We start from the raw sequence: 113,577 nt of genomic DNA on the forward strand, positions 1-113,577 counted from the left end.
ACGGCTACTGCGGGTGGAGGCGGGCGTGCGCGCGGGCGAGGCGGTCCACGGCCTGCTCGAGCACCGGACCGGACGACGAGGTGAAGCACAGCCGCATCGAGTTCTCGTAACCGTCGGTGACTGCGAAAGCGGAGCCGGGAACGAAGGCGACGCCCTCTTCTAGAGCCAACGGCAACAGTGCGCGAGTGTCGGTGCCATCGCGGAAATCGACCCAGGAGAACATTCCGCCGGACACCTCGGTCCGCGTCGATACCTCACCGAATGCGCGATCGACCGCCGCGCAGAGCACCTTCGCCCGACCCCGGTACGCATCCCGAATGATCGCGATGTGACCGTCGAGCCAATTGGTGTCCGCGAGCAATTCGGCGGCGATCTGTTGCGTCAGTGCCGACCCACAGAGGTCAGCACCTTGTTTGACCAGCTCGACCGCTCGGCACACATGCTGCGGACCGTGCAGCCAACCGGTGCGCAACGCGGGCGCCAGGATCTTCGACGCGCTCGACAGCCGAATGACGTGGTCGGAGTACGACGCGACGGGAGCTGCCGACGGCTCGTCGAACCAGATCTCGCCGTACGGATCGTCTTCGATCACCCAGAAGCCGTGCCGATCTGCCAACTCAGCAAGTCGTACCCGACGCTCGACCGACAGCGACCGGCTGCCCGGGTTGTGGAAATTGGGCACCGAATGGACCACGGTCGGGCGCGTGCCACTGGCGATCACCGATTCGAGCGCGTCGATGTCCATGCCGTCGCCGTCCATCGGAACCGCGACGATCTTCGCATCGACGGCGCGGAATACCTGCAGCGCACCGATATACGCGGGATCTTCCACGACGACGACCGCACCTGGATCGAGCAGGACCTGTGCGAGCAGACTGAGCGCCTGCTGCGATCCGTGCGTCACCACGATCTCGTCGACGGAAATCGGTCGGCCACATTTCGCCGATTCCCGCTCGGCCAGTACAGTGCGCAAACCACCCCAGCCGGGTGTCTCGGTGTACTGGACAGATTCGACACCCGCCAACGCCGTGGCCGCCGCCTGGGCCATCCGTTCCCGCGGCGCCAGCTCTGGATCGGGCAGGCCGCCTGCGAGGCTGATGATCTCGGGGCGAGCCGTGATTTTCAGCAGATCGCGGATCGCGGAGCTCGGCATGCCGTTCAGTCGGCTGGCTAAGGCTGGTGTAGCAGACACCTGTTCAGTCTAGGTCGTCGTGTCGCATCAATTGCCGGGCCGCTTCGATGACCGATCCCGACAGCGACGGGTACACCGAGAAGGTCTGCGCCAGATCGTTCACCGACAGGTTGTTCTGCACTGCCATCGCAATCGGGAGAATCAGTTCCGACGCCACGGGCGCGACGACGACGCCACCGATCACGACCCCGGTGGCAGGACGACAGAAGATCTTGACGAAACCGCGTCGCAAACCCAGCATCTTGGCCCGCGGATTGGTGTTCAGCGGCAGCATCACCGTGCGCGCGGGTACGTCCCCATTGTCGATCGCAGCCTGGCTCACCCCGACGGTCGCGATCTCGGGTCGCGTGAACACCGCGGACGCGACCGTCTTCAGCTTGATCGGCGTCACACCTTCACCGAGCGCGTGATACATCGCGATCCGGCCCTGCATAGCGGCAACCGATGCCAACGGAAGCAACCCGGTGCAGTCGCCGGCTGCATAGATACCCGGCACCATCGTCCGAGAGACGCGGTCGACGCGCAGGTAGCCGCCACGGTCCAATTCGATCCCGACCCGCTCCAGCCCGAGCCCTTTGGTGTTCGGCACGGACCCGACCGTCATCAGCGCGTGCGATCCGGCAACTGTTCGGCCGTCGGCCAACTTGACCACGATCCCGTCATCCGTCCGCTCGACCGCGTCGGCCCTGGCGTCCTTCACCAGTTCCACGCCGCGTTCGGCGAGCGTGTCTTCGAGGACCAGTGCTGCATCGGCGTCTTCGTGCGGCAGCACCCGATCACGGCTGGATACCAGCGTCACCGCCACACCCATCTCGGTATATGCCGAGACGAACTCCGCGCCGGTCACGCCGGATCCGACGACGACGAGGTGGGTCGGCAATGCATCGAGGTCGTAGAGCTGGCGCCAGTCGAGAATTCGGTCACCGTCAGGGACGGCGCCCGGCAACACACGCGGGCTCGCTCCGGTCGCGATCAGCACGACGTCGGCGTCGAAAACCTGCTCTTCGCCATCTGCGAGCACTGCGCGGACCTGGTGCGCGGCGAGGCCCGGATGGGAATCGATCAATTCGCCGTGGCCGGACAAGACAGCGACACCGACGGTCTGGAGCCTGGCGCGAATATCGCTGGACTGCGCCGAGGCCAGGCTCTTGACACGCGAATGCACCTGCGGCAGTGAAATCTTGGCCTGTTCGGGATCGAGGTCGATGCCGAGGTCGTGGGCGCGACGCAGGTCGGTGCGTACGCCGGTGGAAGCGATGAACGTCTTCGACGGCACACAGTCGTACAAGACGCACGCCCCGCCGAGGCCGTCCGAATCGATGAGAGTGACCGCCGCTCCATGCTGAGCAGCGACGAGTGCAGCCTCATATCCGGCGGGGCCGCCGCCGACAATCACGATCCGAGTCATGGGTTAAACCTATTCGAGGTAGCCAACCCCTGCACCCGAACAAGGGGGTTACCGATAGGCTGGCCGTCGTGCCGATCTACGCCGCCTACGGGTCGAACATGGACCCTGAGCAGATGCTCCTGCGCTGTCCGCATTCTCCGATGGCGGGAACCGGCTGGTTGGAGGGCTGGCGACTCACTTTCAGCGGCGGCGACATCGGCTGGGAAGGCGCGCTCGCCACCGTCGTAGAGGAGCCGGGCTCCCGCGTTTTCGTGGTTTTCTACGACGTGTCCGACGAAGACGAGCAACGCCTGGACCGCTGGGAAGGCTCGGAACTCGGCATTCACCGCAAGATTCGTCTCCGCGTCGACACCGACGACAATCAGTCGGTTCTCGCGTGGCTGTATGTGATGGACGCATACGAAGGCGGCCTACCATCCGCGCGGTACATCGGCGTCATGGCGGACGCGGCCGAAAAAGCCGGCGCGCCAGCCGAATACGTCCACGATCTACGCACCCGCAACAGCCGAAACGTTGGTCCCGGACCGTTCAACTAGCTCACACGGCAGAGGCAAGCACCAGGTTCGTCATCACTCGCACGCCGACGGCGAGCGCGCGTTCGTCGATATCGAACGTGGGTTGATGAATGTCGTGCTGGGCACCCTCGCCCGACCACACGCCGAGCCTCGCCATCGCTCCCGGCACTTCTTCCAGGTACCAGGAGAAATCCTCGCCACCGCCGGACTGCTGGGTGTCGGCCAACGCGTCGGGCCCGACCGTACGGATCGCCTCTTCGAAAATTCGTGTCGAATGTTCGTCGTTGACCACGGGCGGAACGCCTCGTCGGTAATTCAGCTCGTACCGGACTCCAGTCGGGGCGAGCAAGCCGTGGACGATTTCCCGGACCAGTGGATCAAGCAGCACCCACGTGTCGTGATGCGCGGTTCGGACCGTGCCGCTCACCATCCCCGTCTGCGGTATCGCATTGGGGGCCTTACCCGCACTGACCGCACCCCAGACCATGACCGTGCTCGTTCGCGGATCCACGCGGCGGCTGAGCATTCCGGGTAGTCCCGTGATGACCGTCCCGATCGCGTAGACGAGGTCGGTCGTGAGGTGCGGACGCGACGTATGGCCACCTGGCGAATCCAGCACGAGTTCGACTGTGTCGGCGGCAGAGGTGATGGCGCCGACGCGAACCCCGACCTTGCCGACCTCCAGGCGCGGGTCGCAGTGCAACGCGAAAATTCGGGAGACGTCCTTCATCGCACCGGTTGCGACGACATCGAGCGCACCACCGGGAAACACTTCTTCGGCAGGCTGGAAGACGAGCCGAACGCCGACCGGCAACGCAGCAGCCTTGTTCAAGGCCAACGCCGCACCGAGCAGGATCGTCGTGTGCGCATCGTGACCGCATGCGTGCGAGATTCCCGGCACGGTCGACGAATACGGCGCGCCGGTGAATTCTTGCAACGGCAACGCATCCATATCGGCACGCAGTGCGACGCGGGGACCCTCTGGCCCGATGTCACACGTCAGGCCCGTTCCTTTCGGTAGCACCTTCGGTGTCAGACCGGCGTCGGTAAGCATGTTGGCAACGAACTGCGTCGTCGCGTATTCGTTGCGCGCTAGTTCGGGATTGGCGTGAATGTGCCTGCGCCACTTGGATAAGTCCTCGGTGTGCGCGGCAAGCCACGGCTCGACGAAATCGTTCATCGGACCGACCCGACGGCGCTGCGCTGGGCGAGCAACTCCTGCAGGCGGTCGCGCCCGGCAGGGTCGGACGCAACGCGGATTATGGTGCGCGCCAGCGCAATCGAACCGTCGACAACGGCCGCATCCGCCGACGCGTTGACGCTCGCGGCTGCGAACGCCGGCTGATGCGTCACGGCACCCTGCGAGTCGATCCCGATCACTGGGTGGATCCCCGGCACAATATTCGTCACGTTGCCCATATCTGTGCTGCCCAGCGGACGCAACCCTTCCAATTCTCGCGCAACGGGTTTGCGCCCCATCGCGATGATCTCCTCACGATATGCCGCGACGAGCTCCGCATCAGGCGTTAGCTCGGTATACGTCGGCGCAACTGTGCGGACCTCATGGGTGCAGCCCGTCGCAAGAGCACCGGCCGCGAAGCATGCATCGGCCCGTTTCCACAGCTCCGCAAGCGATTCCGCCGTGCGGGCGCGCAGGTAGTACAGCAATTCCGCGTGGGCGGGCACGATGTTCGGCGCAACGCCGCCCGCGCTGACGATCCCGTGCAGCTGCTGACCGGGTGCGAGGTGCTGGCGGAGCAATCCGAGTGCCACTTGCGTCACCGTCACCGCGTCGCCCGCATTGCGGCCGTATTCGGGCGCGGCCGAGGCGTGCGCTTCCCGCCCGGTGAACGTGATGGCGAGATCGGCAAGAGCCAGCGAGGTCGCACCCACGATGTCGAACGGTCCTGGGTGGATCATCACTGCGGCAGCGACACCGTCGAACACCCCCCGCTCCAGCAACACGATCTTGCCGCCGCCACTCTCCTCGGCGGGCGTGCCGATCACGCGGACCGTGATTCCCAATCGATCGGCGACGGCCGCCAACGCGAGGCCCGCACCGACCGCGGACGCGGCAATGATGTTGTGCCCGCACGCGTGTCCGATTTCCGGCAGCGCGTCGTACTCCGCACACACCGCAACGACGAGGTCGCCGCTGCCGAATCGCGCGTCGAACGCGGTCGGGAGCCCGCCGATGCCGGTGTGTATGTCGAATCCGCGTGCTGCGAGAAGGTCGGCGACCTTCGCCGCGCTGCGGAATTCTTCGAACGCGAGCTCCGGCTCGGCGTGAATGGAATGGGACAAAGCGATCAAATCGGTTGCCGCACCACGAACGACGCTCTCGACCACCGCAGTCGCTTCGTCGTCAGCCATACCGATCAGTGTCTCATTTGCCGAACGGAAGATTTTCGGCGTTCGTCTCCGTGGCCAACGCCGCCAGCAACGGACCGTGCAGCCGGGTCTTGATGTTGACCAAATTCTGGCCGCGGTTTCCGACCAGCTCGCTTGCCTGCTTGATCGCATGGGCAAGAACAGCGTCGCCATCTGCTGTCGCGTCGACGATCCCGAGTTCCTTGGCTTCGACGCCACCGACGCGACGCCCGGTCGTCATCAACGACACCGCGGCCTGGTTGGTGAATCGCGACGTGATCAGCGCATTCATCGCGACGGTGAACGGCATTCCGAGCAGCACCTCGGGCAGGCTGTAGAAGCCGCGGTCCGCGCGCATGACCCGGTGGTCGTGCGAGGTGGCCATCATGGCGCCGGCGCCGAAAGCGTGGCCGTTGACGGCAGCGACGGTTGCCATGGGGAACGTCAGCAGCCGCGTGAAAATGCTGTGCACGCGGTCGAGGTACCAGTACGCCTTGTCGAAGTTCGCGAACATCCAGTCGGTGTGCAGACCGTTCGAATAGAACTTGCCGGTCGACGTCGTCACCAACGCGCCAGGCCCCTCGATTGCCTCGACCTCGTCGAAGGTCGCGTGCAGCTCGTCGATGTAGTCGGGATGGAAGCGATTCTCGTTGTCCACCTCGCCCTTGTTGCCGAGGTAGAGGATGTGCACGTCGCCGTCGCGATCGAGGTATGGCATGGAAGGAGGATAACTAGGGTGATGACCGTGGTTATCAAACAGGCGGCTGCGACGATTGCATCGAGGTCCGGAATCCGCGAGCACAGCGTCGCGATAGTTCTCGGTTCCGGCTGGCAGCAAGCTGCGGCCGCGTTCGGCACGCCGACCGCATCGATCCCGATGAGCGCGATTCCTGGATTCGTCCCACCGTCCGCCGCGGGCCATGTCGGCAGCGTTCTGTCGGTCGAGGTGGCAGGCAAGGCCGTGTTGCTGATGATGGGCCGAGCCCACCTGTACGAGGGTCACGATGCCGCCACCGTTGCGCATCCCATTCGGACCGCGTGCGCCGCAGGCGCGGAAACCGTCATCCTCACCAATGCCGCGGGCGGCATTCGAGACGGGATGAAGGTCGGCGAGGCAGTGTTGATCAGCGATCACTTGAACCTCACCGGCCGCTCACCGCTGCATGGCGCCGAATTCGTCGACCTGGTCGATGCCTATGCCCCTGAGCTGCGCGAACTCGCGGTGGCGGTCGACCCGACATTGCAGGAAGGCGTCTACGCGGGCGTCACGGGCCCGCAGTACGAGACGCCTGCCGAAATCAGGATGTTGCGCACGATCGGAGCCGATCTCGTCGGCATGTCGACGGTTCACGAGACGATCGCCGCGCGGTCGGTCGGTGCCCGCGTGCTCGGCGTTTCGCTCGTCACCAACCTCGCCGCGGGAGTGACCGGTGCGCCGTTGAATCATGCGGAAGTTCTCGCAGAAGGCCAGGCCGCTGCTGCCCGCATCGGGCGCTTGCTGGCCGACGTGGTGGCACAGCTGTGAAATTCGGCACAGCGGGCCTGCGAGGTCCGATGAACGACAGACCCGACGGCTTCAACCTCGACGTCGTCGTCCGCACGAGTGCCGGTCTCGCAGCATGGTTACGCGACCGCAGCCTCGGCGGCGGTGTGGTCGTCGTCGGCCACGATGCGCGGCATCACTCGGCTGAGTTCGCAACCGCGGCTGCCGAAGTCCTTGCTGCAGCAGGTTTCGCAGTGACGATGTTTCCGGGCCCGCTCCCTACACCGGTCACGGCGTTCGCGGTCAAGGCGCTCGATGCCGTTGCGGGCGTGCAGATCACGGCATCGCACAACCCGGCGGCCGACAACGGGTACAAGGTGTTCGTCGCAGGCGGCGCGCAGCTCATTGCGCCGGCCGACAGCGAAATCGAGACGGCGATAACAAAAGTCGGTCCCAGCAGCGAGCTTCCGAGGGCGCCGGTCGAGGCCACCGACGACACGTTGTTGCAGCGGTACATCGCACGGGTTGCCTCACTCCCCCGTGGTAGCAATCGCGACATTCGCATCGCCTTGACCGCACTGCACGGCGTCGGCGGCGAGACCGTCCGCGCGGTGCTGCACGAGGCGGGCTTCACCGACATCCATTTCGTCGCAGAGCAATTCGACCCCGACCCGGACTTCCCGACCGTCACCTTCCCCAATCCCGAAGAACCTGGTGCGACCGATCTCGTGCTGACCCTCGCCGCACGCGTCGGAGCCGATGTGGCGATCGCGCTCGATCCCGATGCCGACCGTTGCGCCGTCGGCATCCCAGGACCGTCCGGCTGGCGGATGCTGCGCGGCGACGAAACCGGTGTGCTGCTGGGCGATTACGTCCTCGCCGGTGCGCCGCCGAACTCGCTGGTGGCGAGCACAGTCGTCTCGTCGCGACTGCTCGCGAAGGTCGCGGCAGCGCGCGGGGCTCGCCATGCCGAAACGCTGACCGGGTTCAAATGGCTGGTCCGCGCTGGGTCCGGCCTGGTCTACGCCTACGAAGAGGCAATCGGACATTGTGTCGATCCCGCTGCGGTTCGCGACAAGGACGGGATCTCGGCGGCAGTCCTTGCCGCCGATCTCGTCGCCGAACTGAAGGCCGCCGGACGGGGTTTGCAGGACGTCCTCGACCAGTATGCCGCGGAGTTCGGCCGCCACGTGGGCGATCAGGTGTCGCGACGCTTCGACAGCATCGACGAGATCACCGAAGCAATGGCACGATTGCGCACAACACCACCGGAAATGCTTGCGGGCGAAGCAGTTACGGTGACCGACCTCTCGACCAGGCGCGGACCGATGCGGGCCGATGCGGTGATCTTCGAGACCGAGCATTGCCGGGTCGTCGTCCGACCGTCCGGAACGGAACCGAAACTGAAGTGCTACCTAGAAGTCGTCGACGGTACGGACGAGCAACTCGATGGGTTGCGCTCGTTCGCCAAGACCTTCTAGCGCGGCCCGAACTGACGGTCACCCGCGTCACCGAGTCCCGGAACGATGAACGCATCCGCATTGAGTCCGTCATCGATGCTCGCCACGACCAGCTGCACCGGGAAGCCCGACCGTTCCAGCGCCACAACACCTTCCGGCGCGCCGACGATGCACACCGCGGTGATGTCGGTCGCACCTCTCGCGACGAGCAGCTCGATCGTGTGCAGCATCGATCCGCCGGTGGCGAGCATCGGGTCGAGCACGTACACAGGGACACCTGCGAGGTCAGCGGGTAGCGATTCCATGTACGGGACCGGAAGATGCGTCTGCTCGTCACGCGCCATTCCGACGAATCCGACCTGCGACTGCGGGATCAGCGCGCTCGCTTGGTCGACCATGCCGAGGCCCGCACGCAACACGGGAACGAGCAGCGGCGGATTTGCCAACCGCACACCCCGCGCGATGGCGACAGGTGTCGTCACGTCGAACTCGACGGTCGGGGCGTCGCGCGTTGCCTCGTAGATCAGCATGTGGGTCAGTTCGCGCAGTGCTGCCCGGAAGGTCGCGTTGTCCGATCGCTGATCGCGCATCGTGGTCAACAGGGCCGAAGCGAGCGGATGGTCGACCACGTGGGTGCGCATACGTGGAACAATAATTGGCGGGGGATGAATTGGAACCGAACGGGGAGTTCGTGCGTCCAATCATCTGAGCGATCAAATGAACCGGGGGATGTCCGAACATGGAACTCGAGGCGAAAACCGACGAGATCGTCGGCTATGGCGGGGTCGCAGCCGAGATGGCAAGCACCCTGGCCAAGACCGGCGCTGCGGCGGCGGCTGCTGATCCGGCGGTGCTGGGTCCGGCATTCGGGCTGATCGGGGGCGATTTCGTGGCCGCGTTCACGGCCGCACACGCAACTCACGTTGCGTCGATCAACCAGCTCGCGAGCCTTGTCGAAAGCATGGGAACTATCGCGGTGTCGAACGCCGCGAATTATGTCGCCGTCGAAGCCGAGACGATCGCGAACATCGAAACAACGAGCGTCGGGATCGAGGCCTAGCCGGTGGTCGACGTCGAGGCTCTTGCCCGGCCGATCGCCACGCTCCTCGCGAGCTTCGGCGACGGCGTTCTGCCGACGAGCGGTCCGGATGCGGCGCTGCGCGCAGCGTCCACCTCGATCGATGCGGTCCATGCGCTGGGCCGAGCCGGGCTCGACGAGGTCGAGGCCGCGTGGTCCGGGAGCACTGCCGCGAACGCCCTCGCCAAAGCCGCCGCGGCACAGAACTCGGCACTCGATCTCTCGGACCGTGGCAATTCGATGGCGAAGGTCGTCGCAACCGCCTCGACGGATCTGCACACCGGCATGACCAAAGTGCAAGCAATTCTGCAGTCCCTACTCGGTATCGCCGCCGACGCCGGACAGACCTTGTCGACTCCGGCGGGTCAGAAGATGATGCTCGCTGCTGCGACCGAACATCTCGGCTCAGCAGTGAGCGCCGTATCGACGGTCCGCGCACAGGTCTCGACCCACACGGCGTCGATGAACGAACTGAACTCACCTGTGTCGATCCCCGCGGCGCCCGTCACAAGTTCCAAGCCGAGCTTCGTCACCGCCTCGACCAAGCCGCGCACGGTTCCCAAGGTCGCCGAGAAGGGCGTCATGGTCACCTTGCCCGACGGCACGACCGCAGTGGCGCCAAACGAGGCTGCGGCTGCGGCCGTACGCAATGCGCTCAGCGCGCAAGGCACGCCCTGGGTACTCGGCGGCAACACCCCAGGCGTCGGGATCGACTGCAGTGGTCTGACGCAATGGGCGTACCACGAAGCAGGCATCGACATTCCTCGCACCGCCGACCAGCAAGCGATCGGAATGCCCGTCGACGCGAGCGATCTGAAGCCCGGTGACCTGGCGGTATGGGACGGTCACGTGGCGATGGTGATCGGAAATGGGCAACTGGTCGAGGCCGGCGATCCGGTCGAAACCGGTCCGATCAGGACTACGAATTCGGGCATGCAGTTCTACGGCTTCTTCCGGCCCACCGGATGACGACACAAGATAGCGAGGGACCAACGGTGACCGAGGTACCGGGCGTCACGATCGTGACGCGAACCAATCGCGCGGGAACGGTGACTGTCAGCGCGACCGATCAGGGCTTGCCTGTCGACGTTCAGGTCGCGAAGAGCGAACTGCGCTACGGCGCACAGCCACTGGCCGACGAGATCCTCCGGCTCTGCAAGGCAGCGACCGTCGAGGCCGGTGCGCGGCGCCGCGATCAGCTCGCGCAGAGCGGTGTTCCGGTGAACATCCTCGACCGTCTCGGCCTGCCGAACCGAAGCCAGGTCGCCGAGCTCGAAGAAGAGCTCGAAGAGCAGGAAACCGGGCCGTCGTCGTGGCTGAGGCCGGTATGAGCGCCGAGATGGACGCCCTTGTGGCGGGCGTCACGGCAAAGCTGGAGAGCCTAGAGGAGGCGCTCGACGCGTTCGGCAAGATCTCGGCGCGCTACACCACCGACGATGGCGTGATCACGGCCGAAGTCGACGGCAACGGGGCGCTCACCGGGTTGTGGCTCGGGGAAGCGATCACGCAATGGCAGGCCAAACAGGCTGGTGAGCAGATCACGGCGGCTTGTCAGCGCGCTGCGCAGCGGGCAGCGCAGGAGCGAGCCTTGGTGATCGCGCGGCTCAACGAGGCGTTCCGATAGGCTTCCGCCCATGGCATCTGGAGACATCGTCCCGATCGAACTCGGTCTGACCGATGGTGATCTTGTAACTCTGTGGGCGCCACGCTGGCGCGAGGGCGACGACGAGTGGGAAGCGTTCCTCGGCCACGAAGATGCGCTGTACGGCTTCGCATCGGTCGCCGAGTTGGCGGCCTTCATCCGCACCGACAACGACAACGACCTCGTCGAACATCCCGCGTGGTCGGTGGTTTCGGCGTTGTCAGCGGCCGAGCTGGAGCCCGAGGAGAACCACGTCTACGACCTCGTCGGTGTCCCCGAACTCGCCGCCAGTGATCCCGACTCGGAGATCCTCGCCGAACTCGAAGACACCCTGGAGATGGTCCGCACGATCGGTGAGGTCTGCGAGCTCGACGCGGTCATCAAGTTCTTCGGATCGCACCCGATTCTCGGCGCGCTGCCCGGCGGTATCAATGCTTTCGCTGGTCGCGAAGGCGAAGCGCTGTGGGACAAGGTCGGCGCCGCGGTGGCGAGGGACTGGGACGCCGTGCTCGACGCCATCGATTCGATCGTCTCCACTCCCAAGGTCGACGAAGCCGCCGTCGCCGTCGCCGAAGCGGAACTGCTGGCGGCGAACGAAAACACTGTCGATGCAGACGATGCTGCTGACGAAGCGGACGACGAGACCGAGTTCGAACCGGTCGACTTGACCAAGGACGACGAGGAAGACGACGAAGAGGAAGAAGACGACTCCTTCTGGCACGCCGTGGGCATCGACCCCGTCAAGATCATCACCTCGGAGGGTGTGAAGTACACGCTGCGTTGCTACCTCGACGACGATCCGATCTTCCTCGGCACGAATGGCAAGATCACGGTGTTCGACTCCGAGCGTGCGCTGGCTCGCTACCTCGCCGACAACCACGAGCATGATCTCGCGAAGGTCAGCACCTACGAAGAGGTCCAGACCGCGGCGACCGACGGTTCGTTGGTCGTCGAGGTCACCGACGAGAACGCCTACGTCCTCACCGGTCTTGCCGAAGATCTGAGTGAAGGCCCGAGCGCGGTCGATGCCGAGCAGCTCGACCTCGCGGTGGAATTGTTCACCGACGCAGCCGATTACGCCGACGACGACGCCACCGAACGCGCGCTCGCGACGTCCACGCCGCTCGGCTGGTACGTGTCCTACGTGCTGAACCCCGACCCGTCGCGCATGGCACCGAGCCCGCCGTTCAGCGCCGAAGCAGACTCGTGGCGTGCATTGGAAGCCGAGTTCGAAGCACGGCTGAACAACGCTTAGCGTCAGCCGATGAGGACGGCGTAGCCGGGCTTGATCAGGTTGTCGATGAGGTCGAGCCGCTCGGGGAAATGGATGAACGACGACTTCATGGCGTTGATCGTGAACCGCTCGAGATCGCTCCAGCCGTAACCGAAAGTCTCGACCAGCGCGAGCATCTCGTTGCTCATCGTCGTGTCACCCATCAACCGGTTGTCGGTGTTGACGGTGACGCGAAAGCGCAACCGGGCCAATTGTCCGAAGGGGTGCTCCGCCAGCGACGCGACCGCACCGGTCTGCAGGTTCGAGGTGGGACACATTTCCAATGGAATACGTTGGTCGCGAACGTAGTTCGCGACGCGGCCCAGGGTGGCGTCGCCATCGTCGGCAACTTCTATGTCGTCGATGATCCGCACTCCGTGACCGAGTCGGTCCGCGCCGCAGAACGCGACGGCCTCGTGGATCGACGGCAAGCCGAACGCCTCGCCCGCATGGATCGTGAACCGCATCGTGTTCGCGCTCAGGTACTCGAATGCGTCGAGGTGGCGGCTCGGCGGGTACCCCGCTTCAGCGCCGGCGATGTCGAAGCCGACGACTCCGGCGTCGCGGAAACGCACTGCCAGCTCTGCGATTTCGCGTGACCGCGCCGCGTGGCGCATCGCGGTCAACAGGCAAACGACGCGGATTCGACGACCCGTCGCCGCGACGGCCTTCTCCCCCGCTGCGAACCCGTCGAGGGTGTGCTGGACGACCTCGTCGAGCGTGAGCCCAGCTTCGAGATGCTGCTCGGGCGCGAACCGGACCTCCGCGTAGACGACGCCGTCGTCGGCGAAGTCCTCGACGCATTCGTACGCGACGCGATGCAGCCCCTCTGGGGTCTGCATGACGGCGACCGTGTGGTCGAACGTCTCCAGGTAGCGCACCAGCGATCCGCTGTTCGCCGATTCGCTGAACCACTTCCGCAGCGATTCCGGATCCTGGGCAGGCAGTTTGTCGTACCCGCACGCGGCAGCGAGTTCGAGGATGGTGGCCGGGCGTAGTCCGCCGTCGAGATGATCGTGCAGCACCGCCTTCGGCGCCTGGCGCAACGTCGCGAGCGTTATCGGTGACGGTCCAGTGAGCGACATAGTGCGACGGTATCGGTTCTCACAAGATTCGGTCGAGGACCAGCGGTGTTGGTTCGTAGTCGGAGGCAATCGTCCATGCCCCGGCCAATGCGGCGGTCGCGTCGTCGAACACCTCGGGGGTGTCGGTGTGCAATGTGAGGATGGGTTGGCCTGGTTGCACCGGATCACCGGGACGGCAATGGATTTCGACGCCCGCCCCATGCTGAACCGGGTCGCCTTGCTGCGCGCGACCAGCTCCCAACCGCCAGGCTGCTATACCGACCGCCAACGCGTCGAGTCTGGTCACGACGCCGCCGGAGGCCGCGGTCACCGTCATTGTGTGCGCGGCACGCGGCAGCGGCGCGTCTGGGTCTCCGCCCTGAGCGGCGATCATCGTTCGCCAACGGTCCATGGCAGAGCCGTCCGCAAGCCGATCGGCCGGGTCGACGCCGTCGATTCCCGCAGCCGCCAACATCTCTCGCGCCAGCACGAGAGTGAGATCCACCACATCGGGCGGGCCGCCACCCGCCAGGACCTCGAGGGATTCGGCAACCTCCAGCGCATTGCCCGCCGTCCGCCCGAGCGGTGTGTCCATCGCCGTCAGCAGCGCGACCGTCCGCACACCGGCATCGCGACCGATCTCGACCATCGAGGTGGCAAGCTCGCGCGCGTCGGCAATGTCGGTCATGAATGCGCCGGTGCCGACTTTGACGTCGAGTACCAGTGCTCCGGTCCCCTCGGCGATCTTCTTGCTCATGATCGAGCTCGCGATCAGCGGGATGGATTCGACCGTTCCCGTGACGTCGCGCAACGCGTACAACTTGCGGTCGGCTGGAGCGAGATCGGCACCCGCCGCGCTCCACACTGCCCCGACGGCCGGGTCGGCCAGGAGTTCGTGCATCCGCTCGGCGGACATGCTCGCGGTCCAGCCTCGGATCGATTCGAGTTTGTCGAGCGTGCCGCCCGTGTAGCCGAGTCCGCGTCCCGCAAGCTGTGGCACGGCTGCGCCGCACGCCGCGACGAGCGGCGCCAGCGGAAGCGTGATCTTGTCCCCGACACCCCCGGTCGAGTGCTTGTCGACGGTCGGGCGCGGCAGGTCGCGAAAGTCCAATCGTCGGCCGGTCGCGATCATCGCCGCAGTCCATCGTGCAGTCTCGGCTCGCGTCATTCCCTGCAGGACGATCGCCATAGCCAACGCCGACATCTGCTCGTTGGCGACGACGCCGTCGGTGAACCCCTTGACGACCCAGTCGATCTGTTCGCCGGTGAGCTCGTGACCGTCGCGCTTCGCCCTGATGATGTGGATCGCGTCAGGCACGCTGACCTGCCGCGATGTCGTCGGGGCCGAATGCGTTGGGCAGCAACGTACTCAACGGAATCGGGCCCGACGTCGCATCCACCAGCAGGTCCGGGCCTCCGTGTTCGAGCAGCACCTGACGGCAGCGACCGCACGGCGTAAGAATTGCGCCGCGCGAATCGCACACCGAAACCGCGACGAGCGTTCCGCCCCCGGATGAATGCAGATTCGCGACCAGTCCGCACTCCGCGCAGAGGCCTAAACCATATGAGACATTCTCCACATTGCATCCGGTGACGACGCGGCCATCGCGTGCTATTCCGGCCGCGCCGACGGGAAAGTCGGAATATGGGGCGTACGCATGCTGCATCGTGCGATAAGCACTGTCTCGCAATGCTTTCCAGTCAATTTCGACCATTGGACCAGCCCTCCGCGGAATGTGTGCCACCTATCATTGCACCCGTCTTTGCGCGAGGAAGGTGAACCTAACAAAGGAATTCGCGGCGAAACGATTCGCAAGTTCAATTAGTTCCGGGTTCGGGAGAGGATTACAGTTCACACCAGTCGGTCAGGTTCTCGTCGGACGGGACTGTGCCGACGCGTCCATCAAAGACGTTGGAAGCAGGGCATTCGGTGAGTAGCGCAACGGATATCGAGGCTCCTGACAAGGAGCCCACGCGGTCTTTGTACCGCGGCGACCCAGGCATGTGGTCATGGGTCATGCATCGCATCAGCGGCGTCACGCTGTTCTTCTTCCTCTTCGTCCACGTGTTGGATACGGCGTTGGTCCGTGTCAGCCCGGAGGCGTACGACGAGGTAGTCGGCACGTACAAGAACCCGATCGTCGGGCTGATGGAGATGGCGCTGGTAGCGCTGGTGCTCTTCCACGGCCTCAACGGAGTTCGCGTCATGCTGGTGGACTTCTGGAGTGAAGGTCCTCGTCGGCAGAAGCTGATGCTGTGGATCGTTCTCGGCATCTGGTTCGTCGTCATGATTCCCGCAGCCGGGCGACTGTTCTACAACATGTTCACGGGCGGGGGGCACTGACATGGCACGTGAAGCAAAAGTCCTGGCCACGTCGCACGACCGCCCGGCCAGTCTCGACAACCCGCGCTCGCCGCGGAGTGCGAAGAAGAACAACTTCGAGCTGTACGCATGGCTGTTCATGCGGTTCTCTGGGCTCGCGCTGATCGTGCTCGTCTTCGGCCACCTGATCATCATGTTGATGGTCGACAACGGGGTGCACCGGATCGACTGGGCGTTCGTCGCCGGCCGCTGGTCCAGCCCGTTCTGGCAGTTCTGGGACCTGACGATGTTGTGGCTCGCGCAGCTGCACGGCGGCAACGGCCTGCGGACCGTCATCGCCGACTACTCGCGCAAGGACTCGACGCGGTTCTGGCTCAATACTCTTCTGGCGCTGTCGATGATCCTCATCATGGGGCTCGGGACGTACGTCATCTTCACGTTCGACCCGACCTTCGTTCCAGGAAAGTAAGGGCATGCCAGATCCAATCATCAACGAACACCGCTACGACGTCGTCATCGTCGGCGCAGGTGGCGCGGGTATGCGGGCAGCGATCGAATCCGGACCGCGCGTTCGGACCGCCGTTCTGACGAAGCTGTACCCGACGCGAAGCCACACCGGTGCCGCACAGGGTGGCATGTGCGCCGCGCTGGCCAATGTCGAGGAAGACAACTGGGAGTGGCACACCTTCGACACCGTCAAGGGTGGCGACTACCTCGCCGACCAGGACGCTGTCGAGATCATGGCGAAAGAAGCCATCGACGCGGTCCTCGACCTCGAGCGGATGGGTCTGCCGTTCAACCGCACGCCCGAGGGCAAGATCGACCAGCGTCGATTCGGCGGGCACACGCGTAACCACGGCCAAGCCGCAGTGCGCCGCGCGTGCTACGCAGCAGACCGCACCGGTCACATGATCCTGCAGACGCTGTACCAGAACTGCGTCAAGCACGACGTCGAGTTCTTCAACGAGTTCTACGTGCTCGACATCGCGATCACCGAGACCGACCGCGGCCCCACCGCGACCGGCGTTATCGCCTACGAGCTCGCGACCGGCGAACTGCACGTCTTCCAGGCGAAGTCGATCATCTTCGCGACCGGCGGGTCCGGCCGCATGTACAAGACGACGTCGAACGCCCACACACTTACCGGCGACGGCATGGCGATCGTGTTCCGCAAGGGATTCCCCTTGGAGGACATGGAATTCCACCAGTTCCATCCGACAGGCCTTGCCGGGCTCGGCATTCTGATCTCCGAAGCCGTGCGCGGTGAGGGTGGCATTCTGCGCAATGCCGACGGTGAACGTTTCATGGAACGGTACGCACCCACGATCAAGGACCTGGCGCCTCGCGACATCGTGGCGCGATCGATGGTGCTCGAGGTGCTCGAAGGCCGCGGCGCCGGACCGGACAAGGATTACGTCTACATCGACGTGACCCACCTCGGCGCGGAAGTGCTCGAAGAGAAGCTCCCCGACATCACCGAGTTCGCTCGCACGTACCTCGGTGTCGACCCGGTGACCGAGTTGGTCCCGGTGTTCCCGACCTGTCACTACGTGATGGGTGGCATCCCGACCCGCATCCGCGGCGAGGTGTTGCGCAACAACAAGGACATCGTTTTCGGCCTCTACGCCGCTGGCGAATGTGCGTGCGTGTCGGTCCACGGTGCCAACCGGCTGGGAACGAACTCGCTGCTCGACATCAACGTCTTCGGTCGTCGCGCGGGTATCGCCGCAGCCGAATACGCCGAACGTCGCCCGGATTTCATTCCGCTGCCGGACAACCCAGCCCAGATGGTCAAGGACTGGATGGCCCAGATTCTTTCCGAGCACGGCAACGAACGCGTCGCCGACATTCGGACCGAACTGCAGAAGACGATGGACAACAACGCGTCCGTCTTCCGCACCGAAGACACGCTGAAGCAGGCACTGTCCGACGTCCAGGCGCTCAAGGAGCGTTACGGCCGAATCACAGTGCAGGACAAGGGCAAGCGCTACAACAGCGACCTGCTCGAAGCCGTCGAACTCGGCATGCTTCTGGAGCTCGCCGAGGTCACCGTTGTCGGTGCGCTCAACCGCAAGGAATCCCGCGGCGGTCACGCGCGCGAGGACTACCCGAACCGCGACGACGTGAACTTCATGCGGCACACCATGGCGTACAAGGAAGGCAACGAACTGCTTTCCGACATTCGCCTCGACTTCAAGCCGGTTGTGCAGACTCGCTACGAGCCGATGGAGCGTAAGTACTGATGACCACGACAGTCGACGCCGCAACCTCGTCGCAGAAGCCTGCGCCCGTGCCCGCGGGCTCGGTCATGGTGACGATGAAGATCGCCCGTTTCAACCCCGAGGACGACAAGGGCGCGCACTGGGACAGCTTCCAGGTGCCGTGCTTGCCGACCGACCGGCTGCTGAATCTGCTGCTCTACATCAAGTCCTACCTCGACGGAACGCTTACCTTCCGGCGGTCGTGCGCGCATGGTGTGTGCGGGTCCGACGCGATGCGCATCAACGGCGTGAACCGGTTGGCGTGCAAGGTGCTGATGCGCGACATGCTGCCGAAGAACGGCAAGACGCTCACCATCACGGTCGAGCCGATCCGCGGTCTGCCGGTCGAGAAGGACCTCATCGTCGACATGGAGCCGTTCTTCGACGCGTTCCGTGCGGTGAAGCCGTACTTGATGACGACGGGCAACGAGCCGACGCACGAGCGCATTCAGTCCCAGGCGGACCGCGCCCGTTTCGACGACACCACGAAGTGCATTCTGTGTGCGTGCTGCACCACGTCGTGCCCGGTGTACTGGAGTTCGGGAAGCTACTTCGGTCCGGCTGCAATCGTCAACGCCCACCGATTCATCTTCGACAGCCGTGACGAGGGTGCGCGCGAGCGCCTCGACATCCTCAACGACACCGAAGGCGTCTGGCGTTGCCGCACGACCTTCAACTGCACCGAAGCCTGCCCGCGTGGCATCGAAGTCACGAAAGCAATTCAGGAAGTCAAGCGCGCGTTGCTGTTTGCGCGCTAGCGCGCCCGTGCGTGAGTCTGGCCCCCAGAGGGGCCAAACTCACGCACAGTTGCGATCGAAGCCGTTGCTGCCTCGCGCGTATCGCCGAGGCCGACAAGCACGTTGATCAGCAACGGCGTCAAGACCTTGTCGACACTGGACGGCGGCCGAACGTAGCCTGCGTTCTCGAGCATGATGTAACCGTGGATCGCACTCCACCACTGGTGCACTACCACCCACGCGTCTGCGGGGTCGAACCGTCCGACCGTGATCGCGTGCCCGCACGTCGCGACGAACTCGTCGAATACTTCGCTGCGCCCGAACTGTAGGTCTTCGGTGCTGGTCCGCCGGAACGGTCCGAGCGACGCGGTGCCGAACATGACCGCGTAGAGGTTCGGATTCAGTCGGGCGTAGTCGACGAAGGCGTACGTGAGCCCAGCAAGGTTGGCGACCGGGTCGTCGGTTCGTTCGACCACGGCGAGGTGTTGTGCGAGTCGCGCGAATCCGTCGTCGACGACGGCGCGGACCAGCTCATCGATGGAGCCGAACTGCGTATAGACCGACATCGTCGACGTGCCGGCATCGGTTGCCACTCGTCTCGTCGTGAGCGCTGACGGTCCTTGCTCGGCGAGCAGCCGGGCGCCGCTGGCAAGCAGCTGTTGGCGCATGTCCGGTCCACTCGCTGTCATCGCACAAGCTTGCCATCACGTTCGCTATTACACTTGGTATTACAGATGTTATTGTGGCGCGGGTCGCATCGGTCGCGGCCGAATTCGCCCTATCCGAGAGGCACCGCAGTGGGTCATTACAAAGCCAACGTTCGCGATATCGAATTCAACTTGTTCGAGGTTCTCGGGCTGGACGAGGTCCTCCGGACCGGCGCATTCGGCGACCTCGACGAGGACACCGTTCGCTCGATGCTCAGCGAAGCAGCGCGTCTGGCCGAGGGCCCGATCAGCGAATCGTTCGCCGACGCGGACCGCCATCCGCCGGTGTTCGACCCCGCCACCCACTCGGTCACGCTGCCCGAATCGTTCAAGCGCTCCACGCTGGCATGGCAGGACGCCGGGTGGCACAAGGTCGGCTTGATCGACGAGGTCCGTGGCGTTCCCGCTCCCGCCGCCGCCAAGTGGGCGATCTGGGAACTCGTGCTCGGAGCCAACCCGGCGACGTACATGTACACCAACGGCCCGCAAGGCGCCGAAATCCTCTACAACCTCGGCAACCCCGACCAGAAGCGCTGGGCCGAGCTCGCTGCCGAGCGCGAGTGGGGCGGCACCATGGTCCTTACCGAACCGGATGCCGGATCGGACGTCGGCGCAGGCCGCACCAAGGCGATCCAACAGCCCGATGGCACCTGGCACATCGAGGGCGTCAAGCGATTCATCACCTCTGCGGACTCCGACTTGGCCGAGAACATCATGCACTTGGTGCTCGCGCGTCCCGAAGGTGCCGGACCCGGCACCAAGGGCCTGTCGTTGTTCTTCGTGCCGAAGTTCCACTTCGATTCGACGACCGGTGAACTGGGCGAACGCAACGGCGTCTATGTCACCGGACTCGAGCACAAGATGGGCCTCAAGGCATCGGCGACGTGCGAGCTGACCTTCGGCGGGCATGGCACGCCGGCCGTCGGCTGGCTGGTCGGCGACGTGCACGACGGCATCGCCCAGATGTTCAAGGTCATCGAGAATGCGCGAATGATGGTCGGCACGAAGGCCATTGCGACGCTGTCGACCGGTTACCTGAATGCGCTCGAATATGCGAAGACGCGAATCCAAGGCGCGGACCTGACGCAGATGACCGACAAGACGGCGCCGAAGGTGACCATCACCCACCACCCCGACGTTCGCAGGTCGTTGCTGACCCAGAAGGCCTACACGGAAGGGTTGCGGGCGATCTATCTCTACACGGCCGCCCATCAGGACGACGTAGTCGCGCAGCACGTCTCGGGCGCGGACCGCGACGTCGCATTCCGCGTCAACGACCTGCTTCTTCCGATCGTCAAGGGCGTCGGGTCCGAGCGCGCGTACGAGCTGCTGACCGAGTCGTTGCAGTGCTTCGGCGGGTCCGGCTACCTGCAGGACTACCCGATCGAGCAGTACATCAGGGACGCCAAGATCGACAGTCTCTACGAGGGCACGACGGCCATTCAGGCGCAGGACTTCTTCTTCCGCAAGATCGCCCGCGATCGTGGTGTCGCGCTGGCACACATTGCCGGTGCGATTCGCAAGACCGTGGATTCCGACATCGGCAACGGCCGCCTCAAGAAGGACCGGGCACTGCTCGGCGTGGCGCTCGACGACGTGCAGGCGATGGCCGCAACGCTGACGCAGCATCTCTTCGCAGCCCAGCAACGGCCGACCGAGCTGTACAAGGTCGGCCTCGGTTCGGTCCGCTTCCTGCTCGCGGTCGGCGACCTGCTGATCGGTTGGCGCCTGCTTGTCGGTGCCGAAACCGCATTGACCGCCCTCGACGCCGGTGCCGAAGCCAAGGATTCGGCGTTCTACGAAGGAAAGATCGCTGTCGCGTCGTTCTTCGCGAAGAATGTGCTCCCCAACCTCACTGCGGTCCGGGGCGTCCTCGCCGATATCGACAGCGACATCATGGACTTGGACGAGGCTGCCTTCTAGGCGAGCTCGTCACTCGTCGGCACCGACGGTCAAGCGCTCGGCGACGTACTTCACGGCGTCCATCACGACTTCGATGTCGCCTTGCGCTTGGTCCATCACCGCGATGACCGGTCCGACCATGGCGCCCGCCAATGCGCGGACGTGGAGGTCGTCAGGTTGCTTGCCCATGCGTTTGGCAACCATGGCGGCGACCATGTCGATCGTGCGGCTCATTTCCTGCCAGACGGCTCGCTTCAACTCGGGCACCGAGTTCAGCAGCTTCTGCCGTCGACGTTCGAATTCGAGTTCTTCCGGTTCGAGTAACGAGAACATCCCTTCGGATGCGCGGATGAACGCCGTGAACAAGGGAACGTCGGCGGGTTGGGATTCGAACACTTCCATCATCAGCGGGTCGAGATCGTCGGCGAGGACCAGCTGTTCCTTGGTCGGGAAGTAGCGAAAGAACGTACTCGGCGATACGTCGGCGGCCTCGGCTATCTGCTCGATCGTGGTCTCCGCGTAGCCCTGTTCCTCGAACAAGCGGAACGCCTCGGACCGAATCACGGCCCGAGTGCGCACCTTTTTCCGTTCCCGTAGACCGGGAGCAACTGGTTCAGCCGACATATACCGATTCTGACTCATCGCGTACCTCAACCACCGCATCCTTGGGCGTGAACCGCGCGGCCAACGCCAGTGCGACCGCGCAGATCCCGGCGCACACCCAGAGCATGGCGCCCATGCCGGATACGAACGACGTCTGCACCTCGTGCAGCAGCCCCGGGTCGCCGACCGACTTCGCTACCGCCACACCAGCGTTGACTCCCTCGCGAATAGGTTCGACGTCGAGTTCACCCAACTCGGACCGGTATTGCGTCGCCAACACGGTCCCGAGGATCGCGATGCCGATCGTCGCACCGGCTTGCCGCAGCGCCTGCATCAGCGCGGACCCCGACCCGGACCGCTCCTCCGACAGAGCACCCAGCGCCATGCCCATCGCGGCAGGCATCACGAAGCCCATGCCCGCACCGACGAGGGTGATCCAGACTGCCGTGAACCAGTAGGGCGACGCGACAGTCGTGAAGGCACCCAACACCAGTGCACTCGCGAGCAACCCGAATCCGCCGACGAGCACCGTGCGGGTGTCGGTACGACGCTGCAATGGCTCCCCGATTCGCGTCCCCACGACCAGTCCCCCGATCAACGGGAGCAAGCGGAGTCCGCTGCCTAGCGCATCGGTGCCGAGAACTGCCTGAAAGTACTGCGGGACAGTGAAGAACAAACCGAACATCCCGAAGTTGACGAGGGTCATGAACACCGTGCCCCACCGGAAGCCGGCGCTGGCGAACAGCGACAGATCGATGAGCGGGAAGCGGGTCCGGTTCTGCCACAACAGGAACAGTGCCAATACCGCGATGCCAGTCAGGATCGACGTCCAGGCCAGCTCGTCGCCCCACCCCTGCGACCCTGCCCGAATGAAACCGTATGTGAGGCTGAGCAATCCGACGCACGAAAGGACGGCGCCGACGAAGTCGGTCGGTGAGCGCAGTGCGCTACGCGATTCGGGGACCAGTAGGGCAACCGCAACCGCTCCGATCAGCACCAAAGGCACGTTGATCAAAAAGACCGAGCCCCACCACAGCTGGTCCAGCAGCCATCCACCGAGCAGCGGTCCGATCGGCAGACCGATCGCGGTGGCGGTGACCCAGATCGACAACGCACGGGAACGGTCGGCGGCATCGGGGAACAACACCGGCAAGACCGCCATCGACAGCGGCATCATGACTGCTGCACCCAGGCCGAGGGCCGCTCGCGCCGCAATCAGCTGACCAGGCGTAGCCGCATACGCACAGGCGACGGACGCGGCGCCGAACAGTACGAGCGCGCCGAGGAGGAGCTTCTTCCGACCGAACCGATCCCCCAGCGCGCCCGCCGGGAGCATCGCCGCGGCAAGTACCAGCGTGTACGCCGTGTTGAACCACTGCAGGTCCGAGGTACTTGCGCCGAGATCGACCGACAGGGTCGGCAGCGCGACGGTCAGGACGGTGACGTCAAGACCGATGGTCAGCATGGCGATGGCCAGCGCGGACAACGCGAGCCAGCGGCGCATGGTTGCCTCCATCATGGCATTTCCTATCTATTGGCAGTTGCAATTTTTTGATAGTAGCTCTCATTTAGTGGTGACTGTCAAGAGTTGTTTCGACGAGATCGCTGCCCAGCGCTGCCGTAGCGTTGATCGGCGTGACCGGTCCGAAACCACAGCGATCCCCTGCCCGCAGCGTCGATGCGCGCGAAGGAATCATCGACGCGGCAATTCGCCTGATCGACGCAACAGGTCCGAACCCGAGCATGGACGACATCGCTCGCGAGGCCGGCGCAACGAAACCACGGTTGTACAGGCAGTTCGCGGACAAGGCGGACCTCTATGCCGCGATCGCCCAACGCAGCACGGACGAGGTCTACAACGCGATCGTCCCGAAGTTCAACTTCTTCTTGAATACGCCAATCGAAGCGCTGAACCATGCGGTCACCGCGTATGCCGACGCAGTGACCGCGCACCCCAACGTCTTTCGGTTCCTGCTCCAAGGTCAGCACCGGAGCAGCGACGGCCTGCCACTCTCGCTGGAGATGGAACGCGACCTCGCTCGCCGCCTCGAAGACGTGGCGCGCAACATCTTCGAGACCATTTCCCTGGATTCCTCGGACCTCGCCTTCGTTGCCCGCGCCGCGGTCGGCGCGATCGTCTCGATCACCGACCTCTGGCTGGAATCGGCGAAAACCGAGGACGTGCCAGGCCTGGGCGCCTTCGTCGAACAAGGATCCGCCCTGTTGTGGGGCCTCTTCGACACCTACCTGCGCCGGCTCGGCGTCGAAGTCGATGGCAACGAACCCTTGTTCATGTCGATGGCGAAGATCACCGGCGCCGCCGAGGGCAGCTAGCTACCCCTCATTCCGGTGTAGACACCGGGTACACGGAAGCGCAGCGCCTTCTCGTTGTATTCCTCGAGCGCATGCGCAACCCAGCCTGCCATCCGCGCGAAGGCGAAGATCGCCTCGGCAGCGTCGGCGGTCATGCCGAGACTCAGCGCGAGTGCCGCGAGCGCGAAATCCGAATTCGGGAACAGGCCTTTACGATTCGCCAACTCGACGGCCACCGCGTCGGCAGCTGTGAGTATCGGCGCTGCCTCCGGCAAGGTCCGAAGGCGAGCAAGCAGGTACTCCGCCCGCGGATCGTGGCGCTGGTAGATCGTGTGACCAAAACCTGGAACCCGTTCGCCGTCGCGAAGTTTCAGCCCGAGTGCACCGAGCGGATCGGCCATCGCCGATGCGAGGAATCGGTGCGCTCCCGAAGTCGCGCCCGCATGGTACGGACCGTCGATTCCGCCGAGGCCGGCTGCGACGACCGAGTAGACGTTGGCCCGTGTACTCGCCGCCATTCGCGCAGCCAGCGTCGATGCAGCGAGGTCGTGGTCCGCGAGCAGAACGAGCGCACTGTTCAGCAGCCGCACCTGGTCCGGAGTCGGGTCCGCGGACGCAAATGCTGGCCACAAGCGTTCTGCAATAGTGGAATTCGGGTCGACGACATCACCGAGAGCTGCCGCGACCGTCGCGATCAATCCCCCTGCCGCGCGAATGGCGGACGGTGCCGAGATGTCGAATCGCAGCCGATCGCATGCGCCTGCGACGTCGACGATCACGCGCATGCGATCGGTCAGCCGGGCGCCTGCGGGCAGTGCGCGCACAGCCGCCTGGGCGTGCGCGACCGTGGCTGTCGGCGCGACGAAACTCGCCGAATCGGGAAGCGTTCCACCCCAAAGTAACTCGGCTACACATTCGAACGGCCGGTCGGCCAGGTCGGTCACGCGACGACCCCGATAGTAGAGAATATCGTTGTCCAGCAACGTAATCTGGGTCCGAATCCGCTCGACCGCCCCCGACGCGACCCGTCCTGCGCCGGCCCGATTGCTCAGCGCCTCGACTTCGTCGACCGCGAACAAGCTGCCCGGCACACCCTCGATCCGGTTGCTGGCGAGGATCCCTCGGCTCACGTACGCGTAGACGGTCTCGGGCTTGACGCCGAGACGGCGAGCAGTCTGGGCCGTCGTCAGGTAGTCACGCCCATCGTAGCGCTGCGGCCGCGGCCTTCGCGTCGTCGTCATATTGATTCAATCAACATTGACATGGATCAATATTAGCTCGAAAGTGGTTGGCATGGACGTTCTTTACGCCCCACGAGGGCTGAGCAACGTAGTGGTCACGTCAACCGATATCGGCGATGTGCGGGGCCTGGAAGGCTTCTATCACTACCGTCAGTACTCCGCGATCGACCTGGCGACCAGTCGCTCGCTCGAGGATGTGTGGTTCCTGTTCGTCGAAGGCCGACTCCCCGATGCGACCGAACGCGACCGTTTCGCTGCGGAGGTTGCGCCGCTGCGCGCGATCCCCGCCGACGTACTACCCGCGCTGCGAGTGACGGCCATGGCAGGCGCGACGCCGCATCCCCTAGCCGGTCTGCGCACGATTCTGTCGCTGGTCGCGGCATCGCAAGACATGGCGCCGACCTACGGGTCTTCAGACGCGCAGCGTCGCGCCGACGCATTGTTGGTCTGCGCCGTGACCCCGACCATCCTCGCCGCACTGCATCGGATTCGCACGGGGCGCGAACCGCTCGAACCGCGCGACGACCTGTCTGCAGCCGAAAACTGGTTGTACCTCGTGACGGGCACCGCGCCCGAACCCGCGAAAGCGCGCGCCATCGAGCAATACCTCATCGCGACCATCGATCACGGCTTCAACGCGTCGACCTTCACAGCGCGGGTCGCTGCCTCGGCAGGTGCCGATGTGGCGTCGGCGGTGTGCGCTGCGATCGGCTCGTTCTCGGGTCCATTGCACGGCGGCGCCCCGGACCGCGCCCTCGATGCCCTCGACGAAATCGGCAGCCCGGACCGCGCTGCCGAATGGGTGCGAGCGAAAGTGACTGCGGGCGGACGAATCATGGGCTTCGGTCATGCTGTGTATCGCACCGACGATCCTCGCGCCGTGCTGTTGCGCTCGATCGCGCAAGAGTTGGGCGGAGACCTCGTCGACTTTGCGACCAGCGTCGAACGGATCGTCGTCGACACGCTCGCCGAGCTCAAACCTGACCGGAAGCTGTACGCGAATGTGGAGTTCTACGCCGGCGTCGTAATGGAGCTCTGCGGCATCCCGAGGTCGATGTTCACACCGACCTTCGCAACGAGTCGAGTGATCGGCTGGTGCGCCAACATCCTCGAGCAGTCGCACGATCCAAAGATCATTCGCCCAATTGCCCGTTATGCCGGACCTGCCGCGCCGCAGGCGGTTCCCGTCGCCTGAAAGCCCGGTACTCTGCCTCTGCGATGAGCGCGCGCGTGAGTGGTGTCCTGGCTATGACGGCTGCAGTCCTTGTGGGGCTGGGGTGTATCTCCGCGACGGCGCAACCGCCCGACAACACGACGACGACCACCACGACGACGCCGTTCACCACGCCGAACACGGAGAACTGCCCCAACAAGACGACTCCCCCGAAGCCGATCGACGAATCGGAGGTTCCGGCACCCGGCCAGCCGACCCCGCAGCCGCTACCGGTCCCCGACAAGCCGGTCGGCGGCGACGATCTCGGCAAGTGCGGCTCGGTGACGCCGTCCGGCGCCCCGGGCCTGCCGAAGGAAATCTCGGCGACGGCATGGGTGTTGTCCGACCTCGATTCCGGCACCGTCGTCGCTGCCAAGGATCCGCATGGTCGCTATCGACCCGCGAGCACGATCAAGGTGCTGCTCGCCATCGTGGCGCTCCGAGAACTCGATCTGAGCAGAACTGTCGTCGGCACCACCGAAGACGCGGACGTCGACGGCACCCGAGTCGGGATCGGTCCGGGTGGTCGCTACACGAATCTGCAACTGATGCAGGCACTGGTCATGGCGTCGGGTAACGACGCGGCGCACGCCATCGCCCGCCAACTCGGCGGCGACGAGGCGACCGTCGCGAAAATGAACGAGATGGCAAAGTCGTTGGGCGCCCTCGACACTCGGGCCGCGACACCGTCCGGGCTCGACGGCCCCGGCATGTCCACGTCGGCGTACGACATGGCGTTGTTCTTTCGTGAAGCGATGACGATCCCGAGGTTCGCCGAGCTGATCCACACCGAGCAGGTGCAGTTCCCCGGTTTCCCCGCCGACAAGCGAATTCCCGACGACAAGGACCATCCCGCGTTCCCGATCGGGAACGACAACCAGCTGCTGTACAACTACGACGGCGCCCTCGGTGGCAAGACCGGATACACCGACGACGCGCGACAGACCTTCGTTGCAGGCGCGAAGAGGGATGGCCGTCGACTCGCCGTGACGCTGATGAAGGCAGACGTGCTGCCGATCCGACCGTGGGAGCAGGCAGCGCGACTACTCGACTACGGTTTCGCGCTCGACAGCACAAAGTCGGTCGGCACGCTGGTCGAGCCGAACGGCAGCGTCAAGGATGACCGCGGGTCGGTGGCCATCGCCACGCCGCCTCGCGCTCCACAGTCCACACCCGACCACGTCGGTGAAGACAGCCACTCGGGCCTGATCAAAGTCGTCGTCGTTCTGGTCGGTCTGATCCTGATCTTTCTTTGCATCGGTGTCGCCGACTCGATCAATAGGCGACGACAGCGTCGTTGACCAAGTAGCTAGGCGTTATCTAGGACAAGCGATTGGACTGTCTGCCAGGATTAGCCGATGACGTCGGGTCCGGTCGCAGGAGAGACAAGTCATATTCCGACCGAAACGGACGTGCTCGTCGTCGGGGCTGGACCGGCGGGTTCTGCTGCAGCAATATGGGCAGCACGACGCGGCTACGGCGTCGTCCTCGCCGACGCGGCTGTGTTTCCGCGAGATAAGACGTGCGGCGACGGCCTGACCCCACGCGCGATCGGCGAGCTCGAACTGCTGGGCCTTGGCGATTGGATACGCGAGCGGGGCGTCCACCGCGGCGTGCGCCTGTGCGGATGGCGTCGAGAAGTCGAATTCGATTGGCCTGGTGGATCTCTGCCGACCATCAGTAGCGCAGTGCCACGCATCGAACTCGACGACAAGATCCGCACCACCGCCGTCAAGGTCGGTGCGCACATGGTCGAAGGCGCCAAGGCGGTTCGCGCGAACCGGGTGGACGGTCGCGTGCAGTCGGTGACCTTTCAGACCGTGGGCGGCGATCGCACGATTGCCTGCAAGACACTGGTCATTGCCGATGGCGTCCGGTCGACCCTCGGCAAACAACTAGGCCGAACGTGGCATCGCGACACGCCATATGGAGTTGCTGTGCGTGCGTACGTCAAATCGGGCAGGCACGACGATCCGTTCATCACGACCTACTCGGAGTTGCGCGATGATTCCCGCAAGTTGCGGCCCGGCTATGGCTGGGTGTTTCCACTGTCGACGGGCGAGGTCAATATCGGTCTTGGCTACCTCGCGACCGACAAACGGCCCGCGCATGTCGCACTGAAGCCGCTGCTCGACTCGCTTGTGCGGCAGCGTCGCCAGGATTGGCAGTTCGACGGGCCCGTGCACTCGGTTACGTCGGCACTCCTGCCACTCGGCGGATCGGTGTCCACCGTGGCGGGGCCCAACTGGGCACTGCTCGGGGACGCTGCGGGCTGCATCAATCCACTCAACGGCGAGGGCATCGACTACGGGCTCGAGGCAGGCCGCTTCCTCGCCGACCTTCTCGGGGAATCCGACCTCACCGACGCGTGGCCACATCTGCTACGCGCGCACTACGGCAAAGCGTTCTCAGTCGGCCGACGCATTGCGTGGCTCTCGATGCTGCCTGGTGTGCTGGCACTCAGCGGACCGCCGTTGCTGTGGTCGAAGATATTGGGACGTATATCCATTCGAGTCCTGGGTAACCTCGTCACCGACGAAGACGTCGACCTGGTCGCGCGCGCCTGGCGTACAGCTGGACGTGGCTCGTTGGTTCTCGACCGTCGCGCACCATTCGAGTGATCGTGATTCGAGCTGGTCTCAGTCGATTGCGTGTGCTCAACCTTCGCGAGATCGCCGCACACGGTGGCCGCACAGCGGCATCGGTGATCGTCGTTGCCGTCTCTGCCGCACTGTTGATTGCCGTGATTACGACCTACAGCTCGCTCACCGGATCGGTCACACAGCTCACGAAAAGCATCGCCGGCGATGCGGATCTCGCTGTTACCGGTTTCACCGATACCGGATTCGAAGAGTCCCTGCTGGGCGCCATCGACGCGACCCCGGGGGTCAAGGCGGCGGTCCCGGTCGTCCAGCTGCAACGTTCACAACCCGAGCCCTTCATCATGTTGGGCGTTGATTTCCGTGCACTGCAACTTCATTCGAGTCTGCAAACCACGTTGGCGCCGTATCTGAAGATCGATTCCAAGCTTCTGGCGGTCAAGGACGGCGTGCTGGTCGGCGAACAGATGGGCCTCGCAGAAGGTCAACAGTTCGCAGTGTCCGGGCAGACGCTGACGGCCGCCGTGGTGGTGCCCGCCGACGTCGCGAAGGGCGTCAACGATGGACATTTCGTCGTTGCGCCGCTCGCTTTGGCCCAGCGTGTCGCGGGTCGTGACCACCGCGTCGATGCCGCGTTCGTGATAGCCGAGCCGAACACCGACCTCGGTGACCTGACGTCGCGAATCACCGATGCGGTCGGGCATCGGGCGGTCGTATCGGGAACCGGCTTGCGCGCTGCCCAGGTCGAGAATGCCTTGACCCTGACGCGAAGCCTCACCCTGCTCGTCGCAGCAGTATCGCTGGTCGTTGCGGCGTTCCTTGTCTTCAATGCAATGAATATGTCGGTGGCGCAACGACGTCCGACCATCGCGCTGGTCCGCTCGATCGGCGCCAAGAGGTCGGTCGTCGCGACCGACGTTGTCATCGAGGCCGCACTGTCGGGCGTCGTGGCGGGATTGATCGGAATCCCGCTCGGACTGGTTCTCGGGTACTGGGCGATCGACCGCACACCACCGTTCCTATTGCAGATCGTCTCCGCACCGCTCATCTTCGTCGTTCCGTGGATTGCGATTCCGATCACTCTCGTCGCATGCGTGTTCGCCACCGTGCTCGCCTCGATAGTTGCGGCCCGGCAGGTCTACCGTGTGGAACCGCTCGAGGCGCTGCTGTCCGCGCGCCTGCAGCCCGCAGAGCAGATCGCTCGACGCACCACCCTGGTAGCGGGTGTGCTCGGTGCCGCAGCGATCGTTGCCGCATCGGCAATTGCGAAGTTCGTCAGCGGACTCGTCGTCGTCGGTGCCGCAGCTCTGTTCATTCTCGGCGTCCTGTTGCTGGGCGTCGCCTTTGCGAAGGTGATGGTCGCAGGGGCCGTTTGGCTGTCCAAGCGATTGGGCCCCTCCGGCCAGCTCGCCTCGGCATCAATCACTAGGTCACCGCGGCGCGCGTGGGCAACAGCAATGACAGTGGGTATCGCGGTCGCCGTCGGCTGCGCCGTTTTCGGCGCCCTCAACGACCTGGTCGATTCCGCCAGCGACTCGCTCTCACGCGTCCGCAACACCGATCTCCTACTCGCAGGCACCCCGCCCGCGTCAGTGCCGGACGTGGCGTTCCCAGCAGAGTGGGAAGGAAGGGTCCGCGCGACGCCTGGGGTGGAGTCAGTCGTCCCTGGGCAGTTTGCGCACGTGACCGTCGGTGATGTTCAGACGCAGGTCGCCGGCCTGGCACCGGGCAACAACATCAATGTCGCGCCGTTGCTGGAGCCGGACGCGCTCCATCGCGTGCTCGCCGGCGAAGGCGTCGCCATCTCGCAGCCGCTCGCCGATCGATTCGGCTACAGCGTCGGCGACGACATCTCGGTCGGAACACCCACCGGCATACACACGACGAAGGTCGTCGCTCAGTTCAGATTCGTCTCGACCGACGCCGGATTGATCGCAATGAGCCTGGGCGACATGCGGCAATGGTTCGACCGCCCTGGTGCAACCTATCTGGCGATCACGCTCGAATCCGGGGCCAACGTCGCCGACGTTCAGTCGAGGCTGCGCGCCGAATTCGGCGACCAGGCCTACGTTTTCACAGGTCAACAAGCGTTCGAGGCCACCACACGCAACATCACGCAAGCTGGTTCGCTCGCGGTCGGATTACAGTGGATCGTCGCTGTCATCGCCGCGATCGCTCTGATGAACACGCTCACACTCGCTGTGCTACAACGCCGACGAGAGTTCGGCGTGTTACGCGCGATCGGTGCGACTCGCCGCCGGATAGCACGAATGGTGCTGGCGGAGGCGCTTGCTGTCGGCGTGGTCGGTGGAGTCATCGGCATCGTGGGCGGCGAACTGGTGCACTACATTTCCGACATCGTTCTGACCACCACCACCGGGATCGACATCAGCTTCGGCGCCAACCCACTGATGCTGTTGTCAGCCGCAATCGCGCTGGTGCTGTGCCTGCTCGGCGCCATTCCACCCGCTCTCCGAGCAGCCAGACTGAACATTCTGCAAGCTGTCACCGTCGAGTAGCAAGGGCACCGACCACCGACGTCACAGGTTCACCGTATGCCCGGCTCGCCCTGACGAGGCTTGCCGCCAGCTCGTCGTCCAGTCCGGCCGTGCGATCCCACACCTGTTGGCGGACCTCTGGATCCATCTGCACCAGCAACGGAACGAGCGGGTCGATCGGGCCGTCCGCGTGCAGTGCGGTCAGTATTCGATCGACGATTGCACCGTCGACGACCAGTGGCAGCGTCGCGACCTGACGCAGGCGTTCTGGTGACATGCCTTCGAGAATCGGCCGTAGGTGGTGCCAGCGCCCGTCCCGGTCTGCCGCGGTGATGATCGAAGTCAGACGCTCGTCGCTCCAGAGGTCGAGCCCGATCAACCGCCGCAGCTGTGGAGGCGACATAGCGGCGACGATCGGAATCAGCTCGCTCCACGCTTCGATGCGCTCGGCGGTCTCGACCATCGGCACCAGCACGTCCGTGCCCATTGCGACTGCGATGTCGCCGATCCGACCGAGCGTCTCGAGCGCGAACTGCGGGATGAGCGTCAACGCCTCGGCGAAGAGGTTCTCTTCGACGGCGGCCGCGAGAATCGATCGGATTCGTTCGTCGGGCATCTCTATGACGACGAGTTCGAACCGGTCGACGGCGGAGGTGTGGAATCCGGCGAGCAGCAGGTCCTTTCCGCTCGGCACTCGCGGAACCAACGCGCGCAATTGCGTGTCCGAAGCAACCGAGACGAATTTCGCGACGGTGGGATAGTCCTTGCGGCGCAACAGTTCTACAACAGTCGGCAGCATCACGTCCGGCTCCAGCTGTCGCACGATCGGCCCTGCCGCTTCGGGATTGACGAATGCCGCAGTGTCGGCTGCAAATTCGGTGGGGGTTGCAGACATCAACCGCGCCGCGCGCTCCGGACTGAGTTCGCTGGCGACCATTCCCGACAACTCCGGCCCGACGATCTTCGTCGCCATCCGGACGAGAAACGACACCGGCATCGCTCGACTCAGCGAAGCGATCTTGCGCAGTTTGGAAGCATGTTCGCCGTAGAGCTGACCGACCAGCGCAATCCGGAAGTCTCGTAGATCGTCGGCGCGAGCGCGCTCCAGAAAAGCGAGCTCGTGGTGGTCCGCACCGAGATCGTGCGCGAGCCTTGCGATTTCGGCGCGGGTAATGAGGTTGGTCATTGCGACCGCTGGAAACTGCGTCGCACTACGCCGGGTAGCGAGCCGAGCGAGCGGGATATGGCGTCCTTGATCGCTCGATCCCGGTTTCGTTTGGCCTGCAAGCAGATCCGGGAAATAACCTCGATCTCGGCGTCGTCGAACTGCTCGAGAAATCGGACGACGTCGGCGTGAACACCGAGGTCGCTGCGCAGTCGAGCCAGCACCGGCCGATCAGGGTCTACCTGGCTCATGTGGTTGCCACTGCGCTGTCCGACGCAACTCCAGCCGCCAGTTTCAACTGCCGGACAATCATGAACGCAGGGAAGCTGACGCTCAGCGCACACAACGGCGCGCCGACGATGTAGACCCACACGTATGGAATCCCCAACCGCCGTGCCTCGCCGATCATGTAGAAGGCCAACGCGATCCAGACGAGTGTGAGATCGGCGTAGATGAACCAGCCTGCCGGGTTCGCCAAGGCGTCCCGGAAGAATCCACCGACGACCCCAAGCGCTCCACGGCTGTGATTCTCGTAGGCGTAGTAGCCGGCGATCGCAACGACTGCAACGAAACTGAAAGCAGCGAAAAAGAAGTAGAACGCGCACACTGCCCGGTCGCGGCCGCGCACATGGAGCAGGTCCGCCAGCACGTCTCGTACGTAGCGTACGAATTGCGTCACATCAAGCCTCCCGCCTGATCGGCGAATTATTTCGGTAGAGATAGTCGTCGAGGTCGAAATGTTTTGAGCGCCAGACCGCTTCGTAGGTAGTCGCGGGCCGAACGGCCGGTGCGTCACCGTTGTCGTCGAAGTAGTAGCTGTTGGACGAATTGCAGTTGTTGTTGAAGAACACCGTATTGCGCTGTCTGCGCAGCACCTGCCGAAACGACTCGTCATGTTTTTCCGGCCGCACGACCGCCTCGGTCGCGTTCCGGCGGCGCGCCTCCGCGATCACCCGAACCGCATGGGTGACTTGGTGGTCGATCGTGCCGAACCACGAACCACCCGTGAACGAGTACGGTCCGACGATGAACCAGAGATTCGGAAACCCTTTGACCGAACTGCCCTCGTAGGCCTGGAAGCGTTCGGTGCGCCAGAATTCGCGGATGTCACGTCCGTTGAGACCGCGCATCGGGAACGGCGGCAGGTTGTCGAGGACATGGAACCCGGTAGCGAGAACGATGACATCGAAGTTCCGCTCGCCGCCGTCCGTTGTGCGGATCCCGGTCTCGGTCACCGCCGCGACCGGTTCGGTGACCAGATCGACATTGGTCCTGACAAAGGTGCGCCAGTAGCCCTTCGCGAACGAGGGACGCTTGCAGCCGAGCCCGTACCGCGGGGTCAGCTTGTCGATCAGCGTCCGGTCCCCCTTCACTTGGACACGCAGGTAGAGCCTCGACACCGCCTCTCCTAGCTTGATCAGAAACGGGAATTGCCGGTTGTGCACCATCGCGATGACGAAGCTCAGTTCCGTTGCGGCATCGGTGAACACGCGGATGATGCGCTGAAGCCACGGGACGATGCGAAACAGCCGCTGGACGACCAGGGGCACCGGCACGTCAGGTTTGGGGAACAACCAGATAGGCGTTCGCTGATAGACGGTCAATCCGCGCACCGAACCTGCGATCGCCGGTACGACTTGTACTGCCGAGGCACCTGTGCCGATGACGGCTACGTGTCGATCGGTCAACTGGATCGACTGGTCCCAGTCGGCGGTATGCACGACAACGCCTCCGAACTGGTCCAGACCGTCGATGTCCGGCAGCTTCTTCTTCGTGAGCCAACCAGTCGCGCAAATAGCGAAACGTGCGGAGAGCACCGAATCGTCGGCGAGCCGAAACTGCCACAGGTGCAGCGAATCGTCGTAGTCGGCACCGATGACTTTTGTTTTCAGCCGAAGATGCGGACGAAGCCGATACTTCTCGACGCACGCGTCCGCATACGCCTTCATCTCCGCTCCGCCGGGAAACACGCTCGACCACGAGCAGTTCGGCTCGAACGCGAAACAGTAGGAAAATGCAGCAATGTCTACTGCGATACCGGGATAGCGGTTCACGTGCCACGATCCGCCGACGTCGTCGTTTTCGTCCACGATCGCAAAGTCGTCGATTCCCGCACGGAGTAGACCGATCGCTGCGCCAATTCCGGAGAACCCGGCGCCGATCACCAGAACTTCGTGGTCAGGCGCGGTCACGATGCCGATTTCGTACCGACGCCGAGGAAAAGCACAGCGGTGGAGCCAACCGGGACCATGCGAACCTCCTCGCGGCGTCGGACGAGAAATGGCAATCCGTCCCGGATGCTGGGGCGCAAGCCGTGCAGGGTCAGCTCGACACCATGCGCCCGCGCGACAGCGATCAACCGCTTACGGTTGACGAACAAGCGGTGGTCGTGAGTCCCTTTCGGCGGCCGGCCCGGCAGCGGAACGTTCTCCGCGACCGTGATGGATAGCAGCCTCGCAATCTTGGTATCGGCAATGGTGTCGAGCACGAGTGTCCCGCCAGGACGCAGCACCCTGCACAGTTCTTCGACGACCGTGTATGGGTCGCGCACGTGTTCCAGGCATTGCCCCGCCGTGACGACATCGATCGACGCGTCAGGGAAAGGCAACCACGAAATATCGGAGCGAACGACGCCGTCGTAGCCGTGGCCGAGCGCGACCTCGAGCGACTTCTGCGACAGGTCGACGCCGATCACCTTGTAGCCCTTGCCTTCCAGATGCGGACCGAACAGCCCGCCCCCGCATGCGACATCGACCAGGGTGGCCGTGTCGGTGACGGGTGTCGGGACGAACGCAGCACGAGCGCGGGCAATCCACCCCAGTGGTGCGAGCGATCCTCTCGGGTCCCACCACTCGTCGGCGAGCGCGTCGTAATCGGTGATGAAGTCGCTACGAATCTCGGACATCGTGTCCCTTTCTGAGGGCGGGCATGACCTCGGTCGCGAACAGCTTCAGCGACGCGTGGGCGACCTCGATTGGAATGCCATGGAAAAAGAACTGCACGCTGGCGAACTCGAACCCTCCGCAGGATGCGTGATAGTTCAGCAGCATCTCGGTGATTTCGGCCGGTGTGCCGACCAAGGCGGAGCCACGCTCGTGCAGTCGGTCGAAGTTGTCGGTCGCCAGCTTTTCGATCATTGCTCGATACCCGACGTAGTCGTCGCTCTGCGTCCCAGTAGTCCATTCGCTCGCAGCCTCTACGAGGATGCGCAGGTACCGATTGATCGGCTCGCGAGCCAGCGCGCGCGCGACTGCGCCGTCTTGCATGCAGAGCATATGAAACGCCAACATGACCCGGCCTTGGCCGGGATGCCCAGCCTCTTTCCACGCCTTGCGGTAGATGGCCAGATTTGTCCGCAACGACTGAGGTACCACCGGTTGCGCCATGATGCCGAATCCGAGTTCACCCGCGAGCTGGAAACTCTCGGCCGTAGACAGCGCAGCGATCCAGAACGGAGGATGCGGTTTCTGAGTCGGCCGCGGCAGCGAGGTGGTGGACGGGAAGGAGTGAAATAGGCCGTCGTGCACCACGTTTTCATTTGTGAGCAGGTCACGGACGAGCAAGATTCCTTCGTCGAAGCGCGCGCGACTTTCGTTCATATCCACGCCGAACCGCTGGAATTCGTGCGGGAGAAAAGCGCGGGCAAAGCCGATTTCGGCACGACCGCCCGAAATCGCGTCCAGCATGCCGATTTCACCTGCCAGCTTGAGCGGATGGTTGAACGCGGGCAACACTGCCCCGGTGATCAGCCGTAACTGTCGGCTCCGCTGCGATGCAGCCGAGAGAAATACGACAGGGTTCGGCGAGTATCCGCCGTACCTTCGGAAGTAGTGCTCGACGATGCGAACGTGGTGAAACCCGAGACTATCGCCGTGTTCGACGAGGTCGAGGCATTGAGCGAAATACTCGGCAGCCCCCTTCTCGTCCTCGCCCACATCGGGGAAGATGCCCAGACCGACATCGATCATTTCACCGCTCCGATAACCCCATGCGGCGTCCAGGTCGTTCCCGGCCTGCGAAAGACGTCGCGAAATCCTGCGTCGACGAGCCATTCCTCGTATTGCGCCCAGTGATAGATCATGCTGTGCGAGTTGGGCAGTGTGGCGAAGTAGACGTTGTCGAGCGCCGCATACAACGGACCGTCGCCGGAATCGTCCGACATCGCGTTGAAGATGAGCACCTGCCCGCCATCCGGCAGCGCAGCGTGCGCCTTACGGAGTAGCTCGCGATTTTGGTCCGGGGACCAGATCACGAGTTGGTTTGCAAACAGAACACAGTCGTGACCGCTCGGGAAAGGCTCGGCGAACATGTCGCCTTCCACAACGTCTATTCGATCGCCGAGACCGCGTTCGGCAATCGTGTCTCTCGCAATGGACACCGCGCCCGGCAGGTCGAGGACAGTGAACTGCACGCCGATGTTGGCCTCCGCCAGCGCAATCGAGTTAACCGCGTCCCCGCCGCCGACGTCGAGTACGCGACGAACTCGAGTCAGCTGTGCGTTCGCGACGAGGATCGGATTGGACAGTGACGACCAAGACTTCATGCAGCGAAAGAAGAGCTTCTCCATTTCCGGATTGCCGGCAATCCGCCGATAGAGGTCGGCTTCGTCACCCGGGACGGTCCGCAGGCCGACGTTGGTGTTGCTGCGCAACGACGGCACGAAGTCGAGCGACGCGGGACCGGTGATTTTCTGCTGGAACTCTACGAGGTCGTCGATGATGTCCCAACTTCCTGTCTGGAACAGGCTCTCCACGAGGTCGCTGTTGTCGTACCGGTCGCCTTCTCTGATGGTCAGGCCCAATGCGGTCGTACCGAGCAGCAGAATCTGAACCGGGCGCGCTTGCAGCCCGAGTCCGGTCATGATCTGCGGCGCCGTCGCCCCTGGTCGGTCCCGCAGCAGGCGAAACAGGCCGAGCTCGCATCCGGCATTGAGCATCTGAAATGCTCCCGCGCCGAACAGGATCCGCACCAGACCGTCGCTCGTCAGCGGCTGCGCTTCTGTCATCGGTTGTCCTTTCTAGGTCACCCTCGTCGTCGCCGCAGGGAGGTTTTCGTACCGCCGGTCGGCCATGACGGTGCGCAGGCGATCGAGGGCGTCCCAGACGTCGGTGAAGCTCGTGCAGAGCGGGGCGAGACCGATTCGCAGTCGGTCCGGGGCGCGGAAATCGCAGATCACATTCTCCTGCTCGCGCAGGGCACGACTGATCGACAATGCTTCCGGATGTGCAAGTGACACATGCGATCCCCGGCGCGTGGAATCGCGCGGGGACGCGAGCCGGAATCCGTATTCGGTCAGCCATTCGTCAGCCAACGCGATCGTGAACTCGCTCAGCAATACAGATTTCGACCGCACATCGACTACCGGCACCTGCTCGACGACATCCAGCGCGGGCCAGATGGCGGCGAGCGACAGCAGCGGCGGCGTACCTACGAGAAACCGGTCGATATCGGCGACCGGGTTGAAGACCTCGCCCATTGCGAACTGGTCTTGCTGGCCGAACCAACCCCAGATCGGCTGGCGAAGCTGCTGTTGAATTCCTTTACGTACATAGAGGAAGGCGGGCGAACCCGGGCCTCCGTTGAGGTACTTGTAGGTGGCGCCGATCGCCAGATCGGCTCCATCAGCGCCGAGTTGAATCGGAATCACACCGGCGGCGTGGCTCAGATCCCAGAGCACCAGCGCACCGACCTTGCGGGCCGCGTCGGTGATCGCGGCCATGTCGAGCAACGCTCCCGATCGGTAGGACACCAGCGAGAGCACCACGAGGGCAACATCCTCGGTCAACGCGCGGAACAGTTCGTCGCTGCCGAGGCCGAGGTCCGAATCGGACTGCAGTGCACGCAGATCGAGCTGCCGCTCGGCGGCGAGTCCCTGCAAGATGTAGCGGTTGGTCGGAAAGTCGTCGCCGTCGACGAGGACCGTGCGGCGCCCAGGCCGCGCGGCAACCGCGGCTGCTGCGAGTTTGAACAGGTTGACCGAGGTCGAGTCGGCGATGACCACCTCACCCGGCGCCGCACCCAGCGTGTGCGCTGCCAGTCGATCACCGAGTTGTCGGCTCCAGCCGATCCAGTTCTCCCACGACCGCACCAAGCCCTCGCCCCATCCCTCGCGGATTATTTGGGCGACAACGCCTTCGGTTGCAATCGGTGGTGGGCCGAGCGAATTGCCGTCGAGGTAGATCGTGTCTGGTCGGGGTCTGACGAACTGGTCGCGGCAACGCCGCAATGGGTCGGCGGCGTCGAGTTCCGCGGCACCGGACCTGTCCAGGCGAGCTTCAGTACGCATTCGCGACAGTTCTCCTGTTCACAGCGTCGAGCGAATCGACCAGAGCTCGGGAAAGAACCGGTGCTGTGCGATCTGGCTCAGCCAGCTGGATCCCTCCGTACCGCCGGTGCCTGGTTTGTCGCCCAGCATCCGCTGGACCGTCACGAGGTGGGTGTAGCGCCAGCGTGCGAAGAGATCGGCCGTATCGGTGAGGGCCTCGGCGAGAAGGAACAAGTCGTGGCGTTCCCGTCGCTGTTCGTACACCGAATTCCAGGCAGCCGCAATCTTTGCGTGCGGCTCGTACGGCACCGTCACGTCCCGTTCGAACACCTCGGGCGGGATGTCGCAGCCACGCCGGGCGAGGTAGCGAACCGCCTCGTCGTACAGACTCGGCGAACGCAGATCGGCAAGCACCTCCGAATACTCCTCGGTCTCGCGGTGTGGGCCGACCAACGCCGAGTTCTTGTTCCCGAGAACGAATTCCAGCCGGCGATACGACGACGACTGGAAGCCTGACGCTGTCCCCAGAATCTCTCGAAAGGCCGCGAATTCGGTTGGCGACATCGCAGCCAAAGCGTCCCAGCAAGACAGCAGCACATGCTGCACTCGGAGACTGCGCCGGAGGGTCCAGAGCGCGTCTTCCAGGCGATCGGCGGCAAGGTGCCCGCGGGCGGCTGCGAACTCGATATAGAGGAGTTTGAACAACAACTCCTTGACCTGACTCAGAATGATGAACCCGGCTTCGGTCGGCTCCTCGGTGACCGGATGCTGCAGAGACAGCAGCGTATTCATTGCAGCGTAATCCGAATATGCTGTGGGCGTGAATAATTCGTGCGCCGACTCCGCGACGGATCGCGCGGGCGCGAACAGCGGGCATGCACTGTCCTTGTCACCAGGCTCGCTCATCGGCACCTCACGCAGACTCGGCTTGCACACCCGTGGACGCAACGATGTTGCTCAGGACTGCGCGACCTAGTTCGGTACTCGGGTCGCCCAGGTCGTAGGGAAGATCGAAATGGTTGCGCGCTGGACCGATTATCTCGGTAACCCGCGCACGCTGCCGCAACAATCCCGACATCGTGTCGTGCTGGCGAATGAACTCGCTCGTTTCTATTCCACCTCTAGCGATGACGACAGGCGGCAGTTGCAACGGCAGCCGATAGATCGGGCTGTTGCGCACGGCGGCATCGAGATCGAGTCCGAGGGCGTCGTTGACGTAGGTGTGCCGCAAGGGTTCGAGGTCGTAGATGCCACTGAGCAGCGTCGCGCTGGCGATCTGCTGCGCACAGTCGGCGACGAGCGCCATCGCGACCAGATGAGCGCCTGCGGAGCTTCCGCTCACATGAATTCGCCTCGGATCGATCCCGAATCGCAGCGCGTTCGCGTGCAGCCAGGCAATGGATGAACGCACCATCGTGACGATGTCATCGAGCGTGTGGTCCGGTGCCAGTCCGTAGTCGATTGCCGCGAAAGCGATTCCGGCGGAAAGAAAACTCGTCGCCGCGAATTCGGAGTCGCGCTTGGTCAGTTCTTGCCAATAGCCGCCATGGACAAAAACCATGACCGGTGCATCCGGCTGATCGACAGGGAACAGGTCCAGCGTGGCTTCCGGGAGGGAACCGTAACGCAGTTCTTCGACACGCCCGTGCCGTGTTCGCGCTGCCGCGCTGAGCCGGGCGTAATCGTCCAAGTAGGCCGGCAAGCTCGAGACGAGCGAACTGGGCGAGTACTCGCGGTCGAGATCGCATCGACTGAACCCGGCGTAGCCGCTGGCGTTGCTCAATGTTGCGGCCCGAACTCTGCGCACGCCTCGCGGTACCGTTCGGCGAAAAGCTGGTCGATGCCCTCGCTGCCGTGCAGGTGATAGGAACCGAACAAGCGCCGGTACTCCTCGAACCAGTCCCGCTGTTCGTGGAGAAACAGGATGTCGTGCAACGCCATATGACGGATGGCGACCAATGGGATCGGCGCCCTGCTGACCTGAAAGTCCGGGTTTCGGACTGCGGGTTCCGTACACGACGGGTGGAACTGCCCAAGCATCATTCCCCTGCGTACTGCGATCGACTTGACTGCGCGATGCGCCTCGTCGAGCAACCCGTATGCAGTCGGCGCCAGGTCTGGGATGACCAGAACGAGACACCGCAGAGCCGGATTGGAGCCGTTCCACTCGATCTCATCGAACTCGTCGAGCGCAGCGAGCACCAAGTCGGTGACATCTGCCTTATCGGGCGCCGAACCAGCGGATTTGATCGTGATCTCGAGCGACCCGGCGCGTTGCGCAGGCGGCACAAACGGACAGACCGGTCCAGTTCGGCCGATCGATACATTCGGCCGGCATATGTAGTCGGCGAGCCAGTCACGGACAGTCGTCATCGTCGCTCCGGACGACAACTGGGCCCCGGATCTCGTCTTGGTCGACTCATCCATTTCGATCGGCCGGACAATGATCAGGCGTTGCAACGAGACCGCTCGTCGGTCGCCGCATCCGGACCTCCAGGGCAGGGAACAAAAGCGGTCCGGTGAAGCATAGCTCGCACCAACAGCGATATCTGGCTGTTTGCGGTTGACTTCCGTCAACCGCTCGACTCGCTGCCACGCTCCCTGCGATGGACGAGACTTCTCGTCGTCGATGCGGAGTCGCTGTCACCCGCCCACAGGTGACCTGCGCAATCGGTGACCCACGCCAGTGAACCGGCCCGCGATGCTCGTCGCGATCGCTGCGGCAGCGCTCTTCAATGATCAACTTTGCCAAGAGAAGATCAAGTATTTGACTACCATTGCTGTACAAGCGAATTGATCAGATCGCCCTCGGTTGTCGAAGTTTGCTGGATATACTCTCGCTGAAATCGAGCGCACAAGGGGCAGCCGGCATGAACCGTAACGGAGTCAACACGGGCGGATTTGCCGCGCTCATGGCAGACTCCGCACCAAGCCGCTCCTCCCCCATGCCATCGATCGACGTTCTCGATCACGTTGACCCGCTCGGGAAACATCCGCCCGGAGCGGTCGGTTTCGCGCTACGCCTCGAGTTTGCTGGACCGCTCTCTCAGTTGGCCACACGACCAGCTCGCACGGAAGTCCGGGATCCTCGGCGCGCGACCTCCATTGCCTGACGTAGCACGTAGCACTCGATCACCAAGAGGATCCTCATGGCGTTGACGGAACATCAGCAGCCGGCAACAGCACCTCGCTCCCTTAGAACGCGTTACCTCGCACTCGCGAAGGTAGACGTGCCGGACTACTGGTATGGACCGATTGTTGCGTGGTCCTGCGCAGCGAGTCCCTTCGGTTGGGTCGTAGTTCCGGCATCGATGTTGGTCACCGGAGTCGCAGGCGGAAACTGGGCGGCTGCCGCGCTCGACGACATCCAAGGACTCGCCGACGGTATCGACGAGATCACTTACAGCAGCGAAAACACCCTGCGATCACGCAACCGCAAGCCGCTGTTGACCGGAGAGCTCACTGCCGACGAAGCACGATTGTTTGCGAGCGCGTGCGTGCTCGGTTCCATGGGCGTGAGCGTTGCCGCCTTCGGGTTGTCGCCGCACCGGCCGCTGCGTTTGGTCCCTATCGGGCTCGCCGGTTTGCTGCTTTCGGTGCAATATTCGTACGGACTGAAACTCAGCTACCGTCCCGGCGGCGCCGAGGCCAGCCTCTTCGGGACGATGATGCTGGTCACCGCCGGACCGGGTTATCTCTTCGGCGCAGCGAGGCCGGCCCTCTGGGCCGCGACATTGCTGCTGTCGTCGACCATGACACAGAGCGCGATGGCTGCGAACGGGCAGGACGCTGTCGCCGATGCCGCGGGCGGTCGCCGAACCATCGCGACGCTGCTGACGTCCGCACAATACGGTCGGCTGATCGCTCTGCTGTCCGTCGTAGATCTTGCTGTTGCGCTCGGGGCCGTGGGTCTCGGTGCGCTGCATCCGATTACCGCTCTCACGTTGACACCGGCCGCAGTGTGCAAAGCGCGACAGGCTCATTCGGCATGGCAAGGAGACTGGTTGCGGGCCCGTCGCAGAGGATTCACCGCACTGCGAATGATTGCGGGCGGGATCATCGCGGGCAACCTTGTCGGCAGAGCCCTGCGATGAGTCCCAGTGCGGCGCCGGATTCCTTGCCGGTGGGCGGAAATGCGGCTTGGTCACGATCGATGCCGCTCCAACTGGTGTATACCGAGGTCGCGCCGATCTACGACAAGGTCAACTTCATGATGACCGGCGGTCAGGACGCCGGCTGGCGGCGCCAAGCAGTCGGAATGCTGGAACTCGGAACATCGGCAAAGGTACTCGACATCGCCACGGGCACCGGTGCGGTGGCAACCGCGCTCGCAGCAGAACGCCCCGGAGTCTCGTTTCTCGGCATCGACATCAACAATCGGATGCTCGAGTATGCACGGCAACGGATGAAGAGACTGACCTTCCTGCGACCCGAAAGCTCTTGGCGCGTCGCACATTGCGCCGCCGAGCGCCTCCACGACATCGCCAACCAGTCGCTGGACGCCGCAACGATCGCCTTCGCTATGGACGACCTGGACGACACCTCTGCGGCATTGAACGAAGTCCACCGAGTGTTGCGCAGCGGCGGGCGGTTCGTCGTGCTGGAGTTCGCTGTGCGTGGCGGTAATCGGACCATCGAACGTTGTGCGGCGGCAGGTCTCACCGTGCGCCGAACTAGATCCCTGGCCGCTGGTCTCGTTCGAATCCACTTGTGCGTCAAAGCATGAAACCGGAGGTCAAGCAACCATGAGCGTCCGAACATTCGAATCGGGGCCGTCACCGATAAGTCCGAACCAGAGCATGATCTCCGATTTCGACTTCGGCGATACTGCATTGGCCGACGACATCCAGCAGCAGCTCGGGCAGACGGAACATGCGATCGTGCGTGAGCTCTCCTGCGGTGAACCTGCACTGGAGGAGCCGATGATGCACCTCACCACATCCGGGGGAAAGCGATTCCGGCCCTTGTTGGCACTGCTGTCGTCGCAGTTCGGACCGCGTCCCGGTTGTAGCGCCGTGATCGACGCGGCGGCCGCGGTGGAGCTGGTCCACATGGCGTCGCTGTACCACGACGACGTCATGGACGAGGCGACGATGCGGCGCGGTGTCGAGAGCGTGAACCTTCGGTGGAACAACTCGGTGGCAATCCTTGCCGGTGATTACATGCTCGTCCGCGCCTGGAGCGTACTGACCAGGTCACAACTGGATCCCGTGCTCAAGGTTTCGGCGTTGACGACACTGTCCGAGAGTGCGACAGCATTGGTCACGGGGCAACTGCGTGAGACGGTCCAGAGTCGCGAGGGGATCATCGAACCCGAGCAGTACTTGCAGACTGTGACCGAGAAGACGGCATCCCTGCTCTCGATCGCTGCCTGGCTGGGCGCCGCATACTCCGGTGCCGACGAGACTGTTGCCAAGACGCTCTCAGCGATCGGCGAAGCCATCGGCATTGTCTTCCAGATCTCCGACGACATCATCGACGTCGCCGCACCGTCGGATCGTTCGGGCAAATCTCGGTGTACCGACCTCCGCGAAGGCGTGGCGACGCTCCCCGTCATATATGCGCTTCGCGATGGCGCGGCGACGACGCGACTACGCGAACTCGTCTCTCGACCAATCACCGACGACAACGAGGTGGAAGAGGCTGTGCAGCTGATCCAGTCCTCGTCGGCGTTCGCCGAATCACGCGCCATGATGGAGCGTTACGCCGCGCTAGCGCACTCGCACCTCGCAACATTGCAACCAGGTGTCGCCCGCCAGGCGATCGGCAATCTAATCGACTTCACGCTGGCCAGATCGAACTAGGAGTGGCTATGGGCAACAAATACGATCTGGCGATCGTCGGAGGCGGGCCGGCAGGGTCCGCCGCCGCGTGGCAAGCAGCAAGAGCGGGATTGAAGGTCGTGTGTGTCGACAAGGCAAGGTTTCCGCGCGACAAGGCATGTGGTGACGGGCTGACGCCTCGTGCGGTCGCGCTCCTCGACTCGATGGGCTTGAGCGAGCAGCTCACGCAGTTCCATCGGATCGACGGTGTGCGATTCAGCGGTGCGAAGAACTGGCAAGTTCCATGGCCGCACCGCACCGGGCTGCCCGACTACGGCTACGTCGCGCGCAGGACCACGCTCGACGCAATGCTGCTGGAGCATGCCGCGGCGGCCGGTGCCGAGATCCGAGAATCGACGGAGGTCGTCGGCCCGGTGGCATCCGGCAATCGAATCACGGGGTTCAAAACGAAGAGTGCCGCGGGCACGGAGCCGATCGTCGCGGATATCGTCCTCGCCGCCGATGGGGCGTACTCGCCGCTGAAGAAGGCAATCGGCCTGAAGTCGAAGATATCCGGAACTGCAGCAGTCGCCATTCGCGCCGAAATGCGCTCGGACCGACCGGATGATCACATGTTCGAGGTCTATCCCCACGTCAAGGTCGGCAAGAACACGATTCCTGGATACGGGTGGGTCTTTCCTCTCGGCGGCGGCCAAATCAACGTCGGCATCGGCTATCTCACGTCCTACAAACGGTGGCGCGATATCAACATCTCGCAGCTGCTCGAGCAGTTCACGGCGACGCTGCCGCCCGATTGGCAGCTACCGCAGATGGACGAATTGCGCCGCAGTCGAGCTGTGCAAGCATGGCGACTGCCGATGGGCTTCACTGCGTGGCCACCGTGGCAGCCTGGCCTGTTGCTCGCCGGCGACGCGCTCGGCGCAGGCAAGCCGACCAGCGGTGCCGGAATTTCGAAGGCAATCGAGTCCGGGCTGCACGCCGCGCGGTCCGCACAGCTCGCTCTCGACACGACCGGGCCCGACGATCTGTCCGAATACGCACGTGTGCTTCGCCGTCGCTGGGGAATGCAATACCGGATGGGCAGGATCATCCAGCGGTGCGGTCGTGAACCCGCCCTCGTCGGGGCAGCGTTCTCCGTCTTCGACCACAAGATCACGCATCGAGCGATCATCTTGGGCGGCTACGGGTGGAAGGCCGCGAAATCGTATGAGCCGGAACCGAAGCCAAAATCCGCAGCGCGCCTGGAGGGTCCAACAGAGTCGATAAGCCGCTAGGACCAGCAGCCCGCGATCACATCGTGCGACAACGTCGGCACATCAACGCACATCGAGCGATGGTGTCGACGTTCACCGCTTCCTCCGCATTCCAGAAAGACCAAGTGCTGCAGCAATTCCAGCAACAAATAGTGCCATCGCGCCCGCAAACGACGGACCGCTGCGCACCTCTACGCGCGGTGTGATGACTGCTGGGGCCGGCGGTTCGACGTTCACCAAGGCGAGGTTCTCGGCTGCCGTCGCAGCCCACGCGGTGGCGAAAAGAATGATGCGCGCAGTGAAGAAGCTGAACACCATGATGCCGATGATCGGGCCGAACGTCGCCCCTGCGGGGCTGCTCGTCACCTGCTTCAGATAGAACGACGCGAACTGCTTGAAGATCTCGAAAACGATCGCAGCAAGCAGTGCAGCTCGCATTGCACTCGCGAACGTAACCGGCTCGCGAGGCAGCCGAGCGATGACCCACACGAACACTGCCCACGAGGCAAGCAGGGCAAGAGCGATCGAGACGATCTTCAGCACGATGAACACGCCCGGCGCTTCATCGAGATTCACCAAGGCCAGCAGCTTCCTGCCTACCGCACCCGAGCTGATCGCCGACAAACCGAGGGACACCACCAGCGCCAGACCGAGGCCCGCGAGCGCGACGAGGTCGCCGAGTTTCTGCTTGACCATGCCCGCCGGCTCGTGTTTTTGATCCCACTGCTCGGTGAGCGCGGCACGCAGGTTGGCCATCCAGCCGAGCCCGGCATAAAGCGCACCGAGTAGACCGATGATGCCGACGCTGGTGCGCGCACCGATCGCCTGTTTGATCAGATCGTTGATCTGCTTGCCGGTATCGCCCTGGAATTTGTCTGCCACGTCCTGTTGGACGGTGCTGAGCAAGTCCGGATTACCCGCAAAGATGAAGCCCGCGATCGAAAATGCGACCATCAGCAACGGAAACAACGCCAGGACTGTGAAGTAGGTGATGCCCGCCGCGTAGTAGTCGCCGCGTTGTTGCTGGAAACGGCCGGCGGCGCGCACTGTGTGGTCGAACCACGGCCACGCCGCTCGGCGCTCGGCGATCATTCCTTTGAAGTCCGGGATGGCAGCTCACCCTTTCGGGGCCAAAAACCCCACTCGGTCGTACACCTGACTCAACGTCTGCGACGCAACTTCGCGAGCGCGCTCGGCTCCGGTCGTCAGAATGCGGTCCAACTCACCCTGATCTGCCAAAAATTCTTTCACCTTCGCCTGTACGGGCGTGACGAAATCGACCAGCGCGTCTGCGACGTCCACCTTCAGATCGCCGTAGCCCTTACCCACGTACCCGTTTTCCAGCGTAGTAATCGGTTCCCCGGTCAATGCGCCGAGAATCACCAGAAGGTTGCTCACACCCGGTTTGGCTGCCGGGTCGAACCGGATGTCGCGGTCCGTGTCAGTGACGGCAGAGCGAATTTTCTTGGCTGAGACTTTCGGGTCGTCGAGCAGACTGATCAACCCTGCGGCCGTCGCCGCGGACTTGCTCATCTTCGACGTCGGATCCTGGAGATCGAAGATCTTGGCCGCGCCCTTGATGATGTACGCGTCCGGCACCACGAGTGTCTTCTTGAATCGAGAATTGAACCGCTGAGCGAGGTCGCGGGTCAGCTCGAGGTGCTGACGCTGATCCTCGCCGACGGGGACCTGGTGGGCGCGGTACAGCAAGATGTCCGCCGCCTGCAACACCGGATAGGTGAACAGCCCGACGCTGGCGTGGTCGCTGCCTTCGCGCGCCGATTTGTCCTTGAACTGCGTCATTCTGGCCGCCTCACCGAATCCCGTCAGGCAGTTCAGCACCCAGGCGAGCTGTGCGTGTTCGGGCACTTGACTCTGGACGAATAGTGTCGACCGTGTGGGGTCGACACCGAGCGCGAGTAGCTGCGCCGCTGAGATTCGGGTGCGCTGCGTGAGCAACTTGGGGTCGTGCGCGACGGTGATCGCATGCATGTCGGCGATGAAGTAGAACGCGTCGTACTCGTCCTGCAGCGCGACCCAATACCGCAGCGCACCAAGGTAGTTGCCGAGGTGAAACGAATCCGACGTCGGCTGAACACCGGACAGAACGCGCTGCTTGCGCTGGTCAGGGTTGGACATGGTTGTCGATCTTTCCATGCTCACCCTCGGGCGATCGACCGCATTTCCTCTAGTAGCGACTCGCGCCGTTCGCCGTCGCCGAAGAAATGCGAATCGACCTCGGCGACCACGCGGACCGCGCCGCTCACCACAGCCCTGCCCTCGGGCGTGACGGTCAGGCGCTTGGCGCGGGAATCGGCGCTGTCCGCGGTCCGCTCGATCAGGGCCCGATCTTCGAGCGTGCTGATGACCTTCGACGTCATCATGCGGTCGGTACCCGCGAACTCGGCAACCTCTTGCTGGGTCGGCGCCGTGCCTTTCTTTCCCAGCCAACTCGCTGACGCAAGGACGACGAATTGCGTGTACGTGAGGCCCGCCGGGCGAAGTTTGCTGTCGACTTCGCGTCGCCAGGTCAACGCCGCGTGATGCAGCCAGAACCCGGGACTCCGTAACGGTCCGGCCGGTTCAGCCACGCCGCTGCGCCTCTCGCTCCAGAGCGGTCAGGGTGGTCGAGATGGACTTGCGCACTCGCGGACCGAAGTAGAGCCGAAACACCAGGGTGAGCGGTCCGTGGACTTGATATCGCTTGGTGACCTTGACTTTTCCGTCCCTGACAGGCTCGAGAAAGTGGTCTATGACCAGCTTGCCGCCGGGCAGGGGCGATTCGCCGGTCCAGCGGTTAGGCGACTCGACGCGGGTGATCTTTCCCGTGCCGCCAGGGTTCCCCTTCTGCTTGGACCTGATGGTCGCTCCAGGAACGAAGGGTCCGTCGATCTCGGCCATCTCCTCGCGCGGGTCCCAATCCGGGAAGCGCGCGAAATCCGTGAACACCGCCCAGAGCTTGTCGATGTCGCCTTGCAGGATTTGCTCGTCTCCGAACTCGTACATGCGAGAACAATAATTGTTGTCGCGACAACAATCAAGCCTTCAGCGCCAGCCGCTCCCCGTCGATCGGGACCGACCCCGACCGGTCCAGCAGCACCACGCGAAAGACGACCGGATCGGCGCGGTTGCTCCACTCGGACGCATAGAACGCCATCGCATCCGCGAACCAGGCTCGTTCGGCAGGCTCGTCACGAAGGAGCTGCGCGGCGTCGCGCACCACGACCACATAGCCTTTTGCAGCGCCGACGAACTCCTCCAAATCACGCATGCATTCGTCGAAAGCGTCCTTGTTCTCGCCGAAGTAGTCCGGGAACTGGAACGCCGCCGCGAACTCGTCGAACACCGCCCCCACGGTCGGCATCTTCGCTCCCCTGACCTCTCGCACGACGTAGCCCAATTCGGGGAGCCGGTAGCGCAGCACCGACGCCTGCCCGGGGGTTGCAGCTACCACCCCGAATACCGCGCTGCTCCGGTCGGCGAGGAATTTCTCGACAGTCCGCATCAGCGCATCCTCGTGAACGTCTTGTAGTGGTCACCGGTGTACCAGGCTGATCCGTCGCTCCCGGTGATGATGCGTTCGGCGTCGCGAGTCTGGCCCCGCTGCTTCGGATTCACATCCCATTCCTGGTACGTGATGGCCTTGCCCTTCGCATCCCTCTCGGGCAACTGATGATCGCGATTTCGCCACGTATCGCCGCCTTTGGTGCCAGGCGCGTTCGCCGCCGCGGGCCACTCGCCACTGTCGATCTTCTTCAGTGTCGAGACCGCCGCAGCAGGGACGCCGGGCGTAGCCGCCACGGTGTTCTTCGGTTGCGCAGCATCGTCGCCACCTCCCCTGGAGAGGACGAACACGATCGCAAGGGCCGCCAGCACCAGGGCAACAACTACTACGCCAAGCGTTTTCGGCCGACCCATCTGCATATCTACCCCCGTCGCTTCGCTCGCCCCGGTATACGGTAGCGCCCATGCCCGAAGACCTCAGCGAAGCAGCCATCGGCAAATTGAGCTCGAAGGAGCTCGTCGCGCTACTGAAGCGGTTACAGCCCGACGACCCGTCCATCGCGAAGCTCGATATCGACGTGATCGGCAGGAACATCGACCCTAAGAAGCTGGGCAACGACGAGTTCGCTGCACTGCTGGACAATCTCGGTCGCCTCGCTGACGGGGGCGCGAACCTCGACTTGTCGAAAATGGATGCGCGCAACTTCGCCAAGATCATTGCCAGAGCGTCCGACGACCAACTCAAGGCCGCAACGGCGGAGCCGAGGCTGCGCGCACGGGTGCTCGACGAACTCTTCCGTCGCATGTCGGCACACTTCCTGCCCGAACACGCGCGCGACGGACGGGTCGTCATGCAATTTCGCGTATCCGGCAGTACCGCGCCGGGCGGTCACGACGATTACGCCGTGACGATCGAAGATCGGACGGTCTCGGTCGCCAACGAGCTGGTCGAACACGCGAAGTCGACGATTACGCTCAGCTCGCCCAGCTTGCTGAAGCTTGCGACTGGCAACGCTGGGGCAAAGATGATGTTCGTTCGAGGCAAGGTCAAGATCGCAGGATCGCTCGGGTTTGCGGCCGGATTCATGAAGATGTTCGAGATTCCGAAGGCCTGATGTGACGGGTTGCATAGGTCGGGAAACTGTGTGAGCCTGAGTTACAGACAAACCGGCTAACCTCCGGACAACGAAGTCGAAAGGTCAACGGGCGTGACTAAGACACCCCCAGCCGCGTTGCACATGGGATCCGGCGAGCCGGTTCTGCTTCTGCAACCGTTCTTGCTCTCGGCACACGCTTGGCGACGGACCGCAGAGTTTCTCGCAGAGTCCCACGAAGTGTTCGTTCCCACATTTGCCGGCCATTGGGGCGGTCCGAGCATCGACAGCTGGAAGGTCGACGTGCCCACGCTGGCCGACGTCGTCGAAGCTCAACTCGACGAACTGGGCTGGGAGACCTGCCACATCGTCGGAAATTCGCTCGGCGGCTGGGTCGCATTCGAATTGGAGCAACGCGGTCGGGCACGGACGGTCACGGCCGTGGCTCCCGCGGGCGGTTGGCACCGGCACTCGCTACCGAAGTTCGAGGTGGGGCTCAAGTTCCTTTCTTTGGCACCGCTGATCGGCCTCGGCAACCGCCTGGGCAATCTGGTAGCCGAGAACAAGCTCATCCAGCGCGCGGTGCTCCCCTTGGTCAGCAAGAACACCAAGGCAGTGAGTAGTGACGACGCTGCGGACTTGATTCGTGCGGGCACCCACTGTGCCGCGTATTTGCCGGTCATCTGGAGCGGAATCAGCCGCGGCGGCATCCATGACCTCAGCGAGATCGAAACACCGGTCCGGCTGGTGTTGTGCGAGAACGATCGGATCGTGCCGATCAGCCGTTTCGCAGGCCGATTCGTCGACGAACTGCCGGCCCACGCTGACCGGATTACGTTGCGCGACATCGGTCATTGCCCGCAACTGGAAGATCCTGCGCTCATCGCGCAGCTGATCGGCGAGCATGTGGCCAGCTACCAGCCGGTCCGCAAGGCGGTCTAGCCCAGCGCTTTCGCCAGGTTCTCGTCGAGTGCACCGAGGAATTCTTCGGTGGTGAGGTAGCTCTGATCGCCGCCGACGAGTAGCGCCAGATCCTTCGTCATCTGGCCACCCTCGACCGTCTGGATGACGACATCTTCGAGTGCCTGCGCGAAACCGATGACGTCGGGAGTGTTGTCGAGCTTGCCACGGTGTTCGAGCCCACGGGTCCACGCGAAGATCGACGCGATCGGGTTCGTCGATGTGGGCTTGCCCTGCTGATGTTGCCGGTAATGACGGGTGACCGTGCCGTGCGCCGCCTCGGCCTCACAGGTCTTGCCGTCCGGCGTGAGCAGCACCGACGTCATGAGTCCAAGCGAGCCGAAACCTTGTGCGACCGTGTCGGATTGAACGTCGCCGTCGTAGTTCTTACACGCCCAGACGTAGCCGCCCTCCCACTTCATCGATGAGGCGACCATGTCGTCGATCAGACGATGCTCGTAGGTGAGTCCCGCGGCGTCGTACTCGGCCTTGAATTCGGCTTCGAAGATCTCCTGGAAGGTGTCTTTGAACATGCCGTCGTAAGCCTTGAGGATGGTGTTCTTCGTCGACAGATACACCGGATAGTTCGTCTGCAGACCATAATTCAGCGATGCCCGCGCGAAGTCGATGATCGACGATTTGAAGTTGTACATGCCGAGGACGACGCCGCCGTCTTCCGGCAACTTCACGACCTCGTGCACGATCGGTTCGCTTCCGTTCTCAGGCGTGAAGGTCAGCGTGACGGTGCCGGCTTCGAAGATCTTGAAGTCGGTGGCGCGGTACTGGTCGCCGAAGGCGTGCCGACCGATGATGATCGGTTTGGTCCAACCCGGAACCAGCCGAGGTACGTTGGAAATGATGATGGGGGCGCGAAAGATGGTGCCGCCCAGGATGTTACGGATGGTGCCGTTCGGTGAGCGCCACATTTTCTTGAGACCGAACTCTTCGACGCGAGCTTCGTCGGGAGTGATCGTTGCGCATTTGACGCCGACACCGTGCTTCTTGATGGCATTCGCTGCCTCGATGGTGACCTGATCGTCGGTGGCGTCGCGGTGTTCGATACCCAAGTCGTAATACTCGAGATTCACGTCCAGATAAGGGTGGATCAGCTTGTCTTTGATGAACTGCCAGATGATCCGCGTCATCTCGTCGCCGTCGAGTTCGACGACCGTACCTTCGACTTTGATCTTCGACATAGGTACTCCGTGTCCTCCACCTTGTGAGTGCGCTTGCGGACGTGCGCACTCATGCTAAGCACGACGCGCGTACGGCTACCTGTGAGGGTAGCCGCACGCGCGGGTGGATGGACGGGGGTACTAGTCGGCGACCTTGACCAGCTCCGGCTCGCCTGGTGCCAGCAATTCCCGAGAGGGTTTGATGGTGAATGCGACGACGATCACCGACAGCAGGAAGAAGAGCGCGCCCCAGTAGAAGGCCACGTCGTAGCTGTGGATCGCCGCCTTGGCAGGCAGGTCCGACACCGTCGCGTTGTTGGCGTAGAAGCGTTCCGCCACCTGGACCGAAATCGTTGTCAGCAGCGCGGTTCCGATCGATCCGCCGACCTGCTGCGCGGCGTTGAGCAAGGCGCTCGCGACCCCGGTGTCTTTCTCGGCTACGCCGTGCAATGCGGTGGTCTGCATGGCGACGAAAACGGGGCCCATGCCGAGTGCCATCAGGATCTGAGCGGGCAGCACGACCGATGCGTAGCTGTCGCCGAAGCTGAGCTGCGCGAGGTAGAGCAGGCCGATGAAACCGAGCCCCGCCCCGACCAACATCAGCGGCCGCGGACCGAACCGCGGTAGCAGCTGGCTCGACAATCCCGCCGAGATGATGATGCCTGCAGGGAACGGCAGGAATGCGACGCCGGCCTGGAGCGGCGTGTACCCCAGCGTGTTCTGGAAGTAGAAGCTGAGGAACAGGAACATCGCGAACATTGCAATCGGCATCAACAGCGCGACCAAGTACGAGCCGCCGCGATTGATCTCGCCCGGAATATGCAGCGGCAGAAGCGGATGCTCGGCGCGCTGCTCTATCGCGACGAACACACCGAGCAGCACGATGCCGACGGTGAACAGCGCAAGCGTGCTCGCGGCGGCCCAGCCATCTTCGGCAGCCCTACTGAAGCCGTACACGATGCCGATCAAACCTGCGGTCGCCGTAATTGCGCCGGGTAGATCGTAATTCCCGAGCCGCGGTAGCGGAATGTCCTTGCGCACGAACACAATCGTTCCGATTGCCGCGATGATCGCGATCGGCGTGTTCACCAGCAAGCACCAGCGCCACGATGCGTACTCCGTCAGCGCGCCACCGGCGATGAGACCGATCGCTGCGCCACCGCCCGAGATACCCGCGAAGACCGCAAAGGCTCGCGCACGCTCGTGCGCTTCGGTGAAGGTGACAGACACCAGCGACAGAGCCGCGGGGGCCAGCAATGCAGCGAATGCGCCTTGTAGCGCGCGGCCGGCGAACAGCTCAGCACCGTTTTGCGCAAAGCCGGCCAAGGCCGATGCGGCAGCGAATCCGCCCAACCCGATCAGGAAGATGCGCCTACGCCCTAGGTAGTCGGCAAGCCGGCCACCGAGCAGCAGTAGTCCACCGAAAATCAAGGTGTACGCGGTGAGAACCCACTGGCGGTTGCTGTCGCTGATGCCAAGGTCGACCTGAGCGTATGGCAGCGAGATCGTCACGATGGTGGCGTCGAGCACGACCATCAGCTGCGCGATCGCTATGACGCCAAGTGCCCACCATCGACGTGAATCGTTGCCCCCCAATAATCTCGAGTCCTTCGTTGCCTCTTCGCTATCCGTTTCCAACATGGTGACTCCTCTGTGGCTCGAACCAAGAACGAAAGCGTCTGTGACGATAGTGGCACCCTCCGACAATTGGCGTCAAGAGAAATCTGTCTGAGACTGACATTTGTCCAGAACTGTCGAATTCCGAGCAGAAGCGAGTACTATTGGCAACATGGCAACGGTCGAGATGGGCAATGGCGCCCCCGCAATATGCGGCTTGCGTCAGCGCAAGAAGGAGCGGACGCGTACCCAGATCATCGAGGCAGCGCTGGATCTGTGCGAAAAGCAAGGGTTCGACAAGACGACCGTCGAACAGATCGCGAGCCTGGCAGATGTGTCACCGCGCACCGTCAATCGCTACTTCGCGACGAAGGAAGACATCGTCCTCGGACTGATAGACGACTTCCTTGCCGAGTCGGTGGACATCCTGAGGAGCCTGCCCCGGGACGGCGACGAGATCCGCGCCCTGCGCGACAGCTACATCGGACTCGTGGACCGCATCGTCACGACCGGCGAGCCGATCTCCTTCGAACGGTTCCAGCAGATGCAGCGCGTGGTGAAGGAAACGCCGTCGGTCAGCGCACGCAGCCGCGAACTCGGCGAGTTCAAGAACAACGTGCTGGGCGCGACAATTGCCGAGCGCATGGGCGTTCGGCCCGACGACTTGTCGGTGCGAGTCGTCATGGCGACGTGGAGTGCCATCGCGCACGTCGCGATGGACGATTGCGAAGCCCTCACCGGAGAAGAGTGCCGCGACAGTATGACGAAGGCGTACGACGCCTTTCGGGCCACCTGCGTCACGCGATAGCCGGATTTTCGTCTACTCGACGCACTGGTTAAGATGTCGTCCAGGTCTCGAGTATCAGCGGTAAGCCCCGGCTCGCTGGTCGGCAACCCTCCTCCGCGGTGGGGTGCCCCGGGTGATGACCGGGCTCTACTCGTGGTGAGAGGGCAAGCGCGCACCGTAGGAGGTTCCCAATGTGTTGTTGTAGCGGATAGGCCCCAACCCAATTCCCTAGCACCCACATCTTTTTGGAGTTCTCATGAGTGACCCTGCTGTGTCCGAAAACGGAGTGCCCGAATGGTCTTTCGAGACCAAGCAGATTCACGTAGGTCAAGTTCCTGACGGAACCACCAACGCCCGCGCGCTGCCGATCTACCAGACCACGTCGTACACGTTCAACAACACCGACCACGCGGCCGCACTGTTCGGCCTCGCCGAGCCCGGCAACATCTATACCCGCATCATGAACCCCACGCAGGACGCCGTCGAGCAGCGAATCGCCGCGCTCGAAGGTGGCGTTGCCGCGCTCCTGCTCTCCTCGGGTCAGGCGGCCGAAACGCTCGCGATCCTGAACATCGCGGAGTCCGGCGACCACATCGTTTCCAGCCCGCGCCTGTACGGCGGCACGTACAACCTCTTCCACTACTCCCTTCCCAAGCTGGGCATCACTGTTTCGTTCGTCGACGATCCCGACGACCTCGAACAGTGGAAAGCGGCCATCCAGCCGAACACGAAGGCCTTCTTCGGCGAGACGATCTCGAACCCGAAGAACGACATCTTCGACATTCCCGGTGTCTCCGCGGTAGCCCACGCCGCCGGAATTCCGCTCATCGTGGACAACACGGTCGCGACGCCGTACCTCATCCAGCCGCTCGCCCACGGTGCCGACATCGTCGTCCACTCGGCGACCAAGTACCTCGGCGGTCATGGCACGGCGATCGCAGGCGTGATCGTCGACGGCGGCACGTTCGACTGGACGCAGGGCCGCTTCCCCGGCTTCACGACGCCCGACCCGAGCTACCACGGAGTCGTCTTCGCCGACCTCGGCGCTCCTGCATTCGCATTGAAGGCTCGCGTCCAGCTGCTGCGCGACCTCGGTCCGGCCATCTCGCCGTTCAACGCCTTCCTCATCAGCCAGGGTATCGAGACGTTGAGCCTGCGGATCGAGCGGCACGTATCGAACGCCAAGGCTGTCGCAGCGTTCCTCGAAGCACATCCGAATGTCACCTCGGTCGCGTACGCGGGCCTGCCCTCGTCGCCGTGGTACGAGCGCGGTCAGCAGTTGGCACCCAAGGGCGCGGGCGCGATCGTCGCGTTCGAGATCGTCGGCGGTGTCGATGCAGGTAAGCGGTTCGTCGACGCTCTGACCCTGCACAGCCACGTCGCTAACATCGGTGACGTGCGCTCCCTCGTCATCCACCCGGCGTCGACCACCCACTCGCAGCTGACCCCCGAAGAGCAGCTCGCGTCAGGTGTCACGCCTGGCCTGGTCCGCTTGGCGGTCGGCATCGAGGGAATCGACGACATCCTGGCCGACTTGAAGGTCGGATTTGCGGCGGCCGCATCTTGACCGTGAGCCGAGCGCACACAGCCCGTCCGGAAGCGGCATTCCCGCCTCCGGACGGGCAGCTCGGCGTCATCGCAGTCGGTGACCTCACGCTCGAGAGTGGCGCGGTCATTCCCGACGTCGAGATCGCTGTCCAACGATGGGGCGAGCCGTCACCGAACCTCGACAACATCGTCCTCGTCGAACACGCATTGACCGGCGATTCCCATGTCTCGGGTCCGCCGGACGACATTCACAAGCTGCCGGGTTGGTGGAACGGGATGGTCGGTCCCGGCCGGCCGCTCGATACCGACGAGTGGTGCATCGTGGCCACCAATGTGCTCGGCGGCTGCAAAGGCACCACCGGCCCGAGCTCGGTTGCGCCAGACGGAAAGCCTTGGGGCTCCCGGTTTCCCGAGATTTCGATCCGCGATCAAGTCACTGCCGAACGTGCGCTGGCAGACGCGCTGGGCATCGAACGCCTCGCCGCCGTCGTCGGCGGTTCGATGGGCGGTATGCGGGTGCTCGAATGGATCGTCGGCGACCCGGACCGCGTCAGGGCAGCCTTGGTACTCGCCGTCGGTGCACGCGCGACAGCCGACCAAATCGGCACGCAGACTACGCAAATCGCCGCGATTCAAGCAGATCCGAATTGGCAAGGCGGCGATTACCACGGCACCGGACGGGCGCCCTACGTCGGTCTGGGAATCGCGCGACGCATCGCGCACCTGACCTATCGCACCGAGTTCGAGCTCGACAACCGGTTCTTCAACGACGCCCAGGGCAGCGAAAATCCCTGGTCCGGTGGGCGTTACGCCGTCGAGAGCTACCTGGAACATCAAGCGGACAAGCTCGTCTCGCGGTTCGACGCAGCCACTTATGTGCTGTTGACCGAGGCCATGAACCGACACGACGTCGGCCGTGGGCGCGGTGGTATCGCGGCCGCCCTGGCCGCGACGCCGGTGCCGTGCATTGTCGGCGGCGTCGATTCCGACCGGCTCTATCCGCTACGGACCCAGCAAGAAATCGCCGACCTGCTGCCAGGCTGCGCCGGGCTGGAGATCCTGCATTCGAAAGACGGGCACGACGGCTTCCTCACCGAGGCTACCGCCGTCGGCAAACTGCTGGTCGAGACGTTGGAGCTAGCCCGTTCCCAGCGGATCGATCGATAGTCCGAGGCCGACGATGGCCGCACCGATCGCGAACAATGCGCCCACGTCGAACCACTTCCCTCGGACCGCAAGCAGGCCGACCTGATCCTCTGGGAGGAACAACCGGAACCCGCCTGCAAGCAGCGTGGCCACGCCGAACACGATCGCTCCACGGCGCCAGCGTTCGGACAGCACGAGCATCACCGCGACCACGATCACCGCAACGACGATCACCATCGGCGCGTGGCACCGTGCGTACTTCGTGACTGCGGCCGTGTTCACTCCCGTTCGGCCCGCTCGACGACGTTGGAGATCAGGAACGCCCGAGTCAACGGACCTACGCCGCCCGGATTCGGCGACAGGTAGCCCGCGACCGACGCGACGTCGGGAGCGAGGTCGCCCACGCGGCCATCGGGCCCGCGAGCGGCACCCACATCGACCACTGCGGCACCCGGCTTGATCATGTCCGCAGTGATCAGTCCGGGCACTCCTGCCGCAGCAACGACGATGTCTGCTCGGCGCACTTCGGCAGCGAGATCCTTTGTGCCGGTGTGGCAGAGCGTGACCGTCGCGTTCTCCGTGCGCCGGGTGAGCAGCAGCCCGAGCGGCCGGCCGACCGTCGAACCACGCCCGACGATCACGACATTCGCCCCAGCGATCGGCACGTCGAAACGGCGCAGCAAGGCAAGAACACCCTGCGGTGTACACGGCAGCGCAGCGGCCTTACCGAGCACCAGCCTGCCCAGGTTGACCGGGTGCAGTCCGTCCGCGTCCTTGTCCGGATCGATGCGCTCGAGCACCTCGTACTCGTCGAGGTGTTTGGGCAGCGGGAGCTGCACCAAGTAGCCCGTGCACGCTGGGTCGGCATTGAGCTCGTCGATCGCGTCGTTCAGCTGCGCCTGACTCGCATCCGCAGGCAAGTCACGACGAATCGAGTTGATCCCAACCTTTGCGCAGTCGCTGTGCTTGAGCCGCACGTAGGTCGCCGAGCCGGGATCGTCGCCGACGAGGACAGTCCCCAGCCCGGGCGTGATGCCGCGTTCTCGCAGCAGCGTGACCCGTTTGGTCAGGTCTTCGAAGATTTCGTTCCGGGTCGCCTTGCCATCCAGGAGAATCACGCGACCATTCTTTCAGCTCAGTTCCACTTTGAGCCCATTGGCCCGCGCATACGCCGCGGCTTGTGCGAGTTCGATGTGCGCACCCGTCAGTTTGGCCGTCGTCCACAGCTGCGCGTCGATGTGCGCCCCTCGCAGATCGGCGTGCTCCAACCGCAATCCTGTCGTCCGCGCGCCAAGGAGGTCCACCGAGTTCAGCGACGCGCCGCGAAGGTCAGCCTGCACCAGAATCGCCTCCCTGAACCGACAGTCGCTGAGGTCGACCTTCTGGAGGTCCGCACCGCCGAGCGATGCGAGCGAGAAGTCGACCGATACCAGCTCGATCGGCCGTAATCGGCACCGCGTGAAGACCGAACCGAGCATCGTCGAGTGTTTGAAACTACTGTGCCACAACGTCGTTCCGCTGAACGTGCACGATCGGAACGCCGAAGCGACATGCCGCGTCTGGCTCATGTCGGCTCCGGTGAAATCGCACTCGCTGAAGACCACACGCTGGGTATGCAGCCCAGCCAGGTCGGCTTCGCGGAACGAGCATTTGGTGTAGTGCCGGTCGACCCACCGCGAGTCGGCCAGCTGCGCCTCGGAGTAGTCCTCCCCGACGAATTCTTCGAAGTTGGCGGCAGACATTTCTCCATTGTCCGCCTCTGACACCCTTAACGCGTGTTCCGACTGATGTTTCACGAGCCCCGTATCCCACCCAACACCGGCAATGCGATCCGTTTGGTCGCCGGAACAGGGTGTGAGCTGCACCTCGTCGGCCCGTTGGGCTTCGACATGTCCGAGCCGAAGCTCCGCCGAGCGGGACTCGACTACCACGACCTGGCGTCGGTCACCGTGCACCCAGACCTCCCCTCTGCTTGGCACGCACTCGAGCCGGACCGGGTGTTCGCCTTCACCGCGCACGCCAGCACTTCGTACGCCGACATCGCCTATCGCGCGGGTGACGTGCTCCTCTTCGGCCCGGAACCGACTGGGCTGTCCGACGAGGTGCTCGCCGACCCACACATCACCGCGCAACTACGCATCCCGATGCTGCCTGGCCGGCGGTCGCTGAATTTGGCCAACGCCGCCGCCGTGGCCCTCTACGAAGCCTGGCGGCAGAACGACTTTCAGGACGGGGTCTGACTAGATCCTCGCCGGCGGACCGCGCGGAATCCGAACCACGCGACGCCACCGATCACGCCGAAGAACGCCAGCCACGGAATTGCCTTGCCCACGAACACGACTGCGTCGGCTAACGCATCCACCAGTGAGTTCCAGCCGGACACGATGCCGTCCCAGAAGTTGGACGGGCCCGGATCGGGGTTCGGCGGCGTCACGTCTTCGGTGGTGAATTGAATGGTGAGCGTAGACAAGTCGATCTGATCGTCGAGTCGCCGCTTCTGTGCAGTCAGGCTGTCGAGATCGGCCTGCCTGCTCGATAGTGCATTCTCTGCCTCCAGCAGGTCGGCCGTGTTGGCAGCACCGGCGATCAACGCGCGGAGGCGATCGACCGAGGTCTGCAGCGCTTTGATGCGGGCGTCGAGATCCTCGACCTGCATCGTCACGTCGCTCTTGCTGATCGTGATGTTGGTGACGCGACCCAGTTGTTGCAGCTCCTCGATCAGCTGGTCCGTCTTGGCCGATGGCACCCGCACGGTCAACGACGCGCTCGGCGTCGTGTTGTCGGTGCCAGGCTGCTCGGTCCGGTCGTCGATGCGACCTTGCAAAGCTTCGACCTTGCTGATCGCCTTGTGTGCGGAATCGATCGGATCCTTCGCCGTGATGTAGACGCTTCCGGTGGTGATCTCCTTCCGCTCCGTTGCGTCCGTATCCCCCGGCGGCGTGTTGCTCTGCGTCTCCATGCTCCGCGGCGCCGGAGCCGCCGGTGCGATCGCAGGAGACGCGACCGAATCGGACTTTGGCTCGGAGGTGGACTTGGAGTCGTCGCCACAGCCGGCGACCAAGAATGAAACCGCGACAAACATCACGAATAGGATCCGCTTCATGTCCCGAGGTTAGCCGAATCATCGAAAGTCCCTGGACTTTGCCGTAATTCGCAAATCCATTCGTTGCAATCGGTCCGCGACCACCGTGACCGCCCCTTCGGCGTTCTGCACCTTGCCCCGGATCAGCAACGCCGGAGCAGTCTGAGCGAGCCTGCGATATTTTGCCCACAACCCCACCGAACACACGACGTTGACCATCCCCGTCTCGTCTTCGAGATTGATGAACGTCACCCCTGCAGCCGTAGCCGGACGTTGCCGATGGGTCACCGCTCCCCCGACCAACACGCGATCGCCGTCGGGTATCTGCAAGAGCCGATCTGCCGTGACCACGCCCAGCGCGTCAAGCTGCGGCCGAAGGAATTCCGTCGGGTACGCGCCGGGCGAAACCCCGGTTGCCCAGACATCGGCTGCCGACAACTCGACATCGCTCATACCTGGCAGTGCGGGAGCCTTGGTGGATGCGCCGAGGCCTGGCAGCCGATCCGGCCGTTCCCCTGCCGCAGCTCCGGCGGCCCACAACGCTTCTCGGCGGGTGATGCCGAAGCACCCGAGCGCGCCACCCGTCGCGAGCGATTCCGCCTGCGCGACGGAGAGTTCGACTCGCCCGGTCAGATCGAGAAACGAGGTATAGGGCTGGCCAGCCACAATTCGTTCCGCCAATTCCGTCCCGATATGCCGGACATCTCCGAGCCCCAGCCGGACCTGCAATCCCTGTTGTTCGAGCGTCGCGTCGGCCCGGCTCGCGTTCACGTCCGGGCCTGACACGACGACGCCGTGCCTGCGCGCATCGGCAACCAGAGATTGTGGGGAATAGAACCCCATCGGTTGCGCCCGAAGAAGTCCCGCGCAGAACGCCGCCGGATGGTGCAGCTTGAACCATGACGAGTAGAACACCAACGAGGCGAAACTTTGCGAATGACTTTCGGGGAAGCCGAAATTCGCGAAGGCGTAGAGCTTTTCGTAGATGCGGTCCGCGACATCGTCAGGAATGCCATGCAACTCGCGCATCCCTTGATAGAGCCTGTCTTTGAGGCGTTCCATCCGTTCGGGCGACCGTTTGGATCCCATCGCACGGCGAAGCTGGTCGGCCTCCGCCGCCGAAAATCCCGCAACATCGATCGCCATCTGCATCAGCTGCTCCTGGAAGAGCGGAACACCTTTGGTCCGGCGCAACGAGTTCTCCAACGAAGGATGGTCGTAGGTGACCGGCTCCAATCCGTTGTGGCGTCGGATGTACGGGTGCACCGACCCGCCCTGGATGGGCCCCGGCCTGATCAGCGCGACCTCGACGACCAAGTCGTAGAACGTGCGTGGCTTCAGCCGCGGCAACGTAGCCATCTGTGCTCGAGACTCGACCTGGAACACGCCGACCGAATCGGCGCGCTGCAGCATTTCGTAGACCGCAGCTTCGGTCAGGTCCAGCTGCGAGAGGTCGACCTCGATTCCCTTGTGCTCGGCAACCATGTCGATCATGTAGTGCAGCGCCGAGAGCATGCCGAGCCCGAGCATGTCGAACTTCACCAATCCGACTGCGGCACAATCATCTTTGTCCCACTGCAACACACTTCGGTTGGGCATTCGCGCCCATTCGACGGGGCATACGTCTGCAATCGGCCGGTCACAGATCACCATGCCGCCGGAGTGGATGCCCATGTGCCGGGGAAAGCCCTCGATCTGCTCGGCGAGTTCGAGGACCGCCACCGGGATGTCGGTTCCGACTTCTTTACCGATACCGCTCCAGCGGTTCACCTGCTTGCTCCACGCATCCTGCTGACCTTGCGAAAACCCCAGTGCGCGAGCCATATCCCGGACCGACGACTTGCCCCGGTAGGTGATCACGTTCGCCACCTGAGCCGCGTAGGCGCGTCCGTACTTGTTGTAGACGTGCTGGATCGCTTCCTCGCGACGATCGGATTCGATGTCGACATCGATATCCGGCGGCCCGTCTCGTTCGGGCGAGAGGAACCGTTCGAAAAGCAACTCGTTCCCGACCGGGTCGACGTTGGTGATCCCGATCGCGTAACACACCGCGGAATTCGCGGCCGATCCCCTTCCCTGACAAAGGATGTCGTTGGCCTTGCAGAAGGACACGATGTCGTGCACAACCAGGAAGTACCCCGGAAAACCCAGCTCCTCGATGATTCTCAGCTCGTGTTCGATCTGGTCGTATGCCTTCGGCTTGTCGGACGGCTCGCCGTATCTGCGTCGAGCACCCGACATGGCGAGTTCGCGCAGCCAACTGTTCTCCGTGTATCCGGCTGGTACGTCGAACGGCGGTAGCTTCGGCGCGATCAGGCGCAGGTCGAACGAGCATTCCAGACCGAGCTCGGCCGCATTGCGGACCGCATCCGGATGTTGCGCGAACAGTTGCGCCATCTCCGCCCCGGACCGCAGATGGGCGCCACCGGTCGGCGCCAACCAGCCCGCAGCCTCGTCCAAACTCTGCCGCGCCCGGACTGCGGCCATTGCCATCGCCAGCCTGCGACCGCGCGGATGCGCGAAATGCGCTCCGGTAGTTGCGATCACCCGCAACCCGAATTGCCCGGCAAGCTCTGCCAGCCGCGCATTGCGCTCGTCGTCTTCGGGTATTCCGTGATGGGTGAGTTCGACAACAACTCGATCATGACCGAACCGATCGACCAGATCCCCCAACGCAGCAGCTGCCGCACCCGGACCGCCGGACTCGAGCGCTCTGCGGACGTGACCCTTTCGGCAGCCCGTCAGGATCTGCCAATGCCCGCCTGCAGCCTCGGTGAGTGCGTCGTAGTCGTAGCGAAGAATGCCCTTCTCGCCGCCGGCAAGGTGAGCTGCGGCGATCGCCCGTGACAGCCGCCGATATCCTTCCTGTCCCCTCGCGAGCACGAGCAGATGCGTGCCGTCGGGATCGGGTGCTCCGGTGCGGGAATCGGTTGAATCCAAGGATAATTCGGAGCCGAAGACGGTCCGCATGCCCAATTCCTTTGCCGCCTCGGCGAAGCGCACGATGCCGTAGAACCCGTCGTGATCGGTGATCGCTATCGCTTCGAGCCCCAGCCGCACTGCCTCCTCGACCAACTCCTCCGGATGGCTCGCACCATCGAGGAAGCTGTAGGCAGAGTGGGCATGCAATTCCGCATACGGAACGCTCGGCCCGACAGGTTCGATCGCCCCGGCTTGATAGGGACCCCGCTTACGCGACCAGGCAGGACTATCCCCACCGTCGCCCGGATACATCGCCTCCGGATTGGTGCGTCCTGGCCTGCCCGACAGCACACGCTCCAACTCGGACCACGTTGGCGGCCCATGATCCCAGCCCATTACGCAGCCTCGATCCCGGCCCATAAGGCCAGTTCGGAGGCGGTGATCAGCGACATGAATAGAACATACATTCGGACACCGACACGATCTTCCGCTCGAACTTACTTTGGAGTAAGTTAGGCGTTATGACAAGCAAAGATGCTTTGGCCGAGCGCCACGTGATCATCACCGGCGCGTCGTCAGGAATCGGCCGCGCCTCCGCGGTCGCCGCCGCAGCCAAGGGTGCCACAGTCTTCCTGCTGGCCCGCCGCGCGGATGAACTAGAGGTCGTGGTCGACGAGATTCGCGCAAGCGGCGGCAAAGCGTTCGCCTACCAATGCGATGTCACCGACTCCGATGCGGTCGATACCACCGTCACGTCGATCCTGGACGAGCACGGACACGTGGACATGCTGGTCAACAACGCCGGCCGTTCGATACGACGATCCGTCTATCGGTCGACCGATCGCCTCCACGACTTCGAGCGCACGATGGCGGTCAACTACTTCGGCGCGGTCCGCATGATCCTCGCGTTGCTACCGCACATGCGCGAACGCAAGTTCGGCCACATCGTGAACATCAGCAGCGCCGGGGTCCAGATGAGCACACCACGCTTCTCGGCGTATCTGGCGAGCAAGGCGGCGCTGGACAAGTTTTCCGAGGTCACCGCATCCGAGACATTCGCCGACAGAATCACGTTCACCACGATCCACATGCCGCTGGTGGAGACGCCGATGATCGCGCCCACCGGGAAGCAGAACCCCGTCGCCGCAGCAAGTCCTGAGTGGGCCGCGGCAACCGTCATGCGCGCACTGATCCAGCGACCGAAACGAATCGATGTTCCCCTCGGCACCCTTGCCGAATACGGCGCACTGGTAGCGCCACGGCTCAAAGATCGAGTGTTGCACCAGTACTACCGGCGCTACGGCGAGTCCGCGGCATCGAAAGGGCTCACCGAGCCAGCCGGCGAATCGCCTACCAAGCCGTTGGACGTGAAGGTGCCCAAGGGGGCGGCAAAGGTTGCCCAGCGGATCGCCCGCATCGTCCCAGGCGCCCAGTGGTAACGCCGGACTAGTGCCCGGACAATAAAGAGCCTCGCCGGCGGGTCGGGGGTCTGCCGGCGAGGCTATTTAGTAATAGCGCAGGTCAGGCAGACCGTTACACATTTCAACGAAAAGATCTTTAGGTAGTCGCGGCACGCACGGTGACAGTCACCGTGTCGACAGGCTTAGCAACCGCCCCGCAACTTGCCGGGCGCGGCGGTAACGTCGCAATTCGGACCGCACTTTCCCACCGTCGACCGTCCCGATGAACGACCACCGGTAGACCGTCGCTATCGGTGACGGTCAAATCGTCCACACCGGCGTCGACTTGTTCACGCACGGCGACTTCGGCGGCCTGCGCAGCCGCACCGTAGGAGCTTCGGCCGCGCAGCCCATCGCTGGACACTCGTCCTGCCAACGCCGCTGCGACCACCGTCTCGCTTCTGTCCCCGTCCAGCCGGCCGTAGGTGTAACCGGTCGGCAGCACGATCATCGACGGCGCGAATCGGTGACCGCCCGTGTGTGAGCACTCCCAGACAACGTCGGGAAAAGTCGCCGCGAGACGAGCAGCGATCGGGCGCCCGAAGAGAGCACAGCACTGATCACGTTTGCCATGCGCGCACACGAGCACAACGGGACCCTCGACTGCGGCACCGATCCCAGGGGCCGCACCGGATAGCCGCGATAGGTCGATATCAAGCAGCTCGTCGAGCTCGTCTATTGCCACCTGCTCGCACCAGGTGTTGCCGGGCACCGAGTTGGCGAGCAGCACGGTCCGCGGCCGGGACAGATACGTCCTGCCGGGTCGCCGGATCAGCATCAACCGAACACCCGCCGCAGCGGTCCGGGCGGCCAGCTCCGCCGATAGCTCGACGCCGAGCACGCTGTCACCGAGCACGTCCCTGCCCCACGCGCCGGGATGCTCGACGCACAGCCACGACGTCACGTTCGCGGCAGTACCAGGAAGTGGCTCGTCGATGGCGGACGCAGCTGAGCAGGTCATCGGGTCGGCGGTCACCCGACCAGACTAATCAGCTACACGATCGGCTTGCCCTCGGCAAGCTTCTCGATGAACTTCGCAATACGCCTGACCCTGGTTTCCGGCTTCTTGGCGTCGTTGAGCTGCTTATGGACGGCGAAATGGTGGCGCTGCGTCAAGGTGGCGAAGAATGCCTCTGCCGCAGGGTTTTTCGCGAGTTCGTCGAGGAAATCCTGAGGCGGCTTGGCCGTGCTGGGGGTGTCGGAGGCGCGGTCCCAGCGCCCGTCCGCCTTCGCACGATCGATTTCCGCCTGCCCCGCCGGTTGCATCAGGCCTTGTTCGATCAACTCGGCGACCTTGTCCTGGTTGCGTTTCGACCACGGACTCTGTGCACGGCGCGGGGTGAAGCCCTGTAGGTAGTAGGTGTCGTCGATCGACTTCGCCTGTCCATCGATCCAGCCGTAACACAGCGCGACATCGAGCGCCCGGGCGTGGTTCAGCGAGACGATTCCGGTCCCCTTCTTCGCGAACTTCAGCCAAACCCCTTCGGAAACAGCGTGATTGCTTTCCAACCAGTCGCGAAATTCGGTCTCGTCGGAAAAGAACTCGGTCGCCCGTTCCTGTGCCGTCATGGTTCCACTCTAGAATTGCGTTTCGTGGTCGACGACGCGGAGCAACCGCGAGGAGAACCGAACGCAATCCTGCGGCCGGACCTCGCCGAACCACTCCTCGACTTGACCAGGCATCATCCGCGAGAATCCTTGCGCCCCTTCATCGACTACCTGTGGATCGTCCGCTGGACGGTCACGACGGAACATCGGCAGCAGGTGCTGCCGCAACCGAAGGTGCATCTGGCCGCCGAAGCCGGTCGGTTACTGGTGCACGGCGTGTCACGGGAACCGTTCTATCGTTCGTTCACCACGTCGGGACAGGTGATCGGTGTGGCGTTCCGTGCCGGTGGTTTTCGGCCTTTTCTGCGGTCGAGCGTCGGCGAGCTAGAGGGCAAGGTGGTGCCGGCTGCGCAGTTGCTGTACCGGGACGACGCACCTGTCGCACGTCGCGTGCTTGCCAGCGAGGATCGCGACGCAATGGTTGCCGACGTCGAGCAGTATCTTGAAATGATTGTGCCCGAAGCAGATCCGACGGTAGACGAGGTCGCCGACATCGTCGAGCGCATCGAGTCGGACGAGAGCATCCACCGCGTCGATCAAGTCGCGGCGCTGGCAGGCGTGAGCCCCCGCACACTGCAGCGGCTGTTCACCGAATACGTCGGCATCGGACCGAAATGGGTGATTCAACGCCGCCGCCTGCTCGACGCGGCCGAGCGAGCCCACAGCGGTTCGGTCGTCTGGGCCGAACTGGCCGATCACCTCGGCTTCAGCGATCAAGCCCACCTCATTCGCGCATTCACCGCCGCCGTCGGCACCCCGCCTGCGACCTACGCTCGGGAGACGCGGAGCTGGCACCCGCGCGGCTGACTCAGCTCGCCATGAGGAACGGCAGTACTGCCATCTCGAAATCGCTGTAGCGGTCTCGGTGAATGCTGTGCCCTGACTTGAAACGCATTGCGCGGCAGTCGTTCAGCGCGGCGAGAACAGCCTCCAGTTTGACCGGATCGACCATTCCACCTGCGCCTCCGTACAGGATCAGCGTGCTTGCCGTGATATCCGAGAGTTGGTCCCACCATTGCGGATTCGGTTTACGAAACTGCGCCAGTGCTGACTTCGTCATCGATCGATCGAACGCGAGGACGGTGCGAGGGTGCCGGAGCACGCTCGATGCGGCATGCCACAGTTCGGGCGGCGATGGGAATCGGCCGGTCATCGATGTCGGCGTATCACCTGGCCGCAACGGCAGCGGGCATTCTTCGATGACGAGTCGACGGACCAGGTCAGGATCGTTCGCCGCGACCCTCGACACGGCATATCCGCCGAGCGAATGCCCGACCAGGTCGACCTTGGTCAGCTCGAGGTTCTCGCACAGGCGCGCGACATCGTCGCCGAATTCGTCGAAAAGGTAGGACGCCGTGTGTGCGCTGCGGCCATGACCGCGCAGGTCCGGAATGATCACCCGCCGGTCGCCCTGAATCAGGCTGCGCGCGAAATGATCCCACGTATGACCGTCGCCGCCCATGCCGTGTACCAAGACGACGGGAATCGGATCGACACCTCCGGAATCGCGGTAGGCGATGCTCACGTCGCCCAGTGTCACCTTTGTCGCGGTCATCTCCACGCCAAGAAACAGTAGTCACTCATACACTCCCTCCACACTCCAGCTCTGGCCGTGGCAGATGAGCAGCAGCGCCTTCTGCCCTTCCCCGGACAGTTGCACCTGAACGCGGGCAGCCTGGTGGCCTGCGGGATCCCACCATCGTTCGTCCACCAGCCACGGACCTGCCCAGCCCTGGAGCTGCCATGCCATCGTTCCCCAGCGCAATTGCATCGGAGTTGCGCTGAAGGTGCCGCGGTCGGTGACCAGCACCGGAGCCCCTGCGTCGTCTTCCAAGGCCACTTCAGGCCTGCTGTCCAGCACGGCGGCGGGTGCCGGTTCGGGAAGTTTGCCCGGCCAAGGCGCAGCGGGGTCGGCTTCGGGCGCCAACTCGTCCCCGAGTGGCACGAGCGTGATCCGCTCCCCCGGCCCTCTTCCGCCGCTGAGGACGCCGACTTGCACAGCGGCACCACCCAGCAGGCCCTGGACCCTGACGAGGGCACGACGCGCCCTTTCGTCGTCGTCACCGACCCCACCCCACAGCCCCAGCTGCAGCGCACCTGCCGCCACGACCTCGACCGGCTCCAACCGCAGTCTGATGATGCCTGCGGTCGGCTTGGCCTCGCTGCGACCGGTCAACCAGCCATCCAGCTGCCATCGAACCCGGTCCGCCGTGCCCTCCGGTGTCAGCGGCTCTGCGCATCTCCAGGTGCGGGACAGGTGTTCGCCATTGCCGGTGCTCGCCTGCACGAGCAACCGGGTGCACGCCACAGCCGCTGCGGCCAACTTGACGTGCAATTGCTCGGCGAGAAACCGGCCTGCGAACGCCGCGGCATCCACTCGGTCGATCGGCGGATCGCACTGCTGCTCCACTTCGAGATCGGGCGGAAGTGCGCGGGCAGACGGCGGCCGCTCCGGCTCGCCACGCGCACTTCGATGAGCCGCGACAGCGTCGGTGCCGAACCTGGAGGCCACGTCCACCGGCGTCAACGCCGCGAAATCACCTATCGTGCGCAATCCCAAGCGGTGCAACAGATTTACCAGGTCAGTACGCTCCGGAGCTGCCAGGCTCGGTTCGGCAGCCAGTTCGGCAACGGCGAGCGGACCGAGGAATTGCGCACCACCACCGGGCGGAACAATCTTTGCTTTGCGGGCGGCGATCACCGCAGTGGACAACTCGTCGGCAACTCCGATCTGACATTCGACACCGACAGCGGATGCTTCGTCGACGAGGCGTTCGGCAGCAGCATGTTCGGACCCGAAGTACCGGCTGACTCCGCGTGCCGACAGGACGAGCAACCCCGGGCGCAATACCTCGACACCTGGCGCAGCAGCGTCGATCGCAGCGGCAACAGGCTCGAACAATCGTGCATCGCGATCCGAATCTGCTACTGCAACATACAAATCCGGGCATCTTGCCTGCGCCTCACGCCGCTTCAGCCCACGCTGCACGCCCTCTGCCCGTGCGGTGGCAGAGCAGGCGATGACCCGATTCGCCGATGTCACTGCAACAGGCCCCGTCGGCGATATGTCCGCTGCTACCGCTGCTGCGATCGCCGGCCAGTCCGGACACCACAAGGCGAGCACACGCTTCACAGCGACACCGCCTCCGGAAGCGGTGTGACCACACCGGGCCGGTGTGCGGCTTCGATCCACTCGACCCGACCGGCCACTACCTGCAAATCCAGTCGTCCTGCCGCTGGGACTGCCGAGCGACCTTGCGTACGGACCGCCAACTGCAGCGATCGCAACCGGCCTGTTCCTCGACCCAAGCCGTCGTAGCCGATCACCTTGGCGTCGATCCGGAGATCGGCACCACTCCACTGCCCATCCGTCACGAGCAGAGTGCATCGTTTGCTTCGCGCCCGGGCAATCACTGCTCGTGCCCGCGACGGGGCGATCGTGGCACCGCCCAACCCGAGCACGACGAGATCCATCCCGTCGAGCAACACAGCCGCCACCTCCACCGGATCGGATCCCGGGTCCGGAACGAGCGCAATGCGGCGAAGCTGAGCGCCCATTTCGGTTGCGGCGAGCAGGCCGAGCCGAGGACGACCGATCACCACAGCGTGGCCGCCTGCCGCCGTGACCGAGGCGAGCAGGCCCAGCAGCAGCGAACTCGCCCCCGAAAACGACACCACCGACCCCCGCGCCAACCCTCCCCTCGGCAACAGACCTGCCAGAGCGGGCGGGACGGCCAGCATCTCGGCGGATTCGTCCTCGACGTGCAGTCGCTCCGAGACCGCCTCCCCACGCGTGGGCACCGCAGCCATTCGGCTGCGCAACCGATCCAGGCGTTCCTGCTTGGACAGCCCCGAAAACTCGACTGAAATGCTCAACTCTTCATCCCCATGACTCCGCTACCTTCGGCCCAATTTCGGCGTCGGCAACCACGGGGAAGACGCGGTTGATCAACAGCTCATTCGAACAGAGTTTCGAACTACTTCCAGTAAAGACCTTCGACAAAACCTCGTCAAGTCCAGTTCAGGGCAACTATCCAGCAACACGGTCGTCACAAACCGGTAGCCTGACCCCGCATACGTTAAGCCTCGGCACCGACACGCGATACGCTCGCTCAGGTGACGGAACGCTCTGGACCGGGTGTCGGCCCTGACTACTTGGTGGCCGGCCGCTACCGGCTGCAAGCGAAACTCGGCGGCGGCGGCATGGGCGCCGTCTGGCTCGCTCACGACAAACTGCTGGACCGAGACGTCGCGATCAAACGAGTCGCGTCCACCGCAGGGATGAGCCCCGAGAAGGCCGCGGAAGTCCGCAACCGCACGATCCGGGAGGGCCGCATCGCCGCTTCCCTGTCACACCATCACGCCATCGCGATGTACGACGTCGCCGTGGAGTCCGGCGAGCCCTGGCTCGTCATGGAGTACCTTTCCTCGCGCAGCCTCGCGCAGGCGCTGAATATCATGGACACCCTGCCGCCGTTCGAGGTCGCACAGATCGGCGCTCAGGTCGCAGACGCACTCGCCGATGCCCACGCTGCAGGCATCGTGCACCGCGACATCAAACCGGGCAACATTCTGATCGCCGACCGCGGTCGCCATGTCGGCACAGTGAAGATCAGTGACTTCGGCATTTCGCTGGCAAAAGGCGATCACGACGAGCGCAGTGACGTCATCACCGGTACCCCCGCATACTTCGCTCCTGAGGTGGCACGCGGTGCGGATCCAACCTCCGCTAGCGACGTGTTCTCCCTGGGTGCAACGCTTTACACCGCGGTCGAGGGCCAACCTCCGTTCGGCTTCAACGAAGACTCGGCCACATTTCTTCAGCGCGTCGCCACCGGCGAGATCATCCCGCCCCAACTCTCCGGCCCCATCGCCGACGCCCTGCTCCACATGCTCGAACCCGACCCGGCCCGTCGGCCGACGATGGCGCAGGCACGCGACGAACTCGTGACGATCACCGTCGGCAAGGGCGGCAACGCCGGATACATTCTCGGCGCGCCGATTCGCTCCGCCGACGGCACCGTGCCGGATTGGGCTCAGCGAAACGTGTCGTTCACCGCTCGTCGTCCGAACCGACCGCAGACCCCGCCGTCGTCGAGCCGCACTTCTCATCCACCCATGACACCTCGACCACGCCCCGAACCACCTCGCCCACCTGCCAAGCCACCAGTGGCGAGCACACCGAAGAAGGCTGCCGCACAATCGAAGTCGCAGACCGCACCGCTGCTGATCGCGATGGTGCTGCTGGTCGCGGTCATCGCCGGAATCGCGGCAGCGGTCGTGCTGATCTTCTAGTCGACCGATCTAGTCGATCCGACGGCGATGCGCCCATCTCGTCAACGCGTTGCGATTGGATTGCTGGGTTTTCCGCAGGACATTCGATGCATGCGTCTCAACGGTTTTCACCGAAATGAAGAGATCTTCGGCGATCTCCCGGTAGGTGTATCCGCGAGCGAGCAGACGTAGCACCTCGAGTTCGCGGGGAGTCAACGAATCCAGTTCCGGGTCGAGCGCAGGCTCCGGTGCTGCCGACAGACCGGTGAAGGAATCGAGAACGAACCCGGCCAGCCGCGGACTGAACACCGCATCCCCGCCCGCTACTCGCCGAATCCCTTCGGCGAGTTCGGTTCCCGAGATCGTCTTGGTCACATACCCTCGCGCGCCTGCCCTGATCACCGCGATGACGTCCTCTGCCGCGTCCGAAACGCTCAACGCCAGACAGACCGGCCCAGGATGGATCCCGCGCAACACCGACACACCCCCGCCATCAGGCATGTGTACGTCGAGCAAGACGACGTTCGGGTGGGTTGCGTTGATGCCTGCGACCGCCTCGGCGACCCCACCGGCTTCACCGACGACCTCGATGTCGGCGGCCGAACTCAACTCGGCGCGAACGCCCGAGCGAAAGACGGCGTGATCGTCGACCAGGAAGACGCGATACGGCAACGACGGGGGTGACGAGCTCAACTGGACTGCTCCTCGGGACGATGGTCACTTGCGAAGCCATTGCGTGGCATACAGATTCGAATCTCGGTACCTTTGCCGATCGTAGACCGCAGATCGACCTCGCCGCCGCGGCGTTCGATACGGCCACGAATGGACCGGGTGAGACCATGCCGGTCCTCCGAAACGGCATCCACGTCGAAACCTTTTCCGCGGTCGCGCACGAACACACTTACCTGCTCGGCTTCGACCTCTGCGAACAGATCGATGTCCACACAGCCGGAATGCTTGGCCGCGTTGACCAAAGCCTCTCGCGTCGCACCGAGGAGTGCGGTGAAATGCTCCTTCGGCAAACCACGCTCGGATGGCTCGTCACCCATTGCGACGTCACCGACCGTCACCGGAGTCACCTTCACTCCATGCTGATCCTCGACCTCGCCTGCGATGGTCCGCATGGCCGCAGCAAGGCTCGAATGCGCCGTCTCCCCACCACTGAACAGCCACTTGCGAAGTTCGCGCTCCTGGCCACGCGCCAATCGCATGACCTCTTGCGGACTTTCCGCTTGCCGCTGAATGAGGGCAAGAGTCTGCAGCACGGAATCGTGGAGATGCGAGGCGATTTCCTCACGCTCTTCGTTCCGGATGCGGGCCGCCCGTTCCGCATTGAGCGCCCGCAGCATCCGCAACCACAGTGGGACCGTGAGCAATCCCGCTCCGACGAGAGTGACGAACACCGCCAGCAACGACGAGCCGAGCGAATTCAGGTTGACTCTCGCGACAACGACGACACCGAGGCCGACGACGATCAGCGTTGTGCCACCGATGATTCGGGCCCAGGTGAGCACATTCGGCCGTTGCGGCAACCCGATTGCCGACCGCGGTCCCTCGGAGTCGAACTCCCGCCACACCAGCGCCGCACCGACGGCGACCACGACGATCGGAGCAATGACCGACCCCGCTGTCCCGCTGAACGCCCATGACACGGCGGCCGAGAGGCCCAGCCCCAAGATTGCAAACCCGATGGCCTGCTTGCGCTCCGCGGCGCTGGGCCGTTCGGTATCCGTTCCGCCTGGTGTGAAAATCCACAGCAGTCCATAGCCGACGATGCCTGCGCCCGCCATCGCCGCGAGAACGACGAAGGCGATCCGAACCTTGAGCACATCGACGCCGAGATGATCGGCTAGCCCGCCCGCAACGCCGCCGATGATCCGCCCACCGGAACGCCGAACCAGCCGGCCCTCCGAAGGGTCCGGCGCCGGTAGCGGATAACTGGCAGGCTGCACTCTTCGATACTGCCCGATTCGGCGCGCTCGCGGCATCGGGGATCGCCCTGATCTATTCGCCGATCCAGGCCGGTGGACATAAGAATCCGGGGAAAGATCAGGGTTCGCCCCGATGTGGGAGACCACCGCTATCACCACCATTGGTGGCATGAGGAATTCGACCTTCGCTGATCAAATCCACGAAATTTGGCGAACCCGGCCCGTGCGGCTACCCGACAAGGGTCCCGTCGCGGGCGTCGCCGCCGGCATCGCGTATCGGTACGGCGTCGATGCCGTCCTGATTCGTGTGGCATTCGTCGTCGCAACGATTTTCGGCGGCGCGGGCATCGTGCTCTACCTGGCGTCCTGGTTGTTCCTCAACCAGATCGGCGACGAGTCGTCGGTAGCCGAGTCCCTCTTCGGCAAAGGCCGCAGCTCGGAATCGCACACCAAGGCAATCGTCCTCGTCGTCGCACTCGCGATCGCGCTGACCACGATGGGCCCCATCGGTGTCGGCCTCGGTGGATCCGGACTGATCTCGACCGTTCTGCTGCTCGGCGGCCTCTGGTTGCTGCACCAGCGCCGGCCAGTCCCGCCACCGTTGCCCGCTGGCCATCTCCCCGTCGCTCCCATCACGGGCTATCCCGGAACCGGCTACACCACAAGTCGATTCAACCCGGCAGCAGGCGAAAGCCTCTTCACCGACCAGTACAGTCCCTACACCCGGTTGCCCGACCGCTACGTTCCCGACGTGCCTGCGGACGAGCCGGTCGCCGATACGCCGGCGGACGCGGCTGCCCCGACTGCCGGACCATCGCTGACGAAAGAGACGAAACAGACGAAAGTCGAGACTCTCTCCCAGACCGCGGGCTTCCCGGTCCAAGGCATGCCGCCTTCGTGGGATCCACTCGGTGTCGCCCCGTTCGCGTGGGATCTACCCGAGCCGACCGGAGCGGTCGCTGCACCGGAAAAGGTGGTCCGGCCGCGGTCACGGCTGACGTCGACCGTTCTCGGAATCGCGATCCTCGCGGCAGCAGGCACCTCCGCCGCTGCGTTCGCCGGAGCGGATTGGCTCTCACCTGGACGAATCGGTGCCATCTCGCTCGCAGTGATCGGGTTGGGGTTGATCCTCGGGGCATTCCTGCGACGCGGCTACGGCCTGCTCGTCGTGACCGGTCCGCTGACGGCTTTCGTCGTCGTCGCCTCGTTGCTCGGACCGGTCGATTTCGACGCCGCCACCCTGGGTGACAAGCAATGGAAGCCGACCACCGCTGCGGACCTGCAGTCCGACTACTCGCTGCTCCTCGGCTCGGGCAACCTCGACCTGCGCGAGCTCGAACTGTCCGAGAACAAGACGGTCGACATCGATGCGCAGCTGGCAGAGCTGAAGGTCCTGTTGCCCGCGAACCTGGACGTCCACAAAACGAGCACGATCTTCGCGGGCGAAGTCACCGGCATTCCCGATGGGACCGACGGTGGCGCGGACGGCACCAAAGGTCCAGTGCTGACCCTCAACATCAAGACCCGACTCGGCAGCGTGGAGGTACACCGTGGGTGACAACGAATCGACCAAGCGCGGACCATCCGCCCTCTTGCTGCTGCCCGGCCTGATCGCTGTCGCGGTCAGCGTGTGGGCACTCGCGGGACCGGATACGTGGGCGGCATTGACGGACAACCACGTCGGCTGGTTCTTCGTCGTCGCCGCCATCGTCGTCGGGGCCGTGCTGGTCATCGCCCCGAGTTCGAAACGCTAGCGAGCTACTCCCACTCGATGGTGCCCGGCGGCTTGCTGGTCACGTCGAGCACGACCCGGTTCACCTCCGCAACCTCGTTGGTGATCCGGGTCGAAATGCGTTCCAGCACTTCGTAAGGCAGCCGCGTCCAGTCGGCGGTCATCGCATCCTCGCTCGATACCGGACGAAGCACGATCGGGTGCCCATAGGTCCGGCCGTCGCCCTGCACGCCCACGCTGCGAACATCGGCAAGCAACACGACCGGACACTGCCAGATCTGGCCGTCGAGACCTGCCGCGGTCAACTCTTCGCGGGCGATGGCATCGGCCTGCCGCAAGGTGGCGAGCCGGTCGCGCGTGACCTCGCCTACGATCCGGATCGCCAGCCCAGGCCCCGGGAAGGGTTGGCGCCCAACGATTTCCTGTGGCAGGCCAAGCTCCCGCCCGACCGCACGGACCTCGTCTTTGAACAGCAGGCGCAGCGGCTCGACCAGCTTGAATTCCAAATCGTCGGGTAGCCCCCCGACGTTGTGATGACTCTTGATGTTGGCGGTCCCCGAACCACCGCCGGACTCGACCACATCCGGGTAGAGGGTGCCCTGAACGAGGAAGTCGACAGATTCGGCATGCGTCACTTCGGCCACCGCGCCCTCGAAGCTGCGGATGAACTCGCGACCGATGATCTTGCGCTTCTCTTCCGGATCGGACACGCCGTCGAGTTCGCCGAGGAACTTGTCGACCGCATTGACCGTGATCAGTTTCGCGCCGGTTGCGGCGACGAAATCCTGCTGAACTTGCTCGCGTTCACCGGCACGCAACAGTCCGTGGTCGACGAACACGCAGGTCAAACGGTCACCGATTGCTCGTTGCACCAGTGCCGCAGCGACCGCCGAGTCGACACCACCGGACAACCCGCAAATCGCATGACCGTCGCCGATCTGGTCACGCACTTGGGCGACCAACGATTCGGCGATGCTCGCGGCCGTCCACGTCGAGCCGATACCGGCAATGTCGTGAAGGAAGCGGCCGAGCACCTGCTGACCGTGCGGCGAATGCAAGACCTCGGGGTGATACTGCACGCCCGCAAGCCGGCGCTCGACATTCTCGAACGCCGCCACCGGTGCACCGACGCTCGTCCCGGTTACCGAGAAGCCTTGCGGCGCATCGGTGACCGCGTCGCCATGGCTCATCCATACCGGCTGCACGGCAGGCAGTCCGTCGTGCAGCACGCCACCGTCGACACTCAGATCGGTGCGTCCGTACTCGCGCGTTCCGGTGTTCGTCACGACGCCCCCGAGTGCCTGCGCCATGGCCTGGAAGCCGTAGCAGATACCGAAGACCGGGATGTCGAGGTCGAACAAGCGCGGATCCAACTGCGGCGCGCCTTCCGCGTACACGCTGGACGGACCGCCAGACAGAACTACCGCGAGTGGATTCTTGGCAGCGATCTCCTCGACCGTCGCCGTATGCGGCACGACCTCCGAGTAGACATTCGCCTCACGAACCCGCCGCGCGATCAGCTGCGCGTACTGCGCACCGAAGTCGACGACGAGAACCGGCCTGGCCTGGGGGGTATCTGACACCCGCCCAGTCTATTGGGCCCTCTGTGCGGCCTTCAGGCGCGGACGGCCAAACCGACCTTCTGAAATTCCTTGAGGTCCGAGTAGCCCGACTTCGCCATCGAGCGACGCAGTCCACCAACGAGATTCAAAGATCCGAACGGATCGTTCGACGGGCCGTTGAGCACCTTGTCCAAGCTCGGTCGAGAGCCACCGGGAGCCACAGGCAACAACGCGCCACGTGGCATCGACGGGTGCGCCGCTGCAGACGGCCAGTACCAACCGGCACCGGGGGCCTCCGCAGCGACCGCCAGCGGCACCCCGAGCATGGCCGCGTCGGCGCCGCATGCAATCGCCTTCGCGAGCTGCCCGGACGTCTCGATATCGCCGTCGGCGATCACATGCACATACCTGCCGCCGGTCTCGTCCAGGTAATCGCGTCGAGCCGCTGCAGCATCCGCAATGGCGGTCGCCATCGGCACGCCGATTCCCAGGACCTCACCAGTCGTCGTCGCACCTTCGAACGAGCCGTACCCGACGATCACGCCTGCGGCACCGGTACGCATCAGGTGCAACGCAGTCCGGTGGTCGCTGACGCCGCCTGCAACGACTGGCACGTCGAGCTCAGCGATGAACGTCTTCAGGTTGAGCGGTTCGTCGCCCGAGGGATCGACATGCTCGGCAGAAATGATCGTGCCGTGCACGAACAGCAGGTCGACGCCGGCCTGCACCAGCAGCGGCGTGAGAGCACGCGCGTTCTGCGGGCTCACACGGACCGCTGTGGTCACTCCAGACTCGCGAATCCGGGCGATCGCAGCCCCGAGTAGGTCCGGCTGCAACGGTGCGCTGTGGAGTTGCTGAAGCAGCGTGATCGAGGCATCGACATCAGCGTCCGACTCGGCAACCTCGATGAGCTGCTCGAGCTTCGCATCGACGTCGGCGTGCCTCGCCCACAACCCCTCGCCGTTCAAAACACCGAGGCCGCCTGCCTTGCCGAGCGCGATGACGGTGTCCGGCGACATCAACGCATCGGTCGGATGCGCCAAAATTGGGATATCGAACCGGTAGGCATCGATCTGCCACGCCGTTGACGCCTGTTGCGACGACCTCGTCCGCCGCGACGGAACGATATCGACATCATCAAGCTCGTACGTCCGACGAGCAGTTCTGCCCATGCCGATCTCGACGAGATCCCGCACTACGTGCCTCCTGTGTCTAATTTGCTTCGCTGCGCGAGCGGGCTTTTCGACGGTGTCTTCCCTCGTCGCTCCCGCTTCGCGGTCACGCTCCTCAGTCCAGACCCCGCCGGCCCGCTCGCTTGCTCAGCGGAGGCCAACTTACCTTGCTGCGTAGTTGGGTGCTTCAACCGTCATGGTGATGTCGTGCGGATGACTTTCCTTCAGCCCAGCGGCGGTGATCTGCACGAACTGCGCGTTCTGCAGCTCGGCGATCGTGTTCGCGCCGGTGTAGCCCATTGCTGCGCGGAGGCCGCCGGTGAGTTGGTGAATCACCTGGTTGAGTGGTCCGCGGAACGGCACGCGGCCTTCGATGCCCTCGGGAATCAGCTTCTCCTCGGACAGCACGTCGTCCTGGAAGTAACGATCCTTCGAGAACGACGAGGCCTGGCCCTGCCCACGCCCGGCCATCGCGCCGAGTGAGCCCATGCCGCGGTAACTCTTGAACTGCTTGCCGCCGACCAGAATCAGCTCGCCTGGCGACTCCGCCGTGCCGGCGAGCAGCGATCCGAGCATGGCCGTCGAGGCACCTGCAGCCAGCGCCTTCGCTATGTCGCCCGAGAACTGCAGACCACCGTCGGCGATGACCGGAACTCCGGCCGGCTTGCAGGCTGCGACAGCTTCGAGGATTGCGGTGATCTGCGGCGCACCGACTCCGGCGACAACGCGCGTGGTGCAGATCGACCCTGGTCCGACGCCGACCTTGACCGCGTCCGCGCCCGCCTCGACGAGCGCCAAGGCGCCGGCGCGGGTCGCGATGTTTCCGCCGACAACCTGCACGCGGTCGCCGACCTCGGCCTTGACCTTGCTGACCATCTCCAGCACCTGGACCTGGTGGCCGTGTGCGGTATCGACGATGAGGACGTCCACACCCGCCTCGGTCAGCAGCATCGCGCGTGCCCACGCGTCTTGGCCGACACCCACGGCAGCGCCGACCAGGAGCCTGCCGTCACGGTCCTTGGTGGCGAGCGGGTGCTGTTCGGTCTTGACGAAGTCTTTCACCGTGATGAGACCGGTGAGATGGCCCTTGCCGTCGACGATCGGGAGCTTCTCGACCTTGTGGCGACGCAGCAAGCCGAGCGCGGCTTCGGCGGTAACGCCTTCGCGGGCGGTGATCAACGGCGCTTTGGTCATCACGTCGGCGACTCGGCGACTCTGATCGACCTCGAATCGCATATCGCGATTGGTGATAATTCCCACAAGACTGCCGGCCGCGTCCGTCACGGGCAGGCCGGAAATCCGGAACCGCGCGCACAACGCGTCAACCTCGGCGAGCGTATTTTCCGGGTTGCACGTGACCGGATCGGTGACCATTCCGGCTTCGGAGCGCTTCACCGTCTCGACCTGAGCCGCCTGATCGGCAGCCGACAGGTTGCGGTGCAGCACGCCCATCCCGCCGGCACGCGCCATCGCGATCGCCATGCGAGCTTCGGTGACAGTGTCCATCGCTGAGCTGACGAGGGGGACTCGCAGCTCGATTTCCCTGGTCAGCTTGCTGGAGGTGTCGACTGCACTCGGAATTAGGTTCGAGGCGGCCGGAAGCAGCAGCACGTCGTCGAAGGTCAGCCCGAGCATCGCGATCTTGTTCGGGTCGTCACCACCGGTGCGCACATGCACTCCGTCCACCGGTCCGCGGGGACTACTCATCGATCGGGCCCTCCTGGGACATTCGGTAGTGACGGCACTGCGGGATCTCTAACTGATAACCCGTTGAATGGCTGGGCGGGAAGCATTATTCCCCAGCTGTGCATTCCATGGTATCGGCTCACGGAGTGGACGTGTCCCGCCTGCGGCTGGCGCAGACGTACCCGATCTGCGTACCGTTGACGTGTGCGCGACCATTTGCCTCCAGGCCTACCGCCGGACCCGTTTGCGGGTGACCCCTCGGATCCATCGGCTGCACTCGACGAGCTCGAGCCCGGTCAACCTCTCGATCTGCAGGAACGCCTCGCAGTCGAAGAAGACCTCGCCGATCTCGCGGTGTACGAAGCACTGCTCGCCGACCGCGGCATCCGCGGTCTGGTCGTGTCGTGCGAGGACTGCAAGCAGGATCACTATCACGACTGGGACATGTTGCGCGCGAACCTGCTCCAGCTTCTCGTCGATGGCACCGTGCGTCCGCACGAGCCCGCCTACGATCCGACGCCCGAGGCCTACGTCACGTGGGACTACTGCCGTGGCTACGCCGACGCATCGATGAACGAAGCGCTACACGGCGGCGACGGCTTCGACAGCTGAACGCCCGTGCCGCCCCGTGAGGGGCACGGAACGGCATGAACAACACGAAAGGCCCCCCGGAGTACCGGGGGGCCTTTTCGTTGGTGTTCGGTCCGCTAGCGGGTCAGGTTGCGCAAGCCTGGGATCTGCGGGACGGACGACTCGGACGTCGACCCTGACGTCTCGATCACAGGCGGTTCAGGTACCGGTGCGCTGTTGGCGGCGCTGGTCGGCGTCACCGGCGGCACGACAACCGGCGGGGGCTCACTTGAAGTGACAGGGGCCGGTGTCGTCGTCGTGACGGGTGCCTGTGTCGTGGTCGTCGTCACGTCGGTTGTGGTTGTCGTCTCCGGCGGAGTCGAGTCAGCGGGCTTCGGTGTCGGCGAGACAGTCACCGCCGATGAATCCCCCGGCACGAGCGCAGGATTCGGCTTCGGCGAGGTGCTCGGACTCGGCTTCGTCTCGACGGACACCGAGGACTCCGGCGATGTCGGCTGCGACGTCGTGTTCGAACCGGGCGCCGTCGGGAGCACCTTGGCGATCTGCTCGTTCAGCTTCTTCCACATCTCGAGCAGGGCGTCGCGATCCTGGGCGTCGTTGACGTCGGTGACGCGGGATGCCGCATGCTCCAGCTTCTCCTTGGCTGCAGCAGGCTTGCCGCTGTCGAGGAGCTTCTGCGCTTCTTCCAGGTCCGAGCTTGTGTCGATGTTCGCCATGGTCGAGTTCGCCTGTTCGCTGAACACGACCTGCTTGACCTTCCACAGCGGATCACCGGGCTCGGCGTTGTACGAGAACGCCGTCATTCCGCCGACGACCAGGGCAATTGCAGCAGCTGCTCCGACGATCGGCCTGACCAGTCGCAACCGTCCGCCGGCGTTGGCGCGGGCCGCCCTGGCACCGATCTCCTGGTTCACCGCTGCGAATACGGTGTCGATATCGGGCGCCGCGGGCAGCGGCGGCATCGTGAGCTCCGCACGCCAGTTGGCGAGCAGAGACGCTATTTGGTACTCGTCCGTGCTGTCTGTCGCGACAGGTCCGTCGCTCGCGATGGCATCGATCAGCTCGTCGTCACGTCGGACCGCTGCGATGTCGACCGGAGTACCGTCCACATTCGCGTCGGCGTAGGGATCGGCGTGCTGCGATCCCGCGCCGAAGCGGCCGCGCTTACTGTCCCTAGCCATACATTTCACCTGCCTTAGCTACCTGAGTCTTCAGTTTCGCGATCGCCCGGTGCTGGGCGACGCGTACTGCGCCTGCTGTGCTGCCAACGGCTGCTGCCGTCTCTTCCGCCGATAGCCCGACAACCAACCTGAGGATCAAAATCTCGCGGTGCTTTTCGGGAAGTGTCGAGAGCAAATCGTTCATTTGCCTGCTGGCCTCAGAATCGAGGGCCTGCTGCTCGGGGCCATTGTCGGTGGATATTACGTCTGGTACCTCGGCCATCGGGTCCGCTTTGTTACGCCCAGCATTTCGATGAGCGTCTGCGACCTTGTGCGAAGCAATTCCGTACACGAAGGCCATGAATGGCCGACCTTGGTCTTGATACCGAGGCAACGCGGTCATCACGGCGAGGCATACCTCCTGCGCCACATCGTCTGCGGAGAGCTGCCCACGCTCCGCAGATCCGACCCTAGCTCTGCAATACCGCACAACCAGGGGCCGGACAATTTCCAGGACGAGGGAGAGAGAGGCTCTGTCGCCCTGCGCTGCGGCAGCTACGGCGGAGTCCAACTCCTCACCCGTATTAGTCATCGTTAGCGAATTCCCTGGCGTTACAGTGGCACGTCCCCCACCGGGCATGCTTCCGCCGCGGCGGAACGGTAACAACAATAGCCACCGCGGTATCCCGCTCTTATCTCAACACTGCAGCGATCGGCTCAAGGTTGGTAGAACCGGCCACCGCGCCGGAAAATCAAGCTCGCACTCGCAGCAGCGATTTCGTTCGGGCAACCCGTACCTGCCAGCAGCATCGCCGCTGCCCAGCGCAGTGGAATCAAGCCGAACCGCGCGGACTGATCGACAACCTCCCGCGCCTCGGAGTGCGCCTCCGCCAGGCGGTCGGACGCGGCGAAACACGCCGCCACGAGCAGCGAAGACTTGACGCGGTGGCGCACCGACGGACCTGTGTCCGACAACTCCTTCGCCGCCTGCGCGTGTTTCATCGCACGTCGAGCGTCGCCACCGCCGAGTGCGAGTTCCGCTCCGACCCACTGCCGTCGGATGTGCTGACGCCACAACGCCTGGTCCGCGCCGGCAGCGTCGAGCATCTCGTCGCAGCGCTGGATGAGTCGGTGCCCCAATGCGAATCGACCGACGCCGAGGGCATCGGCTGCCAACCCCGTGAAACCATCGCAGCGAGCCGCGGTCGAATCGGTATCACTGCTTACCCCGTTGAGCAGTGCAAGAGCCGCACCGTCACGTTGGGCGGCAGTGCGATGCCAGCCGAGCTGGCGCAGCAACGAGGCTTCGGTACTCACGATGAGCGACTGCAGCGAGCGATCGGGACCGGCGAGCGACCGCGCGGCCCGCAACTCCGATCGGGCCCTGCCGTAGTGCCCTTGTCCACCGAGTGCCACTGCGCGTAGCCATGCGCTCCGCGCGTCGACGGCAGGCATGAGGCGGGCTCGGCCTGGATCGGCCCCGAACGCGACGGCCTCGAGGTCGGACTCTGACCCCGGGGGGAGCTCGCTGCGCACTGGGCAACCATAGTTCCTGCGGCGAGGACGAATACCGGCGGTGGATCCGAAACGGAATGGTTTGGATCGCGAGGATTTGTTTCGTTTGGGTTAATCTCGCAAAACGTCCGGATGACCAATTAACCGAAGTGCGCTCACAAACACCTTATCCAGACTTCTCGGACACCGATTTCGGTAACGAAACTGCGCCTTCACACTGCCCTCGCCGGGCCCTCCTGATGGCTGCGAGTCACATCTCGATTCGATAGCGAAATATTACCCTTGAGCTGCGAATATTCCTCACCGACGCAGGTCCGCAGCGCCGACATATGGCGTTCGAAAAGCAGCGTCGAGACTACCCGAGATCATGACGATCGGCGAAAGTAAACGGATTCCAGGTTAATTCTCTGAAATCAGGTTATGGAAATCGCCACCCAATCCAACTATTGACGTTATTTCAATACGCACCCTAACGTTGCTCATCGCCCACCAGTCTCGACGATTGCGACTGATCCGCACTACTTGACGACTCTCACGAGCTCGCACCACTAGGAGTTCACATGCCTGCACCGACACACCTACCCGGGCCGAACGCAGACATCTGGGACTGGCAAATGCGCGGTCTCTGCCGCGGAGTCGATTCCTCAGTGTTCTTCCATCCCGACGGCGAACGCGGCCGTGCCCGCTCCCAACGCGAGTTGCGCGCCAAAGAGATCTGCCGCCAGTGCCCCGTGCTCGCTCAGTGCCGCAACCACGCGCTCAACGTGAGCGAACCCTACGGAATCTGGGGTGGCATGTCGGAGACCGAACGCGAGCTCTACGCCCGCCGGATCCGCCGGCGCATGGCCGGATAGCCATACAGACCGAAGGACCCCTTCATGCAGTCAGCCTGCATGAAGGGGTCCTTCGGTCAATGCTCAGTGCCCGTGGCTATGCCCGTGCCCGGCATCTTCTTCCTCATCGGCAGGCTTTTCGACGATCGCCGACTCGGTGGTCAGGATCATCCGGGCCACCGACGCAGCGTTGACGACGGCGGACCGCGTGACCTTCACCGGATCGATCACTCCGTCGGCCAGCAGGTCGCCGTAGGTCAGCGTCGCGGCGTTGAAGCCGAAGCCTGGCCCGCCCTCGGCGACCTTGTTGACGACGACCGAGCCCTCGACGCCCGCATTCGTGGCGATCCAGAACAGCGGTGCCGAGAGGGCCGCCCGAACCACGGCCACGCCGAGCGCTTCGTCGCCGGACAGCGACGCAGCCAGCGCATCCAGTTCGAGTCCTGCGTGCACGATTGCAGAGCCGCCGCCGGGGACAATGCCTTCCTCGACAGCCGCCTTGGCTGCATTCACTGCGTCTTCGACGCGGAACTTGCGTTCCTTCAGCGCCGTCTCGGTTGCTGCGCCGACCTTGATGACGGCAACGCCGCCTGCCAGCTTTGCAAGCCGCTCCTCGAGCTTCTCCTTGTCCCAATCGGAGTCGGTGCGCTCGATCTCGGCACGCAGCTGACCGACTCGTGCGGCGACCTCGGCGGAACCGCCGCCGCCGTCGACGATGGTCGTGTCGTCCTTGGTGACGACGACGCGACGTGCCGAACCGAGCAGGTCCAGACCTGCCTCGCGCAGCGAGACACCGATGTCGGCGGTGATGACAGTGCCACCGGTGACGACCGCGAGATCCTCGAGGAACGCCTTGCGACGGTCGCCGAAGAACGGCGCCTTCACTGCGACGGCCTTGATGGTCTTGCGGATCGAGTTGACGACCAGGGTCGACAACGCCTCACCTTCGATGTCCTCGGCGATGATGAGGACCGATTTGCCGCTGGATGCGATCTTCTCCAGCAACGGCAGGAAATCTGGCAGCGAGCTGATCTTCTCGCGGTGCAGCAGGACGAGCGCGTCCTCCAGGATGGCCTTCTGCGCGTCGACGTCGGTGACGAAGTACGGCGACAGGTAACCCTTGTCGAACTGCACGCCCTCGGTGACGACGAGCTCGGTGAGCATCGTCGAGGACTCCTCGATCGATACAACGCCGTCCTTGCCGACGGTGGTCAGCGCCTTGCCGACCATGGCGCCGATCTCTTCGTCACGGCACGACACAGTCGCGACCTGACCGATCGCCTTCTCGCCGTCGACCGGAGTCGCCGCTGCGAGCAGGGCTTCGGAGATCCGGTCGGCGGCCTTCGCGATTCCCGAACCGAGTGCAATCGGGTTGGCACCGGCGGCGATGTTGCGCAAGCCTGCGCGAACGAGGGCCTGGGCGAGCACGGTCGCGGTGGTGGTTCCGTCACCGGCAACGTCGTTCGTCTTCGTCGCCACGCTCTTGACGAGCTGGGCACCGAGGTTCTCGAACGGGTCCGACAGATCGATGTCACGAGCAATAGTGACACCGTCGTTCGTGACGGTCGGTCCACCGAATGCCTTGGCGAGCACCACATGTCGGCCACGCGGTCCGAGCGTTACCCGGACTGCGTCGGCGAGCTTGTCGACGCCGCGTTCGAGAGCCCGCCGCGCGTTCTCGTCGAACTCAATAAGTTTTGCCATTGTTGTTCCGCTACTCCTGTTTCACGATCAGCGCGAACGCACACCGCCCCGGTTCCGAAATTCGGCGCCGGGGCGGAAGCGAGCTGGTTTCTTTCGAACGCCTGCTTGGGACTTACTTAGGTGACTTACTTGGTGACGACTGCCAGCACGTCGCGTGCCGACAAAATCAGGTACTCCTGGCCGCCATACTTGATCTCGGTGCCGCCGTACTTGCTGTAGATGACGGTGTCGCCTTCCTTGACGTCGACCGGAATCCGGTCGCCCTTCTCGGAGACGCGACCTTCACCAACGGCAATGACGGTGCCCTCTTGCGGCTTCTCTTTCGCCGTGTCGGGGATGACCAGGCCGGAGGCGGTCGTCGTCTCGGCCTCGTTGGCTTGGACGAGGATCTTGTCCTCGAGCGGCTTGATGTTCACGCTCGCCACGTTGAGCCCTCCACTTTCAGGGGTTGCATCGTCCGAAGCTGATCCTCGGACTTTCGATTGCTTTGCTTTGCGTAGATGTTGACCCTTCGCGTGACCCCGTCGTCGCGGGTGCCGGGACCAAACTCAGCGTCGACTAGCACTCTATACACGAGAGTGCCAGCGCTCAAGGGTGCCGTCTGCTCGAGCAGGTTTAGGGCTTCCAGAGTCGGGGAAAACGTGGCGAAACCACACGGCTCGATTTCCCATGTGATCTTCATTTCTGTAACGTTCAGATAACGGACAAGACTGTAGGGTCTTGAAGGAACAGTTAGCGGCGCGTTTGCGCCGGACGAACCGAACACCTGCGGCGGGAGGTGAGCGATGCGATCAGCACTGGGCATTTCAGCTGGTACCGAGGTCGTTTGCTCCGCCCTTCTGACCACAACTCCGAACGGCAACCAGGCCTTCGAGTACCGCGTCATGACCGCCGACGACGAGGCTAATACCGATCTGGGCGACCTCGTTGCCTCGTCGATCGATCTCATGACGACGCACGTGCACACCGAGACCATTCATCCCGCGGGAATCGCTGTCGCCTATCGCACGAAGGAACAGACCCAGGCGATTCGCTCCGCCGTCGGCTCACGCCGTCGCGATCTCCATCTCGTCCCGGAAGCGGCCGCAGCGATCGCCTACCTGCGCAGCACCGGCGAGGTCGCGCAGAACGCCACCATCGCCACGTTCGACCTCGGCGCCTCGGGACTCACCATCAACGTGCTGGACCAGGTCGACGGAACCGTGCTCGACTCCCGTCGAACCACGGCGGTCAGCGGCTCCACGATCGACGCCCTCGTCGCCGGGCATCTGCTTGCCGAGCACTACGCCCGCGAACGTGGCGAACGACCAGGCAACTCTTTGCTGACGTCGCGCGCCCGCGTCGCGAAAGAACATCTGTCGACCAACGACGCTGTCACCGTCGACCACGTGGCAGGGCGTCCTCTGCAACTGACCAGAGTCGATTTCGAAGCCATCATCGGTGACCAGCTCGACGACGCTGCCGAGTTCGCGAAGTCGGTTTTCGACGACGCCGAGCGGCGACCCGAAATCGTGGCGGTCATCGGTGGCGGGGCGAACATTCCCGCGGTGCGCACCCGACTCGCCGACGCGCTCGAGATCCCGATACTCGGCGTCGACGAACCCGAGGCTGTGATTGCGAAAGGTGCAGCACTGCTGGCCGATTCCGCCGGCCCATTGAGCTTCCCCGTCGTCAGTGTGGGTGCCGACGCCGCAGCGGGGACGTTCAGCAAGGTCGCGGGCGCCCTCATCGGCGCCTTCGTCGTGGTCGGGTTGATCATCGGATACGGCGTCCAAGCGTTGACGCCGTCGCCTGACGACACGAGCGGCGTTTCGCCTGCAGTTACCAGCGGGCTACAGACGACAGACTCGCAGGTTGCTGTCACGTCCGAGCCTGCGCCACCTATCGAGACCGAGACGGGGCCTTCGTTCCCGACCTACGAATCGGCGCAGGTCCCAACGACAACGGCCCGTCGCGTCGACCCGCCGGTTGTGACGACGACGATCGTGCGCCCGCCGATCACAACCACGCCCCCGCCGCCGTCGACGACGACCACTCCCAAGAAACCGGGTCCGACACTGCGCCCGGCTCCCGACCTGCCACTCATCCCGTGGCCGGAGATCGAGAAGTGGTTGCCGCGCCCACCGCAGCTCGGACCGACCGACAGCGTCACCGAGACCAACGCGACGACGGAATCCTCGGCGCCGGAATCACCCGAGCCACCATTTGCCCCTACACCGTTCGGACTGCTGCCACACTGAGGAGCTACGCGAACACCTGGCTGATCGCGACCGACAGCCCCGGGTCGGTTGCAGCCGACAACTCCGACGGTGCAGCACCACCGGCCACCAGATGGGCACCGAGCGCCGCGATCATCACCCCGTTGTCCGTACACAACCGAGGTTTCGGCACCCGCAGTGTCAAACCTGCGGCAGCGCAACGCTCCTCCGCGAGCGCTCGAATGCGAGAGTTTGCCGTGGCACCGCCGCCGAGCACGAGAGTTTCGACCCCGAGGTCCGTTGCCGCACGAACCGCCTTCATCGTCAAGACGTCGGCGACCGCTTCCTGGAAGCTCGCCGCAATATCTGGGATCGACAACGGTTCTCCAGCGCGTTCCTTGCTTTCGACGTAGCGCGCCACCGCGGTCTTGAGGCCGGAGAACGAGAAGTCGTGGCGGCTGTCGCGCGGTCCGGTCATTCCGCGTGGGAACGCGATTGCAGACCGATCACCAAACTGCGCCGCCGAATCCAGCGCCGGACCGCCAGGGAAGCCGAGGCCCAGAAGCCGCGCGACTTTGTCGAAGGCTTCACCCGCCGCGTCGTCGACCGTGCTTCCCAGTTCCACGATCGGTTCGCTCAAGTCGGTCACGTGCAGCAGGTGCGTGTGCCCGCCCGAGACGAGAAGCGCGACGCACGCAGGCATCGGTCCGTGTTCGAGAGTGTCGACTGCAACGTGGCCGCCGAGATGATTCACCGCATAGAACGGCACGTCCCACGCGGCGGCATAGGCCTTCGCCGCAGCGACGCCGACCAGGAGCGCTCCGGCAAGCCCAGGTCCGATCGTGACCGCCAACGCGTCCGGAGTGCGGATTCCGGCTTGGGCCAACGCCTCCCGCATGGTCGGCACGATCGCTTCCAGGTGCGCACGCGATGCGATCTCCGGGACGACGCCACCGAATCGCGCATGCTCGTCGACGCTCGACGCGACCGCATCGGCCAGCAGTTCGCACGTGCCGTCCGGGCGCCACCGCACGATGCCGACACCTGTCTCGTCACACGAACTTTCGATTCCCATGACGATCATGAGCCGGCCACTTCCCCACTCGCGGCGAAACGCGCTGTGCGGCGCATCGTGTAGGCGTCGGCACCGCTCGGCTGGTAGTAGCGCGGCCGAGTACCTACGATGGTGAACCCCGCCTTGCGGTACAACGTGATTGCGGGTTCGTTGTCGGTCCGTACCTCGAGAAACACTGGACCGCCATGCATCTCGGCCACGTCCAGGAGCACTCCCAACAACCGCGCACCGATGCCTTTGCCTTGATATTCCGGATCCACACCGATCGTGTGAATCTCCGACTCAGGCGCAATTCTGTTGCCCAGCATGGCAACTCCGCCATAACCGACGAGCAGATCGCCTGACCGTGCGGCGAAATAACGGTTGTGACCTGCTGCAAGCTCGCTGCGGAATGCGGCTTCACTCCACGGATCATCGCCTGGAAACAGCACTCGCTCCAGCGCGGCACAGCGCGGTGCATCCGCCTCGGTCAATGCTTCGATAGTGATCATCGCGCCGCCGCCGGCCGTTCGACGGCATCAGGGCGCCGAAGATAAAGCGGGACAAGAGGTTCGGGCTCGGCACCGGATTGCAGTGCGGCGGCTACCGAACCCACCAAGCCCACCGGAGACGGGCTCTCGATCGACGCGACCGGTAGGTCGAATCCCGCGGCATGAGCCGGCGAACCGGCGATGAGCTCAGCGCCTGCGACGTCGAGATCGGCAGGCTTGCAGACGTGCGGACCGTCGATACGACGCCTGCCGCTGTAGCGCGCCCAATACACCTCGCGGCGGCGAGCATCGGTGACCACCAACAACTCTCGGTCGGCCGTAACATCGAACGCAATCGCATCCAGACTGCACGTTCCGTGCACAGCGATGCCGAGCGCATCGGCGAACGCGGCTGCAGTGGCCATTCCGACGCGCAAGCCGGTGAATGGTCCGGGACCAGCTCCCACCACCACTGCCTCGAGATCAGCTGGGCGCAAACCTGCTTCGGCCAAACTCTCCAGAATCAGCGGAGTCAGAATCTCGGCGTGACCACGCGGATTCGTTGTCGCGCGACTGGCCAGCGCACGGACCGTTCCGTCCGCGGCGAGCTCGACGACGCCCGTCGTGACCACTGGTGTCGCGGTATCGATTGCCAGCAGAATCACGACCGCCACTCCCACTGCACGGTCCGGACATCGGACTCCGGCTCACGTCGCAAGCGGACCAGCAAGTGCCGATCGGCAAGGTGTTCGACCAGACCCTCGCCCCACTCGACAACGACGACCGCGTGTTCGAGATCGGTATCGAGGTCCAGCGCGTCTAGCTCGTCTAGCGGATGTGGGCCCGCGCCGAGGCGGTAGGCATCGACGTGCACCATCGGCACCGGAGGTCCGTCCACTCGCTCGCCTGCGGGATGGCTGCGCGCGATGATGAACGTCGGTGACGTCACGCGGCCGCGGACACCGAGACCAGCCGCAATCCCCCTCGTCAGCGCCGTCTTTCCGGCGCCGAGCGGTCCGTCGAGGACGACGAGATCGCCTGCCTTGAGCTCTGCCGCGAGCGCAGCACCGAAGGCTTCGGTGTCGGCCGTCGTCGGCAGTTCTCGCTCAGCCAACGCGGACCCGCTTCGGCGTGCTCTGGTACACCCTCGCGCGGTCGAGCAATCGGTCCAATGCGTCGTTGACGACGTCGGGGAATTCCAGGTGGACCATATGGCCGGCACCCTCGACCCGAACGAGCTCGCTGTTGGGAAGCGCTTCCGCAATCTTCACTGCACCGGCGAACGGGATGACCATGTCGGCGTCGCCTGAGAGGACGAGGGCCGGAATGTCTTCGAGCACAGGCAACGTCGCGGTCTCGTCGTGCAATTCCAAAGCCTTCAAGAACTTTACGATCGTGACGACGGAGGTGTCGTCGATCATCTCGTAGGTGAATTTGGCGAGACTCGGACTCACATCGGTCCGAAACGATGCCGCGTGCAGGATCGGCCAGATGACAGTCCGAGCGGTGACGCGCCCCAACTGGACGAGTCCCGGCGATGCGCGAACCACGAGCCGAAAACCGTCGAGAGCAGGGTTGTGCAGATTTCGGCCGAGTCCATTGCGTGCGATCCCCGCCGCGGTGGTCGACAGCAGCCCGATGCCGACAACTCGACTCGCAAACAGTTCCGGAAACTGGCGCGCCGTAGCGAGGACCGTCATACCACCCATCGAATGCCCAACCAGGACAACAGGTCCGGTGGGCGCGACCGCGGCGATGACGGAATTGAGGTCTCGGCCGAGTTGCTCGATCGAGGAGTGCTCGTCAGGCGGTTCACCGGACAGCCCATGGCCGCGCAGGTCGTAGAACACCATCCTGACATCGTCCCAGCGGTCCGCGAGCAGTTTGCGTTGCAGATGAAACGACGTCATCCGATTGCTGAAACCGTGGCTGAACACCATCGTGATCGCGGCATCGGGCGACCCACATTCGCGCACGGCGATTTCCACCCCGTCGTCTGCGATGACGGTGCGTGCGCGATCGGAATCGATCACACCGAAATTCTCGTCGGCGAACGGGTCACCATGCTTACGCTTGGCAACCTTGCGGACCGCGTGCGCTCCTGCCAGCCCGGCGAGGGCTACCGCGCTGACCGCGCCGCCGACCACCCCAGCGCGTTGGCGCTTCATGTGGTCTCCTCCCCGCCGACATGCCTGCGCACGGTCCGGCCGCGCATCCCGGTGACGATTTCGTAGTGAATTGTGCCCAGCGTATCGGCCCAGTCTTGAGCGCGCGGTCCACCGCGATCGCCGGTGCCGAACAGCTCAGCTTCGTCACCCTCCTCGACGCCACCGCCGTCCGGTCCCAGATCGACGACGAACTGGTCCATGCACACGCGGCCGATCGCGGGACGACGAATGCCGCCCAACAGCACGTCGAACTTGCCACCCAACAGGCGAGGAACGCCGTCGGCATATCCCACTGGCAGCAGGGCAACCACGGTGTCGCGGGGGGCGATCCATTCGTGGCCGTACGAGACGCCTTCGCCGGCCGCGACTTCCTTCACCAGCGCGACGCGAGCTTTCGCCGACATGGCAGGAATCAGATCGAAATCGCCCAGTTCGGGAACCGGAGACAGTCCGTAAACGGCGATTCCCGGGCGCACCATATCGAACTGCATATCCGGCCGGGTCACCGTCGACGCAGAGTTGGCGAGGTGGACGAGCTCGGGCACCAACCCACGGGCTTTCGCTGCGGCGATCGCGTCGAGAAATCGCTCGCGCTGCTTGTCCACGACGGGGTTGTGCGGCTGATCGGCCAGCGCGAGGTGGCTGAAGATCGCGCGCAGCCGGACCGTTCCTTCCCGGCCCAGCCGGACCAATTCATCGAGCACTCGCGGGTATTCGAGCGGCGACGCGCCGTTGCGGTTGAGTCCGGTATCCACCTTGATCGTGACGGTGGCGGGTTCTCCGACAGCTTTGGCTGCCGACGCAATCGCATTCAGATGTTTGACGGACGCGACGCCGATTTCGATGTCCGCGGCGATGGCGGCCCCGAAGTCTGCGTCGGAGGTGTTCAGCCAGGTCAGGATCGGGGCTTCGATTCCTGCGGCGCGCAGCTGCAATGCCTCGTCGATCGTGGTGACACCGAGTTCACGCGCCCCGGCTGCCAGCGCGGCTCGTGACACCTCCACTGCCCCGTGGTTGTACGCGTCTGCCTTCACCACTGCCATCACTGCGGCGTCGCCTGCGAAGCGGCGCAGCACACGCACGTTGTGGCCGATCGCGTCGAGATCGATGACGGCTTCGGCCTGCGGAGTGGTCAGGGACTGGTTGGAGAGCACTAGAAAATAGTGCCACTTCCCGAACGAAGGCTCACAAGACGTACGTCCGAACGAGCCGGATAGCAGGCGTGACGTGGGACAACAGCGGCGATGCCGAGATCGGTGCAGACCCCTCCGCTGCCAAATTTGCCGCGAGCGAGTGCACGCGCGCTGCCATCGCCGCAGCAATCGCAGGTTCGAGTCCGGCGGCAAGCAACGCACCGATGATCCCCGACAGGACGTCGCCCGATCCAGCGGTCGCCGCCCAGGACCCGCCTGCCTCGTTCACATAGGTCGGCGCGCCAGGCGCGGCGATCACTGTCGCGCGGCCTTTCAGCAGCACCGTCACGCCCCACGCTTCGGCCAGCTTTCGGACGGCGCCGACGCGATCGGGGCCGGGTGCTGCTCCGGCGAGTCGTTCGAACTCCCCAGCGTGGGGAGTGAGCAGCGTCGGTGCTTGCCGGAAGCGGACGAGATGAGGGTGCGTGGCGAGCAAGGTCAATGCGTCCGCATCGACGACGACCGGCAGGTCGGTGCCGAGCACGCGTTCGAGAATGTCGAGCGCGGAGTAGTCGGTCCCACATCCAGGCCCGACCACCCACGCCTGCACCCGGCCGACAGAGTCGAAGTCGGGCGCCGCTACCACTTCCGGCGAATGCGCGAGGACCTGGTCCGTAGCCGAACCGACGTACCGCACCATCCCCGACGTCGCGGCAACCGCACCGCCGGTGCACAGGACTGCGGCACCCGGGTAGCGGGCACTGCCTGCGCGAATACCCACTACGCCTTGCGTGTACTTGTCATCGGTCGAGCGCGGGATTGGCCACAAGCTGCCGACTTCGGCGATCTCCATGGCCTGCAGGTCCGCATCAACCAGCCGTAATCCGATGTCTACCAATTCGACTCGGCCACACCACGGCGCCGCCAAAGCGTGCACGCGTTTGTAGGCACCGAATGTCACTGTCACGTCGGCACGTACGGCAGGTCCGTCGACGGCCCCGCTATCGGGATCCACTCCACTCGGCAGGTCGACGGAAATGATTGGCGCGCGGACCTTTCCGACGAGGTCAGCGGCGGCCGGTCGCAGCGGGCCATGCCCGGAGATTCCGACTATGCCGTCGACCACGAGGTCCGGCGTCCCGATATCGGTCGCGACGCGTCCTCCCGACTTACGCAACGCGGCAAGCCCTTTCGAGTGGGCTCGCGCCTGGTCGAGCAACACTGCGCGGACAGCCACACCGCGACGTCGTAGGAACGCACCCGCGAACAGCGCGTCACCGCCGTTGTCGCCGGACCCGACCAACAACGTCACGTTCCGCCCGCTCACGCCACCCGTGCGGGTTCGCAGCTCGGCAGCGACGACGCGAGCCAGTCCGTACGCCGCGCGCTGCATCGGCACACCCTCGCGAACACGCGTGAAGAGGTCGGCCTCTGCCGCCCGGACCTGGTCAACCGAGTAGTAGCCCCGCATATCTGGCGAGGCTACGCTTGCGCACCATGACCGCCCACCGACGATTCGCTTCGAAGTTGCGACACATCGCGCTTGCCATGTTGCTGCTGGTCTTGCTGGCCGCGTGCGGGGGTAGCGATTCGGGCTCCGATGCAAGTTCGCCGTCGGCGGAGACCCCTCCACCCGCGAACGCTGTCGACGTCAAGGACATGCGGTTCAGCCCCTCGGCGATCACCGTCAAAGTCGGCGACACGGTCACCTGGCGGTTCGACGACAACGGCCGACCGCACAACGTCACCGGCGACCAGGACGCCGCGGCGATCATCAAGAGCCCGATCATCAAGAAGGGCGACTACAGCGTCACGTTCACGAAGCCGGGCGTCTACCACTACACCTGCACACTCCACGCGCAGATGACCGGCACGGTCACAGTCGAATAGGTCGTAGGTTCGCCCCCGCGATACCCTCGAGCCGAAGCTTTCAGTTGTGGATGAGGAGACAAGCGGTTGGACGAGCCCCCGCGCGGCCGGTTTCGCAAGTTGCTCGGCGGCGGTCGCAAGAAGTCGAAAGCGCCTGTTGCCGAGGACGATTCGCCCGTCGTCGACGATGTCGAAGAGCCTGCCGAAGTCGAACCCGAGCTCGATCTGTTCGCCGAGCCCGAACCGGACGAAGCACCCGAACCGGTCGTCGAGCCGGAGGTCGATGAGACCGAGGCATTCGAGGCTGACCCGGTCGAGGAGCGGCAGGCGGCAAAGCACGCCAAGGTCGAGTCGAAGAAGAATCGCTGGGTCGTGATCGCCGCCGCGGTTGTGGCGATCGCAGCAATCGCAGGCGGCGTCATCTTCTGGGCGGTCACCGCTCGCAACAACAACGACGACTCGGCCACCCCCGCGCGCGTCAGCCTGCTTCCCGCCCGACCGACGACGTCCGCGCCCCCGCAGGAAACCGGCGACGTCGTCGTCCGCGTAGCCGGGTCGTTCTCACCGCCGTCGGTGACGATCAAGGCCGGGCAGACCGTCACCTGGATCTTCGATGACGGCGGCAAGAAGCACGCAGTTCAGGGCTTGAAAGACATCGGCCAGATCATCAACGGACCGGTCATGATCGAAGGCAAGTACACCGTGCTCTTCGACCGCCCGGGCACCTTCGAATACATCGACTCGCTGTTCCCCGACTCGCGCGGCAAGGTCATCGTCGAAAAGTAGTCGTGAGTCTTTTAGGAGTCTCTGGACTCCTAAAAGACTCACGAGTCATTCGACGGTGACCGACTTCGCGAGGTTGCGGGGCTTGTCGACGTCGAAGCCGCGTGCTTGGGCGACCTCGGCGGCGAAAACCTGCAACGGCACCGTCGAGAGGAGCGGTTGCAGCAGGGTCGAGGCGGCGGGAATCTCGAAGAGATCGTCGGCGAACGGCCTGACCGTGTCGTCGCCTTCCTCTGCGATCACGATCGTCCGCGCACCACGGGCCTGGATCTCGCGGATATTGCTCAGCAGCTTCGAATGCAGGACCGCGCGACCCTTGGGCGATGGCATCACCACGATGACGGGCAGGCCGTCCTCGATGAGCGCGATCGGCCCGTGCTTGAGCTCGCCGGCGGCAAAGCCTTCCGCGTGCATGTAGGCCAGCTCTTTGAGCTTGAGTGCGCCTTCCAGCGCGACCGGGTAGCCAACGTGCCGACCGAGGAACAACACCGTCGACGAATGGGCCAATTCGCGAGCCAGGGCCCGGACCGGGTCCATCGTCTGCAGCACGCGAGCGACGAGGTCCGGCATCGCGGCGAGGTCGTGGTACTCACGCGCTACCTCGTCGGGATATTTGGTGCCACGGGCTTGCGCAAGGGCGAGCCCGACCAAGTAGTTCGCCGTCACCTGCGCGAGGAACGCCTTGGTCGACGCGACCCCGATCTCCGGTCCTGCCCGGGTGTAGAGAACGGCATCGGCTTCGCGAGGAATCTGAGCGCCGTTGGTGTTGCACACCGCGAGGACGCGGGCTTTCTGTTCTTTCGCGTGCCGCACGGCTTCGAGGGTGTCTGCGGTCTCCCCGGATTGGGAGATCGCGAGCACGAGCGTCGAGCGGTCCAGCACGGGGTCGCGGTAACGGAATTCCGACGCCAGTTCGATTTCGACGGGCAGCCGGGTCCAGTGTTCGATGGCGTACTTGGCGAGCAGACCCGAGTGGTAGGCGCTACCGCAGGCGACGACGAACACCTTGTCGACCTCGCGAAGCTCCTGATCGGACAGCCGTTGCTCGTCGAGCACGATGCGGCCCTTGGCGAAGTGCCCGATCAAGGTGTCGCGAACGGCCGCGGGCTGCTCCTCGATCTCCTTGAGCATGAAGTAATCGTGGCCGCCCTTCTCGGCGGCCGCGAGATCCCAGTCGATGTGGAAGGGGCGAACCAAAGCCGTGGCGTCCGTGCCATCGAAACTGGTGACTGTGTAACCCTCGGCGGTGATCACGACCATTTGGTCTTGCCCGAGTTCGACGGCGTCGCGGGTGTGCTCGACGAACGCGGCGACGTCGGACCCGATGAACATCTCGCCGTCGCCGACGCCGACCACCAATGGGGTCGACCGCCTGGCCGCAACGATGGTGTCCGGGTGATCGGCATGGGTGAAGACCAACGTGAATGCGCCTTCGAGGCGTCTCAGCACCGACAACGCGCTCGCTGCGAAGTCACCGGCCGTGTCGCCTTCGGCGTACGCACGCGACAGCAGGTGGACCGTCACCTCGGTGTCGGTATCGCTGAGGAAAGCGACGCCCTCTTTTTCGAGTTCGACGCGCAGCGGCGCGAAGTTCTCGATGATGCCGTTGTGGACGACGGCGATCTTGCCGGTCACATCGCGGTGCGGGTGGGCATTGCGGTCGGTCGCGCGGCCGTGGGTTGCCCAACGGGTGTGTCCGATTCCGGTATGACCACGGAAGGCATCAGGGCCCGCTTCGTCGAGCTCGGCCTCGAGATTCGCGAGCTTGCCGGACTTGCGTTCGATCGCGACGCCGCCCGCCCCGTCGAGTATCGCGATGCCCGCGGAGTCGTAACCGCGGTATTCCATCCGCCTCAGCGCCTCGACCACGACACCTCGCGCCTCGCGATGGCCGACGTACCCAACGATTCCGCACATGGTTCACCAGGGTACTGGGGTCACCAGCACCTTCGGACCACCTACCACTGCCATCTTTTGCAAGCAAGGACCCCGGTCGGCCCGCGAACCAGCCCTGACATCGGATAACGTCTTGCTTTGTGGCGTCCTCTGTGAAATCCCTCTTAGCTGAGCTCGCGAACCGCGGTCCGCATCGAGTGCAGCGTGGAGACCTGGCGATCGTGGGACAGTCCGGCGTGGTCTACTCGCCCGCCGAAGGCCTGAATCTGCCGGCGGTGGCATTCGGGCACGGCTGGATGACGAACGTGGACAACTACAAATCCTTGCTGCAGCACCTCGCGTCCTGGGGCATCGTGGCAGCCGCCCCGAACAGCGAGCGCGGGTTGTTCCCGTCGCACCTCGGTCTTGCCGCCGACCTACGCACCACCCTCGACATCTGCGTCGGTGTGCGTCTCGGCGCAGGCGGGATCAGCGTCCACCCGGAAAAGCTGGCATATGCGGGCCACGGTCTCGGTGCGGGAGCTGCCGTGGTCGCAGCAGCTCAGCACTTGGAGGTTGCCGCTGTTGCCGCACTCTTCCCGGCGCCGACTACTCCGCCGTCCGAGGTCAGTGCCGAGCACGTCGCCGTACCTGGGCTCATCTTGTCCGGCACCGACATGGGCGCCATCGACTCGAATGCGAAGAATCTTGCGGCCGCATGGGGCGGTACTGCGATCCTGCGCACGATCGACAAAGCGACGGGCAACGGGCTGCTGGAGGGGCGACGGGTCATGTCGGCGCTCGGCGCGGGCAAGCCGGAGAAGAAGACGCAATCGACAGCGCGTGCGTTGCTGACCGGTTTCCTGCTCTACACCGCAGGCGGGGACAAGAAGTACAAGGACTTTGCCGACCCGGAAGTCGAGATTCCCAAGACTTCGCTTGTCGATCCGCTCGCCGAAGAAGACGAGGACTCGGGGCGCAGGTCGCCGCTCGGTCAGATCAGCCAGCTGTTGGGTCGATAGGTCTGCGGTTCGTCGTCGAGTTCCGGCTCTTTCGGTGGTTCGACGACCGGGGCAGGCTTGTCCGCGTACGCTTCGTCGGCTAATTCACGTGACCGCCGGTCGGCTCGCTTTCGCGCCTCGTCGAGTTCGTCGCGTAGCCGATCGACGCGGCGGCGATACTCCGCGGCGATCGACTCGATCTCGCGGCTCCAACTCACAGGGGTCCGGCCTCGGACAGTTCGACGTCCGGTGGATCGATCTCGAGCGCAATGCCACCGACAGGTGCATCGACGACCTGCGGTGGGGTTTCCGACAGTCCTGTCAGCAACGCTTCGCTGCGGCTCGGCTCGGCGGGCTTCGATGAATTCGGCATCGGATATGCGCTGCTGTCAACGGAATTCATCGAACCCGTCAACGATTTGTACATCGCTTTCGTCGCGATGTCGGATTCCTTACACAACTCGTCGACCACCTTCAGCTGCGCGTCGAGTAGCGGGACGAACACCTCACGTAGCCACACCGCGCAGCGCGTTGCGACGTGCTCTCGCGCGGGGGCAATCGGCAACAAGGCAAGGGCGAGGTCCACCGTGAGATCCGGGAAATGCGTCGCGAGCGAGACCGACAATGGCAGCGTGACACCGTCGGTTACGGCCTTCGAACCGGCGACGATGACCGCGATATCGTCCGCGGTCTTCCCGGCGACGCGCTCCTCGGTGAGTCCGCCGACGACGTCGGACTTGGCATGGACGACGTCGCGCAAGCCGTCGGCGGCCGCAGTCATCGTGGCGAGAACCTCGCGGAGTTCCGACCGACTCGCGCTTGCCCGATCGAGCAACCGCGCCAGATGGTCCTGGGCAGCCGCAGACGACGCGTCGTCCGTCCACGCTGATTCGAGCGCACGAACGTGCGTGCGCTGCCCGTCTGCCTCGGCGTCGAGCGCGTCGCAGACCTGTGCGATGGCATCGGTATCCGCCTCTAACACGTCGAGCTTCATTCCCCGTTGCGCGTTGTAGCGCGCCAAGAGTTGCTCGACTTCGATTGCCCGGCCCGTGACCTCGCCGTATGCGGGCAGAAACGCCGCGAAGTGCGACAGACCGTGCGCACCGGCGTCGAGAATCTCATCGACAGAGCTCATGTGAGCAGGCCGTCGAACGTCGCTGCGATTTCATCGTCTTGGCGTCGATATGCCAGAGCTGTGGCGTCGACCGCAGCCGCGGCAGCAGCAGTCGCCGCCTGCCACGACCCGATGACTGCCCCGATCCGCGCATAGCCCGCACTCATTGCATGCCCCTCAGCCGCGAACTCGCGCCCCGCGGCGTCAGCACCGAATGCGCAGTTCTCCGCCGCAGCTGCCGCGTCACCGACCGTCGCTGCGGACGCAGCGAGCAACGTGACTGATTCACGTACTTCGTCGAACTTGATATCCACGAGACCCACCCCCGATTCGGCACGATATCAGCCGCCCCAGCGCCGAGCTACCGGACAGCGGCAACCAGTTCTGCCAGGTCATCGGCAAGTTTTTGCGCCTGGTCGAGTTCGGTAGCTTCCACCATCACACGTACGAGTTCTTCTGTTCCACTGGGGCGCAACAAGACTCGACCGTTGTCGCCGAGCAGTGCCGCGGCCGCCTCGACGGCGTCGGCCACTGCCGGTGCAGTTGCGACGGCCGCCTTGTCCGTCACACGAACGTTCACCAGAACCTGCGGCAGCGTCTTCATCACGCCGGCCAACTCGGCGAGCGGCTTGCGAGTCTGCGCCATCCGACCGAGCACCCGCAGCGCCGTGAGGATTCCATCGCCCGTGTTCGACACCGCAGGCAGCACGACATGACCGGACTGCTCGCCGCCGAGGGAAAACGGTCCGTTGCGCAGCTCCTCGAGCACGTAGCGATCGCCAACGGCAGTCGTCTTCACCGCGATGCCGGCTTCTCGCATAGCGATATGCAGCCCGAGATTGCTCATGACCGTCGTCACGAGCGTGTTCTGTGCAAGATCGCCGGACTCACTCATCGCGATCGCCAGCACCGCCATGATCGCGTCGCCGTCGACGATGGCACCACTCGCGTCGACCGCAAGACAGCGGTCCGCGTCCCCGTCGTGCGCGAAACCGACCTCGGCTCCATGGGCCACGACCGCACGCTGCAGGTCCTCCATATGGGTCGAGCCGCAGCCGTCGTTGATGTTCAGTCCGTCGGGCGACGCGTTGATCGCAATCACTTCGGCGCCGGCGGCGGTGTACGCAGCCGGACCGAGCAGCGAGGCGGCGCCATGCGCGCAGTCGACGACAACCTTGATGCCGTCCAACCGGACAGTGTTGGTCGCCGCGAGATGGTCCAGGTACTTCTCCCCCGCATCGGCGATCATGTGGACACGGCCGATTCCAGCTCCCGTCGGTCGGCGCGCGGCGCCACGTTCGAGAGCAGCCTCGATGCGGTCCTCGACGTCGTCGTCCAGCTTGTGCCCACCGGCAGCGAAGATCTTGATTCCGTTGTCCGGCATGGGATTGTGCGACGCGGAGATCATGACACCGAGACACGCCGAGTAGGCATCGGTCAGATACGCGACCGCCGGGGTCGGCACCACACCAACGTTCAGCACGTCGACGCCGGCGGCAGTCAGACCTGCTGTGACCGCGGCTTCGAGCATTTCACCGCTCGCGCGGGGGTCTCGGCCGACGACCGCGGCAGGACGAGTGCCCATGGTGGGCTCGGACGCGAGCACGTCTGCGGCTGCACTGGCAATCCGCAGCGCGAGTTCTGGGGAGACCATCTCGTTCGCGAGACCGCGCACACCATCGGTGCCGAACATTCGACCCATAGAGCAGAACTCCTTCAAACCGTGGAAAGAAAACGAAGAGAGCAGGCGCCAAGTATGACGCCTGCTCCCTTTCCGTACTGCGCCGAAGCGTTAGATCAACGCTTCGAGTACTGCGGTGCCTTGCGGGCCTTCTTGAGGCCGTACTTCTTGCGCTCGACGGCGCGCGGGTCACGCGTGAGGAAACCTGCACGCTTGAGCGCCGGGCGATCGTCGGGGGTGACCTCGATCAGTGCGCGAGCGATCGCCAGACGCAGCGCGCCTGCCTGACCGGACGGGCCGCCACCGTGCAGCAGCACGACGACATCGAAGGACTCGGCGCGATCGACGAGCACCAGCGGCGACTTGACGAGCTGCTGGTGCACCTTGTTCGGGAAGTAATTCTCCAGCGTGCGGCCGTTCAGCTTGAACTGGCCAGTGCCTGGGGTCAGGCGAACACGAGCGACGGCTTCCTTACGGCGACCCACAGTCTGGATCGGACGATCGATCACGATCGTCACAGGCGCCCGCTCGGCAACCTCGGTGTACTCGTCTTCGACAACCTCGACTGCGTCCTCGGCGAACTCAGCGATCTCGTTGGGTTCGGTCACTGGGACACCTGCTTGATCTCGAAGGGAACCGGCCGTTGCGCCTGGTGGGGGTGATTCGGGCCTGCGTAGACCTTCAGCTTGCTGCTGATGACGCTAGCGAGCTTGTTCTTCGGGATCATGCCGATGATGGCCTTCTCCACGAGACGGTCTGGGGTCTTCGACAACACCTCGCCGACAGAGCGCGACCGAAGTCCGCCCGGGAAGCCTGAGTGGTTGTGCAAGAACTTGCCGGTGAGCTTGTTGCCAGAGATGGCAACCTTGTCGGCGTTGATGATGACGACGAAATCGCCGCCGTCGACGTTAGGGGCGTAGGTCGGCTTGTGCTTACCGCGCAGCAAGTTCGCTGCTTGAACGGCAAGACGGCCGAGCACTACGTCAGTGGCGTCGATGACGTGCCACGTTCGGGTCACGTCACCTGCCTTGGGGCTGTACGTAGGCACAGTGCTTCCCTGTCTGTTCGTAGGTGGTGCCAGCCACAGCGAGCGGTCGAGTTGATCCCCGGCGGCTAGTGGAGACCCGGGACTCGCGTTACGACTTTCGAAGGCCGTACCGCACGCCAACCGAGAAGACTACCGGGCTGCATACAGGCAGGTCAAAACGCGCATACGCACGCGAGATCAGCTCGACTTCTTCAGCCGCAGTTTGCGCAGGGTGAAGAACGCCAGGATCAACCCGATCGCGAAGAGCACGCCGATGTCGAGCGCCCAAATCTTGTCTGTGTGCTTCCACAAGATGTCGCCCGGCTGCGGGACCGGACCGCGTTGCGGATCGATCTGCAGCTCGCGCAGATTGATCGTCGATGCGCCGGCTGCGAAGCCCCAACGAGACGGGAAGAGCCAGGAGATCTGGTCGAGCACAACGCGACCGGTCACCGGAATCAAGCCGCCGCACATCACCAGTTGCGCCATGATCGTGACCACGATAAGAGGCATCACCTGTTCGCTCGACCTTGCGATCGCCGAAAGGAACAGTCCGACCATGACGCAACAGCACGCCGTGACCGCGATGTCGACGAACAGCTCCACCGATCCGATAGGAATGACGTTGCCGTCACCCGGCGCCTTCTTCCGCAGAAGCACGATGCCGACGACGATTGCGGATTGGAACAACGCCGCGAGGCAGAACACGATGACCTTCGCGAACAAGTAGGCCGACGGCAACAGCCCGACCGCACGCTCTCGCTCGAAGATCGTCCGCTCACCGACGAGATCGCGCACGGTCAGTGACGAGCCCATGAAGCAGGCACCCAGAATCAGCAGCGTCATGATCTGCTGCGGTTCGGTCAGCGCCTTTTCCGGATCCGACTTCGTGAAACCGTTGGTCCCCGGAACGATCAGGGACAGCGCGCCGAGGACGAACGGCAACAACACGAGGAAAACCAGATAGCCACGGTCGGCGATGATCAGCCGGAACTGTCGACGCACGATCGTCGAAATCTGTTTCCGCGTGCTCGTGTGTGCGGGACGACCGACCGCACCGTGCTGCGGTGGTGGTGGCGGGCCGGGCGGTGGCTGCCGCGCTCGGAAAGCCGCGAAGACGCGGTCGGGATCGGCTGCGACTCGGGTGAAGATCTCCGCCCAATCGGTGCTACCCATCGCGGCACCCACGCCACGCGGGTTACCGCAGTACGCCGTCTTCCCGCCCGGTGCGAGCAGCAGCACCTGGTCGCACATGTCGAGGTGAGTCAACGAGTGGGTGACGACGAGAACGACACGGCCTGCGTCCGCGAGCTGGCGCAGCATCACCATGACCTGGCGGTCCAGCGCCGGGTCCAAGCCGGACGTCGGCTCGTCGAGAATCAGCAGCGACGGACTGGTCAACAGTTCCAGCGCCACCGACGCACGCTTGCGCTGGCCGCCCGACAACCGGTCGACCCGGGTGTCGGCATGCTCGGTCAGCGAGAGCTCGGCCAGGACGCCGTCGATGACCTTCGTGCGATCGGCGGCTGACGTATCCGGTGGCAGGCGAAGCTCCGCGGCGTATCGCAAGGCCTGCCGAACCGTGAGTTGCCGGTGCAGAACGTCGTCCTGCGGAACCATGCCGATGCGGCTTCGGAGCGCCTCGTATTCGGCGTGGAGGTTACGGCCTTCGAAATTGACCGCGCCCATCGTCGGACGATTGATACCGGCGATGATTCGCGCGAGCGTCGACTTTCCGGCACCGGAGGGCCCGATCATCGCGGTCAGCGAGCCCGGGTTGGCGTTCATCGACACGTCGACGAGGAGCTGCTTGTTGCCCTCGACCGTGAAGCCCAGGCCGTGCAGGTTCAGACCGGTCTCGGCTGCGCCGCGCGCACGCAGCCGAAGCGTGCCCTCGGTGACGACGAAGTCGACGTTTCCGATGGTGACCGTGTCGCCCTCGCGGAGCACGCTGCGCTGCACCCGCGAGCCGTTGACGAAGGTGCCATTGACGCTGCCGACGTCCTCGATCACGAGACCCTGTGGCGACGGCAGGAGCCGGGCATGCTTACGCGAGGCGAGGACGTCGTTGACGACGATCGAGTTGTCACTCGTACGACCGATCGTGAGGCCACCCTGCGGTACCCGGCTGGGCGCGCTGACACGCGCAGCCTCCGGCCGCTGCCGCACCGGCGGCATCTGTTCGGTGCTCGCTTTTTGCGTCATTCCGACGGTCGGGGGGCGCACCGGCGGAGTCGGCGGGCGAGGCGCGCTGACTGGATGTGGAATCAGGACCACCAGCGGGCCGGTCGAGGGATCACCGAGCCGCGCCTGCAGCGGGCGATCGATGCGGACCGGACGCGAGATACGTTGGCCGTCGATGAAGACGCCGTTCGTACTGCCGTTGTCGGTGAGGACCCAAACCCCTTGCCACGCAACGGTTGCATGGACCCGTGACACAAGTGGATGGTCGACGAACACGACGATCTCGGGTGCGCGCCCGAAGGTGATCGGCCTACGCGAATCGAAGACCCGGTCCGCACCGTCGACGCGGACCGTGATGGTCTGGACCGCAGGTGAACTCATGCAGCGGATCCTATTCGATTCAGGTGGCCACCACGCCTGACTGGCGTAGCTGCTCAGGACCAGCGAAATCCCGTCGAACATTGCCTATTTGTCATACTCCCCCCGAACCTCACCACAACGTACTGTAGGCAGACCGATACTGGCACATGTCGAATGGTGACCGCCAGGTTCCGCAAAGGGTACATATGACACCGAGGTTCGGGCGGCTCGCGAGCGCCGTTGTTCTGGGTTTCGCGACGCTGATCGTCGCTGGTTGCGCCGGCCAGATCGACGGCAAGCCGGTCGATATCTACGCCGATCCGAATCGAGTAGCGGGACTTCCGACAACCAACGGTCCGAACGGATTGCGCCCCGGCGTTCCCAACTCCACGCTGGAGGCTGAGAACTCCGACGACGGCCAAGTCGACCACATCGCGATCGACGCCGTGGACGACCTGCAGGAGTACTGGAAGGCCGAGTATTCGAAGTACTTCGATGGCCAGTTCGAGCCGGTCACCAAGCTGATCTCCTGGGACCCGAAAGACAAGTCGAACAAGCTGCAATTCTGCGACGACGCGACCAAGGGTTTGGTCAACGCGGCGTACTGCCCGCTGGACAAGACCATCGGCTGGGACCGCACCATTCTGCTGCCCACCCTCCGCGATCAGTTCGGTGACATTTCCATCGTCACGGTGCTCGCGCACGAGTACGGTCACGCGATTCAGGATCTCGCCGGCATCGTCGGCAACTCGCGCTCCGAAGTCATCGTTGCCGAGCAGCAAGCCGACTGTTTCGCCGGCGCATTCATGCGCCACGTCGCCGAGGGTGGGTCCGCCCACTTCACGGTCAACACCTCGGACGGCCTGAACTCCGTTCTTGCAACGATCATTTCGGTCCGTGACGCTCCGGAGGATTCGTCCGACGGTTCGCCGCACGGTTCGGCATTCGAGCGGGTGAGCGCGGTCCAGGCCGGGTTCACCGAGGGTCCGTCCGCGTGCAAGAAGATCGACCTCTCCGAGATCAAGGCCCGTCGACTCGGCCTGCCGCCGACCATGTTCGAGAGCGCATCCGACACCGGTGAGCTCCAGCCCGACGAGCAAGTCCTCGATACGTTCACGACGGCACTCGACGAGATCTTGACCCTGTCGAACAGCCCGGAGGTCGACTACTCGGGTACCGACCTCGGATGCTCAGACGCTAAGGCGACTCCGGCCGCGACGTACTGCCCGGATTCCAACAAAGTCGGCATCGACCTCACCGCGCTCGAAGAACGCGCTGCCGTGATGATGGACGCCGACAACTCGGTTCGCCTACCCACAACGGTGACCGGCGATTACAACGCCTACGTGCTCGTGGCATCGCGATTCGCCCTCGCCAAGCAGAAGGAGAACGGCGACTCGCTGACCGGCCCGAAGGCGGCGCTGCGCACGTCGTGCCTCTCGGGATTCGTCACCGCCGTGCTCGGATCGTCGAACAATCCGACAAAGGATTTCTCGCTGTCTCCCGGCGATCTCGACGAGGCTGTCTCCGGACTCTTGCAGGACGGACTAGCGGCGAGCGACGTCGACGGCACAACGGTCGATGCCGGCTTCTCCCGCGTCGACGCATTCCGCACCGGGGTCCTCGGCGGCGAGGACGCCTGCAAGCGCTACGCGTAGCAGCCCACCCCTCGTGAGTCTTTTAGGAGTCCAGGGACTCCTAAAAGACTCACGAGGGTTCAGCGGAGGGCGTCGATCCGATCGGCGACGGCGGCGGCGGTGCGAAGGCGAGTTCCCTTGGGCGCCAGGCACAATTCGACCAGCGCGGCTTCGTCTGGGGTGAGCAGCGGGGAGATGCGCGCCTTCCCCGCGTGCACGGCACGGATAGCGAGCATCGGCTGCCCGACCGGCAATTCACCGTAGAGGCCTTCGCCGGTCAGGGCGCGATTGATGGTCGCGCCGAGCGCCCAGACGTCGCTTGCCCGTGAGGGCGTCTCACCGTAGAGCAGCTCGGGATCGAGAAACTCGACCGAGGTTGCAGGCGCCATAGAGGTGACCGTATTCGACGAGTTGAGTACTCGGACCAGACCCAGATCCGACAGCTTGCCGCCGGTGTCGTCGACCATGACGTTGGCCGGCTTGATGTCACCGTGGACCATGCCTGCCTCGTGCAGCTCGTGGACCGCTCGGCTGGCATCCGCCAACGCGCGCAAGATCTCCCGGCGTTCGAGCGGACGGGCAGGCGACGCGAGCGAGCCCATCGGAAAGTACTCCATCGCATACAGGAAGTTGTCTTCGAGCACGGCGTCGTAGATTCGCACCAGATGAGGCGACCGGACCGCCGCGAACGCACGCAATTCGCGAACCCCACGTCGATATGCGTCTTCGCTGACCTGACCGGCGAAGACCTTCAACGCAACCCGGTCCGTTGCCAGACCGAGCCGCTCGGGGGCTTCTGCCAGGTAGTAGCGGCCGTGATTACCTTCGCCGAGCAGCCGGAGAATTCGATAGTCCGCGATGGCGGCCGGAATTGCTGCGTCAACTCGCATAGGAAAATCCTCGCGCTTCCTTGTTTTCGACCGGTGATGACAGCGAGACGGTGGTCATGGTGAACTCAGGATCGTGAAACATTCTGGGGCCGAAGTTTTCGCGTTCGTGTTGATCGATATCGCGGTGATCATCGTCGTCGCGCGGTTGTTCGGACGTGCCGCGCGTTTCGTTCGCCAGCCGGCCGTCGTGGGCGAGATCGTCGCAGGCATCGCACTCGGACCCAGCTTGCTCGGCGCGCTCCCCGGCGATCTCGATGGCCACCTGTTTCCCCCTGATGTCGTTCCGTATCTCAAAGTACTAGCCTCGCTCGGCTTGGTGCTGTTCATGTTCATCGTGGGTCTGGAACTCGATGTCGCACTTATTCGGGGCCGCGGACGAACAGCAGGCACGATTTCGTTGCTGTCGATCGTATTTCCTTTCGCGCTCGGCGCGGCGGCAACACTGATCTTGCATCCGTTGCACGACCACGTGATCGGCGAAGGCGGGAAAGAGAAAGCCGTCTCGATGCTCGCGCTCACGTTGTTCATGGGTGTGGCCATGTCGATCACTGCGTTCCCAGTGCTTGCGCGAATCCTGGCCGACCGCAAGATGCATCGCACGACCGTGGGCGTTCTCGCACTCGCGTCAGCGGCCGTGGACGACATCATCGCGTGGACGCTGCTGGCGTTCGTCGTCGCAGTCGTCAAGGGCGGCAGCCCGCTCGAGGTACTCAAAATCGTCGCGATGTCGGCCGTATTCGCGGTCGTGATGTTCACCGTGGTTCGCCCGCTCTTGGTCCGTCTCCTCGGTTGGTACAAGCGCGCCGGTCGAGTGACGCCGGACATCTTGGCGGTCGTCCTCGTCGGTGTTCTGGTGTGCGCGTTCATCACCGCGAAAATCGGGATCCACGAGATCTTCGGTGCGTTCCTGTTCGGCGCGATCCTCCCCCGCGAGGGCGCCCACGAAATGACGCAGGAAATTCTCGAAAAGCTCGAACAGATGAGTGTGCTGCTCCTGCTGCCGCTCTTCTTCGTCGTCACCGGATTCGGTGTGAACATCGTCGGTCTGACGGGCTCGGCACCACTGCAACTGCTGCTGATTCTCGCTGTGGCCATCGGTGGCAAATTCATCGGTGCCTATGGCGGCGCCCGGATGCAACGAATGCCCCGCCAACAAAGTGGTGCAATCGCAATTCTGATGAATACCCGTGGGCTCACCGAGCTCGTCATTCTGTCGGTCGGAAAAGAACTCGGCGTCCTCGATACCGAATTGTTCACGATGATGGTGTTGATGGCGCTGATCACCACGGCGCTCGCCGAACCATTGTTGCGGATCGTCTATCCGGAGAAAGCAATTCAGCGCGACATCGAGGCTGCGGCCAAGTCAGCGCTCGGCACAGAGCAGAAACACCGAATTCTCGTCGTCGTCGACGGACCGCCCGGAGTTGCCACCGAGCGAATGCTCCGCTTGGCCGACGCGGCGATCGCCGGACGTGAACCCGGGGAAATTCTGCTCTCCAGATTCCTGCCGGCAGCCGATCACAATCCTCGTGGCTTGGAACTCGGTGCAGGCGCTCTCCCTGATCTTGTGGGGATGGCCGAAGCGGTCGAGGGGCTGGAACGGTTCGCGCACGAGTCCGGGGTGACTACACGGATCAAGGTGCTGTGCCGATTCAGTTCCGAACCGGGTCGCGACGTGCAGCGGCAGATCGTGACCACCGACGCCGAAGCACTCGTCGTGAGTGCCGAATGGACGCGGCGGAACAAGGAGGCATTCGACGAGCTCGACGATGTGACCGTGCTCGTCGTGTCGTCGGAGCTACCCGATGTGTGGTTCGGATCCGGAACCGAGGCGGCGCTCGCGCTGGCCGACGGACGGCTGCTGGTGCGCGACGACGGCTCAGGTGATGCTCGCCGGGCGGTCCTCGTGGCCGGTCGTGCAGCGCTCGTGCGGGGAGCGGAACTGATCGGCGTCGTGTCAGCAGATGCAGCAAAGGTCAAACGGAAACTGACCTATTCACTGGAGCCGTTGCAGACGGCGGGAACCGCGATAGCCGTCGTGCCGCTTACCGATTCATCGATCGCCCAGAACCGAATCACCGCGGCAGCGCGAGTCATCGACCGCACGGGGGGCTCGGAGATCAATCTCAGAGACGAGATAACGGCGGTGGTCGACGCCCGCGTTGCTCAGAGGTGAGCGTGCGGCGAGTCGAACGTGACGGTCCGGCCGCCGACCATCACCTCGGCGCCGGGCGTCAGAGTGAACGGCTGGCCTGGCGCGAGCCTGGTCCATTCGAGGGCGCCGGGCGGACGAACGTGCGTTCCGTTGGTCGAGCCACGGTCCACGACTGCCACGTCCCACTCGATCAATCGGAACTCGGCGTGCGCGCGCGACATTCCGCCCGAGGAATCCTGTAGCCGAATCGGTGTGAGTCCGCGCCTGGCTGCGTCGGAGTTCTCCGGGTCGCGGCCGATGACGCAATCGTTGTCCAGCACGAACGTGGTGCCGTCGTCGACGACGAGCAGACCGAGCGGCGGACGCACGTCTTCGGACAAGATGCCTGTCAGCTGGTCCATGCGAAGGCCGCAGACGCGACAGAACGCGACGCGCGGATCGTTCAAGTGCTGGCGCGCGCATTTGAACCCCCGGACCCGGGTGCCGATCACACCCTTCTCGGTCGTGTCGTTCGTCCGGTCGCGCTTGCCGGGCCGCGGCGCGTCGCCTTCGGGCAAAGGCTGGCGGGGCAGGACTGGTTCGTCGAGCAGATCGATACGAGACGATATCGCCGGAGGCTTGAGCAACGGTTCCGGACGCTTCGACAGCGCGGTGGGCTGCAGGAGTGGGTCCGGCTCGGGTAGTGGCGGAAGTTTGGGCGGCGATTGCGGCTCGTCGTCGTAATCGTCGTCGTCGATGTCCTCGAGATCGACGGCCTTCATCATCGCGGTCGCGGGGAGGTCGTCTGTCGGCGCCGGGAAGAGTTTGCGCAGCACCGACGGCTTCTTCTGCTCGGGCGGTGTGGCTTTCGGTTTCGGGCTCTGGCGCGGCGCGGTGCTGCCCATCTGGAGGTCGCCGAACCACAGTATCGCTCCGGACCCTGGCGCTACGCCCTCGACCAGCGAACTGATACCCGGTTCGTCGGGCAACTCAGCGACCTCGCCACCCTCGTCATCGACGAACAGTCCGGCGACGATGGATGCTGCCGCAATCCGGTCGACGGTGAACGCGGCGTCGCTTCCGCGGAACACCTCCTGCTCGCCATTCGGTCCGGTGACGATTGCCGTCACTCCCCCGTGCAAGAAGATGGCAAGGCCGTTGTCTGCCGGCGACAAGATGCCGAACTCGATCTCGTCGTCGGTGTTCACAATCCACCGTGTCGCTGCCTTCGCGATCACTCTGCCCGGCCGATCCGGTTCCTGCTCCGTCGCCGCGACGACCAGATCGTTGAGCTGCTGCCACGCTTTGGCCGCTGCGGAACCTGCGGTCAGCGACGACGACTCACGATGAGCGACAACGACAATGACGCCCGAAGTGGTCGCGACGAGGTGACTGCCTGGAACGACTTCGACCTGGCTTGTGGTCACATGAACCTTCCTCCCGAAAACCGCCAACGGTGAAATACGAGGCGCATCGGTCCGTTGACGATGATCCAGAACGCCAACCACGTGATGATGAACTGAATCAGGAACGCAGTGAGCGACGGATGTAGATCCTCTCCGACGATAATGCTGGTGTACCGCAAGAGAAGCCAAATCACGAGGCCTTCATTGACCATAGTGATCAATCCGAACAGCGTCGGCCAGTCCTTCTCCCAGCGAAACTGCTGCAGCCCGTGATAGACCAGTTCCCACAGCACGCCGACGAGAACAACCGCGAGCAACACGCTCATCGTCACGCGATAGCTCTGCCCAAGCGACAGATCGCCGGTCGGCAGGACCGGAGTGATGATGAGGGCGACGAAGAACCCGATGATGCCGAGCCCGAGCACGCGGGTTTGGATGCGGCCATTGAGAGTTGGAAGCATGTCGGTGTCAGATCCTCTTGTTTCTGGCCCATAGCCACCATTGGTGCGTCGATCGCAACGGACCCATCCGCTTTACGAAGCCGTTGGCTGCCAGGTCGTCGCTGATCTCCTGCGCAGCGATCTGCAACCCGAGGAAGGTATCGACGCCTGGGAAGTACCCGCCGAGGGTTGCCGTGCCCGATGCGTAGATCTTGCCCGTCCCGCTGCGAGTTCCTATCAGTTCGAAGGTCCGGTCCACGTCGAGTCGCCCGACCGGGTTGCGTCCGGCGCCCGTATGGTCGAGCAGATCCGCGAGCAACCGATGCTCACGGATGTCGGCCTCCAGACCCGTACAGTCGATGACGTAGTCGATCGGCGTATCGAACGGTTGCGTCGGAGGCGGAAACGGCAGCGGCGCAGCAGGATCCGGGACGATCGTCGAGATCACGCCCTGGCCGTTCGGTGCGGGCCGCAGGTCCCTGGCCGTGCCTGCCATCACCTGGTACCAGCCCTCGGCACGACCGCGCTTGAGCTGGGCCTGCCAGTTCTTGCGGATCGGGGTGTTAGTGCCACCCATTTCTTTGTATGCCCGCGCGCGTTCCTCGCCTTCGAGCTTCCGAACCTTTGCTTTCAGCTGACCACCCCACACCGACTTCGGGTAGTTGAAGCCCTGGAACGCCCAACCGTCCTTGCCCTTGCGGCGCGAAAAGACGTTGGCGCCGTGCGGCTTGTCCACATACGTGCGGAACAGATGCAGAATCGTGGTGTTGAGGTTGAATCGCTCGCGATCGTCGCAGAGTCGCTGCAATACTCGGGACGCGACGATGCCGCTGCCGCGAATCATCACCGTGCTCGGCCGGCGCTGCAGGGCCTGATAGAGATGTTCGTGCGGTTCGTAGGCGTTCACGACGCGGGACGGGTCGCGATAGCGTTCGCGGTACTCCTGCAGATCGTCGAGCAACTTCAGGCCCGGATAACCGATCGCGACATGAACGTAGTTGCTGCGGAAGGCGATTCGCTTCGTCGGGGCTGCGCCGGCAGGCGGCGTGAGGATTGTGAAGTAACCACCACCCGAGCGGCGCCGGATCATTCGCACAACACCGTTGCGCAGCGACTGGCCGTAGCCGATCCGGTGGAACTCCTTCTCCATCGCGGTGAAAACCTGGCCCGCGCGCGGCGTGTAGTAGTTGGAGAAGATCGGTTCGGTCAGGACGTTCCACAGCGGCTTCACGAAATCGGCCGGGTTCTTCGCGGAGAACGCTTCGCGTACCGCATACGACGGAAAGCCCCAGATGTTGTCCGGCTGCGACTGCGAATCCGAACGTAGTCGCTCTTGCCGCGGAATCTGCGACACGCGGGTCAGGTACTCGTAGCTCTGCCACGGGACGGTTTGCGGTCCAAGGACGGCCATCGACTGGGCTGGAACGCCATAGATGCGGAGGGTGTCGAATGTGACGAACGAACCGATGCCACTGCCCACGGTCACAAAGGGAACATCCACGATCGGAATACCGGACGCGATCACCATGTCGTCGGTCCAGACATCCGTTTCGATCAACTGCTGATTCAGATCCCCTCGCATTTCGGCGATCGTACCTGGCTCCCGTTGCTGCCGCGTGTTTCCGATCGGATGCTGCCCTGACCTGCGAAATCGTAATAAAACAACGAAATGCCCGGTAGTTGAATACCGGGCATTTCGGGCGCGAACGGGGTCGAATTA

At 64.1% G+C, this 113,577-nt stretch carries 113 protein-coding genes and 1 riboswitch (1 of these 114 only partly in view); of the genes, 41 read left to right on the top strand and 72 right to left on the bottom strand.

The annotated features are described in order from the left end of the window. Window positions 1–4: 4 nt before the first annotated feature. A complete protein-coding gene (locus tag FGL95_RS13955; protein ID WP_169588209.1) occupies window positions 5–1,153 on the bottom strand; it encodes an aminotransferase-like domain-containing protein in 1,149 nt (382 codons plus the stop codon). Between the two features lie 43 nt (window positions 1,154–1,196). After that, on the bottom strand, window positions 1,197–2,600 hold the full coding sequence (locus FGL95_RS13960) for an NAD(P)H-quinone dehydrogenase (protein ID WP_169587706.1): 1,404 nt from the start codon (window positions 2,598–2,600) through the stop codon (window positions 1,197–1,199). Window positions 2,601–2,668: 68 nt separating this feature from the next. Between FGL95_RS13960 and FGL95_RS13965 the strand changes: the two genes are divergently transcribed. Further along, window positions 2,669–3,136 carry a gamma-glutamylcyclotransferase gene (locus tag FGL95_RS13965; RefSeq protein ID WP_169587707.1) on the top strand — a complete coding sequence of 156 codons (468 nt, stop codon included), beginning with the start codon at window positions 2,669–2,671 and terminating at the stop codon, window positions 3,134–3,136. Window position 3,137: 1 nt separating this feature from the next. On the opposite strand, the gene FGL95_RS13970 is transcribed toward FGL95_RS13965, so the two are convergent. Genes FGL95_RS13970 through FGL95_RS13980 form a run of 3 tightly spaced genes read right to left on the bottom strand, consistent with a single transcriptional unit; the run spans window position 3,138 to window position 6,203 of the window. After that, a complete protein-coding gene (locus FGL95_RS13970) occupies window positions 3,138–4,295 on the bottom strand; it encodes a M20 family metallopeptidase (RefSeq protein WP_169587709.1) in 1,158 nt (385 codons plus the stop codon). Further along, a complete protein-coding gene (locus tag FGL95_RS13975) occupies window positions 4,292–5,488 on the bottom strand; it encodes a M20 family metallopeptidase (protein WP_169587711.1) in 1,197 nt (398 codons plus the stop codon). Before FGL95_RS13975 ends, FGL95_RS13970 begins: the two co-directional genes overlap by 4 nt. A 13-nt stretch (window positions 5,489–5,501) precedes the next feature. Beyond that, window positions 5,502–6,203 carry an enoyl-CoA hydratase-related protein gene (locus tag FGL95_RS13980; RefSeq protein WP_169587713.1) on the bottom strand — a complete coding sequence of 234 codons (702 nt, stop codon included), beginning with the start codon at window positions 6,201–6,203 and terminating at the stop codon, window positions 5,502–5,504. A gap of 21 nt (window positions 6,204–6,224) precedes the next feature. Here FGL95_RS13980 and FGL95_RS13985 point away from each other — a divergent pair, with 21 nt between their 5' ends. Then, window positions 6,225–7,010 (top strand): purine-nucleoside phosphorylase, encoded by a 786-nt coding sequence (locus FGL95_RS13985; RefSeq protein WP_169587715.1) that lies wholly within the window; start codon window positions 6,225–6,227, stop codon window positions 7,008–7,010. 29 nt (window positions 7,011–7,039) lie between these two features. Beyond that, window positions 7,040–8,449 carry a phospho-sugar mutase gene (locus FGL95_RS13990; RefSeq protein WP_169587717.1) on the top strand — a complete coding sequence of 470 codons (1,410 nt, stop codon included), beginning with the start codon at window positions 7,040–7,042 and terminating at the stop codon, window positions 8,447–8,449. Here the strand turns inward: FGL95_RS13990 and upp are convergent. Beyond that, window positions 8,446–9,069 carry a uracil phosphoribosyltransferase gene (upp, locus tag FGL95_RS13995; RefSeq protein ID WP_169587719.1) on the bottom strand — a complete coding sequence of 208 codons (624 nt, stop codon included), beginning with the start codon at window positions 9,067–9,069 and terminating at the stop codon, window positions 8,446–8,448. The two genes, FGL95_RS13990 and upp, sit on opposite strands and share 4 nt — an antisense overlap. Window positions 9,070–9,167: 98 nt before the next feature. On the opposite strand from upp, the gene FGL95_RS14000 reads away from it, so the two are divergent. Genes FGL95_RS14000 through FGL95_RS14020 form a run of 5 tightly spaced genes read left to right on the top strand, consistent with a single transcriptional unit; the run spans window position 9,168 to window position 12,403 of the window. After that, entirely contained in the window at window positions 9,168–9,488 is a 321-nt protein-coding gene (locus tag FGL95_RS14000; protein ID WP_169587721.1) for a hypothetical protein, read from the top strand. Window positions 9,489–9,491: 3 nt separating this feature from the next. Continuing rightward, window positions 9,492–10,475 (top strand): NlpC/P60 family protein, encoded by a 984-nt coding sequence (locus tag FGL95_RS14005; protein WP_169587723.1) that lies wholly within the window; start codon window positions 9,492–9,494, stop codon window positions 10,473–10,475. Window positions 10,476–10,501: 26 nt separating this feature from the next. Then, window positions 10,502–10,837, top strand: coding sequence for a hypothetical protein (locus FGL95_RS14010; RefSeq protein ID WP_169587725.1), 336 nt, complete (start codon window positions 10,502–10,504; stop codon window positions 10,835–10,837). Further along, window positions 10,834–11,130, top strand: coding sequence for a YbaB/EbfC family DNA-binding protein (locus FGL95_RS14015; protein ID WP_169587727.1), 297 nt, complete (start codon window positions 10,834–10,836; stop codon window positions 11,128–11,130). Before FGL95_RS14010 ends, FGL95_RS14015 begins: the two co-directional genes overlap by 4 nt. A 10-nt stretch (window positions 11,131–11,140) precedes the next feature. Further along, entirely contained in the window at window positions 11,141–12,403 is a 1,263-nt protein-coding gene (locus FGL95_RS14020; RefSeq protein WP_169587729.1) for a primosomal protein, read from the top strand. A gap of 2 nt (window positions 12,404–12,405) precedes the next feature. On the opposite strand, the gene FGL95_RS14025 is transcribed toward FGL95_RS14020, so the two are convergent. Genes FGL95_RS14025 through FGL95_RS14035 form a run of 3 tightly spaced genes read right to left on the bottom strand, consistent with a single transcriptional unit; the run spans window position 12,406 to window position 15,200 of the window. Beyond that, complete coding sequence (locus FGL95_RS14025) at window positions 12,406–13,506, bottom strand: adenosine deaminase (RefSeq protein WP_169587731.1); 1,101 nt, start codon at window positions 13,504–13,506, stop codon at window positions 12,406–12,408. Window positions 13,507–13,525: 19 nt separating this feature from the next. Then, window positions 13,526–14,803, bottom strand: coding sequence for a thymidine phosphorylase (locus FGL95_RS14030; RefSeq protein WP_169587733.1), 1,278 nt, complete (start codon window positions 14,801–14,803; stop codon window positions 13,526–13,528). Continuing rightward, window positions 14,796–15,200 (bottom strand): cytidine deaminase, encoded by a 405-nt coding sequence (locus FGL95_RS14035; protein ID WP_169587735.1) that lies wholly within the window; start codon window positions 15,198–15,200, stop codon window positions 14,796–14,798. Before FGL95_RS14035 ends, FGL95_RS14030 begins: the two co-directional genes overlap by 8 nt. A gap of 233 nt (window positions 15,201–15,433) precedes the next feature. Here FGL95_RS14035 and sdhC point away from each other — a divergent pair, with 233 nt between their 5' ends. From sdhC to FGL95_RS14055, 4 genes are read left to right on the top strand one after another with little or no spacing between them, the layout of a single operon-like run. Then, on the top strand, window positions 15,434–15,829 hold the full coding sequence (sdhC, locus tag FGL95_RS14040) for a succinate dehydrogenase, cytochrome b556 subunit (protein ID WP_338079867.1): 396 nt from the start codon (window positions 15,434–15,436) through the stop codon (window positions 15,827–15,829). Between the two features lies 1 nt (window position 15,830). Then, window positions 15,831–16,277 (top strand): succinate dehydrogenase hydrophobic membrane anchor subunit, encoded by a 447-nt coding sequence (locus FGL95_RS14045; RefSeq protein ID WP_169587737.1) that lies wholly within the window; start codon window positions 15,831–15,833, stop codon window positions 16,275–16,277. Between the two features lie 4 nt (window positions 16,278–16,281). Then, complete coding sequence (gene sdhA / locus FGL95_RS14050) at window positions 16,282–18,051, top strand: succinate dehydrogenase flavoprotein subunit (protein WP_169587739.1); 1,770 nt, start codon at window positions 16,282–16,284, stop codon at window positions 18,049–18,051. Further along, window positions 18,051–18,827, top strand: a complete 777-nt coding sequence (locus FGL95_RS14055) for a succinate dehydrogenase iron-sulfur subunit (protein WP_169587741.1) — start codon at window positions 18,051–18,053, stop codon at window positions 18,825–18,827. Before sdhA ends, FGL95_RS14055 begins: the two co-directional genes overlap by 1 nt. Here FGL95_RS14055 and FGL95_RS14060 read toward each other — a convergent pair. Further along, entirely contained in the window at window positions 18,824–19,495 is a 672-nt protein-coding gene (locus FGL95_RS14060; RefSeq protein ID WP_169587743.1) for a TetR/AcrR family transcriptional regulator, read from the bottom strand. The genes FGL95_RS14055 and FGL95_RS14060 overlap by 4 nt on opposite strands. Before the next feature lie 108 nt (window positions 19,496–19,603). Between FGL95_RS14060 and FGL95_RS14065 the strand changes: the two genes are divergently transcribed. Next, window positions 19,604–21,436, top strand: coding sequence for an acyl-CoA dehydrogenase C-terminal domain-containing protein (locus FGL95_RS14065; RefSeq protein WP_169587745.1), 1,833 nt, complete (start codon window positions 19,604–19,606; stop codon window positions 21,434–21,436). A gap of 9 nt (window positions 21,437–21,445) precedes the next feature. Here the strand turns inward: FGL95_RS14065 and FGL95_RS14070 are convergent, their stop codons facing one another. Together FGL95_RS14070 and FGL95_RS14075 are read right to left on the bottom strand one after the other, a co-directional pair. Further along, a complete protein-coding gene (locus FGL95_RS14070) occupies window positions 21,446–22,039 on the bottom strand; it encodes an acyl-CoA-like ligand-binding transcription factor (RefSeq protein ID WP_240962984.1) in 594 nt (197 codons plus the stop codon). Beyond that, window positions 22,029–23,537, bottom strand: coding sequence for a DHA2 family efflux MFS transporter permease subunit (locus tag FGL95_RS14075; RefSeq protein WP_169587749.1), 1,509 nt, complete (start codon window positions 23,535–23,537; stop codon window positions 22,029–22,031). Before FGL95_RS14075 ends, FGL95_RS14070 begins: the two co-directional genes overlap by 11 nt. Window positions 23,538–23,653: 116 nt before the next feature. Here FGL95_RS14075 and FGL95_RS14080 point away from each other — a divergent pair, with 116 nt between their 5' ends. Beyond that, entirely contained in the window at window positions 23,654–24,352 is a 699-nt protein-coding gene (locus FGL95_RS14080) for a TetR family transcriptional regulator (protein WP_169587751.1), read from the top strand. On the opposite strand, the gene FGL95_RS14085 is transcribed toward FGL95_RS14080, so the two are convergent. Then, window positions 24,349–25,572, bottom strand: coding sequence for a citrate/2-methylcitrate synthase (locus FGL95_RS14085; RefSeq protein ID WP_169587753.1), 1,224 nt, complete (start codon window positions 25,570–25,572; stop codon window positions 24,349–24,351). The two genes, FGL95_RS14080 and FGL95_RS14085, sit on opposite strands and share 4 nt — an antisense overlap. A gap of 52 nt (window positions 25,573–25,624) precedes the next feature. Here FGL95_RS14085 and FGL95_RS14090 point away from each other — a divergent pair, with 52 nt between their 5' ends. From FGL95_RS14090 to FGL95_RS14105, 4 genes are read left to right on the top strand one after another with little or no spacing between them, the layout of a single operon-like run. Continuing rightward, window positions 25,625–26,767, top strand: a complete 1,143-nt coding sequence (locus tag FGL95_RS14090; RefSeq protein ID WP_169587755.1) for a citrate/2-methylcitrate synthase — start codon at window positions 25,625–25,627, stop codon at window positions 26,765–26,767. A 23-nt stretch (window positions 26,768–26,790) separates the two neighbouring features. Continuing rightward, on the top strand, window positions 26,791–28,086 hold the full coding sequence (locus FGL95_RS14095) for a D-alanyl-D-alanine carboxypeptidase family protein (RefSeq protein WP_240962985.1): 1,296 nt from the start codon (window positions 26,791–26,793) through the stop codon (window positions 28,084–28,086). A gap of 57 nt (window positions 28,087–28,143) precedes the next feature. Next, window positions 28,144–29,406, top strand: a complete 1,263-nt coding sequence (locus FGL95_RS14100; protein WP_169587757.1) for a geranylgeranyl reductase family protein — start codon at window positions 28,144–28,146, stop codon at window positions 29,404–29,406. Between the two features lie 2 nt (window positions 29,407–29,408). Continuing rightward, the gene (locus FGL95_RS14105; protein WP_169587758.1) at window positions 29,409–31,904 is read left to right on the top strand and encodes an FtsX-like permease family protein; all 2,496 of its coding nucleotides are present in this window, start codon (window positions 29,409–29,411) and stop codon (window positions 31,902–31,904) included. On the opposite strand, the gene FGL95_RS14110 is transcribed toward FGL95_RS14105, so the two are convergent. The 11 genes from FGL95_RS14110 to FGL95_RS14160 are packed head-to-tail and all read right to left on the bottom strand — an operon-like array spanning window position 31,891 to window position 41,686. After that, window positions 31,891–33,069, bottom strand: a complete 1,179-nt coding sequence (locus tag FGL95_RS14110) for a hypothetical protein (protein WP_169587760.1) — start codon at window positions 33,067–33,069, stop codon at window positions 31,891–31,893. The genes FGL95_RS14105 and FGL95_RS14110 overlap by 14 nt on opposite strands. Further along, window positions 33,066–33,299: a hypothetical protein gene (locus FGL95_RS14115; protein WP_169587762.1), complete on the bottom strand. Its 234-nt coding sequence runs from the start codon at window positions 33,297–33,299 to the stop codon at window positions 33,066–33,068. Before FGL95_RS14115 ends, FGL95_RS14110 begins: the two co-directional genes overlap by 4 nt. Then, window positions 33,296–33,727, bottom strand: coding sequence for a DUF2834 domain-containing protein (locus FGL95_RS14120; protein WP_169587764.1), 432 nt, complete (start codon window positions 33,725–33,727; stop codon window positions 33,296–33,298). Before FGL95_RS14120 ends, FGL95_RS14115 begins: the two co-directional genes overlap by 4 nt. 1 nt (window position 33,728) lies before the next feature. Then, window positions 33,729–35,240, bottom strand: coding sequence for an NAD(P)-binding domain-containing protein (locus tag FGL95_RS14125; protein ID WP_169587766.1), 1,512 nt, complete (start codon window positions 35,238–35,240; stop codon window positions 33,729–33,731). Beyond that, a complete protein-coding gene (gene ubiG / locus FGL95_RS14130; protein WP_169587768.1) occupies window positions 35,237–35,953 on the bottom strand; it encodes a bifunctional 2-polyprenyl-6-hydroxyphenol methylase/3-demethylubiquinol 3-O-methyltransferase UbiG in 717 nt (238 codons plus the stop codon). Before ubiG ends, FGL95_RS14125 begins: the two co-directional genes overlap by 4 nt. Further along, window positions 35,937–37,016, bottom strand: coding sequence for an LLM class flavin-dependent oxidoreductase (locus FGL95_RS14135; protein WP_169587770.1), 1,080 nt, complete (start codon window positions 37,014–37,016; stop codon window positions 35,937–35,939). The genes ubiG and FGL95_RS14135 overlap by 17 nt, the downstream gene beginning before the upstream one ends. Next, the gene (locus FGL95_RS14140; RefSeq protein WP_169587771.1) at window positions 37,013–38,053 is read right to left on the bottom strand and encodes a methyltransferase; all 1,041 of its coding nucleotides are present in this window, start codon (window positions 38,051–38,053) and stop codon (window positions 37,013–37,015) included. Before FGL95_RS14140 ends, FGL95_RS14135 begins: the two co-directional genes overlap by 4 nt. Before the next feature lie 12 nt (window positions 38,054–38,065). Continuing rightward, the gene (gene kynU / locus FGL95_RS14145; protein WP_169587773.1) at window positions 38,066–39,334 is read right to left on the bottom strand and encodes a kynureninase; all 1,269 of its coding nucleotides are present in this window, start codon (window positions 39,332–39,334) and stop codon (window positions 38,066–38,068) included. A gap of 18 nt (window positions 39,335–39,352) precedes the next feature. Next, on the bottom strand, window positions 39,353–40,219 hold the full coding sequence (locus FGL95_RS14150) for a tryptophan 2,3-dioxygenase (protein ID WP_169587775.1): 867 nt from the start codon (window positions 40,217–40,219) through the stop codon (window positions 39,353–39,355). A gap of 7 nt (window positions 40,220–40,226) precedes the next feature. Continuing rightward, complete coding sequence (locus tag FGL95_RS14155; protein ID WP_206071845.1) at window positions 40,227–41,120, bottom strand: alpha/beta hydrolase fold domain-containing protein; 894 nt, start codon at window positions 41,118–41,120, stop codon at window positions 40,227–40,229. Further along, on the bottom strand, window positions 41,093–41,686 hold the full coding sequence (locus FGL95_RS14160; protein WP_169587777.1) for a DUF6875 domain-containing protein: 594 nt from the start codon (window positions 41,684–41,686) through the stop codon (window positions 41,093–41,095). Before FGL95_RS14160 ends, FGL95_RS14155 begins: the two co-directional genes overlap by 28 nt. Before the next feature lie 776 nt (window positions 41,687–42,462). Here FGL95_RS14160 and FGL95_RS14165 point away from each other — a divergent pair. From FGL95_RS14165 to FGL95_RS14180, 4 genes are read left to right on the top strand one after another with little or no spacing between them, the layout of a single operon-like run. Next, on the top strand, window positions 42,463–43,407 hold the full coding sequence (locus tag FGL95_RS14165; protein ID WP_169587779.1) for a UbiA family prenyltransferase: 945 nt from the start codon (window positions 42,463–42,465) through the stop codon (window positions 43,405–43,407). After that, complete coding sequence (locus FGL95_RS14170; protein WP_169587781.1) at window positions 43,404–44,039, top strand: class I SAM-dependent methyltransferase; 636 nt, start codon at window positions 43,404–43,406, stop codon at window positions 44,037–44,039. The genes FGL95_RS14165 and FGL95_RS14170 overlap by 4 nt, the downstream gene beginning before the upstream one ends. A gap of 19 nt (window positions 44,040–44,058) precedes the next feature. After that, entirely contained in the window at window positions 44,059–45,117 is a 1,059-nt protein-coding gene (locus FGL95_RS14175) for a polyprenyl synthetase family protein (protein ID WP_169587783.1), read from the top strand. Window positions 45,118–45,125: 8 nt separating this feature from the next. Continuing rightward, window positions 45,126–46,370, top strand: a complete 1,245-nt coding sequence (locus FGL95_RS14180; RefSeq protein ID WP_169587785.1) for an NAD(P)/FAD-dependent oxidoreductase — start codon at window positions 45,126–45,128, stop codon at window positions 46,368–46,370. Between the two features lie 72 nt (window positions 46,371–46,442). Here FGL95_RS14180 and yhjD read toward each other — a convergent pair whose 3' ends face one another. Genes yhjD through FGL95_RS14210 form a run of 6 tightly spaced genes read right to left on the bottom strand, consistent with a single transcriptional unit; the run spans window position 46,443 to window position 50,267 of the window. Beyond that, the gene (gene yhjD, locus FGL95_RS14185) at window positions 46,443–47,441 is read right to left on the bottom strand and encodes an inner membrane protein YhjD (protein ID WP_169587787.1); all 999 of its coding nucleotides are present in this window, start codon (window positions 47,439–47,441) and stop codon (window positions 46,443–46,445) included. Window positions 47,442–47,465: 24 nt separating this feature from the next. Beyond that, complete coding sequence (gene trpS / locus FGL95_RS14190; protein ID WP_169587789.1) at window positions 47,466–48,488, bottom strand: tryptophan--tRNA ligase; 1,023 nt, start codon at window positions 48,486–48,488, stop codon at window positions 47,466–47,468. A gap of 20 nt (window positions 48,489–48,508) precedes the next feature. After that, window positions 48,509–48,940, bottom strand: coding sequence for a MarR family transcriptional regulator (locus FGL95_RS14195; protein ID WP_169587791.1), 432 nt, complete (start codon window positions 48,938–48,940; stop codon window positions 48,509–48,511). Then, entirely contained in the window at window positions 48,933–49,355 is a 423-nt protein-coding gene (locus tag FGL95_RS14200) for an SRPBCC family protein (protein WP_169587793.1), read from the bottom strand. Before FGL95_RS14200 ends, FGL95_RS14195 begins: the two co-directional genes overlap by 8 nt. Before the next feature lie 31 nt (window positions 49,356–49,386). Then, a complete protein-coding gene (locus FGL95_RS14205) occupies window positions 49,387–49,854 on the bottom strand; it encodes a barstar family protein (RefSeq protein WP_169587795.1) in 468 nt (155 codons plus the stop codon). Then, window positions 49,854–50,267 (bottom strand): guanyl-specific ribonuclease, encoded by a 414-nt coding sequence (locus FGL95_RS14210; RefSeq protein ID WP_420838045.1) that lies wholly within the window; start codon window positions 50,265–50,267, stop codon window positions 49,854–49,856. Before FGL95_RS14210 ends, FGL95_RS14205 begins: the two co-directional genes overlap by 1 nt. A 50-nt stretch (window positions 50,268–50,317) precedes the next feature. On the opposite strand from FGL95_RS14210, the gene FGL95_RS14215 reads away from it, so the two are divergent. Both FGL95_RS14215 and FGL95_RS14220 read left to right on the top strand, forming a co-directional pair. After that, window positions 50,318–50,968: an SCP2 sterol-binding domain-containing protein gene (locus FGL95_RS14215; RefSeq protein WP_169587800.1), complete on the top strand. Its 651-nt coding sequence runs from the start codon at window positions 50,318–50,320 to the stop codon at window positions 50,966–50,968. A gap of 93 nt (window positions 50,969–51,061) precedes the next feature. After that, on the top strand, window positions 51,062–51,889 hold the full coding sequence (locus FGL95_RS14220) for an alpha/beta fold hydrolase (protein ID WP_338079856.1): 828 nt from the start codon (window positions 51,062–51,064) through the stop codon (window positions 51,887–51,889). On the opposite strand, the gene FGL95_RS14225 is transcribed toward FGL95_RS14220, so the two are convergent. Together FGL95_RS14225 and FGL95_RS14230 are read right to left on the bottom strand one after the other, a co-directional pair. Next, complete coding sequence (locus FGL95_RS14225) at window positions 51,886–53,103, bottom strand: NADP-dependent isocitrate dehydrogenase (RefSeq protein ID WP_169587802.1); 1,218 nt, start codon at window positions 53,101–53,103, stop codon at window positions 51,886–51,888. The two genes, FGL95_RS14220 and FGL95_RS14225, sit on opposite strands and share 4 nt — an antisense overlap. 120 nt (window positions 53,104–53,223) lie before the next feature. Beyond that, entirely contained in the window at window positions 53,224–54,723 is a 1,500-nt protein-coding gene (locus FGL95_RS14230) for an MFS transporter (protein ID WP_169587804.1), read from the bottom strand. Between the two features lie 148 nt (window positions 54,724–54,871). Here FGL95_RS14230 and FGL95_RS14235 point away from each other — a divergent pair, with 148 nt between their 5' ends. From FGL95_RS14235 to metX, 3 genes are all read left to right on the top strand, one after another. Beyond that, window positions 54,872–55,507 carry a TetR/AcrR family transcriptional regulator gene (locus FGL95_RS14235; RefSeq protein WP_169587806.1) on the top strand — a complete coding sequence of 212 codons (636 nt, stop codon included), beginning with the start codon at window positions 54,872–54,874 and terminating at the stop codon, window positions 55,505–55,507. A 43-nt stretch (window positions 55,508–55,550) separates the two neighbouring features. Then, a riboswitch (SAM riboswitch) is annotated at window positions 55,551–55,663 on the top strand. Window positions 55,664–55,742: 79 nt separating this feature from the next. Then, on the top strand, window positions 55,743–57,053 hold the full coding sequence (locus tag FGL95_RS14240) for a bifunctional o-acetylhomoserine/o-acetylserine sulfhydrylase (RefSeq protein WP_169587808.1): 1,311 nt from the start codon (window positions 55,743–55,745) through the stop codon (window positions 57,051–57,053). Continuing rightward, window positions 57,050–58,201, top strand: a complete 1,152-nt coding sequence (metX, locus tag FGL95_RS14245) for a homoserine O-acetyltransferase MetX (protein ID WP_206071846.1) — start codon at window positions 57,050–57,052, stop codon at window positions 58,199–58,201. Before FGL95_RS14240 ends, metX begins: the two co-directional genes overlap by 4 nt. Here the strand turns inward: metX and FGL95_RS14250 are convergent. From FGL95_RS14250 to FGL95_RS14260, 3 genes are read right to left on the bottom strand one after another with little or no spacing between them, the layout of a single operon-like run. Continuing rightward, complete coding sequence (locus tag FGL95_RS14250; protein ID WP_169588219.1) at window positions 58,172–58,417, bottom strand: DUF3017 domain-containing protein; 246 nt, start codon at window positions 58,415–58,417, stop codon at window positions 58,172–58,174. The two genes, metX and FGL95_RS14250, sit on opposite strands and share 30 nt — an antisense overlap. Before the next feature lie 41 nt (window positions 58,418–58,458). Beyond that, window positions 58,459–59,298 carry a bifunctional methylenetetrahydrofolate dehydrogenase/methenyltetrahydrofolate cyclohydrolase gene (locus FGL95_RS14255; RefSeq protein WP_169587812.1) on the bottom strand — a complete coding sequence of 280 codons (840 nt, stop codon included), beginning with the start codon at window positions 59,296–59,298 and terminating at the stop codon, window positions 58,459–58,461. Between the two features lie 12 nt (window positions 59,299–59,310). Further along, window positions 59,311–59,922 (bottom strand): pentapeptide repeat-containing protein, encoded by a 612-nt coding sequence (locus FGL95_RS14260; RefSeq protein WP_169587814.1) that lies wholly within the window; start codon window positions 59,920–59,922, stop codon window positions 59,311–59,313. 33 nt (window positions 59,923–59,955) lie between these two features. Here FGL95_RS14260 and FGL95_RS14265 point away from each other — a divergent pair, with 33 nt between their 5' ends. Next, complete coding sequence (locus tag FGL95_RS14265; protein ID WP_169587816.1) at window positions 59,956–60,420, top strand: TrmH family RNA methyltransferase; 465 nt, start codon at window positions 59,956–59,958, stop codon at window positions 60,418–60,420. On the opposite strand, the gene FGL95_RS14270 is transcribed toward FGL95_RS14265, so the two are convergent. Both FGL95_RS14270 and FGL95_RS14275 read right to left on the bottom strand, forming a co-directional pair. Beyond that, complete coding sequence (locus FGL95_RS14270; protein WP_240962986.1) at window positions 60,405–61,283, bottom strand: DUF4349 domain-containing protein; 879 nt, start codon at window positions 61,281–61,283, stop codon at window positions 60,405–60,407. The genes FGL95_RS14265 and FGL95_RS14270 overlap by 16 nt on opposite strands. An 18-nt stretch (window positions 61,284–61,301) precedes the next feature. Next, entirely contained in the window at window positions 61,302–64,580 is a 3,279-nt protein-coding gene (locus FGL95_RS14275; RefSeq protein WP_169587818.1) for an error-prone DNA polymerase, read from the bottom strand. A gap of 125 nt (window positions 64,581–64,705) precedes the next feature. On the opposite strand from FGL95_RS14275, the gene FGL95_RS14280 reads away from it, so the two are divergent. Then, on the top strand, window positions 64,706–65,623 hold the full coding sequence (locus tag FGL95_RS14280) for an SDR family NAD(P)-dependent oxidoreductase (RefSeq protein ID WP_169587820.1): 918 nt from the start codon (window positions 64,706–64,708) through the stop codon (window positions 65,621–65,623). Between the two features lie 118 nt (window positions 65,624–65,741). Here the strand turns inward: FGL95_RS14280 and FGL95_RS14285 are convergent, their stop codons facing one another. Both FGL95_RS14285 and FGL95_RS14290 read right to left on the bottom strand, forming a co-directional pair. Further along, window positions 65,742–66,605, bottom strand: a complete 864-nt coding sequence (locus FGL95_RS14285; RefSeq protein ID WP_169588224.1) for a sucrase ferredoxin — start codon at window positions 66,603–66,605, stop codon at window positions 65,742–65,744. 32 nt (window positions 66,606–66,637) lie between these two features. Beyond that, complete coding sequence (locus FGL95_RS14290) at window positions 66,638–67,213, bottom strand: YdeI/OmpD-associated family protein (RefSeq protein WP_169587822.1); 576 nt, start codon at window positions 67,211–67,213, stop codon at window positions 66,638–66,640. A gap of 24 nt (window positions 67,214–67,237) precedes the next feature. On the opposite strand from FGL95_RS14290, the gene FGL95_RS14295 reads away from it, so the two are divergent. After that, window positions 67,238–68,059, top strand: coding sequence for a DUF6597 domain-containing transcriptional factor (locus FGL95_RS14295; protein WP_169587824.1), 822 nt, complete (start codon window positions 67,238–67,240; stop codon window positions 68,057–68,059). A gap of 1 nt (window position 68,060) precedes the next feature. On the opposite strand, the gene FGL95_RS14300 is transcribed toward FGL95_RS14295, so the two are convergent. Genes FGL95_RS14300 through FGL95_RS14310 form a run of 3 tightly spaced genes read right to left on the bottom strand, consistent with a single transcriptional unit; the run spans window position 68,061 to window position 71,128 of the window. After that, window positions 68,061–68,813 carry an alpha/beta fold hydrolase gene (locus tag FGL95_RS14300; RefSeq protein WP_420838046.1) on the bottom strand — a complete coding sequence of 251 codons (753 nt, stop codon included), beginning with the start codon at window positions 68,811–68,813 and terminating at the stop codon, window positions 68,061–68,063. Window positions 68,814–68,828: 15 nt separating this feature from the next. After that, window positions 68,829–70,385 carry a Y-family DNA polymerase gene (locus FGL95_RS14305; protein ID WP_169587828.1) on the bottom strand — a complete coding sequence of 519 codons (1,557 nt, stop codon included), beginning with the start codon at window positions 70,383–70,385 and terminating at the stop codon, window positions 68,829–68,831. Then, window positions 70,382–71,128: a hypothetical protein gene (locus tag FGL95_RS14310; protein ID WP_169587830.1), complete on the bottom strand. Its 747-nt coding sequence runs from the start codon at window positions 71,126–71,128 to the stop codon at window positions 70,382–70,384. Before FGL95_RS14310 ends, FGL95_RS14305 begins: the two co-directional genes overlap by 4 nt. Window positions 71,129–71,368: 240 nt before the next feature. Here FGL95_RS14310 and FGL95_RS14315 point away from each other — a divergent pair, with 240 nt between their 5' ends. Further along, the gene (locus tag FGL95_RS14315) at window positions 71,369–72,547 is read left to right on the top strand and encodes a serine/threonine-protein kinase (protein WP_338079857.1); all 1,179 of its coding nucleotides are present in this window, start codon (window positions 71,369–71,371) and stop codon (window positions 72,545–72,547) included. Window positions 72,548–72,556: 9 nt separating this feature from the next. Here FGL95_RS14315 and FGL95_RS14320 read toward each other — a convergent pair whose 3' ends face one another. Next, entirely contained in the window at window positions 72,557–73,219 is a 663-nt protein-coding gene (locus FGL95_RS14320; protein WP_169587832.1) for a LuxR C-terminal-related transcriptional regulator, read from the bottom strand. Further along, window positions 73,216–74,514 carry an ATP-binding protein gene (locus tag FGL95_RS14325; RefSeq protein ID WP_206071848.1) on the bottom strand — a complete coding sequence of 433 codons (1,299 nt, stop codon included), beginning with the start codon at window positions 74,512–74,514 and terminating at the stop codon, window positions 73,216–73,218. The genes FGL95_RS14320 and FGL95_RS14325 overlap by 4 nt, the downstream gene beginning before the upstream one ends. Window positions 74,515–74,626: 112 nt before the next feature. Between FGL95_RS14325 and FGL95_RS14330 the strand changes: the two genes are divergently transcribed. Both FGL95_RS14330 and FGL95_RS14335 read left to right on the top strand, forming a co-directional pair. Then, the gene (locus tag FGL95_RS14330; protein ID WP_169587834.1) at window positions 74,627–76,015 is read left to right on the top strand and encodes a PspC domain-containing protein; all 1,389 of its coding nucleotides are present in this window, start codon (window positions 74,627–74,629) and stop codon (window positions 76,013–76,015) included. Beyond that, window positions 76,008–76,211: a hypothetical protein gene (locus FGL95_RS14335; RefSeq protein ID WP_169587836.1), complete on the top strand. Its 204-nt coding sequence runs from the start codon at window positions 76,008–76,010 to the stop codon at window positions 76,209–76,211. Before FGL95_RS14330 ends, FGL95_RS14335 begins: the two co-directional genes overlap by 8 nt. Window positions 76,212–76,215: 4 nt before the next feature. Here the strand turns inward: FGL95_RS14335 and guaA are convergent, their stop codons facing one another. From guaA to guaB, 3 genes are all read right to left on the bottom strand, one after another. Beyond that, the gene (guaA, locus tag FGL95_RS14340; protein WP_169587838.1) at window positions 76,216–77,772 is read right to left on the bottom strand and encodes a glutamine-hydrolyzing GMP synthase; all 1,557 of its coding nucleotides are present in this window, start codon (window positions 77,770–77,772) and stop codon (window positions 76,216–76,218) included. Between the two features lie 32 nt (window positions 77,773–77,804). Beyond that, entirely contained in the window at window positions 77,805–78,947 is a 1,143-nt protein-coding gene (locus FGL95_RS14345) for a GuaB3 family IMP dehydrogenase-related protein (RefSeq protein WP_169587840.1), read from the bottom strand. Between the two features lie 138 nt (window positions 78,948–79,085). Continuing rightward, the gene (guaB, locus tag FGL95_RS14350) at window positions 79,086–80,630 is read right to left on the bottom strand and encodes an IMP dehydrogenase (RefSeq protein ID WP_206071849.1); all 1,545 of its coding nucleotides are present in this window, start codon (window positions 80,628–80,630) and stop codon (window positions 79,086–79,088) included. 183 nt (window positions 80,631–80,813) lie between these two features. Between guaB and FGL95_RS14355 the strand changes: the two genes are divergently transcribed. Continuing rightward, window positions 80,814–81,221 (top strand): DUF5319 family protein, encoded by a 408-nt coding sequence (locus FGL95_RS14355; RefSeq protein WP_169587842.1) that lies wholly within the window; start codon window positions 80,814–80,816, stop codon window positions 81,219–81,221. A 95-nt stretch (window positions 81,222–81,316) separates the two neighbouring features. On the opposite strand, the gene FGL95_RS14360 is transcribed toward FGL95_RS14355, so the two are convergent. The 3 genes from FGL95_RS14360 to FGL95_RS14370 form a co-directional block, all read right to left on the bottom strand. Further along, window positions 81,317–82,381, bottom strand: coding sequence for an anti-sigma-D factor RsdA (locus FGL95_RS14360; protein WP_169587844.1), 1,065 nt, complete (start codon window positions 82,379–82,381; stop codon window positions 81,317–81,319). Then, window positions 82,374–82,952, bottom strand: a complete 579-nt coding sequence (locus FGL95_RS14365; RefSeq protein WP_169587846.1) for a sigma-70 family RNA polymerase sigma factor — start codon at window positions 82,950–82,952, stop codon at window positions 82,374–82,376. Before FGL95_RS14365 ends, FGL95_RS14360 begins: the two co-directional genes overlap by 8 nt. Window positions 82,953–83,077: 125 nt before the next feature. Continuing rightward, window positions 83,078–83,896 carry a hypothetical protein gene (locus tag FGL95_RS14370; RefSeq protein ID WP_169587848.1) on the bottom strand — a complete coding sequence of 273 codons (819 nt, stop codon included), beginning with the start codon at window positions 83,894–83,896 and terminating at the stop codon, window positions 83,078–83,080. 539 nt (window positions 83,897–84,435) lie between these two features. Here FGL95_RS14370 and FGL95_RS14375 point away from each other — a divergent pair. Continuing rightward, entirely contained in the window at window positions 84,436–84,729 is a 294-nt protein-coding gene (locus tag FGL95_RS14375; protein ID WP_169587850.1) for a WhiB family transcriptional regulator, read from the top strand. A 63-nt stretch (window positions 84,730–84,792) separates the two neighbouring features. Here FGL95_RS14375 and groL read toward each other — a convergent pair whose 3' ends face one another. After that, a complete protein-coding gene (groL, locus tag FGL95_RS14380) occupies window positions 84,793–86,412 on the bottom strand; it encodes a chaperonin GroEL (RefSeq protein WP_169587851.1) in 1,620 nt (539 codons plus the stop codon). 125 nt (window positions 86,413–86,537) lie between these two features. Then, entirely contained in the window at window positions 86,538–86,837 is a 300-nt protein-coding gene (gene groES / locus FGL95_RS14385) for a co-chaperone GroES (protein WP_169587852.1), read from the bottom strand. Window positions 86,838–87,197: 360 nt separating this feature from the next. Between groES and FGL95_RS14390 the strand changes: the two genes are divergently transcribed. Next, window positions 87,198–88,652, top strand: a complete 1,455-nt coding sequence (locus tag FGL95_RS14390) for a DUF7159 family protein (RefSeq protein WP_169587853.1) — start codon at window positions 87,198–87,200, stop codon at window positions 88,650–88,652. 4 nt (window positions 88,653–88,656) lie between these two features. On the opposite strand, the gene tsaD is transcribed toward FGL95_RS14390, so the two are convergent. Genes tsaD through FGL95_RS14425 form a run of 7 tightly spaced genes read right to left on the bottom strand, consistent with a single transcriptional unit; the run spans window position 88,657 to window position 94,927 of the window. Beyond that, the gene (gene tsaD, locus FGL95_RS14395) at window positions 88,657–89,694 is read right to left on the bottom strand and encodes a tRNA (adenosine(37)-N6)-threonylcarbamoyltransferase complex transferase subunit TsaD (protein ID WP_169587854.1); all 1,038 of its coding nucleotides are present in this window, start codon (window positions 89,692–89,694) and stop codon (window positions 88,657–88,659) included. Then, window positions 89,691–90,176, bottom strand: coding sequence for a ribosomal protein S18-alanine N-acetyltransferase (rimI, locus tag FGL95_RS14400; protein WP_169587855.1), 486 nt, complete (start codon window positions 90,174–90,176; stop codon window positions 89,691–89,693). Before rimI ends, tsaD begins: the two co-directional genes overlap by 4 nt. Beyond that, complete coding sequence (gene tsaB, locus FGL95_RS14405; RefSeq protein ID WP_169587856.1) at window positions 90,173–90,820, bottom strand: tRNA (adenosine(37)-N6)-threonylcarbamoyltransferase complex dimerization subunit type 1 TsaB; 648 nt, start codon at window positions 90,818–90,820, stop codon at window positions 90,173–90,175. Before tsaB ends, rimI begins: the two co-directional genes overlap by 4 nt. Beyond that, window positions 90,817–91,269, bottom strand: coding sequence for a tRNA (adenosine(37)-N6)-threonylcarbamoyltransferase complex ATPase subunit type 1 TsaE (gene tsaE, locus FGL95_RS14410; protein WP_169587857.1), 453 nt, complete (start codon window positions 91,267–91,269; stop codon window positions 90,817–90,819). The genes tsaB and tsaE overlap by 4 nt, the downstream gene beginning before the upstream one ends. Beyond that, window positions 91,262–92,323, bottom strand: coding sequence for an alpha/beta fold hydrolase (locus tag FGL95_RS14415; RefSeq protein WP_169587859.1), 1,062 nt, complete (start codon window positions 92,321–92,323; stop codon window positions 91,262–91,264). The genes tsaE and FGL95_RS14415 overlap by 8 nt, the downstream gene beginning before the upstream one ends. Then, window positions 92,320–93,477: an alanine racemase gene (gene alr, locus FGL95_RS14420; RefSeq protein ID WP_338079859.1), complete on the bottom strand. Its 1,158-nt coding sequence runs from the start codon at window positions 93,475–93,477 to the stop codon at window positions 92,320–92,322. The genes FGL95_RS14415 and alr overlap by 4 nt, the downstream gene beginning before the upstream one ends. Before the next feature lie 31 nt (window positions 93,478–93,508). Next, window positions 93,509–94,927, bottom strand: a complete 1,419-nt coding sequence (locus FGL95_RS14425) for an NAD(P)H-hydrate dehydratase (RefSeq protein ID WP_169587861.1) — start codon at window positions 94,925–94,927, stop codon at window positions 93,509–93,511. Between the two features lie 26 nt (window positions 94,928–94,953). Between FGL95_RS14425 and FGL95_RS14430 the strand changes: the two genes are divergently transcribed. Together FGL95_RS14430 and FGL95_RS14435 are read left to right on the top strand one after the other, a co-directional pair. Continuing rightward, complete coding sequence (locus FGL95_RS14430; protein ID WP_169587863.1) at window positions 94,954–95,346, top strand: cupredoxin domain-containing protein; 393 nt, start codon at window positions 94,954–94,956, stop codon at window positions 95,344–95,346. 66 nt (window positions 95,347–95,412) lie between these two features. Further along, window positions 95,413–96,111, top strand: coding sequence for a cupredoxin domain-containing protein (locus FGL95_RS14435; protein ID WP_169587865.1), 699 nt, complete (start codon window positions 95,413–95,415; stop codon window positions 96,109–96,111). A gap of 45 nt (window positions 96,112–96,156) precedes the next feature. On the opposite strand, the gene glmS is transcribed toward FGL95_RS14435, so the two are convergent. After that, window positions 96,157–98,025 (bottom strand): glutamine--fructose-6-phosphate transaminase (isomerizing), encoded by a 1,869-nt coding sequence (gene glmS, locus FGL95_RS14440; protein ID WP_169587867.1) that lies wholly within the window; start codon window positions 98,023–98,025, stop codon window positions 96,157–96,159. 119 nt (window positions 98,026–98,144) lie between these two features. On the opposite strand from glmS, the gene FGL95_RS14445 reads away from it, so the two are divergent. After that, window positions 98,145–99,005 (top strand): dienelactone hydrolase family protein, encoded by an 861-nt coding sequence (locus FGL95_RS14445; RefSeq protein WP_169587869.1) that lies wholly within the window; start codon window positions 98,145–98,147, stop codon window positions 99,003–99,005. Here FGL95_RS14445 and FGL95_RS14450 read toward each other — a convergent pair. The 7 genes from FGL95_RS14450 to FGL95_RS14480 form a co-directional block, all read right to left on the bottom strand. Next, entirely contained in the window at window positions 98,978–99,202 is a 225-nt protein-coding gene (locus FGL95_RS14450) for a hypothetical protein (protein WP_169587871.1), read from the bottom strand. The two genes, FGL95_RS14445 and FGL95_RS14450, sit on opposite strands and share 28 nt — an antisense overlap. Further along, window positions 99,199–100,119 carry a hypothetical protein gene (locus FGL95_RS14455; protein ID WP_169587873.1) on the bottom strand — a complete coding sequence of 307 codons (921 nt, stop codon included), beginning with the start codon at window positions 100,117–100,119 and terminating at the stop codon, window positions 99,199–99,201. The genes FGL95_RS14450 and FGL95_RS14455 overlap by 4 nt, the downstream gene beginning before the upstream one ends. Further along, the gene (locus FGL95_RS14460) at window positions 100,116–100,412 is read right to left on the bottom strand and encodes a hypothetical protein (RefSeq protein ID WP_169587875.1); all 297 of its coding nucleotides are present in this window, start codon (window positions 100,410–100,412) and stop codon (window positions 100,116–100,118) included. Before FGL95_RS14460 ends, FGL95_RS14455 begins: the two co-directional genes overlap by 4 nt. 47 nt (window positions 100,413–100,459) lie before the next feature. Then, complete coding sequence (gene glmM, locus FGL95_RS14465; RefSeq protein ID WP_169587877.1) at window positions 100,460–101,800, bottom strand: phosphoglucosamine mutase; 1,341 nt, start codon at window positions 101,798–101,800, stop codon at window positions 100,460–100,462. A 95-nt stretch (window positions 101,801–101,895) separates the two neighbouring features. Continuing rightward, window positions 101,896–102,387 carry a 30S ribosomal protein S9 gene (gene rpsI, locus FGL95_RS14470; RefSeq protein ID WP_169587879.1) on the bottom strand — a complete coding sequence of 164 codons (492 nt, stop codon included), beginning with the start codon at window positions 102,385–102,387 and terminating at the stop codon, window positions 101,896–101,898. Next, entirely contained in the window at window positions 102,384–102,827 is a 444-nt protein-coding gene (gene rplM / locus FGL95_RS14475; protein WP_169587881.1) for a 50S ribosomal protein L13, read from the bottom strand. The genes rpsI and rplM overlap by 4 nt, the downstream gene beginning before the upstream one ends. A 177-nt stretch (window positions 102,828–103,004) precedes the next feature. Further along, window positions 103,005–105,371 (bottom strand): ATP-binding cassette domain-containing protein, encoded by a 2,367-nt coding sequence (locus tag FGL95_RS14480; protein ID WP_169587883.1) that lies wholly within the window; start codon window positions 105,369–105,371, stop codon window positions 103,005–103,007. Window positions 105,372–105,556: 185 nt separating this feature from the next. On the opposite strand from FGL95_RS14480, the gene FGL95_RS14485 reads away from it, so the two are divergent. Continuing rightward, window positions 105,557–107,008, top strand: a complete 1,452-nt coding sequence (locus tag FGL95_RS14485; RefSeq protein ID WP_169587886.1) for a neutral zinc metallopeptidase — start codon at window positions 105,557–105,559, stop codon at window positions 107,006–107,008. Window positions 107,009–107,067: 59 nt separating this feature from the next. Here the strand turns inward: FGL95_RS14485 and FGL95_RS14490 are convergent, their stop codons facing one another. Beyond that, the gene (locus FGL95_RS14490; protein WP_169587888.1) at window positions 107,068–107,877 is read right to left on the bottom strand and encodes a serine/threonine-protein kinase; all 810 of its coding nucleotides are present in this window, start codon (window positions 107,875–107,877) and stop codon (window positions 107,068–107,070) included. Between the two features lie 73 nt (window positions 107,878–107,950). On the opposite strand from FGL95_RS14490, the gene FGL95_RS14495 reads away from it, so the two are divergent. Next, window positions 107,951–110,053, top strand: a complete 2,103-nt coding sequence (locus FGL95_RS14495; RefSeq protein ID WP_169587890.1) for a cation:proton antiporter domain-containing protein — start codon at window positions 107,951–107,953, stop codon at window positions 110,051–110,053. On the opposite strand, the gene FGL95_RS32950 is transcribed toward FGL95_RS14495, so the two are convergent. The 4 genes from FGL95_RS32950 to FGL95_RS14515 all read right to left on the bottom strand — a co-directional run. Next, window positions 110,044–111,438 carry an FHA domain-containing protein gene (locus FGL95_RS32950; protein ID WP_338079860.1) on the bottom strand — a complete coding sequence of 465 codons (1,395 nt, stop codon included), beginning with the start codon at window positions 111,436–111,438 and terminating at the stop codon, window positions 110,044–110,046. The two genes, FGL95_RS14495 and FGL95_RS32950, sit on opposite strands and share 10 nt — an antisense overlap. Continuing rightward, window positions 111,435–111,878: a hypothetical protein gene (locus tag FGL95_RS14505; protein WP_169587892.1), complete on the bottom strand. Its 444-nt coding sequence runs from the start codon at window positions 111,876–111,878 to the stop codon at window positions 111,435–111,437. Before FGL95_RS14505 ends, FGL95_RS32950 begins: the two co-directional genes overlap by 4 nt. 7 nt (window positions 111,879–111,885) lie before the next feature. Continuing rightward, a complete protein-coding gene (locus tag FGL95_RS14510; protein ID WP_169587894.1) occupies window positions 111,886–113,439 on the bottom strand; it encodes an FAD/NAD(P)-binding protein in 1,554 nt (517 codons plus the stop codon). Window positions 113,440–113,574: 135 nt separating this feature from the next. After that, a protein-coding gene (locus FGL95_RS14515; RefSeq protein WP_169587896.1) for a WXG100 family type VII secretion target crosses the window boundary here: on the bottom strand, window positions 113,575–113,577 show its final stretch. The gene runs 297 nt beyond the window's last position; 3 of the gene's 300 nt are visible here — the last part of the coding sequence; the start codon falls outside the window, past its right edge; the stop codon is at window positions 113,575–113,577.

Origin of the sequence: Antrihabitans stalactiti (genome assembly GCF_012932915.1) — a bacterium.
Taxonomy (GTDB): Bacteria; Actinomycetota; Actinomycetes; order Mycobacteriales; family Mycobacteriaceae; genus Antrihabitans; species Antrihabitans stalactiti.

What these genes read in the sequence shown, in the direction of transcription:
- FGL95_RS13955 (WP_169588209.1), bottom strand. Translation starts at nt 1,153, where the DNA reads ATGCCGAGCTCCGCGATCCGCGATCTGCTGAAAATCACGGCTCGCCCC.
- FGL95_RS13960 (WP_169587706.1), bottom strand. Translation starts at nt 2,600, where the DNA reads ATGACTCGGATCGTGATTGTCGGCGGCGGCCCCGCCGGATATGAGGCT.
- FGL95_RS13970 (WP_169587709.1), bottom strand. Translation starts at nt 4,295, where the DNA reads ATGAACGATTTCGTCGAGCCGTGGCTTGCCGCGCACACCGAGGACTTA.
- FGL95_RS13975 (WP_169587711.1), bottom strand. Translation starts at nt 5,488, where the DNA reads ATGGCTGACGACGAAGCGACTGCGGTGGTCGAGAGCGTCGTTCGTGGT.
- FGL95_RS13980 (WP_169587713.1), bottom strand. Translation starts at nt 6,203, where the DNA reads ATGCCATACCTCGATCGCGACGGCGACGTGCACATCCTCTACCTCGGC.
- FGL95_RS13985 (WP_169587715.1), top strand. Translation starts at nt 6,225, where the DNA reads ATGACCGTGGTTATCAAACAGGCGGCTGCGACGATTGCATCGAGGTCC.
- FGL95_RS13990 (WP_169587717.1), top strand. Translation starts at nt 7,040, where the DNA reads ATGAACGACAGACCCGACGGCTTCAACCTCGACGTCGTCGTCCGCACG.
- upp (WP_169587719.1), bottom strand. Translation starts at nt 9,069, where the DNA reads ATGCGCACCCACGTGGTCGACCATCCGCTCGCTTCGGCCCTGTTGACC.
- FGL95_RS14000 (WP_169587721.1), top strand. Translation starts at nt 9,168, where the DNA reads ATGGAACTCGAGGCGAAAACCGACGAGATCGTCGGCTATGGCGGGGTC.
- FGL95_RS14015 (WP_169587727.1), top strand. Translation starts at nt 10,834, where the DNA reads ATGAGCGCCGAGATGGACGCCCTTGTGGCGGGCGTCACGGCAAAGCTG.
- FGL95_RS14020 (WP_169587729.1), top strand. Translation starts at nt 11,141, where the DNA reads ATGGCATCTGGAGACATCGTCCCGATCGAACTCGGTCTGACCGATGGT.
- FGL95_RS14025 (WP_169587731.1), bottom strand. Translation starts at nt 13,506, where the DNA reads ATGTCGCTCACTGGACCGTCACCGATAACGCTCGCGACGTTGCGCCAG.
- FGL95_RS14035 (WP_169587735.1), bottom strand. Translation starts at nt 15,200, where the DNA reads ATGGTCGAAATTGACTGGAAAGCATTGCGAGACAGTGCTTATCGCACG.
- FGL95_RS14045 (WP_169587737.1), top strand. Translation starts at nt 15,831, where the DNA reads ATGGCACGTGAAGCAAAAGTCCTGGCCACGTCGCACGACCGCCCGGCC.
- sdhA (WP_169587739.1), top strand. Translation starts at nt 16,282, where the DNA reads ATGCCAGATCCAATCATCAACGAACACCGCTACGACGTCGTCATCGTC.
- FGL95_RS14055 (WP_169587741.1), top strand. Translation starts at nt 18,051, where the DNA reads ATGACCACGACAGTCGACGCCGCAACCTCGTCGCAGAAGCCTGCGCCC.
- FGL95_RS14060 (WP_169587743.1), bottom strand. Translation starts at nt 19,495, where the DNA reads ATGACAGCGAGTGGACCGGACATGCGCCAACAGCTGCTTGCCAGCGGC.
- FGL95_RS14070 (WP_240962984.1), bottom strand. Translation starts at nt 22,039, where the DNA reads ATGTCGGCTGAACCAGTTGCTCCCGGTCTACGGGAACGGAAAAAGGTG.
- FGL95_RS14075 (WP_169587749.1), bottom strand. Translation starts at nt 23,537, where the DNA reads ATGATGGAGGCAACCATGCGCCGCTGGCTCGCGTTGTCCGCGCTGGCC.
- FGL95_RS14085 (WP_169587753.1), bottom strand. Translation starts at nt 25,572, where the DNA reads ATGACGACGACGCGAAGGCCGCGGCCGCAGCGCTACGATGGGCGTGAC.
- FGL95_RS14090 (WP_169587755.1), top strand. Translation starts at nt 25,625, where the DNA reads ATGGACGTTCTTTACGCCCCACGAGGGCTGAGCAACGTAGTGGTCACG.
- FGL95_RS14095 (WP_240962985.1), top strand. Translation starts at nt 26,791, where the DNA reads ATGAGCGCGCGCGTGAGTGGTGTCCTGGCTATGACGGCTGCAGTCCTT.
- FGL95_RS14100 (WP_169587757.1), top strand. Translation starts at nt 28,144, where the DNA reads ATGACGTCGGGTCCGGTCGCAGGAGAGACAAGTCATATTCCGACCGAA.
- FGL95_RS14110 (WP_169587760.1), bottom strand. Translation starts at nt 33,069, where the DNA reads ATGACCAACCTCATTACCCGCGCCGAAATCGCAAGGCTCGCGCACGAT.
- FGL95_RS14115 (WP_169587762.1), bottom strand. Translation starts at nt 33,299, where the DNA reads ATGAGCCAGGTAGACCCTGATCGGCCGGTGCTGGCTCGACTGCGCAGC.
- ubiG (WP_169587768.1), bottom strand. Translation starts at nt 35,953, where the DNA reads ATGTCCGAGATTCGTAGCGACTTCATCACCGATTACGACGCGCTCGCC.
- FGL95_RS14135 (WP_169587770.1), bottom strand. Translation starts at nt 37,016, where the DNA reads ATGATCGATGTCGGTCTGGGCATCTTCCCCGATGTGGGCGAGGACGAG.
- FGL95_RS14140 (WP_169587771.1), bottom strand. Translation starts at nt 38,053, where the DNA reads ATGACAGAAGCGCAGCCGCTGACGAGCGACGGTCTGGTGCGGATCCTG.
- kynU (WP_169587773.1), bottom strand. Translation starts at nt 39,334, where the DNA reads ATGCGTACTGAAGCTCGCCTGGACAGGTCCGGTGCCGCGGAACTCGAC.
- FGL95_RS14150 (WP_169587775.1), bottom strand. Translation starts at nt 40,219, where the DNA reads ATGAGCGAGCCTGGTGACAAGGACAGTGCATGCCCGCTGTTCGCGCCC.
- FGL95_RS14160 (WP_169587777.1), bottom strand. Translation starts at nt 41,686, where the DNA reads ATGACGACTGTCCGTGACTGGCTCGCCGACTACATATGCCGGCCGAAT.
- FGL95_RS14165 (WP_169587779.1), top strand. Translation starts at nt 42,463, where the DNA reads ATGGCGTTGACGGAACATCAGCAGCCGGCAACAGCACCTCGCTCCCTT.
- FGL95_RS14170 (WP_169587781.1), top strand. Translation starts at nt 43,404, where the DNA reads ATGAGTCCCAGTGCGGCGCCGGATTCCTTGCCGGTGGGCGGAAATGCG.
- FGL95_RS14175 (WP_169587783.1), top strand. Translation starts at nt 44,059, where the DNA reads ATGAGCGTCCGAACATTCGAATCGGGGCCGTCACCGATAAGTCCGAAC.
- FGL95_RS14180 (WP_169587785.1), top strand. Translation starts at nt 45,126, where the DNA reads ATGGGCAACAAATACGATCTGGCGATCGTCGGAGGCGGGCCGGCAGGG.
- yhjD (WP_169587787.1), bottom strand. Translation starts at nt 47,441, where the DNA reads ATGATCGCCGAGCGCCGAGCGGCGTGGCCGTGGTTCGACCACACAGTG.
- trpS (WP_169587789.1), bottom strand. Translation starts at nt 48,488, where the DNA reads ATGTCCAACCCTGACCAGCGCAAGCAGCGCGTTCTGTCCGGTGTTCAG.
- FGL95_RS14200 (WP_169587793.1), bottom strand. Translation starts at nt 49,355, where the DNA reads ATGTACGAGTTCGGAGACGAGCAAATCCTGCAAGGCGACATCGACAAG.
- FGL95_RS14205 (WP_169587795.1), bottom strand. Translation starts at nt 49,854, where the DNA reads ATGCGGACTGTCGAGAAATTCCTCGCCGACCGGAGCAGCGCGGTATTC.
- FGL95_RS14210 (WP_420838045.1), bottom strand. Translation starts at nt 50,267, where the DNA reads ATGGGTCGGCCGAAAACGCTTGGCGTAGTAGTTGTTGCCCTGGTGCTG.
- FGL95_RS14215 (WP_169587800.1), top strand. Translation starts at nt 50,318, where the DNA reads ATGCCCGAAGACCTCAGCGAAGCAGCCATCGGCAAATTGAGCTCGAAG.
- FGL95_RS14225 (WP_169587802.1), bottom strand. Translation starts at nt 53,103, where the DNA reads ATGTCGAAGATCAAAGTCGAAGGTACGGTCGTCGAACTCGACGGCGAC.
- FGL95_RS14230 (WP_169587804.1), bottom strand. Translation starts at nt 54,723, where the DNA reads ATGTTGGAAACGGATAGCGAAGAGGCAACGAAGGACTCGAGATTATTG.
- FGL95_RS14235 (WP_169587806.1), top strand. Translation starts at nt 54,872, where the DNA reads ATGGCAACGGTCGAGATGGGCAATGGCGCCCCCGCAATATGCGGCTTG.
- FGL95_RS14240 (WP_169587808.1), top strand. Translation starts at nt 55,743, where the DNA reads ATGAGTGACCCTGCTGTGTCCGAAAACGGAGTGCCCGAATGGTCTTTC.
- FGL95_RS14250 (WP_169588219.1), bottom strand. Translation starts at nt 58,417, where the DNA reads ATGGTGATCGTCGTTGCGGTGATCGTGGTCGCGGTGATGCTCGTGCTG.
- FGL95_RS14260 (WP_169587814.1), bottom strand. Translation starts at nt 59,922, where the DNA reads ATGTCTGCCGCCAACTTCGAAGAATTCGTCGGGGAGGACTACTCCGAG.
- FGL95_RS14270 (WP_240962986.1), bottom strand. Translation starts at nt 61,283, where the DNA reads ATGAAGCGGATCCTATTCGTGATGTTTGTCGCGGTTTCATTCTTGGTC.
- FGL95_RS14275 (WP_169587818.1), bottom strand. Translation starts at nt 64,580, where the DNA reads ATGGGCTGGGATCATGGGCCGCCAACGTGGTCCGAGTTGGAGCGTGTG.
- FGL95_RS14280 (WP_169587820.1), top strand. Translation starts at nt 64,706, where the DNA reads ATGACAAGCAAAGATGCTTTGGCCGAGCGCCACGTGATCATCACCGGC.
- FGL95_RS14285 (WP_169588224.1), bottom strand. Translation starts at nt 66,605, where the DNA reads ATGACCTGCTCAGCTGCGTCCGCCATCGACGAGCCACTTCCTGGTACT.
- FGL95_RS14290 (WP_169587822.1), bottom strand. Translation starts at nt 67,213, where the DNA reads ATGACGGCACAGGAACGGGCGACCGAGTTCTTTTCCGACGAGACCGAA.
- FGL95_RS14325 (WP_206071848.1), bottom strand. Translation starts at nt 74,514, where the DNA reads ATGCCGCGAGCGCGCCGAATCGGGCAGTATCGAAGAGTGCAGCCTGCC.
- FGL95_RS14330 (WP_169587834.1), top strand. Translation starts at nt 74,627, where the DNA reads ATGAGGAATTCGACCTTCGCTGATCAAATCCACGAAATTTGGCGAACC.
- guaB (WP_206071849.1), bottom strand. Translation starts at nt 80,630, where the DNA reads ATGAGTAGTCCCCGCGGACCGGTGGACGGAGTGCATGTGCGCACCGGT.
- FGL95_RS14360 (WP_169587844.1), bottom strand. Translation starts at nt 82,381, where the DNA reads ATGGCTAGGGACAGTAAGCGCGGCCGCTTCGGCGCGGGATCGCAGCAC.
- FGL95_RS14365 (WP_169587846.1), bottom strand. Translation starts at nt 82,952, where the DNA reads ATGACTAATACGGGTGAGGAGTTGGACTCCGCCGTAGCTGCCGCAGCG.
- FGL95_RS14375 (WP_169587850.1), top strand. Translation starts at nt 84,436, where the DNA reads ATGCCTGCACCGACACACCTACCCGGGCCGAACGCAGACATCTGGGAC.
- groL (WP_169587851.1), bottom strand. Translation starts at nt 86,412, where the DNA reads ATGGCAAAACTTATTGAGTTCGACGAGAACGCGCGGCGGGCTCTCGAA.
- FGL95_RS14390 (WP_169587853.1), top strand. Translation starts at nt 87,198, where the DNA reads ATGCGATCAGCACTGGGCATTTCAGCTGGTACCGAGGTCGTTTGCTCC.
- tsaD (WP_169587854.1), bottom strand. Translation starts at nt 89,694, where the DNA reads ATGATCGTCATGGGAATCGAAAGTTCGTGTGACGAGACAGGTGTCGGC.
- rimI (WP_169587855.1), bottom strand. Translation starts at nt 90,176, where the DNA reads ATGATCACTATCGAAGCATTGACCGAGGCGGATGCACCGCGCTGTGCC.
- FGL95_RS14415 (WP_169587859.1), bottom strand. Translation starts at nt 92,323, where the DNA reads ATGAAGCGCCAACGCGCTGGGGTGGTCGGCGGCGCGGTCAGCGCGGTA.
- FGL95_RS14425 (WP_169587861.1), bottom strand. Translation starts at nt 94,927, where the DNA reads ATGCGGGGCTACTACTCGGTTGACCAGGTCCGGGCGGCAGAGGCCGAC.
- FGL95_RS14430 (WP_169587863.1), top strand. Translation starts at nt 94,954, where the DNA reads ATGACCGCCCACCGACGATTCGCTTCGAAGTTGCGACACATCGCGCTT.
- glmS (WP_169587867.1), bottom strand. Translation starts at nt 98,025, where the DNA reads ATGTGCGGAATCGTTGGGTACGTCGGCCATCGCGAGGCGCGAGGTGTC.
- FGL95_RS14455 (WP_169587873.1), bottom strand. Translation starts at nt 100,119, where the DNA reads ATGAGCTCTGTCGATGAGATTCTCGACGCCGGTGCGCACGGTCTGTCG.
- glmM (WP_169587877.1), bottom strand. Translation starts at nt 101,800, where the DNA reads ATGGGTCGAATGTTCGGCACCGATGGTGTGCGCGGTCTCGCGAACGAG.
- FGL95_RS14480 (WP_169587883.1), bottom strand. Translation starts at nt 105,371, where the DNA reads ATGAGTTCACCTGCGGTCCAGACCATCACGGTCCGCGTCGACGGTGCG.
- FGL95_RS14485 (WP_169587886.1), top strand. Translation starts at nt 105,557, where the DNA reads ATGACACCGAGGTTCGGGCGGCTCGCGAGCGCCGTTGTTCTGGGTTTC.
- FGL95_RS14490 (WP_169587888.1), bottom strand. Translation starts at nt 107,877, where the DNA reads ATGCGAGTTGACGCAGCAATTCCGGCCGCCATCGCGGACTATCGAATT.
- FGL95_RS14505 (WP_169587892.1), bottom strand. Translation starts at nt 111,878, where the DNA reads ATGCTTCCAACTCTCAATGGCCGCATCCAAACCCGCGTGCTCGGGCTC.
- FGL95_RS14510 (WP_169587894.1), bottom strand. Translation starts at nt 113,439, where the DNA reads ATGCGAGGGGATCTGAATCAGCAGTTGATCGAAACGGATGTCTGGACC.